Source organism: Micromonospora sp. WMMD967 (assembly GCF_029626165.1).
Lineage (GTDB): Bacteria > Actinomycetota > Actinomycetes > Mycobacteriales > Micromonosporaceae > Micromonospora > Micromonospora taraxaci.
In genome coordinates this window covers 3785029-3900371 of record NZ_JARUBK010000001.1, presented here as the reverse complement: position 1 = coordinate 3900371, position 115343 = coordinate 3785029, and the positions used below count along the sequence as shown (strand labels likewise).

Sequence of the window (115343 nt, the reverse complement as noted above, 5' to 3'; positions counted from 1 at the left end):
GACCTGGGCCAGCAACGCCACCTTGCCGATCGCGCCGCCGACGGCGTAGTCGGTGCCGATTCCGAGCCACGTGTCGACGGTGAATCCGCTGTCGCCGACCGCGCCGCCGCCGCGGAGAAACTCGACGATCGCCCGCAGCTTGGCGTCGTCCCCGCCGGTGGCGGCCAAGGCGTAGGCACCGTCGATGCTCAACCCGAAGTCGGGGAAGCCGGGGAACGACTCGTAGTACCGGCCGTCGATTAGATTGGTCGGCGCGACGAGGTAGGACACCCCCTTGACCAGATCGGGCCGCGGCCCGGCCGGCGGCGGCACCTCACCCAGGGTGGCGAGGTTCTTGCCGGCCAGCGCGAGCGCCGCAGCGGCGGTCGCGGGCAGGTCAGCGTCCGGGTTGCTCGGGTCGGGGCTGAGCCCACCGCCGGGAACGATCCGGCTGACCAGCAGGCCGGTGGCGGCGGCGGCCCGGTCGGCAAGGCCGAGGACGGCGAGGGCCTGCGCGGCGTGCCCGGTGGGGTAGGTCTCGCTGTAGCCCGCTCCGGTCCACGGCTGGTAACCACCGTCGGGCTCCTGCGCAGCGGCCAGGAACGTCTTGGCCGAACTCAGCGCCGCGTCGTGCCCGCCGAGCGTGTGCAACGCCAGGACGGCCAGCGTCGTGGCTGCGAGGTCCGGATCGCAGACGTCAGCGGGGCTGAGCCATTGGCCGGCGAAGGCTCCCGTTGCGCACTGCTGCTCGGTCAGTCGGGTGACGGTCGCGGCCGGCAGGGTGACACCGGCCCGCTTGAGCGCGAGCAGGGCGGTCGCGTGAGTCAGGGGATCGCTCGATCCGACGAAGTCACCGGCGACGGCGCAGCCGGCGTCGACGTCGGCCGCGGTGCACACCCGATCGGTGAGCGTGGCGATCAGATCCCGGTCGCCGAACGCGCGCGGATCGCCGCCGGTGATGGTGAGCAGGAGCGCGAGGTTGGCGACGTTGGCGATGTGGGGTGCGGCGGTGCCACCGTTCGGGAAGATAGCGGCATCGACGTGCGCCCGCAGGTAGTCGACGACCTTGCTGAGGGTCTGGTCCTGGCCCCCGGTCCCGGCCAGGGCGGTGGCGACCGCGATGGTCCGGTAGTAGTCGACGAACCCGATGTCGACGTGGTCGCCGTCGGTGAGCTGCCCGACCAGGTAACTCGCCACCGCCTTGACCTGGGCCTCGGTCGGGCGCGTCGGCGCTGGCGTCGAAGTTGGGGTCGCCGTCGGAGTCGCAGTGGCGGTCGGAGTGGGGCCGCTCGCGCGTACCGACGCGGGGGTGAAGCTCGGCGCTCCGGTGGTGCCGCCGATGTCGGTGCCACCGAAGACCCACGCTTCGACCTCACCCGGGCCGGGGCGCTGGGCCATGGCGCCGAGAGGGCTGTAGGTCCAGTGGTCCTGCCCGGCTGGGGCGATCCAGTAGGACCAGTAGGCCGACGCGGGCGGGGTCAACTGGCACGCCTCCTCGGCCGGCGTCGGGTGTTCGGCACCGGACGCGAAGTCGGGCGACCCGATCCGGCAGATGAAACCGGGGCCGTCGTGGTCGGTGCCGGTGGTGGTGAAACCCGCCTCGTGCAGCAGGTCCAGGCCGGTGGTGGGGCTGGCGTCGCAGCCGCGCAGCAGCGGCCCGCCCCACGCGCCGAAGTCGACAGCGACGATCGCGCCCTGGGTCGGGGTGCAGGACTCCAGCGGATCGGCGAGCGCGGCACGGGTCGGCACCACCAGCGCCACCGCGCCGAGCACCGCTGCGGCGACGGCCGCCAACCACGCCGCGGGAACACGCGACGTTCGACTGACCAGTGGGGACATGGCGACTCTCTCGGGGGCTAGCGGCGCAGGCGCGGACGCGGACCCCGAGAACAAAGTCCCGGAACCTGGCTCCGCGCCGTGTACCTCGACGGCGCTGCGGTGCACTATCCAGCCAGGTAATCCGACTCGTCCCGGTGACGGGACCTACGGCTGCGGGCCAGCGCCGGACTTTGACCGGCTTCCCCTGACTGCTGGATCGCAGCCATCGGACCACAACCGCGACCACCCCGTCAACGCGAAGGCGTGTCATGTACCTAACAGCGCGCGGTAGGGGTCTACTCCCATACCGTGACCGCGTCATCGCGTGGGGGAACCCGGTGGGAATCCGGGGCTGACGCGCAACGGTGAGGACGGTTCGCCCCGTCCCGAGCCCGACCACCCACGTGGTGACGCAGCACCTGCGGTATCCGTCCCACGCGTCCTGCGGCCGGCCCGCCCCGCTCCCGTCGGCCCTACTCGGGCTCCGGGTCGAGGCAGTCGTGCCCCGTACCCCAAGGAGACCCGATGTCCTCGCGCCTTTCCCCCGGCAGTCGCCGGAGACGACTCGCGACAGTTCCCGCCGCCGCGCTGATCGCCTCGATCGTCGCGGTCACGACCGGTGCCGCACCGGCCGCCGCGACCTCGACGGCGGCGCAGATCGCCACCGCCAAGACCAACGGCGTCACCTACCTGCGGACCCTGCAGGCCGCCGACGGCAGCTACGCCAGCGGCGGGCTGTCGAACGAGTGGGCGTTCAGCGCGTTCGCACCCGCCGGCGTCGCGGCCGTCGACGTGTACCCCTCCGGGGACACAACCAAGAACGCCCGCACCGTGTACCGCAACCAGCTCTCGGCCGCGTCCTGGCCGAGCAGCACGCCGGTGGTCACCGACTACGAGCGTGGGGTCCTGAACGCCTACGCCGCTGGTATCGACCCCGCCCGGGTCTCCCCCTCCCGTAACCTGATCGCCGACACCATCGCCTACTGGCAGACCGGCTCGGCCGGCTACTACGGCCCGCCGGCCAACTTCAACGGCACCGTCTTCGGCACTCTCGCCCTGGCCGGCGCGAAGACCCAGACCGGCGCCGCCCGCGTGCCGCAGGCGCTGCTCAACCTCTCGGTCGCCCGGATCCGCAACAACCAGCACAACGACGGCGGCTGGACGTTCACCCAGGCTGAGGGCAACCCCACCCAACTCGCCGCGGCCAGCGACATCGACATGACCGGCGCGGCCATGGCGGCCCTCTGCGCCGCCGGGGTGCCCAACACCGACACCGACATCGTCCAGGCGAAGAACTTCCTCAAGGGCAAGCTCGTCAACGCCTCGGGCGCGTTCACCTCGATGTTCGGCGTCAACACCGACTCCAACGCCTGGGCCGTCTCCGGGCTCAACGCCTGCGGCATCCCGAACCAGGGCACCGACTTCACCACCACCGCCGGCAAGACCCCGATCGATTTCCTCCGGGCGCAGCAGTTGACCGGCGGCGGATTCAAGTACCTGCCCACCAACACCACCCCGTCGGCGTACGCCTCGATCGACGCGGTGCGTGCTCTGGCCGGCGCGGGCTACACCGCCGCTCCCCCGACTCCGGTCACCGCTGGAGCGCCCACCTGGGTCGCGGCGAGCGGGTTCACCGCGGGCGCCGCCACCCGCCTTGCCGTGATCATCGACAACGGCAGCGGCAGCATCAAGCCGTGCGCGGTGACGCTGACGCCGACCGCCGCCACCACCACCCTCGGCGCCGTGCTGGACGCCGCCGTCGGCGCGGCTACCCCGAGTGGCTGCGTCACCGCCCTCAGCCCGTCCAGCGGCACCGGCACCGTGACCTCGATCAACGGTCTGGCCAACAGCGGCTCGTCCACCTGGAAGGTGTCCCGCGACGGCAGCACCCTGGTCACCGCGACCCGCGGCACGACAGTGACCGTCGGCGACACCATTTACCTGCGCTACGGCGTCTGACCGCCGCGTAGTGGCGTGGTCAGCGGCGGCCGAGCCGCCGCCGCTGACCACCCGCCGGCTGATCCGCCCGCCGTTGCTCGCCGGACCGCTACGTCGACCGGATCGTCGACCGGGCCGGAACATCGAGCGCACGTCTGTGAGGCCTGCTCCGGTGCCTCAAGTCGTGCGGGCACGGAGAGCAGGGCCTCCAGGCGGGCAATTCGACGCCGGCTGTCCCGCAGCTGCTGGCGAAGCTGGTGCGCCTGGGCCTCGCTGGCACCGAGCTGCCGACGGGCAGCCTCGAGCCGTTGGAAATCGGCCACGGGCAGCACCGCCACCTGCTGCCCGTCCAACGTCAGGACACGGTGTTCGGTCTTCCGGCGCATCGGGCCTCCCCGAGGTCGGCGGTGGACGCTGCGGTTGTCCGCTGGGTTCCGCCCGCAGGTGGAACCCAGCGGACGGTCATGCCGGTGGGGACTGCGCGGTCTCGGCCAGGAGCAACGACAACTCCCGGACCAGATCGTCCATCGACTGGCCGCTCTGCGCCTTGACCAGGCCCAGAGCGAGATCTGCCAGCAGGTAGAAGCCGAGGGTGCGGGCCTGCTCGGAGCTGAACGCCGACATCAGTTCCTCCGCGCCCGCGAGGTCACCGCGGTGCTTGGCGGCGATGACCCCGGCGGCGCGTTGGACGATCTCGGCCGCCTCAGGGGTGTACCCGGACACGCCGAATCAGATCTTCGGGGTCGCGGCGCGGGCGGCGTCGAAACGGGAGATGACGTCGGTCCAGTTGACCAGGTTCCACAGCCGATCCACGTAGTCCGGGCGGACGTTGCGGTACTGCAGGTAGTAGGCGTGCTCCCAGGCGTCGAACACCAGAATCGGGGTGGAGCCCTGCCCGACGTTGCCGTGGTGGTCGTAGACCTGCTCCACGATCAGCCGCTGGCTCAGCGGCTCCCAGGCCAGGACACCCCAACCCGAGCCCTGCACGCCCTTGGTCGCCGCGGACAACTGACCCGCGAAGCCGTCGAAGGAGCCGAAGTGCTCGTCGATCGCCGCCGCCAACTCGCCGTCGGGGCGGTCACCGCCGTCCGGGGACAGGTTGTTCCAGAAGATCGAGTGCAGGACGTGCCCGGACAGGTTGAACGCGTACGTCTTCTCCAGCCCGACCAGGGTCGAGTAGTCGCCCTTTTCGCGGGCCTCGGCGAGGCGGTCGAGCCCGTCGTTGGCGCCCTTGACGTACGCGGCGTGGTGCTTGTCGTGGTGCAGCTCCAGGATCTCGCCGGACATGGCGGGCTCGAGTGCGCCGTAGTCGTAGGGCAGGTCGGGCAGGTTGTACACGGCCATGGAGTACGTCCTCTCAATGCTGCCTTAGTGTGGCTGTTGCCATTATCTTGCAACAAGAGTCCGGTTGTCGTCGGGGGACGTGATTGATCACAGAAGCATCGGATCGGGTGGGGGCGGCGCTGGGCCGACTGCGCGAGCGCGGACTGCGTCGTACGGCCGCACGACAGGCGGTGCTGACCGTGCTCGTGGACGCCCCGCCCGACCATCCGCACCTGAGCGCCGCGCAGGTTCACGAACGGGTCCGCGCCAACGGTGTGCGAATCGATCTGACGACGGTGCACCGGGTGCTGATCCACCTGACCGATCTGGGTGAGTTGCATACGGTGCCGGTCAGCGGAGCGATGACCTACGGGTTTGCCGACCGCCCGCATCACCACGCGGTCTGCACGCTCTGCGGCCGGGTGTGTCACCTGCCAGCCGAAGCGGTACTCACCGCGGTGCAGGCAGCGGGCGCGGTGGGTTTCAGCGCCGACCCGGCAGGGCTCCCGGGCGGCGTGGTGGTGGTCTATGGACGATGCGACTCGTGCTGAGCGGACACGCCGTCCCGGGACACCCTTCAGCTGGCCGAGTGCAGCAGTTCCCGCACCAGGTCCACGACCTGGTCTGGGCGCCCGCCCGGCTGCCCGCCCTGGGCAAGGCTGGCATTGCCGCCGCCACGTCCGCCGAGAGCGGCCTTGACGAGGTGTACGGCCGACGTGCCGCGGTCGACCGCCGCGTCGTTGACCGCGATGACGAGTCGCATCGTGCCGTTCGACGTGGCGGCGACCACCACCACGCCGGGACGCTGCTGCGGTAGCTCCCGCCGGATCAGCTCGGCGAGCTGACGGGGGTCCGCGTCGCTGGATTCGGTGCTGGTCGCGTACGCGATCCCGGCGACGTCCTCGGCGCTGCCGGCCAGGGCTCGAGCCTGTTCCCGGGTGAGCAGCAGTTGCAGTTGCTCGGCCCGCCGCTCGGCGGCCTTCGCTCGACCGACCAGCGCGGCGATCCGGTCGGGCAGTTCTTCCCGTGGGGCGCGAAGCTGGTCGGTGAGGTTGGTGACCAGATCCCGTTCGCGGGCCAGGTAGCGGAAGGCCTCGATCCCGGTGACGGCCTCGATTCGGCGCTGCCCAGCGCCGACGGAGGACTCAGAGGTGATGGCGAGCGCGCCGATTTGCGCCGACCGGTCGACGTGGGTGCCGCCGCAGAGTTCCCGGGACCAATCACCCCCGATGTCAACGACGCGGACGGTGTCGTCGTAGGTCTCGCCGAACAGGGCGAGCGCGCCGATCTGCCGGGCTTCGGGCAGGGTCATGTATCGGGCGTGGACCGGCAGGTCGTCGCGGATCGCCAGGTTGGCCACGTCCTCCACCTCGCTGCGGGTGGCCGGCGACAGGCCGCTCGGCGAGGCGAAGTCAAGCCGCAGGTAGCCGGGGCGGTTGAACGATCCGGACTGCAACGCGCTCGGCCCGAGAACCTGCCGCAGGGCCGCGTGCACGACGTGCGTGCCGGAGTGAGCCTGACGGGCGCCGAGTCGCCACTGCGGGTCGACCGCCGCGTGGATCCGGTCGCCGACAGCGAGGGTGCCGCCGGTGATCCGGACCTGGTGGACGACGAGGCCCTTGATCGGCCGTTGCACGTCGAGCACGTCAGCGCGGACGCTGTCGCCGGTGAAGGTGCCGGCATCGGCGTGCTGGCCGCCGGACTCGGCGTAGAACGGGGTCCGGTCGAGGAACACCCCGACGATCTCACCCAGCTCGGCGACCGGGGTGGGCACGCCGTCGCTGCCGAGGAGCCCGAGGACTGTCGAGTCGGTGTCGAGGCTCTGGTACGCCTGCCAGTCCGTCGGCCCGTGCTCGTCGAGCACTCTGCGGTAGGCGGACAGGTCCACGTGGCCGGTCTTGCGGGCCTGCGCGTCAGCCTTCGCCCGGGTGCGCTGGTCCGCCATCAACCGACGGAAACCCTCGTCGTCGACGGTGAGGCCCTGCTCCGCGGCGATCTCCAGGGTCAGGTCGATCGGGAAGCCGTACGTGTCGTGCAACTGGAACGCCTTCGCACCGGACAGCGAGCTGCCACCCGCCGTGCGGGTCTCCGCGATCGCGGTGTCCAGGATCGTCGTACCCGCCCGCAGGGTGGACAGGAACGCCTCCTCCTCCGCGTACGCGTAGTCCGCGATCCGGTCGAAGTCGGTCGCCAGCTCCGGGTACGACGGGGCCATGCAGTCGCGCGCCACCGGCAGCAACTCGGGCAGCGCCCGGTCCTGCCAGCCCAGCAACCGGATCGACCGGATCGCCCGGCGCATGATCCGCCGCAGCACGTACCCACGGCCCTCGTTCGACGGGGTCACCCCGTCGCCGATCAGCATCAACGCCGTGCGCACGTGGTCCGCGATCACCCGCAACCGCACGTCGTCCGGGTGCGACTCACTCGCCACGTGACCCGAGTGCGCGCCGTACCGCTTGCCGGTCAGCTCCGCCGCCCGGGCCAGGATCGGCCGGACCTCGTCGATCTCGTACAGGTTGTCGACACCCTGCAGGATCGACGCCATCCGCTCCAGGCCCATGCCCGTGTCGATGTTCTTCGCCGGCAGGTCACCCAGGATCGGGTAGTCCTCCTTGGTCGTGCCCGGACCCCGCTCGAACTGCATGAACACGAGGTTCCAGAACTCCATGTAGCGGTCCTCGTCGACCGCCGGGCCACCCTCACGGCCGTACTCCGGACCCCGGTCGTAGAACAGCTCCGACGACGGACCGCACGGCCCGGGAATGCCCATCGACCAGAAGTTGTCCGCCTTGCCCCGACGCACGATCCGCTCCGCCGGGACCCCGACCGACCGCCAGATCTCGAACGCCTCGTCGTCGTCGAGGTACACCGTCGGCCAGACCCGCTCCGGATCCAACCCGAAACCGCCGTCGGCCTGCGACTTCGTCACCAGCTCCCACGCCAGCGGAATCGCCCCGGCCTTGAAGTAGTCACCGAAGGAGAAGTTGCCATTCATCTGGAAGAACGTGCCGTGCCGACTGGTCTTGCCGACCTCGTCGATGTCCGGGGTCCGAATGCACTTCTGCACGCTGACCACCCGCTGGTACGCAGGCGTCTGCTGACCCAGGAAATACGGCACGAACTGCACCATGCCGGCGTTGACGAACAACAGATTCGGGTCGCTGATGGCGGGCAGCGGAGCGGACGGCACCACAGCGTGACCATTCGCCTCGAAATGCGCGAGGTACCGCCGCTTGATCTCCGCCGTCCGCACCAGACCACTCCCCTACTGCCAAGATTTTGCAATTGCATACTATGGGCAGCTATGGAGAGGCATGTCGGCACCCCACGACCGATCACCCGTTACGGCACCCCGGTCCTGCACCGCCGATGCACCCCGGTGACCGTGTTCGACGACGCGCTCGCCGCACTCGTCGACGACATGTTCGCCAGCATGTACGCCGCCCACGGGGTCGGCCTGGCCGCCAACCAGATCGGCGTCGACGCCCGGATCTTCGTCGTCGACTGCCCCGACGCCACCGACACCCACACCGTCGCCCACGTGATCAACCCGGTGCTGCACCTGCCCGAGCAACGCGACCTGGTCATCGACTCCGAGGGCTGCCTGTCCGTGCCGGGGCAACGCGCCGACCTGGCCCGATCCGCCACCGCCTCCGTCACCGGCGTCGACCTGCGCGGTGAGCCGATCCGCCTGGACGGCACCGGCACCCTCGCCCGGTGCTTCCAGCACGAGGTCGACCACCTCGACGGCCTCGCCTACGTCGATCGACTGCCCGTCAAACTGCGCAAACAGCTCCTCGCGGCCAGCGCCGAACACCCCGGTGTCGGCGCCGGCGTCAACCAGGACGCCGACGCGTGACAGTTGTCCTCGGCATCGAGACGTCCTGCGACGAGACCGGCATCGGGATCGTCGCCGACGGCGTCCTGCTCGGTGACGCTCTCGCCACGAGCATGGACGAACACGCCCGCTTCGGTGGCGTGGTCCCCGAGATCGCCGCCCGCGCGCACCTGCACGCCGTCACCCCCATGGTCGAGCACGCACTGGGCCAGGCCGGGATCGGCTTCGCCGACATCGGCGCGGTCGCCGCCACCGCCGGACCCGGGCTCGCCACCGCCGTCCAGGTCGGCCTGGCCGCCGGCAAGGCGTACGCGCTGAGCCTCGGTGTCCCCCTCTACGGCGTACACCACCTCGCCGGCCACGCGGCCGTCGACGTCCTCGAACACGGGCCGCTGCCGGCCCGCTGCGTCGCCCTGATCGTCTCCGGCGGGCACACCAGCCTGCTGCTGATCGGCGACCTCGCCCGCGACCCGGTCGTGCACCTGGGCGACACCGTCGACGACGCCGCCGGTGAGGCGTTCGACAAGGTGGGCCGCCTGCTCGGCCTGCCCTACCCCGGCGGACCCGTCATCGACCGGGTCGCCCGCGACGGCGACCCGACGGCCATCGCTTTTCCCCGCCCGATGACCGGCCCGCAGGACGCCCCGTACCGGTTCTCGTTCTCCGGGCTCAAGACCGCTGTCGCCCGCTGGGTCGGACACCACGGTGACCGGCCGCTGCCCGTCGCCGACGTCGCCGCGTCGTTTCAGGAGGCCGTCGCCGACACCCTCACCCGCAAGGCTCTCGCCGCCTGCCGCGACTACCAGGCCGACACACTGCTCCTCGTCAGCGGAGTCGCCGCCAACAGCCGGGTCCGCGCCCTCGCCGAAGAACGCTGCTCCGCGGCCGGCATTCACCTGCGGGTGCCGTCGCCACGGCTCTGCACCGACAACGGCGCGATGATCGCCGCCGTCGGAGACCTCCTCGTCCGCGCCGACATCTCCCCCGACCGGCTCGACCTCGGCCCCGACCCGTCCGCCGTCCTTCGTGGGGCGCTGCTGCACGGCCCCCGCTGACCGGCACCAGCCAGCGCAGCGCCCCGCGGGTAGACCCGGCTGTCTGCGCCGACGCTGCCCGTCGGATCACGGACATTGACGGGGAGCCCAGACGTGGGAACACTGTCCGTCACAACTTCATACCTGTGTGCTGACGGGGGAAGTCCGGTCGAAATCCGGCGCTGGCCCGCAACGGTAGGCGGCGACACACGTAGTGACGCCGCGAGCCCGATTACCCGTCAGTCCGCATGACCAGCCTCCCCACCCGTCGTGGCCCACGGGTCGGAGCCGCCCGAACCGGAGTCGGGTCGTCTCGGACCACCGGAGCCCGGAAAGGCGTCGCTTCATGGTCAACCGTCCCCTCCGGCACCGCGCCCGCGTCTTCGTAGGCGCTGCGCTCGCCGCCCTCACGCTGTCCCTGACAGCCGTACCCGCCGCCGCCACCGCGTCGCCGCCGACCCTCAACAAGGTCGATGCCGCCGCCGGCTGGCTCGCCCGCCAACTGGTCGACGGCGAGCGGTTCGAGGTCGTCTACGACGGCATCGCGTATCCCGATCAGGGCCTCACCCTCGATGCGGTGTTCGCCTTCGCCGCAGCCAAGACGGCCGACACGAACGCGGCGAACGCCATGTCGTGGCTCGCCCAACCGGCCGTGATCAGCGGCTACATCGGTGACGGCACCGAGGCGTACGCGGGCGCGACCGCGAAACTCGCTCTGGGTGCCCAGGTCCGCGGCCTCAACCCGGCGACGTTCGGCGGTGTCGATCTGCTCACCCGGCTCAACAGCCTGCTGACGCCTAGCGGCCGGTACTCCGACCGGTCGGCGTACGGCGACTACAGCAACACCTTCACCCAGTCCTTTGCGGTGCTGGCGTTGGACCGGGCCGGAGGCGCACCGTCGTCGGCGGTGACGTTCCTGGCCGCGAGCCGGTGCGCCGACGGTGGTTTCCCGCTGCTCTTTGGGCAGCCGACCTGTGTCAGCGACGTCGACGCGACCGCTCTGGCCGTTCAGGCCCTGCTGGCCGCAGGCCGTCCGTTGGTCGCGGCTTCGGCCGCGCAGTGGCTGGTCTCTGTGCAGGGCGCTGACGGCTCGTTCGCCGCGAACGGCGTGGCCAACGCGAACAGCACCGGGCTCGCCGCCCAGGCGCTCTTCGCCGCCGGTCGGTCGTTGGCCTGGCTACACGCCCGCCAGTTCCTGCTCAGCCTGCAGGTCACCTGCACAGGCACGCCGGCCGATCGCGGCGCCATCGCGTACACCCCCGGCGGATTCGATGCGAGCACCGCCGCCCGGGCCACCGCTCAGGCCGTACCCGGCATCGCAGGCGCCGGGCATGCGACCCTGTCGGCCACCGGCGCTCACGCTGCCGCGCCCGTCCTGGCGTGTGCGCCATGGTGACCCGTCGGCGGGCGACGATGCGCCGACGGATGGCACTGCTGTTAGCGGCCACCGTCGTCAGCGTCGGCCTGGTCGCCGTCGACCCGGTGCCACGTGCCGCGCACGCGGCGGCGTGCGCCCCGGGTGCGGGCGTCACGGTGGTGGTCGACCTCACCGCGTTCGGCCTCGGTGTCCAGACCGGCTGCCGGCTCGGTGACCCGCCGACCGGCCTGGCCGCCTTGCAGGGAGCCGGCTTCGCCGTGACGGGCACCCAACGGTGGGGTCTCGCCTTCGTCTGCCGAATCAACGGCTATCCCACAGCCGCCTCGGAACCGTGCGTCAACACGCCGCCCGCCAGCGCGTACTGGTCGTACTGGCACGCGGCACCCGGCGGCACCTGGTCCTACAGCACCCTCGGCGCGAGCAGCTACAACCCCGCCCAGGGCACCGTCGAAGGATGGCGCTTCGGCTCCGGGCAGGCTCCGTCCATCTCCCCGCCGTAGTCGGCCTTGGCCGGGAGTCCGGGCCTAACCGGACTCCCGGCCCGTCCAACTCTGGGCGACAGGAAGAATCCGCGTGCCGCAGCGGCACCGGGGATCAGCTTCCGGCCGTACGATGGTCGGCAGTGCTGGTTCGCCGCACCGTCACGGTGTGGCGTCGTAAGAGGGAACCCGGTGGGAAACCGGGACTGCCCCGCAGCGGTGAGTGGGAACGACCGCCGTCATACGCACTGGACGCATGAGCGTCTGGGAAGCGACGGCCAGTAGGAGATCGGGTCGCCCCGGTCACGCCCACGAGTCCGAAGACCTGCCCGCACCGCGTACGCGTCCGCGTGCGCCGCCGTCGGCCTCTCGGGAGGGTCAGGGCGAGGCCCGGTCGTCGTCCCGTGCCCTGCCGTGTCCCTCCAGTGTGGTCGGTGGTCGACCTCGAGGGAAGGACACCCATTCCGTGACCGCACCGTTCGGGCTGAGCACCGTGCTCGGCTATCCCCGCATCGGTCCCCACCGCGAACTCAAGCACGCCGTCGAGTCCTACTGGGCGGGCCGGATCGACGCCAACGCTCTTCAGGAAATTGCGGCCAGCCTCCGCGTCGACGTGTGGCGCACGCTGCGCGACGCCGGCCTGGACGCGGTTCCGTCGAACACGTTCTCGTTCTATGACCAGGTGCTCGACACCACCGTTCTGGTCGACGCGGTCCCGGACCGGTTCCGCCGCCTCGGTCTCGGCGACCTGGACACCTACTTCGCCATGGCGCGTGGCACGGAGCGGGAGCCGGCGCTGGAGCTGACGAAGTGGTTCGACACCAACTACCACTACCTGGTTCCGGAGGTCGGCCCCGGCACAGCGTTCACGGCCCGCCCGGATAAGGCGGTGCGGGAGTACGGCGAGGCGAAGGCACTCGGCGTCACCACCAGGCCGGTGCTGGTCGGGCCGGCGACCTACCTCCTGCTGTCCAAGGCCACCGAGGACGCACCGGAAGGGTTCCGGCCCTTCGACCGGCTCGATGACCTCGTCGCGGTCCACGAAGACATCCTCGGCACCCTGGCCGATGCCGGCGTCGAATGGGTTCAGCTCGACGAGCCCGCGTACGCCGCCGACCGCACCCCGCAGGAGATCACCGCGCTGCGCGCCGTATACCGCCGGCTCGGCCTTCTGAAGCACCGGCCACGGTTGTTCGTCGCGTCGTACTTCGGTGACCTCGGCGACGCGTTGCCGGCGCTGTTGGGCACCCCGGTCGAGGCGGTCGGCATCGATCTGGTCGCCGGGCCGGGCAACCTGAACCGCCTCGCCGCCGCCGGCCCGCTACGCGGGAAGACGATCGTCGCTGGACTGGTGGACGGGCGCAACATCTGGCGTACCGACCTTCGCACCGCCACCGCGACCGGTGCCGTACTGACCGCCCTGGCCGACCATGTCGCGGTGTCGACATCCTGTTCGTTGCTGCACGTGCCGGTAGACCTCGCCGCCGAACCTGACCTCGATGGGGACCTGCGTGTCCGGCTCGCGTTCGCCCGGCAGAAGGTCGACGAGGTCGTCGCTCTCGGACGCGCACTGCGCGACGGTGTCGGTGCCCTGCCCACTGCTCTGCCGCCGACCCCGGCGGCCTGGCGTAACGACGGTGTCCGGGCCCGACTGGACGCGCTGCCCCCCGAGCACCTACGGCGCGGGCCGTACGCGCAGCGGGCCGCCACCCAGCAGGCCCGACTGAACCTTCCACCGCTGCCCACCACCACCATCGGATCGTTTCCCCAGACCACGGAGCTTCGCCAGGCCCGTGCGGCGCACCGGGCCGGGCAGCTCGACGACACCGGCTACGCCGAGCGGATGCGCGCCGAAGTCGCCCACGTCATCGCCGTGCAGGAACGACTCGGGCTGGACGTGCTGGTCCACGGCGAACCGGAACGCAACGACATGGTGCAGTACTTCGGCGAACAGCTCGACGGGTTCGCCGCCACGGTCAACGGGTGGGTGCAGTCGTACGGCTCCCGGTGCGTACGCCCTCCGATCATCTACGGCGATGTTGCCCGGACCGGGCCGATGACCGTCGCCTGGTCCACCTACGCGCAGTCGCTGACGAACCGACCGGTCAAGGGCATGCTCACCGGACCGGTGACGATCCTGGCGTGGTCGTTCGTCCGTACCGACCAACCCCTCGCCGACACCGCCAACCAGGTCGCTCTCGCGCTGCGCGGCGAGGCCCGCGACCTGGAAGCCGCTGGCATCCGCATCATCCAGGTCGACGAACCCGCCCTACGGGAGACACTGCCGCTGCGTCGGGCCGAGCAGCGCGCGTACCTAGACTGGGCGGTCGGGGCGTTCCGGCTCGCCACCAGCGGAGTCGCCGACGCCACCCAGATCCACACCCACCTGTGCTACTCCGAGTTCGGCGAGGTTCTGCCCGCGATCGACGCCCTGGACGCCGACGTCACCAGCATCGAGGCGTCCCGGTCGAAGATGGAGATCCTCGACGATCTGCGCACGACCGGCTACGAACGGGGTGTCGGCCCCGGGGTGTACGACATCCACTCCCCCCGCGTACCGGAACAGGCGGAGGTCACCGACGCGCTACGCCGCGCCGTCGCCGCGGTGCCCGCCGACCGGCTCTGGGTCAACCCCGACTGCGGCCTCAAGACCCGCGACTACCCGGAGGTCGAGCAGGCCCTGACCCGCCTCGTCGCCGGCGCCGCCGAAATCCGCAGCACGCTCACCTGAGCGCGCGGTGGGGCGGCGGCACGCCGCCCCACCGTGGCGTGTGACAACGCGCATCCGATGCCCGCATCGGCCAGGCGGGTCAACCCGCGCCGACGAAAACCCGCCGAGCGCGGGAATCCGGGCGGCCGGCAAGGATGGCGGCGAGAATCTCCGCGCCGTCGACGACCCTGGGACCAGGGCGGTTGAAGTAGGCGGGCCCGTCACCCACCCACACCTGCCCCTGACGAACCGCAGGCAGGTCCGCCCAGCCGGGTTGCCCTGCTGCCACGGACAGCTCGCCGATGGTCCGTTCGGGCGTGAAGCCACACGGCCCGAACACCACCACGTCCGGAGCCAGGTCAGCAACCACCGACCACAGGTGTGGGGTGCTGTGCGCCCCAGGCCCGAGCAGCAGCGACCGCCCGCCTGCGGCGGCGATCTGCTCGGGCACCCAGTGCCCACCCGGCATCAACGGGTCGAGCCACTCGACGAACAGCACCGTCGGCGCGTCGGACGACGGGCCGGGCAACGCGGCGAGACGACGCTCGGCGTCCGCCCGGATCTCCGCCGCCCTGCCCGCGGTGCCGGTCAAGGAGGCCACGGCGTCGACCGTGTCCAGGATCCCGCCGATCGTCCTCGCCTCCAGGGACACCACCCTGGTATCGAGATCGATCAGCCGAACCGCGTCGTTGACCCGGGCATAGGAGACCGCACACACATCGCACAGGTCCTGGGTCAGAATCAGATCCGGCTTCAAGTCCTCCAGCATCGTGACGTCGAGCTGGTACAACGACGACCCCCGGTGCGGGTCGCCGGCGATCGCCGCCGAAATCTCCCGGCTCGTCAACGCCTCGGGCAGAGATGTCGCAGTCACCATCGGAACGCCGGCCAGGTCACCCGGCGGCCAGTCACACTCGTGCGTGCGCCCCACCAAATGCCCGGTCAGACCGAGCATGGCCACGATGTCCGTGGCCGCCGGCAGCAGTGAAACGATCCGCACGCCCGCCTGCCTACCAGGCATGACCAAGCCGCGTCCACTCCGACAGCACAAGATTCCCCCTCCATGTGACCAACGCCCTGCGGCAGATCCCGTAATCGCGCCACGACCCAGCGGACGCCATTCAACGTGCACGCACCCGGTCGACGGGTCGATCGAACTCCGGCTGAACCTCCCCCGCTCAGGCCGGTACCGGGCCTTCGCGAGTCGACGGGAAAATGCACGCCGCCGAGTACATGATCGACTTTCCTTGATCGAAGGTTGGTCGACACTTCTTGCGGCTACGGGAGTTCGCGTCTGTCGTCGCCCGACTGATACTCGACGGACGTGGTGCCAGACCGGAACGGGGTGCGTGATGACGGCTGAGCGGTGGTGGGCTCCGACGGGTGTGGCGACAACGGCGATGGCCACGTCGATGACGGCGCTGTACGCGCTGGTGACTGTGTCGTTCGCCGTCGCGGCGGGTGTGTCTCTCATCGCCGGGCATTTGATCGACCTGGGCGGTGCGCGGCGAGGGCTTCTGGCGTTGTGCGTGGCTGTGCAAGGCCGGCGGTCCGCGCCCGGGTGAGGTCATGCATCGAGCCTGGCCGAGTCTCGCCGCAGAACAACAGCCGGCCAGCCGAATCGCACATCACCAGCGCCCTTCATCCACCCAACTCCGCTCAGCCAGCAACGTCCGCAGGGCCGCTGTGCTCGCCGGGCCCGGGTCAGCACGCGGGGCAGCGCCCCGGGTGCTGACCCATTCTCGGTGCCGTCGCTAGCCGAGTAGCTGTCTCCTGAACCGGTATTCGGCTATGCCGGGGTCACCTGCCGTGGGCCCGTTTGCAGCCGTCGCGGCGTCAGGCCGCGATCGGCGGCAACAGGCGTCGATCCGGGCGCTGTGTAGTTGGAAAACCGCATGGTGCCGTCCGGTACGAACATCCAGGCGCTTTCGGTCGACTCCATGCTCTGCGGGACGGTGATCCTCATGTACCGATCCGGCTCGGTGCTGCGGCCGGCTGTCACATCGTGGAACACCGGGTCCGACACGGCCACCGCCATGCTGGCCTTCGGGTGTTCCCCGAGGGCTCGCTGTAGCGGTAATGCGTCGACGAGGCGGGTGACGGTGGCGGCCGCCTGGCCGGCAAAGCCGTCGCTGGTGTCGGCCACGGTTCCTTCGTGCACGGCGACCCGCAGTCGCAGCCGGGCGATGTCGGTGGCATACCGGTTGTACTCGTGAAGCTGCCGGTCGACAGCGTTAATTAGGTGCTCGAACACGGTCCGCCACGATGTTCCGTGCGGTAGGACTGCCAGCTCACCGTCGCCGGCGCATTGCCGTTGCCAGCGCTGGCTGTCGAGTCCCACCTGGCTGGCGGCTTCGCCAAGTATCTGATGGACCGCGTGCCGCCAGCGTGACTGCAGACCGGCGTCGGCCTGGCCGAAGCCCTCGACGTCGCAGGCGAGCAGCAGGCGGTGTGCCGGCGACAGGATGGGCAGCCAACCGCCGACGTGCGATGGCGCAGCTGGCAGGTGCAGCCGCTCCGACGCGACGCTGTCCAGAGCGAGGCTGTCACCTGCAGCGAGTACCGCGGACAAGAGTCCGCGCCAACGTGGATCTGGTTGCACGTCGATGGGGTCGTTCTTCAGATACCAGGCGCGGAGGAGTGCGGCGGTGCTGGACCCAGCGTGGCAGGCTTCGGGCACCGCGTGCGCGAGTGCTTGGGTGTTGAGCAAGAACATAATGATTTCTGCCTCGCGCCGTGTCGGCCAGCCCTGCACGGGCTGCTGCCACGCGGCATCGCCCAAGCGTGCGGTGCTCTTGCATTCGTAGAGCACCACATTTGAGATTGCTTCAAGTCCGGCAATATCCATACCTGAATCGGGGCTGGGAGAAGTCAGCCGCGACGATCTCCAGCTCACCCAGTCCGTGCGGTCGTGCGACGCCGATGCCCACGTGGCCCACCGTCGCTCGTCGCGCAAGGTGGAAATCGCCGTCAGATACGAGGCACGGCTCATCGCGTCGGATCCGGCAGTCAGTAGGACATCGTAGGCCAGGCGCGATATGGATTCGGTCGCGTCTGCGCAGCCTTCGTCCACACGGAGCAGTTTCGGCAGCCGCCGTTCGGCACCTGTCGGCGCGGCAGGCCCCACCATCCCGTGTGGTCTCCAGCTCGTCCATGGCCGGGGCGGCGGCGCGATCATCGGATTCGGCTCGACGGTCGCCTCGCGTCGGGCGACGCCGGCCTCTCGGGCGGCTGCGGCCGCCGTACGGCGGGCTTCGTCCAGCGTCTGTTGGGCTTGTGCTAGCAGTTCGTCTGCGTCTCGTTGGGCTTGCTTGACGATCTCAGCGGCTCGGCGTAGCGCGCCGTCGCGGTAGCGCTCCGCGTCGGCCACAGCGCCCGCCATGGCCGGGCCAAGGTGGTGCGTGAATGCGCCGTCAGCCATGTTAACGCGGTGCACGTCGCCTTGGTGATGGTTGTGGCGGTCGCGGGTCGGCGACCGCCAGTCGCTGAGCCGCACGATGATGCGGCTGTTACCGTCCCGCGCGCACAAGTCGGCCGGGTCAATGGCCGGGCGTGGTGTCGGGGCTGGTGCAGACTGAACGGCCGGTTCAGCCGTATTGCGTCCGCGGACCTGGTCCATGATGGCCTTGCGGCGCCGCTCGAACTCGCCGTCGGCGAGCCGGTCCCGGGTCAGCTTGTCAACCAGCTCGATCGTGTCGGCCAACTCCCCGAAGAACTCGTCGTCCGTCACCGGGTCGCGGTCGAAGTCGTCGTGGTTCATCGGTTGTCCTCCCTCGTCTTCTCGCCGGACGGGCGGGGTCTTCTTCGGTCGTACTCCGCGACGAACGGGCTGAGCCGGTCGCGGGCCAGCTGGAGGTTCTTCCGGATTGTCGACTCGCTCTTGCGCAGCTCGGCGGCGATCTCGCTCATGCCCAGGCCGTCGAGGTACCGGCTCAGCACCGCTCGTTGGGTGGGCGGGAGCTTGCTGAGTAATCCGTCGACCCACTCCTGGCCTTCGAGCCGGTCGAGGTCACAGGTGTCCTGCGTCTGCTCGGGCAGCTCATCCAAGGGCACCGGGATGTATCGGTGGGCACCGCGGTCCCGGCGGATGTTGAGGATCGCCCGGGTGACGGCGGTGCGCGCGTAGGCGACCGGCTCGCGGATCGTGCTCCAGTTACGGCCGATGTGGATCATGACCTTGTTGAGAGCGTCGTCCGCGTCGTCGGGATCCTTGCCCCACCAGGTGGCGAAGCTCAGCAACGACGCGTAGTGCTCGTTGAGGAAGGCCTCGAACTCAATCTCGGCTTCCCGCTCCGGCCCTGTAGCCCGATGCTCGGAGCGTTGCTCGGGCGCCGCGGGAGCCAGCCCGTTGTTCGCGTGGACCACCGACGGCCCCTCCGATCTCGTCATCGATGACGTCTAGACAGCCTGCCGAGCCGGAGGGCCGGGCCTGTCGGCGGGGCCTGCGCTGGGCGGCCCCTACTGGTCAGAACCGGCCCGGCCAAGTTTTGTGAAGTTGGCACCCAAGATTTTTAAGGCAGCCGCCGGGTCACCACGATCACGGTCACGATGATGACCACTGCGGCCGCCGCAGCGATCGCGGTGACCACCGCCGACTCGGTGGCCACGAAGACACCCCCCACCCCGGCCAGCACACCGTTGACCAGCCACAAAACCGTTCGGTGACCGCCGCTGTCCCGTTGGGGCTGGCGCCGGTTACGTTCGTTGCGGGCCATGCCGCACCCCCTCCGTTGATCCGCCACGCCCCGCCCGGGGCGCGCTCCACTAACGAGAACCGGTCGGTGGCCGCGGTGTGAAAGCTCGCAGGTCAATGCCGCCCTCGCGTGAGCGGCCCGAGGACATGAGCGCTGCGTCGTGAGGCGGCGCGGTCCGGGTGAGCGACCCTGGCGGGGCGCGAACCGGGCGGTGTTAACCGAGTCGATGCGGGCACGCATCGTGCCCGCATTGGCGACCGCGGGACGTTCAGCGCCTTCGGCGAACTCCACTCCTACTTCGATCGGAAGGGTTTCTACAGCGAGCAGCGTTACGGCGGCTTGGACGAGCAGTACCACCTGATGGAACGCCCCTACCGGTGCCCGTCGGTCCTGCCATCTGAACGATCGTCGCTGCGACGTGTCGTCCACACCGTGCACCAGGCTTACCGGCGCGTCCTCAGCCCCATGTGGTCGGCTATCGACCGTCCGATCACCGCCGGCTACATGCTCCGACCGGCCTGGCAGTAGGCAGAGAATCAGGGGCTCGTCGACCAAAACCAGCTTCGCTACCCCAGGCACTGAGTTATCCACAGATGGCGCCGCTGCGGGTTGATCGGCTGACCTCTGCCTGCTGAAGTACCTCCGCAGGGACGACGAGACGTCCCATTGACTGGTGAGGGAGAGCAGCCATGACACAGGGTGGACGCAGCCGATCACGATGCACCCACTGGCAGACGGCACCAGTCGACCTCGCCGGTGTTACTGGTCTCGCCGGCTCGCTGGCGGCTCCCATCGCGGCCGTCGCAGGGCCGCCGACGGCCGCAGCCACGCTGCTGGTGAATCGCTGATGCCCGCGGTCGAGGCATGGCTGATCGGTGGACCGGCCGACGGCCGTATCACCCCGATCGAGGTCGCCGAGAACGGGAGCCTTCCGCAGGTCATCATCCTGCCGCAGAGCGGCGCCTATCTCGGTGCCCACGAGCACCTCAGCCCACCCGTGCAGTACCGATACGTTCGTTGTCACGGCGAGGCCGATCCGCCAACCTTCCAGTACGACGGGCCTCTCCCCCACAACGAGTGACATCGGTGCGGCCGCCCCCCGGCCGAGGGGCGCGGCCGTTTCGGACCACAGAACGGGAGGCGCAGCCCCATCCGGGTCAACCGGCTACCCCACGCCACCCCCAATTCGAACGTTTGTACGATGCGTCGGTGGAGGACATTGCGGGGCGCTGGTGGAACGGGATCTGGGGGCGCCTGGGCCGCCGGGATGTGTGGTTGACCCGGGAGGTCAGGTGGAAGGTCGCCGCCCGTGCCGGCGATAGCGAAAACGGCCGGATGCTCCGGTGGGAGTTCGACACCGAGGACGAGGCCCTCGCCATGGTCAAGCGCCTGCTCGCCGCCGATGCAGGCGGCCAGTGGCGCAAGCAGCCCGACAGCCCGCCGCCCCAACAGGCATAGCGCCCGGCTTGCAGCCTGCGACCCCGACGGGGTGGCAACCGCAAGGCCGGGCCGCGGTCAGGAGCTGCAGGTGTTGAGCATGCTCTGCAGGGCGGACTTCTCCGACGACTGCAACGTCAGACCCCAGCTGTACTTAACGGTGATCCACATCTTGCTGTAGGTGCACCGGTACGACGACAGCGGCGGCTGCCAGGTGGACGGGTCCTGGTCGCCCTTGGACTGGTTGACGTTGTCCGTCACCGCGATCAACTGCGGACGGCTCAGGTCGTTGGCGAAGCTCTGCCGACGGCTGGTCGTCCACGAGCTCGCGCCGGAGCGCCACGCCTCCGCCAGGGGCACCACGTGATCGATGTCGACGTCGGAGGCCGCCGTCCAGGTCGCACCGTCGTACGGGCTGTACCAGCGGCCCGAGGTGGCCGCGCAGGAACTGTCCACGACGACGGAGGTGCCGTCGCGCTCGAGGACCTGCTCGCGAGTGTTGCAGCTGCCGCTGATCGTGATCCAGTGCGGGAACAGGTCCCGCGAGCAGCCGCTGCTCGAGCCCTGCGCCGCCACGGTCAGGGCGTTGAGCTGCGACTGCGCGGTCGCCTTCGACGGTACCCCTGGGAGGTGTGGCCGACGCCGGCTGCGCGCTGACGCCGACCAGGAAGGTGGCAGCGAGGACGGTCGCGGCGACGTAACGCACGGCACGCGGGAAATAAGCAGGGGCTTGGGGCCAGCAGAGGCCTGGGTACGCCACAAGATCACCAGCAGCAACGGAAGCAACACTCCGCGTGTCGCGACTGCTCCACGGTGGCAGCGGCGTAAATTGCATACGTCCGATCGCCCAGGGCAGATTGGGAGTTGCGGACAGCAAGTGCATACCGCGTCTTGCTAACCCCTTACAGACATAGGAGGAGCGCACTCATGGTGCGTTCACAGGAAGTAGCGACGGGTCACGAGCTGGTTGTGGACCTCGCGCCTTCGGCACAGGTCGTGACCGTCGTTCAGACGGACGAGCCCGGTTCGGCCGGGTGGCCCACCTACTCAGTCGGCGGCCGCGGCCGGTGTGGGTCGTTGAGTGCCGTCGTGGCCGTGGCGGTGCTTGTCGGCACGCAAGTCGATGATCTGAAAGTGGCTGGTCTGATAGGGGTGCTGGGCGTCCTGCTCGAGTGGTTGGCGGCGCGCCGGACCACCTTCGTCACGCATATTCGTGTGTCCACCGTGCTGGCTTCGAGGCGACTCAACCAGGGCGACCTGGGTACCGACGGTTTGCGAGTTGACGTGCCCAACCCGCGACACTCTCGAGAAAGCTAGGCGGGTGCCTGCTCCCGTAGAGAGGCGCCGATGTTCTCGAGTATGCGCCGAGCGGCGTCGCCCGCCGCTGCCTGGCGGTAGAGATCCTCGAAGGAGCTCTTATAGCCGGCGACCACCGCGTGGTCCTCGACGAGTGCGACGTCGTCCGGCAGGTTGTCGAGGTAGACCACGTCTGGATCTACCTCTGACTCGAATTCGTGCAGGGAGAACGGCCCGACAAGGACGGAGTTGGCGGCCGTGTCCCGGTGGAGCACTACGAGATCGAGCTCCGGCAGGCGGGACAGCACCTGTTCGACCTGTTCGAGCATGAGGTCGGTGTTCTCTACGGACTTGAGGGCACGTTCGTCGAGGACGATCCGCACCTCACATCGCCGCGACTGTGCGAAGACCCGACTCTGGCGTGCCATGCGCAACTGCACACGGGCGTCTGCCGCCAGATTGTCGACGCGATATTGCGGTCCTGTGGTCACCACAAGCCGGGCGTAACGCTCCGTCTGGAGCAAGCCTGGCACGAGGAAGGGATGGTATTGGCTTATGCGGCACGAGTCGTCTTCGTAGCCCAGGAAGTCCATATAGGACGGGGAGACGAAGTCTCGATACTCTGCGGCCCAGTGACGCCGGCGTGCCAACCTTGCTAAGTCGAGCAGGTCGCGCACGTGATCAGCGTCGCGGACCTGGTAAAAGTCAAGCAGGGCTCGCAGGTCGTTGACGGAGATGCTGACTGAGCCGTTCTCGATCCGTGTCACCTTTGACAGCGACCAGTCCATCTCTTGGCGCACGTCCTCCAGCGAGAGCCCGCGATCGAGGCGCAGTTGGCGAAGCACGAGGCGCAGGCGCCTTCGATTCGTGGTTGGCCCTTGCCCGCCCGTCGTCACGTCTACGCCCTCCAGTCGGCAACTGCAAAAGGCAAAATGAATGAGGAAAATTGCCTAGAGCAATTCTCTTTAGGCTGTCGGCTTGCCGCTGAGGGAAATAAGCTATCAGACCAGACCTTCGGACGCCGAATCGGGTGAAAGAGCCAGACATTCATGGCTGAACTGGTCATGGTCCTGCTACCGTACTTACATAGCGCGACACAACCGAAGACGGTCAGTAAAGCCCTCCTCGCGTCCGAGGCTCGGCTCGGCACGCAAGCAGAGGCGGGTTCCGCATTAACCGTCATCAGCACCGCGCTTCCATTCGTCAAAACCGCCGATAACAAACCGTCGACTCCAGGAGACTCGGAAAAATGGAAGAAGATCGTAGCTCCCACCCCATCTGGACCCGTCGCAGCTCCAAGTGTCAGAACGACCACTGCGTCGACGTATCCCGCTACGCCACGACGGTTGAGGTGTGCAACTCAGCCGCCGCCGACACGCTCCTTTCGTTCACCAACGATTCCTGGCGAAAGTTCCTCCATGCCCTCGGGAACAACACGCTTCAACTGCCGAACACGTAGCCGACTAAGGCCAGCATTCGCCATGATTGACGCCGCGAATACCTCTCAGTCACGGCAATTTGTCGGGAAGCCGACACCTGCCGTGCTGGAGCTCGGGCGGCACCACTGTGTGAGCACCCGCCTCCCCGGCCTGCACCTACGGCGCATCCATAGCGGGCCGGGGAAGCCAAGGCACACCTGCCCATCCTGTCTCGTTCTGCTGGTGGGACTCTACGAAACCCCGGGCCGTGGGTACAGGCGACACGGCGAACCCTCAGCACCTCGCCCACCCGGGCTCCACCACCATGCAATCAACGGGTTGACAGCTCGTTCGCGCATTCCTTCCATTCAGTGCTTCTCGCAGGCCGATACTGACAACTCCTACTCCTTAGCGCGAGCGACAACGTGACCGCCGAGATCAGCCCGCGACGGCAGCTGGGCGTCAGGCCGAATGTTCCGATCTTCGGACGTTGGACCCCGATAGACGGGCAATCCCGCAGCCGAGGAACCGTAAAATAGTGTGCGTTTCCGGGCGCCCTACTCAACACCGTGCGCTAGACGGTGCCACCACGAAGATGTTCGATACCGGCAGCGGTGTGCTGCCCTGGCATCTTCAGTGCAGGCCAGTCGGGGCCGCTGTACGACCGCGATCTCTACGCCGGCCCAGGGTTGAAGATCCGCTTCTGCGTCAACCGGAGCCCCTCTGGCCGTATCCGACAACTTGAACATCACTGGCCTTCCTCCAACCATTTCCAGCGAGAGCAACGTCCCGTGCCGCGGCACGCCCCTTAGAGGAGGCAGCGGCGGTACCCCATAGACCGTCACCTGAGAAGCGGCCAGTGTGGAGGGTCGCGGTCCGACGAGATCGCGGGCCCATCCAACGCTCCCACCACCCGTTGACAGAAGAAGAGCAACTGTCGTTCACCAAGCGCCGCCCCGCTCCGGCCAGACCGCGCCTTGGTCCGCAGGCGACGAAGCTGCTGCGATGCCGGAACGATCGCGCCCGTGCTGATGGAGTACCAGACATCCGAGCACCGTTGGATCAGCTCACAGGCAGGCGGGTACGCCCAGGTTGAAGTTCAAATCAGAAAATCTTGGGAACAGCGTCCCGATCGGGCATCCGATCATTCAGGGCGGGAACTCGTGCAGCGATGGCAGCTGCTGCAGGCTCGACCGGGCACTTACCGCGTAGGGGTGCGATTCACCCAGCACCCGAATGTAGTCGGCCAGCACGTCCGTTAGCACGCTTGTCGCCCGACGGCGCTGGCCTCGAACCGCGAGCGCCATTCCCAGGTTGCGGCGCGCGTTCAGCGATGCGGTGTGGTCGGCTCCCAGTACCCGCTCCCGGTCCAGCACGACTCGCTCGAACAGACGCAGTGCCCGCCGGCCCTGGCCTGCGGCCAGCAACGCACGGGCGAGAAAGAGTCGCAACCGGATCAGACTGGGGTTGTCCCGCGGAAGAGCCGCCTCAGCCTGTTCAACGAGCCCGCGCAACAACGCAATCGCATCGCCATGGCGGCCCGCGGCTGAGTAGGCGGCTGCTCGGTACTGTGGCCACCACATGACCTGAATTCCGGCGACCTCGGCGCGGCGCAGGGCTGCGTTGATCTCGTGGAGCATGACTGCCTCCGCCGCACGGCCCGCCCGGACATAGGCACGGGCGAGTTCACCACGGGCGTTGATGGTCGACTCATGCTCGGGCCCGTACACGCGGATATTCTCGCGGAGGTTTTCTTCGAAGATCAGCACCGCGTCGTCATTCCGTCCCATCGAGCGCAGCGTGCTAGCGATGTTGATGCGCGAGGCCATGGTCGAGCGGGCATCGGGGCCGCAGATGCGCAGGCTCTCCTGCAGGTTGTACCGGTGGATTTCTAAGGCACGCTCTAGGAGGCCGGCGCATTCGCAGCAATATCCGAGACTGTTTCGAGCCGCCACGGTGGCCACCTCGTCCGGGCCGTGCACGCGCATCCGGTCCGCGAGCGCTTCCTCGGCGAACGCCAGCACGTCGAGTTCGCGGTGCGTGCCGATGCCCGCGTTGATCAATGCGCGGCGGGCGAGGAAGACGGCCTCGTCGTCGATGCCATCCGTGTTTTGATGCTCCTTCAGTACGGCGAACGCTGTGGTCAGTGAGCGGGAGGCTTCCCCGAGGATGCCGAGCCTTTCGACGCTCCACCGGCGTAGCCGCAAGAGTTCGGATAGGAGTTCCTCTGCCTCGGGGTCGCCGTTCAGGTCGCGGTACACGGCGGCCCAGACATCGGCCACGTGGTCAACGACGTCGGTACCGGACGGTGGTGCCGCCGCAGCGGTGGCGCCAAGCACCCTGGTCGCTTCCTGGGCGGCCGCCCGTACTCGATCCTGAGTTCGCATACGTGTCAGTGCGAACCGCCGCGTAAGCCGGTGCATCACTACGACGGTGCCGGTGACGTCGAACCCTACGACGGACGCGCCGGCAAGCGTCGCAAGGGCATCATCGACTCCAGATCGCTCGATAGGCAGGTAGTACAGCAAGTCGCGCCGGACGCCGGCAGGTGACAGCAGGGCCATGAGATCGACGATGCGCTGGGCGACGCCGGTCGGGTCGGCCGCTTCCGCATCGGCTATCGAGCGGAGCGTGGCTTGCTCCACGCTGTTCGGGTAGTCGTCACCCGGTACACGGGCCAGCATCGAGGTGAGCGACCCGGTACGGAGCCCGGCGAGATAGTCGCGAAATGACTGGCGCCGACGGCGAATCACCGCACCCGCCTGGGAGAGCGCAAGGGGTAGATCGCCGAGTTCGTGCGCGACAAGCGCTGCCTGTTCAAGGTCGTCCAGGCCGCTGCGGGTGCAAAGAAAGGCCGCCGCCTGTGCAGGGGTGAACACTGCGACACGGACTTCGGTGCCGAGTTGAGCGAAGTCCCGGTTGGTCGTGGTGATGAGAACTCGCGCTTGGCCACGGCGGGGCAGCCAGGGCAGGACGGCATCGGGGTCGAGGGCGTTGTCTAGGACGATGAGCGACGGCGAGGTTCGCTGCTCGATCCAGCGTAGTGCGGCCTTCGCTGCCGCGTCAGCATCGACAACCGAGTCGACGAGCTTCACCTCGCAGGCCACGGCTGCCAGTGCCGTCGTGATCGCGGCGGCGTCCTCGGCGACGACCCACAGCACCAGGCGCAGTCGCCGGGCTAGGCTTTCGCGGGTGTACGTCGCGGCCAGGTGAGTTTTGCCGACGCCGCGTCCACCGGTCAGCACGGTGACAGGGCCGTTCGCGACGGCGCGTGCCAACTCCTCGAGCAGCGCTGCCCTGCGGGTGTAAGCCAGTGGCTCGCGCGGCACGTCGCCGATCACGATTGGCGCCCGGCGCCGGGCGGACCAACGCAACGCGCTGCTGGTTGAGGTTCGGCGCAGCTGGAGGTACGAGACCCCAAGTCCGGCTACGGCCACGATCGCGCTTACCACGCCTACCGTCACTTCGGCGCTCACGGGCTCCACGAAACCATATGCACGGATCCGTGTGATTCCACCGTCCGGAGAGACATTCGCCGATCTTGCCCCCGGACCACGGGTCAGGAGGACTTGACTCCCACGTTGAAAGTGGCTCACGGCGGTACAGGCAGAGCATCTGGCCGATGTGCGCTGCCCTGGGCAGGTAAATACCTGTTCGAATTGGAGGCTCTCACCATACCGAAGCAGAACTCGAGACACCGGTAGGAGCGGGCGGTGCATCTGGTGCTCAAGCACCAGGGCAACTACGCAACCGCGTGGGAGTTGATCGGGCGATCGCCATCAAGCTGAAGGATTGGGTTCGACTGAGACGCCGCGTATGTGGATCTGTCATACCGGGTCGACACTGGCCAGTGTGCCGGGTCAGCAGCGGCAAGACTGGTGCGGCGGCACCCGATCAGCGACTTGCTCTCAATCGGTCACGAGAGGGTGAGCGCAGGCAGGAGCCCGATCGTTCCCCTGCCTGCAGCATGGTTCGACGGAGAGCACCCGTAAGGGTCACCATGGTGTTCGCTCCCCGACAAACTTCCCTGCACTGGATCCCGTTCTGACCCTCGCCCGCCCCGAAGATGCGCCGGCGCGGCCCTCATCGTGGCACACCGCGTTGCGATCCTCGCCCGGTCCTTGGACCGGGCGCAGCCGGCCTCCGCGACCGTGGACGGCACGTAGGGCCACCCGTTGCGATCCTCGCCCGGTCCATGGCCCGGGCGCAGCAAGCGGGCGTTTCCCCGGCGCCCAGGTCGTGGAGGAGTGGTTGCGATCCTCGCCCGGTCCGTGGACCGGGCGCAGCGGGAGAGCCGGCTGATCGAACGCTCCGACGACGGTGAGTTGCGATCCTCGCCCGGTCCGTGGACCCGGCGCAGCCGTTCAGGGCGAATGGAGTCGACTCGACTCTCTTCGTGTTGCGATCCTCGCCCGGTCCGTGGACCGTGCGCGGCCTGCGCGGCCGTGCCGGCCAACCCGAGGTTGCGATCCTCGCCCGGTCCGTGGACCGGGCGCAGCGGGTGGCCGCTGTCGCCGCCGTGGCCGCCGTCAACGTTGCGATCCTCGCCCGGTCCGTGGACCGGGCGCAGCTCCACGCCTGCCCGGTGTCGGAGGTACCCAGCCGGGGTTGCGATCCTCGCCCGGTCCGTGGACCGGGCGCAGCCAGGCCGGGGAGACGCCGAGCGAGACGACGAACAAGTTGCGATCCTCGCCCGGTCCGTGGACCGGGCGCAGCCAGCGTCAACGGCGGCACACGAGGCGAGCAGGTTGAGGTTGCGATCCTCGCCCGGTCCGTGGACCGGGCGCAGCGACGGATGCTCGTACACCGCTGTCCTGGAGACGAGGTTGCGATCCTCGCCCGGTCCGTGGACCGGGCGCAGCGCCGTGGACCCGCCAGGTGACGCCGGCGACGTACTTGTTGCGATCCTCGCCCGGTCCGTGGACCGGGCGCAGCCCTCCTTCGGGATGCGCCTCCGGTTGAGGGCCTCCATGTTGCGATCCTCGCCCGGTCCGTGGACCGGGCGCAGCACGCGCTCGCGGGCGCCGTGACGATGCCGACGCAGGCGAGTTGCGATCCTCGCCCGGTCCGTGGACCGGGCGCAGCCCGCCACCGCACGGCTCATGGCGCAGCACCTCCAGGACGTTGCGATCCTCGCCCGGTCCGTGGACCGGGCGCAGCCTGCAGAATTGGGTCAGGGAGGGTCAGGACGACCGGTTGCGATCCTCGCCCGGTCCGTGGACCGGGCGCAGCAGCCTGCGGGTGGGTGGTGCCGACGCGCGGCAGTTCGTGGTTGCGATCCTCGCCCGGTCCGTGGACCGGGCGCAGCAGCCTGCGGGTGGGTGGTGCCGACGCGCGGCAGTTCGTGGTTGCGATCCTCGCCCGGTCCGTGGACCGGGCGCAGCCCGTGGTGGAGTGACGTCGACCCGATCCCGTTCGAGTGGTTGCGATCCTCGCCCGGTCCGTGGACCGGGCGCAGCCACGTGCACGTGTCGGGTTGGGCGGCCGACGACGAGTTGCGATCCTCGCCCGGTCCGTGGACCGGGCGCAGCACCCCTTGACGTAGTCGAACCACGCCACCGACAGGTCGTTGCGATCCTCGCCCGGTCCGTGGACCGGGCGCAGCCCGCGCCATTGGCGATGGTGCTGCTGACCGGCAGGAACGAGTTGCGATCCTCGCCCGGTCCGTGGACCGGGCGCAGCGCGCTGATGCCGGGGCGGCCCTCGAACATGCAGTCGTGGTTGCGATCCTCGCCCGGTCCGTGGACCGGGCGCAGCCGTGCCACCGACCGTCGGGTTGGGTCCGTCGGTGCGGTTGCGATCCTCGCCCGGTCCGTGGACCGGGCGCAGCTCGCCGGCGACCACCAGATGTAGAACCGCTGCCCCCGCTGTTGCGATCCTCGCCCGGTCCGTGGACCCCGGATGTGTCGCGTCCGGCGCGGAGCAGGACTTGGCGGGAGTTGTGTATTTTACCGGCGACCATGGCTTTGGCGATCGCGATTCGGCGGTCGTGGTTGTCGACGGCGCGGTGTTGGGCTTGTCGCAGGAGTGGGTTGCCGCTGGTGGGGCCTGCGACGCGGGCTCTGAATCGGCCCATGCCGGTGAGCCAGCTGACGGATCGGCCGTCGTCGGCGCAGCGCAGCAGTAGGTCGTCGGTGATGGTCACGCCGGCGAACAGGACCAGGTGGTCGACTCGGGTCAGGGGTAGCAGGCGTCGTCCGGTCTGTTCCGGGTGGTAGACGCGGACGGTGTCGCCGTCGAGGTGCAGGCTGGTCCCTGGGGTTTGTACGTAGAGGGCGTTGAGGAGTTCAGTCACGCCACTGTCCCGACGGCCTGGGGGTGAAGAGGTCGGCTGCCGGGCGGGTCTGTCGACTGTTGGTCATGTCGGGTAGACAGTCGTCGCGCAGTGAGCACTTGCGGCATCGGGTGTCGTTTCGTGCCGCTGGTAGGTGTGGGGACGCGAGGAGACGCCGGATGGCCTCGGCCGCTTGCACTACCCGGCGCAGGAGGTCGGGGCTGATGGTGACCGGGTGGCGGCGACGTTCGGCGACGGAGTAGATGTATCCGAGGGGCACGTCGAATCCGGCTTCGAGCAGGCAGAGGGCCTGACCGGCGAGTTGCAGGTCAGCGGGCCCGTCTGGCTGGTAGCGGCCGACTTTGTATTCGACTGGGGTGGCGGTGGTTCCGGCGAATTCGACGACGTCGCAGATGCCTCTGAGGCCGTACACCGTGCTGCCCACGGGTAGGGAGCGGATGGTGGTGAGACCTGCCCGCCGGGTCAGGCCGGGCAGATCCACCAGTCGATGGCTCAGATCGCCGCGTACGGTCTGCGCGCTGTCACCCCAGATGCCCTCGACGTGGATGAGCGCGGTCTGTCGGTGGCAGTAGGCGTAGTGCTCGAGTGCGGAGAGCGGGATCTCGGGAGGGATGCCGTCGCCATCGGTCGTCGGGGTCACGGCCAGAGATTCACCAGTGGGGTGAACTCGATTCCCTCGGGCAGGTTGTCGGTGGCGAGGGTCAGCTGGTAGTCCAGGTGGTGCCGGGCCGGCTTTTCCGTGTTGGTGCGGCTGAGGGATACGCGTTCGGTGAGGCTGGCCGCCGGTGCGACGCCGAGGGCGTCGGGGTGGCTGAAGACGTACAGGCCGCAGAGTTTCATCTCGCCGCGGGTGGCGGAGCGGTCGTGGTCGAACATCAGGGTGATCGCCCGCCAGAAGACGGCGAGGTCGTCAGAGGTGACGCCCGTCTTCGCGGCGCGGGGGGCGGAGTAGAAGATGCGGGCTTGGTAGAGGCCGTAGGGCACGGTCCATTTCGAGCCCATCTCGGTCCGCTCACCCTTGTCGATGTCGTCCTGGCGGGTTTGGGTGACCCGGGTGATGGCGTGATCGGTGGGGAGGACCGGATCGACGCTGCGGGCGAAGGTGAGCTGCACCGGACCGCGCACCTGTCCGGCACCGCCCTTGGTGGTGCCGGTGCTGAGGACGGCACCGAACATGCGAATGTCGAAGTAGTGCTCGCAGAGCCACCGCTGTGCCTCGTCGGCGCGACCGGGGTTGGCCTTGAGGCCTTCCTCGATGCGGGTGTTCAGCGCGTGGCCGGCCTCGACGAAGATCCCGAACTTCGGGTCGTCGTCGCGCATCAGGGCGACGGTGTCGCGGATCTTGCGCTTGATGGCGACGTCCGTGACTAGCCCCTGGCCGGTCTCGTCGTCGGTGCGCGGCTGGTTACCACCGTCGGGGTCGCCGTTGGGGTTGCCGTCGGTGACGTCGAACAGGAGGACAGCGTCGTGGCGGCGGGCCGGGTCGAGGTGGGTGTCGCTCATTCGACGTCTCCTTCGGTGCTGGACTGGTCGTCCGAGGCGGGTGGCAGGTCGGTGTTCTTCTTCTTGGCGGCGGCCTCGATGCGCTCGGCGCGCATCGCGGCGCGTTGCTGGTGGAACCCGAGGACGAACTGGGCCTTCTGCGCCAGGACGGCGGTGCTCGGGATCGAGTCCCGGCTCGTGTCGATCTGGGCGAAGATGTCGTCGAGTCGGGTGGCGTACGCCCTGGCCCAGCCCGGTTTGCGCAGCGGCCCGCGTAGGCGGCGCAACCAGGCGGTCGAGGTCCGCTGCCCGTTGACCAGGACCACTCTCGGGTTGGTGATGGCCCGGCCCATGTACCGCTCGGCGAAGGTGGTGTTCAGCGGCTGGTTAGCCGCGCGGAAAACCGTCTGCTGGAGGTCATCGAGAACGGCGAAGGCCCGGCCGGACAAGTAGGCGGGGTCGTTGTTGTCCAAGTTCAACGTGGGGGTCAGCCTTTCAGACTCGTCGGGTCGGTCTGGCCGGCGGCGCAGGCCGAGCCGGATCAGGGCCGCGCGTGCCGGGTCGACCCGGCCGTCGGTGCGGATTCGGTTGAGGACGTGGGTGAGCAGTCGCGGCGGCAGCGGGCTGTGGAGCAGCGCGGCCCGTAGCAGCGCGTGTTGCAGGCCGGTTGGCCGGTCCTCGCCCCTGGCGCCGAGCTTGGCCCAACTGCCGGGGGCGCCACCCCGCCCGACCTGCCACCGGCCCGCCGCGCGGACCAGCTGGGTCAGTCGGACCTGGGTGACCTCACCGGACCAGTCCGCGATCTCGTGATCGTCGATCCACGAACGGATGTGGTCCTTGACCCGGGGCAGCCGCATCTCCACCCAGTCGCGGATCACGACCCGGGCGACGTTGCCGCCAACGGTCACCGAGCAGAAGGTCGACAGGTCATCATCGCCGGGTTCGATGCCGTCTTGGGGGGTGGTGAGCCGGGCGCGGGCGTCGTCGAGGTCCGGGGCATCCAGCGGGGCCATGGGGTCGAAGCGGGAGCCGCCGACCAACCACCAGGCCAGTCGGGCGTTCTGCCCGGGTAGGGCTGTGCTGTGCCGCTCATCGGACAGCACAGCCGTCAACGACGACATGAACGTCAGACCGCACGTGACACAGATCGGCGTGTGGGCGAGAAGTTTCGTCAGCTCATAGCCGTGGGACGCCTCGTTGACGCTCACCAGGGAGGCGCTCTGGGTGGCGCCGGGCAGCCACCGCCGTGGAATCTGCTGCGGGATCGTCTTGAGTAGGTCGCGGACCTGGCCGCAGACCAGGCAGTAGCCTGCCCGGCCGAGGCCCTTACGCCCGGCGGCGACGCCCGCCCAGTACCGCTTCGCTGATTCGTGTTCGGTGGCGATCTGCCCGTCGACGACGAAGGCCACCACATCGGCGCGGCTCCACGTCCGATCCGTGACGACTGTCAGTGCGTGACCGCCGGCGTAGAAGGCGGCGATGGCGGGAGCTGGGCCATCCGGCTCCGTGGCAGCCCAGTCCCGGATCAGCTCCTGGAATGCGGTGTGTTGCTTGGCCACCCGATCGGCTTTGCCGTCCTCGGCGATCCAACCCAGCACGTATTCGACGGTGTCGGCCGCCAGCGTCGGCGCAATCCCTACGGTACGCGTGACATTAGGCATCCACCGGTTGACTCCGAACCGCTGGCTGGGTGTTTCCGGAGACGCGAAATCGACCAACTCGGCGTTGGCGGGCGTGCCGTCAGCGGCGATGTAGAGCAGGAACCGCACCGGCTTCCTGGCGTAGAACGGTGGAGTCACCTCGCCACTGGACTCCGCGTACTTGACGAGCCGCTGCAACAGCATCAGATGCCCCCGCCCGGAAGGGCAAGTTCCATCCCCCGCTGCGGCACATACAGAACCCCCGCCTGCACCCGGGCGGAGAACCACTCCATGCGAGGACTTCCGCCACCGTCGCGGTGAATCGAGTGCAGCATGATGCCGATGTCCTCATGCAGATCGTGCTGACGCGGAGCCGTGTCGTCCGGCCAACCGAACTCGGCACTGAACTCCCGCGTACCAAGGTAGGGGCGCTGGAAGCAGGCACCCCTGCGAACCCGGCGGCGCAACTGATCCCGGTACGCGGAAGCCGGCTTGTCCGCATGCGCAGCCGGCACTATATGCGCGTGGATGCGGTAAGCCACGTCCCGCAGGCACACGGCATTGCGTTGATCGCGATGTGCCACCGTGTCCACCCGGCGGATGCCCTTGATCGCCTCCGCCAACGGCGCCACGTCCGTGGTCTCGTTACGGCGAATCGTGAACTGCCGGATCGGGCGGAGCACCTCGATCGCGACGATCTCGTAGCGAAACTCCGGCTTCCAGTAGATCGACTCCAGCACGCCCACCGCGGCTGGAGGCGTCATGACCGGGTAGCTCACCCGCTCCACCTTCAGCTCCGGGCGGGAAAACAAGGCGGCCTCGCCGACGACCTGAACCACCACGGGCAGGTCACCCTCGCGGCTCCGTCGCAGGGTCACCCCGTCGATAACATCCGTCGTCACAGCACGAACTCCTCGAAACTCGGGTCGAAGGTGATGCCAGTTGCCTCGTCGTATGCGCCGATCCACTCCACCAACGCGCCCACCTGCACCTCATCGCCGATGATCGGCCGCATCCGTTCCTTCACCTCCGGGTTGCTGAGAACACCGCTGTGCACGGTGGTGGTGTAGGGCTGAAGCTGACGCAAATCGTGCAGGTCCGGCACCGGCGCGTGGCGGATTTTTTCAATCAGTTTGCCGAGTTCGACGCACTCCGCGTCCGTCGACGCGCCTTGCGGGGTCACGACGGAGATGCCCTCGTCGCGGATGAGCCGGAACGCCCGCTTGTGATCCCGCCTGCCGCTGTCCACATGGGTTAACGGGCCGTCGGAAACAGTCTGGAACGCCCACTGCTCACGGGCCTGCTGGATGCGTTGGCCAATGTGATCCGGGTCCTTCAGGTTGAGCGCGTCATAGACCCGCCGGTAGTAGTCCGACAACGCCGACGTGTTGTCCGGATCGGCCACGTCGGGCCCGAAGCAGGTCTTCGCCACACCGACCAGCTTCTTGTACGCCTTGGGCTGCCCACCGTCTGACGGAGCGAAGATGACGACCCGTCCCCGGTCCAAGCGCCCTTCCCGATTGGCCCGACCGGCGGCCTGCAGCAACGAATCAGCCGGTGCCATCGCCCGGTAGACCAGTGGAAAGTCCAGGTCGACGCCCGCCTCCACCAGCTGTGTCGCCGCCAGGAGCACTCGCTCACCGGCACGCAACCGCCGGATCACCATTTCCAGCACCCGCCGCCGATGTGCCGGGCACATCCGCGTCGACAGGTGCCAGGCGACATCTCCGAAGCCTTCCTCCTGCCACCGCTCATACACCGTCCGCGCGTCCGCTGTCGTGTTCACCACCACCATCGCCGACGCGCCACCGGCACCGCTGGCGGCCAGCCCGACGCTGACGTCATCAGCGATGTCAGCCAAGGTCAGACCTGCGTCCAGCCGCCACTCGTACGACACACGCCGCATCTTCTCGTTTAGCACCGACACTTCCGAGACCAACTCGAACCGGTCCAGGTCCGCGAAGGTCTGCAACGCCCAGAAGTCAGGCTGGGTAGCCGACGACAGCAGGACCGTCGTCCCGAAGTGCTCCACCAGCAGACGCAGGCCGTCCAGGATCGGTACGAGCATGTCGTGCGGTAGCGCTTGAATCTCGTCCAGCACGATCGCCGACCCGGCCAGTCGATGCACCCGGCGCATCGCCGACGGCTTGCGGGCGTAGAGGGACTCGAACAGACGCACAAACGTCGTCACCACGAACGGCGCATCCCAGTTCTCCGCCGCCTGACGCGCCCAACGCCCAGCCGCAGGAGCATCGAAATCCACCTGGCTGTGATGCTCCAACACCACCGGCTCCGCACTATCCTCATCGAGCATCTGCCGGTAGACGGCGGCGTTCTGCTCGGTGATGGTCAAGAACGGCACTGCCACGATCACCCGACGCAGATCGTGTCGCTGGGCGTGACGCAGCGCGAAGCCAGCTGCGGCAAGCGTCTTCCCAACCCCAGTCGGCGCGTGCAGCCGGAACATACCGGTGGGTCGCTCTGCAGCGGCGACAGAGTCCGCGTAGACCTGCTCCCGCAGCCCATCGATCGGCGATGGCGGGCGCTGCGCAAGTGACGCTGTTCGCCGGCGTTCGAACAGGGCGAACAGGTGGGCGAAGTCGGCGTCAGGGCGCACCCTCGCAGCGGCGAGCTGATGGTGATGCGCGTGAGTGTCCAACCCGTCGGCGTCAACCAGAGCGCTGTAACACAGCCGAAGCGCCATCTCCCCCACCAGCGGATCCTGCTGCCAACGCTCAGGCAGCGCGGCACTCAGGTCATCTGGCAGTTCCGGCAGCAGACGGGACAGGGCAGCCTCCGCCGACACCACGTTCCGCGGATTATCCCTCAACGCAGCCAGCAATTTCTTCTTGAAGTCGCCCTGGTCCAGGAGCCCACCATGGTGCCCAAAAATGCCGACAGCGAACCGACCCAGGCCACGCTCCCACGCGACTCGCGTGCCGAGCGCCTTGTGGTCGATGCCGACTTGCCCGCCCTGAGCGGCAACCTTTGACAACCGCTCCTGCCACGCATCACTGGCCTTGCCGCAGTCGTGGAGCAGGCCCAGCCAGTGCGCCAAGTCGGCGCCTGCAAAGGGGGCCGCGAAACGTCGCGCAAGGGTGGCCGTACCACGCAGGTGGTCCTCAAGAGAGTGCCACACCTCGGTATCGGGAGCAGGGCTATGCGCCCACAATGGGCGCTCACCGCTCACATTCGGTCCCCAAACTGATTACAAGATGGCTTCAACACGGGCCTATCCAGCCACCCCGCTTCAACGGAGTCAACGCCACGTCCGCGATTTGTCGGATATTTGCCTGAGCGCCGCGGGGGCGTCCCTGACTGCCCTTGGAATTCTCCCCCAAGTCGTTCACGAACGTTGAGCAACAACCAACAGCGATGAGCTGAGGCCGCCCCGCCAGCTCGCAGATCTCCGCAATGACCTTGACGAACACGGCGAGCGTTTGGCTAGTCCAGTTAAGGACCCTGACTGCTCCGGTTCGACAATCAGCCGCAGCAAATAGCCCGCACCGGGCCATCTTTATCATGACCGTGTTGCGACCCTCGCCCGCTCCGTGGACCGGGCGCAGCGGCCGCCCCGGCGGCGTCGGACAACGGCATCCGCTCGTTGCGATCCTCGCCCGGTCCGTGGACCGGGCGCAGCGTCAGGCGATGGCGCTGCCGCTGATGTACGACGGACGGTTGCGATCCTCGCCCGGTCCGTGGACCGGGCGCAGCATGCCCACCGACGCCGAACGCACAGAGCTGGGCATCGTTGCGATCCTCGCTCGGTCCGTGGACCGGGCGCAGCGACCCGGCGGGTGCGCGATCACCCCACGGACGATCGTGTTGCGATCCTCGCTCGGTCCGTGGACCGGGCGCAGCTCGCCTTTGATCGACTGCGCCGGGTCGATCTGGTCCATGTTGCGATCCTCGCCCGGTCCGTGGACCGGGCGCAGCACCGGCGCGGACGCCAGGATCGGACCCACCCGGCCGATGTTGCAATCCTCGCCCGGTGCGTGGACCGGGCGCAGCCGGGGCTGACCACCCATGGGGCGGCGAGCACGTCGAATTGCGAACCTCGCCCGGTCCGTGGACCGGGGGCAGCGGGTACCGCCCCCGAGTTGTGCAGCGTCTCGCAAAGGTTGCGATCCTCGCCCGGTCCGTGGACCGGGCGCAGCACGGCCACTGACGACGAGATGCGGCAGCTGGCGTCGTGGTTGCGATCCTCGCCCGGTCCGTGGACCGGGCGCAGCGATCGCGATGTTCGTCGACGCCGAGGTTGACCACTCGTTGCGATCCTCGCCCGGTCCGTGGACCGGGCGCAGCGTACGTGGCCGAGGGCCGCGATCTGGCGCCCGTCACGTTGCGATCCTCGCCCGGTCCGTGGACCGGGCGCAGCTCGACGCGTGATCGCGCAGCGGGGTGATGTCGATGGAGTTGCGATCCTCGCACGGTCCGTGGACCGGGCGCAGCCCGCCCCGGCTGGCTTCGTCCAGGTGCCGTTGCTCGTGTTGCGATCCTCGCCCGGTCCGTGGACCGGGCGCAGCGTGGTGGGCACCGGATAGTCGGCGAGCACCGTCAGTTGCGATCCTCGCCCGGTCCGTGGACCGGGCGCAGCTCGTGGATCGGGGTGCCCACGCCACCCTGGAGCACCGGGTTGCGATCCTCGCCCGGTCCGTGGACCGGGCGCAGCGGCGGCGGCCTTGGCTGTCTGCACGCTGTAGCTGACGTTGCGATCCTCGCCCGGTCCGTGGACCGGGCGCAGCCCGGCACAGCTTCGGCATCGACGCCCACAGGCTCTGGTTGCGATCCTCGCCCGGTCCGTGGACCGGGCGCAGCCTGCTCGGGCGTGTGGCCGCAGGCGCGGGCGTCGGCGTTGCGATCCTCGCCCGGTCCGTGGACCGGGCGCAGCAGTTGCTCAACAGCATAGATTCATCAACTTTGAGCTTCATCAGACAACTTGGTCGCCGAAATCGACTAGATCGCCCTATTATCAGGTTCGGAACCACACGCTCAACGAGGAATCACCAGAGGTTCCTAGATCAACTGATGCCCCCGTGCCACGGCGGGCAGTTGACGGCACCGATACCCGCCACAGCGGTACTGCCATCCCCGAACGAGCCGACTCCGTGGCCCGGAGCGCTGGTCGTACACCACCAACTCAACGCACCCGGACAATCGATCGACGGTGCCCCCGTTCACAGTGGCAGGCCGGCGATCGATGGGGTGGTGGGAGGGCACACAGGGACCGGGAACCGCGGATCGACACGCCCGCAGCGTCCTACGCCAACATCGTCGTAAAAGTCGATATCAAACTCCGACAAAACTTCGACACTGTGGTCCTGCCACGGCCTGCCGCCGCTATCGACAATGGGAACCTGACGATGCTGCCCGATCTCACAGCGGCCGTCGACGGGCCGGTGCTCGCTTAGATGCTCGGCGCTGATCGACCGACCCGGAACGACTTGACACACAGCAGCTATCGTCTGCACACATCGTGACCGCACGTCTGCAGTAGACCGGGGGTTTAGCAGCGATGGCTGACAGCGACGAGACCAAGGCCGCCCGCCGCGAGCTCGGCCGCCGGCTCGCGCAGTTGCGCAGGGCTGGCGGTCACACCCAGCACGACTTGGCGCGGCTCGTGCAGTACGGCCGCAGCTCCGTGGCGAACACGGAGACCGGTCACCAGCACCCGGACCGTGCCTTCTGGGCGCGCTGCGACACCGTGCTGCAGGCCGGTGGCATGCTCGTCAGGGAGTACGACCGCATCACCGAGCTCAACCGTCAACGACAACGCTCATCGGCGATCGAGGAGGTTAGGAGCGCGTCGGGGCTGGCGACGCCGACCGATGCTGGCCACGACGATTTTGGAGCGAATGGCGGTGCTGCTCTGTGGGAACGCGAGGACCGTATCAATGCCCGACGGCTGGCACTGAAGTCTTCCGTCGATGACAACATTCGTCTCGCGTATCTGGAGAACGAGGTCCGCCAGGCAATCGCCGACAACGAGCGTCTCACCCCGGTAATCCTCATAGCGCGTATGCGACCGCTGCGCACCTACGTCGACCAGCTCATGGAAGGCCGGCAGCACCCACCGCAACGCGCCCGGCTCTACGCCGTCGCTGCTCACCTATCCGGACTTCTCGGCGCACTCGCCCTTGACCTCGGCGCATTCGGTGCGGCTTACGCCTATGCCGCCGAAGCGTTCGACCTCGCCGAGGCCGCCGAGCAGTCCGAAGCGCAAGCCTGGGCACGGGCCACGCAAAGCCTGATCGCCTTCTACGCCGGTGACTACCATGACGCGCTGGCCTACGCCCAGGACGGTCTGCGCCGTGGCGGCACCAGCGGGCACCGCATCCGCCTCACGATCAACGGTCAGGCGCGAGCCCTCGCCCGTCTCGGAGACCGGTACGGCGTCGACCGCGCCGTTGACCACGCGTTCACCATGCTGTCCGACTACCCGGCCAGCTCGTCGGTCAGCGCTAGTCTCGCCCTGGACCCTTACTGCCCGGCCAGGACCGCGGCCAACGCGGCGACCGCCTACCTGGCGCTCGGCCGCACCGCGGGCGTCACCAACCATCTCACCACGGCGATCACCGCCTTCGACACCGCAGGCTTGGCTGGCCCGCGCGCACTCTGCCGCCTCGACCTGGCCACCGCGCACCTGCACGCCAACAGCCCCGACCCCGAGGAAGCAGGCGCACTGGCGGTGGAGGCGCTCACCCTCACCGCGGACCAGCGTTTCGAATCGGTCAACCAACGCGCCCATCAGTTCCTCGCCGCCGCCCACCCCTTCGCTTGCCACCCGCACTTACGGCACGTCGCCGACCTGATCGCCGACCGCACACCGGTCGCTGGCACCGGACAGGCCGCACTACCATCGCTGTCATGAGCAGCCGGGAACTGGCCAGCCAGCACCAGCGCTGGACCGCCTACCAGGACCTGCCCAGACTCACCAACCACTGGTACTGGCGCCCGGGCTGGCGGGCCGACCGCCAGTTCTACACCTGGCACCTCACCTTCGAACATCAACCTGAACTCCATCACCTCGTCGCCGACCTGCAACGTCAACTCACCCTGCCCGGACTGGACTTGGTACCGCTCGACGGGCTCCACCTGACCATGCAAGGTCTCGGCTTCACCGACGAGGTCACCAACACCGATGTCGCAGCGGTAGTTGCCGAGACTCGCCGACGCTGCGCCGGCCTACCTCCGCTGGAGTTGATGCTCGGGCCGGTCGACCCCGACGCCGAAGGAATCGGCCTGCTCGTCCGTCCCTGGGACCGCCTCGAAGACCTCCGCGCCACCATCCGAGGCGCCATCGGCGCGGTATGGCAGACCGTTCCGGAGGCCCCAGATGGATTCCGGCCACATGTGACGATCGCCTACAGCTGTGGTCAGGAACCGACCGGACCAATCCGCACCCGTCTTAACAACCTCCTCCACCGGCAACCCGCCCGGGTGACCATCCGACAAGCATCGCTGATTGCGCTACGTCGAGAACACCGCAGCTACCGGTGGACAACGGTGGCGACTACGCCCCTTGGCGCGTGAGGCGTTCGACGTGGCGGCGAAAGGCCGTCGCAGCACGGGGCGATGAAGTCGACCCAGGACAGGTCGGGCCCGGCGGCATTCGAGGAGACGTGGCAATGGGTGCGTGCAGGTTGGACCGTTCGGTGAACTGCACCAAGGCCTTGCGCCCGTCCGCCTCGGACAAAGGTGCGGAAGTAGCAGGACGAGGCGTCGGCGCCGACGACGAGGCGCTTCACGACGATCTTTCTGCGGTAGGTGATAAGCGGCTGGCGCTGGCAGGCGAGGGTGTCCCGAGCAGGTCCAGTGCGCCCTGGAGTTGCCGGAGGACGACTTGGGTTTGGTGCCGGTCGGCGGAGGCAGGGTGGTGGCCAGCGGCGGCGGTAGTGAGCAGCCACCAGGCTGCCCACACCCGGTGCCAGCCCAACGCCCATCGGGCAGCGGAAAGCCCGCCCCGGTCGGCTTCGGCATCGGGGTAGCCGCCTGCGGCGACGTAGGCGTGAATGAGTTTGCTGAGGAGTCGGGGTTCGGTTGGCCTGCGGGTGCCGAACCAGGTGGCCAGGTCGAGTAGGCCCGGCCCGTTGAACGCCTTGGCCCAGTCAAGGAGGCGGCAGCCGGTGCGGCTGACGTGCAGCGAAGTGCGGTGGAATTCGCCGCGGACGGTGTCGCCGTTGCGTTCATCCGTCCGGGTGGGCCTTCCCGCCGGCCGGTACGCCTCGGACGGGGAACTGGTCCCCGATCACGCGCCCCGACCGGCACCGACGGCGGCGGCGCTGAAGTTGCCCGCCGACGTGGTCGATCTGGATGGTTGGCTCGTAGCCGTCTTGCGGCAGGCACCCGCCGAAGGGATCTTCGCCGCTATCGCCCGCGCCGAGCGGCTGGCCGCCGAACGGTTCGGTGCGAAGGAAGCGGTGACGGCCCTGCGGCGGGTGCTGTCCGTGGAGTTGGCTAACCGCTGACCCCGGCGGCGAGCGGCTCGTTCCGGTCGAAGTCAAAGTCGTGACTGCGTCCATCTCGGCCGAGACCATCGGCCTGGTAGCGCTCGTTGAGCAGGCCAAGACGTCGATTCACCTCGGCCGAGTCCAGCCAGTACCGCAGTGGCTGCTCTCCCCACCCGCCGGCGGCGTAGTAGGCGTCCGTGATGCCCCCGCAGACTCCAACTCGGCGGCATGGGGGAAGGTGACGCCCAAGTCGCGCTGCAGGCGCGTCATCAGCGTGAACTGGGCCAGCACGGCGTGGATCATCTCGTCCACCGGCGCCGGCACCAGCAGTTCAGCGGCGCGCTCGTCGCCGCCGGAAAGATCGAACCCGGCAGCTTTGAGCGCCAGCACGCGCAGCGCTTCGTCCAGCAGCGGAGCCGCATCGCGCTCCAGCGACCAACGGCTGATTGCCGGGTAGCCGGTGAATGTGGCCCAGCAGGTGGAGTACTTCATCGACGAGCTCTGCAGCCGGCCGTAGGCCGGGTGCAGAGCTCGCATCTCGTCGAGGATCTCGACGGCCCGACGGCCAACCTCTCCGACCTCCGGCATGGATGAAATGGTCATGGTGCATGCCCTCCCAAGGGGTCGTGGACACGGCAGACCGTCACGCCGCATTGCGGCTGCGTTCCCTCATCGCCAGCGACGTCGACGCGGGCGCTGACTCGAACATCAGAAGTCGTCGGTGGTGCTATCGATAAGGGCTGCCGTTCATCTCCGACAATCCGCTGACGTGTATCTACGGCGGATGTTGGCGATGCCGGGATTGTCAGTGGATTGTCAGAACCGCTTGGCAGGACTAGCCGACATTGATCAATTTCGCCTTAGGTCGCTCTATGCCGGCGTCATCGCCGCCGCTGACGCTGTAGTCACCAGCCAGCGATGCCAACTCACCGAGGGAAGGTTCGCCGTGCCTACTGCCAAGAGACTCATGCCCCTCCTGATCCCACCGCTGGTTTCGGTCATCGCGCCGCAACTGCTGGCGTCGATCGGCCGGCAACTCTCCGATGGGCCTGTCCAAGAGCAGGTGCATCTATGGCCTGCTTCACTCGGTCGACGCATCTGGCAGACGCAATATTCCATTCACTGATTATTGAAACCCGCGGAGGATGTTGTGTACGAGCAGGATTTGACCCGCTATGGATACCGCCAGGAGTTGTCTCGTCAGTTGAGGTTCCGGGATCTTGTCGCGTACGGGTTGGTGTACATGGTGCCTATCGCGCCGATGGCGATCTTCGGCAGCGTGTACGCCGGCTCTGGCGGGATGGTGGCCTTGGCGTACGCGGTCGGTGTGGTGGCGTTGGTGTTCACGGCGTTCTCGTACGCACAGATGGTGAAGGCGTTCCCGATGTCGGGCAGCGTGTACAACTACGCGGGCCGGGGCATCAGCGCGCCGGTCGGTTTCCTGGCCGGCTGGGTGATCCTCCTCGACTACGTGCTCGTACCAGGGCTGCTGTACCTGGTGGCGTCGGTGGCGATGCACGCCACGGTTCCGTCGGTGCCGGTGTGGCTGTGGCTCCTCGGCTTCGTCGCGGTCAACACGATCGTCAACTCGGTCGGCATCCGCATGACCGCGGTGGTTACCCGAGTGATGCTCGTCGGTGAGCTGATCGTCTTGGCGGTCTTCTTGGCCGTCGCCGGCTGGGCTCTCGCGACCGGCAAGGGTCGGTTCAGTTGGGCGGCGTTCTACAGCGCCGACACGTTCACCTGGTCGGTGGTGGCGGGGGCGGTGTCGATCGCGGTCCTGTCCTTCCTCGGCTTCGACGGGATCAGCATGCTGGCGGAGGAGACCAAGGGCGGCTCCCGTCAGATTGGCCGCGCGATGGCGGCCGTCCTGATTTTGGCCGGGGTGCTGTTCATTGCGCAGACGTGGCTGGCCGCGATGCTCGTCCCTCACCCGGCCTCGCTGCTGGCCGATGGTGACCCGAACGGGACTGCCTTCTACGACGCCGCCGCCGTAGCTGGCGGGGGGTGGCTGGCGACCCTGTGCGCAGTCGCGACAGCCATCGCGTGGGGCTTGCCGAACTCGATGGTCGCGCAGGTCGCCACGTCTCGGCTGCTGTACGCGATGGCCCGGGACCGGCAGCTGCCGGCGTTCCTGGCGAAGGTGTCGATCCGCCGCAACGTGCCGATCAACGCGACGCTACTCACCGGGGCGGTGTCCCTGGCGCTGGGCCTGTACATGGCAACCCGCTCGGATGGGATCACCCTGCTATCGTCGCTGATCAACTTCGGGGCGATGGTCGCGTTCCTCGTCCTGCACGTCTCGGTCGTGGTGCATCACCTCATCCGGGAGCGCAGCGGTAACCGGTGGGCGCACCTGGTCATGCCCGCGACCGGCTTCGCCATCTTGGTGTGGGTGGTGGTCAACGCCAACATCGCCGCCCAACGTCTCGGCGTTGCCTGGCTCACCCTCGGCGTCATCATCCTGGCTGGCCTGTACCTGTCCGGCCGCCGACCTGCCCTGTCGGGGTTGGCGCCCGCGCGGCCGCAGGCACGTCACGTGGAGCGGGTGTGACCGGCATGGACACGTTCACCTACCGGCCCGCCCGAGACGAGCTGGCCTACACCTTCGGCGGTCGGATGCCGGTAGCGCACGTGCGCGGCGGTGACGTGTTCACCATCGTGACGGAGGACTGCTTCGGTGGCCTCGTGAGAGGGCCGGCGGACCTACCGTCGCAGGTGTGCCGCATGCCGTACCTCAACCCGGTGTCCGGGCCGTTCTTCGTCGAGGACGCCGAGCCCGGCGACACCCTCGCCGTCCACCTCGCCTCTATCGTTCCCGCGCGGGACTGGGGTGTGTCATCGACGTTCCCGCACTTCGGGGCACTGACGTCCACCTCCCACACCGCCACTCTGCAGCCTCCGCTGGAGGAGCGGGTGTGGGTGTACGGAATCGACCGGCAGGCCGGGACCGTCCGGTTCGAGGCCACGCGCAGCGACCACCGCGTGGACCTGCCGCTGGACCCGATGATCGGCACGATCGGTGTCGCCCCCGGCGCGTTCGAGGCCCGCTCCACACTCGTGCCCGACACCCACGGCGGGAACCTCGACACCCCACACCTGCGCGCCGGCACCACCCTCTACCTCGGGGTGAATGTCCACGGGGCGATGCTCGCGCTCGGCGACGGGCACGCCCGCCAGGGCGAGGGAGAGGCCTGCGGCGTCGGCGTGGAGATCGCCACGACCACCACCCTCGCCATCGACGTCATCAAAGGCGTCACCACACGGTGGCCGCGGTTGGAGACCGACCGGGACATCCTGACGATCGGGTGCGCCCGCCCATTGGAGGACGCCTACCGCATCGCCCAGCACGACCTTGTCGGCTGGGCCAGCGCCCTGACCGGCCTGGAAACCCTGGACGCCTACCAGCTCGTGTCGCAGGCAGGCAGGGCACCGATCGGCAATGTGTGCGACCCCAACTACACCGTCCTCGCCGCCATCGACAAAACCCTGCTCCCCGCTCCTGGTACCGCGTATGGCGGGGCGCACGAGCGGTTGCGGCGGCTCACCGCCGGACTGCGGTAGGAGCCGCGCCGATGACCGCGTCGATCCCGCGCCTGCCGCTGCGCGATGACCTGTTCCTCCTCGGCCACGACGACGACACCGGACACCCCCACGTGCACCGGCAGACCCTCGCCCTCGGGCTCGCGGGCGCGGTCCTGATCGACCTGTACCTGGCCGGGCGGGTGACCCTCGACCCGAACGACGACACCCGCCCGGCCAGCCACCAACGAATCCACCCACACATCGACCGCCCGGTCGGGGACCTGATCGCCGACAGCGCGACCGCCACGATCCGCCACACCCACCCAGCCCTACGGGTGTGGCTGCGCGGGTTCTCCGATGACCTGTACGACCGCACCCGCGCCGGACTCGTCGCCGCCGGGATCCTGCGGCAGCACACCCGACGGCGCCTCGGCGGCCTCATCCGCGCCGACGCCTACCTACCCACTGACACCAGATGGGCCGTCATCGCCCGCTCCCGCCTGCGCTACCTCGCCACCGGCCACGAACAACCCAACAACCACACCGCCGCCCTCGCCGGCCTCGTCGCCGACCTTCGCCTCACCCACCACCTCTACCTCGACGACGACACCACCACCCTGACCACTCGCCTGAAAGCCATCGCCGCGCAGCACTACCAACCGGTACGCGACATCACCGCCGCCGTGGACGCCGCCGTCGGTGACCTCGCCACCGCCACCTACCGCTAGCCCATCCACCGCATCTCGAGAAAGCTCACCGTGAACAACCAACCGCACGCGCGACCCGCGACCCGCGACCCGCGACCCGCGACCCGCGACCCGCGACCGACAAGCCTCACTTGGCGGTCGGCGAACCGTGAGCACTACAGCTGCCGTCAGTGCGCTCGGCCTTATCGCCAGCGTCGCAGCTACTCCGAACTCGGCGAGTGCCACCGGGCGGAACCAATTACTACCCATGCCTTTCACCACTGCCACGTCTCTGCCGACGGTGGGACCGACAGAGCAGGGCGAAGCGGCAGCGGCGCTACTGCCACCCACAGCGCCATCCCCGGCCCAATGATCCTCCACGCGACGTCGGCGAACGATCGAGCGACGCTCCATCGCCACCACGCAGCGAGCGGACGGGCTTCGTGGTCAGCGACCACCACCCGGTCCTTTGCGCACCTGTACCGCCAGCAGTAGCAATTCCTGAACTCCGCCCACCCCAAGCTAGAGAGAAACCGCCATGGACACTGTCCCGCGCATCCGTGCCGCCCGCTGGGCAGACAAAGACACTGTCGCCGCCCTCATCGCCGACGCTCTGGCCCCGAGCCCTCTCGCCATGTGGCTGATCCCCGACCCAGGACCACGCCGGCGGATCCTCACCGACGTCCTCGGCATCTGGATCGAACACGCCATGTTCTACGGCGACATCCACCTCACCGACGACACAACCGCCGTGACCGTCGGCTTCCACCGATATAGGCCCCTCCCGCCACCAGCGAACTACCCCACCCGCCTGAGCGACGCCATCGGCCCTCACGCCGCACGCTTCGGCCTACTCGACCGACTCCTCGCCGCAGAACGACCCGACGAACCCCACTACCATCTCGCGTTCCTTGCCGTACACACCGAAGCCCGGGGCACTGGTCACGGCACCGCCTTGCTCAACCACCACCGCAGCCGACTCGACCACGTAAACCTGCTGTCCTGGACCAGCACCACCGCCGATAGTCAAGACATGTACTTGCGTCATGGGTACACACCGCAACCGATCATCAATCTGCCCGACGGACCGGCCCTCTACCCCATGCGGCGCAGCCCCCGCTACGCAACGCCTGTCTTACCGAAACCAGCTCCAACCTCTAGCCAGAGACCCAACGCCCACCCATCGAATCCCCCGGGCATGTGACCTGTCGGCCAGACCTCAGCAGAAGATGATGGCTGCGACGCCTACATCAGCATTGAACTGGCCAGGCACCTACTCAATCCGGGAACGACGACCGCCCGGCCAAGCAGCCCATCCCTGGATCGCCGATCGTCAACAACGACAGCCGTGCTGAGCAGTCCCAACGGCGAAACGCAGCGACACGGCGGAAAACGTGCCAGAGGGCTAGCTGTTCTTCACCGTCAGCAACGCCTCGTCCTGAGCGAATCAGCCGACCACCGGGCCGACAGGGCCGGTTCGTCGGCTTGCGCTTCGACGTCGGCTCGCGGCGTCACGAGGGCACGAGGGCACGAGAAGCCGACCGGACTAGAACCGAGCAGACGCCGAACAATGCCGCAAGCCTGAGCGGAGGCCAGTGGCACCGATGACACCGCGCGATGAAGGCGCGCGCCCTCGTGACACGGGCCATCGAGCCGTCGCACAATCCGTGGCATGAGTGCCGACGAAGTGCAGCCGCCGGTGATCCTGCGGGTGCAGCAGCCCTCCGACCCAGTTGGCGCGGTCACCGAGGACGACGCGGCACGGCGAGCGACGGCCTACCCGAAGATCCGCATCGGCGCCCCACTGTTCGGCCACGCTTTGAAGGCAGAGGGCGGGCTGTGGCAGGTATACGCCGTCGTGTCGGACACGCCGCAGGCTGCGCGGGACGACCTTGCGCACCACCTCATGGAGCAGCTTGACGAGACCACTCACCCCCCGCTGGCTGCCGGGTTGACCACCGCGCTCGGTGTCCTAGACCGGGAAAAGGTGAACGAGGTGGTGATCAACGGCCGCATGCACCGCGTCGTGCGGGTGGACACGTTCGCACGGTTCGGCCCGGACGGGCCTGAACCGCCCCGACCCACCGACCGCGACCCCCGCGACGCAGAGGGCAACGACAGCTTCCTCACCCCAGAGATCGTCATCGACCCAGACGGGGCGACCGGCCCGAGTGAGGCAATGCTGCGGGTAGAGCTGACGACCGCGCACTACCCGCGCGACCAGGTGCCCGCCAACGTATACACCGACAGCGTCGCCGCCGTCGCCTCCCACCCAGTCGGGGTCATCCTGCCGACCCGCTACGCCGCCGCCGAATCCGTCGGTGGGTCGTGGCGGCCCTACAGTCGCGCGGTCGCCACACCGCAGCTGGCCCGCGACGAGATCGCCTTCGGCCTGCGCCACATCGAACCGCGCCTACTGAGGCTGACCGCCGACCAGGCAGTCGCCTACCAACAAACCGCCGACACCCTCGATAGCGATCCCGTCGACGAGGTCACCGTGCTCGGGCGCCATTTCCGGGTCACCCGCATCGAGACCCTGGTGCGCATGGGTGCCAGCGGCCCGGAAATGCCCCGACCATCGGACCCCGACCCAGACCAGCCACCGGGCGCGGACGGCCAGCGCTAAGACGAGCATGGGCAACACCATCGGGCCCGGAGAACCATGCAACCGATCGCCACCCCTAGCCCAGGCTGCCGAGCGCCTCACCGGGACTGTTCGGCGACGCCGGGCAGCGGGGTGATCTTCACCGGGCTCTTTAGTCGTGCACCATCGGGGCGTGAGGAGCGGTACATGCGAGTGATCTGGATCAACGGTGCGTTCGGTGCGGGGAAGACGATTTTGTCGGAGAAGTTGATCGCGGAAGATCCTCGGCTGCTGATGTTCGATGCGGAGCTGCCGGGATTCATGGTCCGCGAGATAGTTCCGCTGCCCGCGAGCGGCGATTTCCAGGATCTGCGGGTGTGGCGTCGTAGCGTCGCGGACACGGCGATAGCACTCCTGGAGGAGTACGGACGCACGCTCGTGGTACCGATGACCGTGGTGGTGCCGTCGTATCTTGAGGAAATCTTCAGCCGGCTGCGCGCCCACAGCGTGGGTGTCGACCATTTCTTCATCGATGTGCCCATCCGCGTCCTACAGGCTCGAATCGAGGCGCAGTCGATCTGGCTGGATGACCCGGCTCGTGATGCGCAGGTGCGCACCTGGCGGCTGGAGCAGGTGGCTCGCTGCGCTGCCGCTGTCAGCTCGTTGCCGGCTGACACGATGGTGCTAGATGGTGAGCTGCCGGTAGCTGAGTTGGCATCGCAGGTGTTGGCGGGGTTGGCTGAATCGTGATCAGGCGCGCGACCCAGAGACCACGATCGCTTGGGTTGCAGCGTTGTTGGCCGCCAACCAGCCAGCGGGATTGCCACAGTCGTGGTACTCACCGCTGATGGGATGGATCAGTACGTCGTTGTCGCGGGCGAAGGCGATGACGGCGTCGGTGGCCTGGTACTCACCGTTCGGCGCCGGAGTCAGCTTCTGGAAGTAGGCCACGGCGTCGGCGGGTAGCAGGGTTCGGCTGATGTTGATGTAGGCAAATGGCTCACTGTAGTGGTCGGGCTTTTCGAGCAGCTGATCAAGCAGTTGGTGACCCTCGGCTGCTCGCGGGTGAAGGATGCCGTAGCGGTGAGCCTCGGTGCCGGGCACCGTGGCGGCGGCGAGCGCGGCCGACACTCCGGCGGCGGCCCGAGCAGCGGCGAGGTCGGCCAGGTCTGACCCGCCGTCGTTGCGGAGGAGGAGGTCGTCACCGGCGACCAGGAGGAAGTCGTCGCCGGCGATGAAGTCAGCGGCAACGATCGCAGGAAGCGCGGTGCCATACCGGTCGTCGCGTGGTTGTTCGATGAACGTGAAGTCGGCTTGGCTGTGCAGGTCAGCGAGGGGCGTGTACTTGTCCTGCCAGCCGCGAGCGGTGAAGTAATCCTTCAGGTCGTGGTCTTCGGTGAAGTAATGACGCACTTGGCGGCCGATCTCGCCGGGGGCGGTGACGATCGCGATCTCGCGGGCGCCTGCGGCGACGCAGTCAGCGACTGCGTAGCCGACGACTGGTTGGTTGAGGATCGGCAGCATGCACTTGTTGATCGTTTTGCCGATGGGGAAGAAACGGCTGCCCATGCCGGCGACAGCGATGACGGCCCTCACGCGCTTACCTCTCGGTTGGGTTGCACCGGCCGTCAGGGTGTGGCAACAGCGAGCCGGCGGATCTGTGCAGTTTACGCATCGCACCGGTCCGATTCAGGGCACATGAGGAAGGCGCGCACGGGTGCAGGCCGCCGGCCTGTTGACGCCGGCGGCCCGCGAGGATTCGTCAGCGCGAAGTCGGTGCCTTGAGCATGGTGGTGGTCGTGGGTTCGGTGGCGGCTGCGGCCAGGGAGCCGGCCCGACGAATGTGGTCCCACGTCGGGGTCCGGCGTGTCTCGGGGTCGAGGCCGTGACGCAGGGCCTGCCGGTGGACGCCGTTGAGCATGGTGTCGTAGTCGCGCGGGATGCTCCGGTGACCTTCGACGTACTGGTGAAGGGCGGCGACGCCGACCTCGGCCACGGTGTGTCCGCAGCGCGCGATGGCGGCGAGCAGGTCGGTGTCGAACGTCATGCTGTGGTCGGCGGTGAGGGGCAGTGCGGTGCGCAGGGCGGTGGCTGGGAAGGCTTTGAAGCCGGCCTGCGGGTCGGTGGCGTCGAGTTGCAGGAGATCCCGGACGGCTCGCTGGTAAAGCCAGGTGGTGGGGGTTGGGCCGGTGGGCGGGTAGTAGCCGTGGGAGTCGGGGCGGCGGCGGGATCCGATGGCGGCGCCGGTGCCGGGTTGGTCGAGGGCGGCAACGTGGAGACCGAGTTGCTCCAGTGGGTAGGTGAGGTCGAGGTCGGTGTAGGCGAGGATGTTGCGGCCGGCGCCGACGAGCTCGCTGAGGCCCCAGAGCACGGCGCCACCTTTCGCGCTGGTGTCGTCGGGGCGTTGGGCGACACTCACGCGGATCTGCGGGTGGTCGACGCTGATCTCTCGGGCGGCGCGGGCCGAGGCGCCGTCGGTGCTCTCGTCGACGAGGAGGAGGTCGGCGTGGGCATCTGGACGGGCTTGCAGGAGCCAGCCCAGTTGGGCGACCTTGACGGTGAGCGCGTCGTCGCAATGTATGGCGGTAAGGCGGTGGGCTTCGGCGCGCATCGGCACGACGATGCCGAGGTCGGCGGGGACCGGCCGGGTCAGGAGTGCGGCTTTGGACCGGGCGGCCTTGATGGCGGCGATCAGGCCGTGCAGGTGTAGGTCCGCGGGGATGTTGTCGTGGCAGTTCTTGCCGAGGCCGTACACGAAGGCGATGAGGAGTTGGTCGTTGTAGTGCGGGAGGGGACTGTGTGTCTGGTGACCGGTGAGGTGGTCGGCGACCAGATGCAGCAGCGCGCGGCCTGTGGGGTCGGCGGCCCAGCACTGGTCGGGGGTAGGCGGGGTGTCTGCTGATCCCCAGGTGCTGCGGACATGGTCGGCGAGCAGGTCATAGCCGGCCACGAGGGCACGTTGGGTGTCGTCCCACCGTGCGCCCTCGTCGGTGAACTCGGCTGCCTGCCACGCCTGCTGCCAGCCGCCCGGCTGGGCTTCGGCGGCGCGTGCGGCGGCGGTGACGTGCTGCCAACGGCGACGGACGGCGGGCCAGGCGCAGGCCGGGTCTTCCCCCGAGGCGAGGCTGTCGGCGGCGTTCTCGGCCATGGCGAGGGCCTGGCTGGCTTGGACGGGGGTGTCGGCGGCGGTCGCGAGCGAGTCGAACCACAACTCGGCGGCCAGCGTCAGTCCCCCGGTGTGGTCGGCGAGGCCACGGATCGTCTGTTCGCGCCGTGCGAGAAGCGCGGCGCGTACCTGCTGATGGCGGTCGCGGTCGAGAGCGGTCGCGCCCGCCAGGTCGATGGGGGCCGTTGGGACGCGGCCTGCGCGGGCGTCGAGCAGCGCGAGCAGCCCGGTCTGGGCGGGACCGGTCAGGGTGCCCCCGTCCAGGACCGGAGCCAGTAGCTGTCCCAGGACCACCGGGTCCGCTGCGGCGACGGATGCGCGGAATCGTTCACTGTCGAGATAGGCGTCGTCGACCAATGCGGGCTGGTGGACGAGGGTCGCCATGGTGCGGGCGAATCGGTGACACGCGCCGGGTGAGGTGCCGTCGGGGAAGAGTCTGCCCCGCAGGGCGCCGGTTGCCTGCTTGGTATCGGGCCGATGTGCGACGAGCAGCGCGAGTGAGGTGAGGGGCAAGTCCGTTCGCTCGTCGAGAGCGCGGGCAATCCGGTCGGCGGCCGGCACGGCGGTGATCGATAGCAGCGCCCGTACTGTGGCCGGTTCCGGGTCGGCGGCCGTGGCCAGAAGCACGGCGAGGTCGACGTCCTCGTCGCCATGGCGGCTGAGCAACGGGGACTGGGCCAGGGGTAGAAAGACGCGCCTAGGCGTGGGGCGTGCGGCGGCGGTCATCGGGTGATCCTTCCGGCGACGAGTTCGGCGGCCTGCCGGGCGGTGTGCACCGGGAAGAGCAGGTTCTGGCGCAGGAACGTTCGTTCGAACGGGCTCAGCTCGGCGTGCACGACGGTGGTGGTGCCGGTGATGTCCACGCGGGCGTCGGGCCTGCCGATGCGTGCCAGGAGGTGCCGGACTGTTTCCTCGTCCGGCGGCTGGGCTGCCGCGCACACCTGATGCTGGGCTGCGGGGCAGCGCAGGCGGCAGTTCGTGGTGGGCTGGTCGAAGTGGCCGTTGTAGTCGGGAATGAGGCTGCCCCGTTCCACCGCTCGACCGCACGAGGACCGTTTCAGAACCGCGGGGCGCCAGTCCGGGGCCACGTCGGCGTACACCTCGTCGAAGGCAGCCATGATCCGCGCCTCGGTGCCGACGGTGAGCAGCTTCTTGCCTGGAGTGAAAGAGCCTGCCGGCAGGGGCAGCCCGTAGGACATGAAGGACTGGACGTGGTCGTCGGCGAACTTCAGCCCGCCGAGGACCACGGTGCGCGCGTCGGCGTCCTTGAAGGTCTGCCAGACGTGACGAAGGTGGGCGTCGGTGGTGTTGAGCCCTTCGGCGATCGGCCGGTAGTACGCCAGGACGTTGATCTTCTCGGAGTGCAGGATGCGGCGTAGGAACCGCAGCCGGCGCCCACGGTTGGGCGGCTCGATCGACTCGGGCATGGCGGCGTAGCAGACGTTGATGTCGAGGTCGACGTGGACGAGGGATTCCAGGCAGTCGATCTGCTCATCGGAGAGGGTGTACTTCGTGATGCACGAGACGCGGTTGGTTAGACCGAGCTCGTCGAGCAGCTGCAACGCGCGCCAGGTTCGCGGCCACAGCTTCGGCAGGAACGCCTCGGAGGTGGACATGTGCAGGCCGATGGGTGTGTGGTGCGGGGTGAACCACGGGTGCGACAGTAGCCGTGCGACCACGTCCTCCGGTTCGAGGAACCCGGTCGGTTCCCAGGAGCCGAGGTAGCCGTCGACGGTGTCGCCTTCGCGTCGGTAGCAGTAGGCGCACATCAGGGGGCAGCCGATGCCGAAGTCGGCGGACATGCCACCCTTCATCTGCGAGATCATGTAGCTGGTGTTCAACCCATCAGGGCCGGCGGTGGCCTGGGTCGCGGCGATCTGCTCGACCGTGGCTATCGGCGCGAATCCGGCCGGGAGCACCGACTTGAGCGCGTGCGGAGCGTCCGAGGTGCCGACGACGCCGGGCCACGCAAAGGCGCACCGCAGCGCGAATCCCAGGGCGTCGCTCTGGTCCGCGTCGAGGTGGTGGGTACGGGTGAGCGCAGCGATCGTGCGGGCGGGTAGTTCCTGTAGCGGGATGCGGCGGCCGGTGGGCTCGTGCAGCAATCGACCCGCAACGACGTCAGCCAGGGCACGCTCCAGCGCCCCGGCGGCGAGTTCGCGCGCCGCGTTCACGACCGGGTAGGGGTCGGATAGGTCGAGGACGGCTTGCAGGCGGCGGGCGACCTCGGATCGGGCCGCACCGCGGTAGAGGGCCGGTTGGTCAGCGGCCGGTGGGCCGCCGAGGGTCGGTGTGCTGGTCGGACTGCTCACATCTGCTCCTTCTGTGATCCGCTGGGGGCGTCGAGGGGTTCGGGTTGGATCCATCCGTGGGGAGCACGGACGTTCAGGCGACGGCCGGCCGCGACGAGCGCGGCGAGATGGTCGGCGTCGAGGGCGATGCCGTCCTGGCGGGCCCGGTCGCGCTGGAACCAGGCGCCGTCCCCGGGCATTCGGGCACCCTGCTCGCGCACCGCGTGAGCGACAGCGGCTACGCCGGTGGCGAGCGACTCGGCGACGGCGAGGCGGCGAGGATCGACCGCAACAACCAGCAGCCCGCGGCCGTCGTCTCCTGCCGGCAAGGGGGCGCTCCCGGTCAGCGCGCCGACCAGCAGTTCCAGGACGATCGCCAAGGCTTGGCCGCGCTCGCCTACGGGCAACAGCACCTCGGCGAGGGTCGGATCGTGGACCCCACGCCCACGTGCGTCGAGAGCCGCCCCGTCGGGCAACGTCTGTCCATTGCGCGCCAGGTGGTGCAGGCGGCCCCAGGACATCGCGGCGGCGGCCAGGTCCACCAGCGCCGGGCGCTGCCGGTCCGGACCGGGAACGGCGACCGCCAGCGCGCTGCTGCCCAGGACCGGCGCGCTACTGCCGCCGTGCAGGGCCACGCTGCGTGCCGACGCCTGCGCGGCGGCCACGCCCACCAGGCCGCGCCGAGCCAGCTGCGCGGCGGGAATGCCGAGCGCGCCGACGTGACCGGCACGGCGAACCGTCACGGCGGCGATGCCACAGCGCCGGGCACGCAGCATCGCCGCAGCGACGGCCAGGCGGGCGGCTACCGGTCCCGGGGCCAGGTCGGCGTCCACGACCAGGACCGCTTCCTCATCCTGCACGATCCGAATCAGCGGACGCGGGTTCAGGTGCCCGGTGCGCAGCTTGTCCAGGTAGCCGGGGGCCAATCGGCTGCCGTGGCCGGGTATCCCGCGAAGGTCAGCCTCGACGTGGGTATCGGCCATCACTCGCGCCCCGGCTCGGGTCATCCCCGCAGCCTCGTACAGGCACTGCAGGAAATTGGCGACCTGGCCGGCCGGAACCCGGGTCACCACGACAGACCGGAGACGGGTACGACACCGTGGGCGCGGCCGTCGACGAGCAGGATTCGGGCCACCGCCGCGACGGAGGCCCAGTGCGGGCTGAACGCGGCCACCAACACCGGCGCGGGCGAACCGGCCAGGTCGTCGACATCACCGAACGCGACCTGAACCACCGTCCGCCCGCGCTCGACCAGCCGGGTGGCTTCCTGGACAGCTCTACTCGGACCCGCGATTGTGGTGCGGGTGTCGTAGCCGTACACGATCACCGGACCGGCCGTTGGCACTGGAGCGCCGACCGGCACCTGCACCACACGGTGGTGCGCGGCAAGCAGCGCGGGTAGATAGTCCGGCGTGTAGCGGGCACTGTCGGCCCGCCGCTGCACCCCGTCAGGCACCCGCACCAAGGCCAGCACCTTGCCGGATGGCACGTCCAGCGGGAGGAGCCGGTTGCCGCGCACCACCGCCGCCGAACGGTCGGCGATCCGTTCCGCCGCACGCCAGGCCGCCGTATTCACCGACGGCCAGTCCGGTCGGACCGAGCCGGAGTTCAGGCCATACCGCTGGTGCAGCGCCTGCACACGGTCCACTGCCTCGCCGATGCGCTGGCGGTCGATCACGCCGCGCTCGACGGCCGCCGTCAGCGCCTGCACCACCACCGTGCGCTGCCGAACCGCCGCCCTCCGCGCCGCCAACGAGCTGCGCCCCCGGGAAACCTCCGAGTCCAGCATCACGATGTCCACCCCGGCGGCCACCGCGGCGATCGCCGCGCGGGCCAACCCGCCGAGCGGCTCGTGCACCGCCCGAATCGACAGGTTCTCGCTCACCACCACACCGCCGAAGCCCAGCTCGTCACGCAACAGGCCAAGCACGCGCGGCGATGCCAACGCCGGCTTGTTGTCCACGGCGAGCACGGTGTGACTGCCAACCATCACGCACGCCACCTGCGCGTCAATCGCCGCTCCAAACGGCAGCAGCGCACCTGGACCGAGTCGGTCGACCACCGGCGCGACGTGGTGCGGGTCCGCACCAACGCCGCCCAGGCCGGGAAAGTGCTTGGCGGTCGCCGCGACGCCGGCCCGCTGCAATCCGCGCACGAACGCTGCCGCCAACAGCCCAACCCGTCCAGGATCGGAGCCGAAGGAGCGAACGCCAACCGCAGCCGACGCTGGCCACCCCGTGGTGTCGCACACGGGTGCCAAATTCCAGGTCAACCCCACCGCCCGAAGCTGCTCACCGATCGTCGTCCCTGCCAGCTCGGTTAGGTCCTCGTCTCCCGCCGCTCCAAGCGCCAGATTTCCGGGCAACTGGGCCACGCCTGGCCAGTCCAGCGCGTTCAGCCGGCCGCCTTCCTGATTCACGCTCAGCAGCAGCGGCGGCCGACCGGCGGAGTTATCGCTCGCCGTCCGGGTGACCTGGCTCAACCGCGCCGGGCCGGCGACGATGGCTTTACTGATCCGGCCCGGCTCACTGGCGGCCTGCTCGCGCAATGACTGAGCGCAGTCGTCGAGCCGTAGGGACATCCGGCCGGGACGCACCAGCAGATCAATACCGGCAGCAAGGACGGGATCGACTCCTACCGGCTGGCCGGAAAACGGACGTGGCATGGCAGCTCTCCTTGCAACCGCAGGTCGACGAGTCGGCATCAGCTGCAGGGAGCCCGGAGTGACAATCGCGGCCCTGACCCTGCCCACACATTGACCTTTGTCGGTTCGCAGCGCCTGAGGCAGGCATCGACGCAGTGCCATCGGTGCCGCTCGCTCGGAACCTGGTGCGGATGGTGCGCTTCGCTCCCCGCCACTGACCGTGGCCGCTACTGTCAGGCCCGCGGCTGCACTACCGGCACCCGGAAGGGGGATCCCGCCGTGGAAGCCGAACCCTCAACATCCCGCGCCAACCAACGGCTGGCTGGCCTGCTCCGAGAGGCGCAATGGGGGCCCGAGGCCCTCGCCCGGCGGATCAACTCGGCTCTGGTGGCCCTCGGCAGCACCCGCAGAGTCCACCCCAAAACCCCCTACAAATGGGTCTCAGACGGTGCTGTCCCGCACGGTGACATACCCGAACTCGTCGTCGAGTTGCTGTCCGCCAAGCTCAGAATCAACCTGATGTTCGAGGATGTCTGGGGGGTAACCGCCCCGCGTTCGCATCCAGCACTGCCGGCGAATCATGCGATGGATCTACCCTGGGACAGCAACGGACTGCTCAGCCTCGTAGGAGGACCCGTGCCGACCCGTCGCACCGTTATCGCTGTCACCGGCGCCGCCCTCACCGCCCCAGCGTGGGCCGCGCTTCACCAGCCAACCTCAGACCTGATCGCGGCGGCCGGAGACGGCGGACCAGTCACACCGCCGCTACTCGACATGATCGACACCATCGTCGCTCACGCACAGCAGCTCGACGATCAGCAGGGCGGCGCCGCCCGCGGCTTCGTCAGTGACCAGTTCACCGCTGTAGCCCGGCTCCTGCGCCGAGCTTCCTACAACGCGGAGGCCGGCCGCCGCCTTGCCGCCGCACTAGCGCAGCTCGCCCAGACCGCCGGGTTCATGGCGTTCGATGCCAACGAGAACGGCCTCGCCCAACGCTGGTACCTCACCGCTCTCCGCGCCGCGCACGCCGCTCGCGATCCCGGTCTAGCCGCCAGCATCCTGGCCCTCATGTCCAACCAGGCCGCCGACCGAGGCCACGCTCTCGACGCCCTGCAACTCGCCTCAGCAGCCCAAGAATCAGCGGCACAGACACCGCCCGCCGTCCGCTCACTGGTAGCCGCCCGCAGCACCCTCGCCCACGCCGCCGCTGGCGACCTCACCAGCTTCTTCCACCTGCACGAGAGCACCCTCGCGCTTCTCGACATTGCCCCCGACGCCCCGCTGCCCCGATGGGCGTCGTACATCGATCGGGTCGAACTGGATGCGATCACCGGTCGCGGTCTCGTTGTACTGGCCGAGCAAGTGCCGATTCAACGGCCAGCGCTCCTTCGCCAAGCCCAACGGCTGCTCCACGCCCGCGCGCACACCAGCCCCACCGACTCCCCGCAACGCTCCGCACTACGCCACGGCGCCTGGCTCAGCCTCGCCCACCACGCCGCCGGTGACCTCGACCTCGCGGTGAGCACAGCCCGCCTCGCCCTCGGCCGCCTACCCGCCGTCAGCTCCGTGCGCAGCGTCGCACTGCTACACCAGCTTCACGACGAACTCGCACCCGCCGCACCGCGCTCACCAGCGGTCCGCGAAATCGTCCGCGAACTTCGTGAGTTGCCACAGACATCACCCGCACGGTGATCACTCCGGAAGGTCGTGCACGACTCCTGCCCGCGGCATAACAGCTGCACACTCACCGGGCCCCATCGTGCTCGTGCTCCCCAACGGCTTGACATCGCACAAGAAGCACGCCGCACATTTCCCTGGCCAAGCGGATGTTCGCAAGCAGATCGGTCGTGTGTGACATGGGGGGCCATCTCGCGTCGCGAAGGAAGTCCTGTGACTGCCGTCGATCCGTTGTTCAGCCGTGTGCCGGAGCGCTACTACACCCACAATGAGCGCCGAGGTGCAACCCTGCACCGGTCCGCCGCAGAAGCCATCCAACGCGACGTGATCGCCCTCGACGTAAACGAAGGCGCCCGCGTGTTGGAGATCGGCATTGGCACGGGATACCCCGGCGGGCTGCTTGCCGCGCGAGCCGGGACCACGGGACGCGTGACGAGCATCGATATCAGCGACCACTTAGCAGACTGGGCAGACCGCTCCACCGTCATCGTGGCGTCAGCACGATTACCTGCCATGTCGCCGGCGGGGTGTCCGGCTATCTATTTGCCGCACGCCCCCTACCAGCGGATCTTGGCGTGGTGCGCTCCCCCACGGCTACCCCAGGCGTGGGTGGATCAACTCACCCCGGATGGACGCCGACTCGCCCCGCACGCCCACTTCGCTATCGGGGGTCACCATCCCTCGCGACGGGCTCCGCAGCGTGGCGACGGCCACCTATCACCAGGTGTGGCGGCACTCGGTCGACGTCCAGCGACACACCCTCGACCGCCTCCCCACCTGGGACGAGCAGGCGACCGACCAGGCGAGAAGGCTCATGAGTCGAGACGAGAGCGACGCCAATACGCTCGTGCTCGCTGGGCTCCTCGCTCCGGTGGTGATCATCGGTGAGGATCGGGACATCCTCGCGAGCGGCTTGGCGTATAAGCAGTGGCGTGACGTCTATCAGGTCGCCGACACCGTCCACGAGGTCAAAAGTGGCCGTTGGCAGCTCGGGCGTGAAAAGTTCGACTTTGGCGGCCTGGGGTCGGCTCGACCGGACGACCATGACGGGTGATCCGCATGGAGGGGTTCGAGCTCGATAGCGGCAAATCCGGTCGACGCTACGTACCGCAAGATTAACCTCGCGGCCTGTAGCCGTATATGGCGGATCTCCATACACTGCGGACGTGATTGAGGTGGGGGCATCTACGAGTCGTGAGCAGGATGCTGTCCGAATCCTGCTGATCATCGCGGCGAGTGCGTTACCCATGCCGGAGCCGCCGTCCTCCGACGCAGCCCTCGCCGACGCGGTAGGCGTCGTAGAGACGCAGGTGAAGCTGCAAAAGGTCGACTTTTGGGTACGCAATCCGGACTATCTGGCCGCGACGTTGCTCAAGGACTACGAGACCAGCCGAGAGCCGTACCTCTTGGAGTTGGCAGCTGAGATCCTGGCCTCTGATGAGCCAGAGGTCCGCCGGTACCCGATGCTGCGCTACCTCTTCGGCGCATACGAGCCGCTTGACGATGCGCTGGCCGTCCTACGCAGCGCTGGCCTCGTCATCCGTCGCAAACGCGGAACACCCGGTCGTGTCCAGCAGCACGACTACTTCCTGACTGCACGCGGCCGGGAGGCCGTCGACAAGATTTTGGTCACCGAACCGGTCTTCAGCTACTACGTCGACCGGGTGAACCTGGTGGCCGCGCTCACCGAGGGACATGGCGGGACGCAGTTGAAGGCGCGGCAATACCTCCACGATGAGTACCGAAACACGCCAATCGGCAGTCGAATCGGCAGCATCGCGCAACAGACCCGAGAGCGCTTGGCCGAACTCCAAGCCGAGACTATGGATGGGGCGAGGTCGTGACGGGTAACGACGGCAACCAGGACGACCTGCCCGCACGCATCGCGCTCGAAGCGGGCGTCAGCCGCCACCTCGTGCTGACCACGTTCCAGCAGCACGGCCTTCCTCTTGCCAGCGCGGCAGCCCTTCCACGCCCGTTACGTGTAAGTCGCCTGAGGATTGCCGGTGATCGCACCGTCACCCCCAAAGGCCCGTTCGACACCAACCTGGAGCTCGGCAACAGCCTCACGGTGTTGGTGGCGAATAACCTCAAGGGCAAGACCAGCGTCCTGGAGTTGATCACCTGGTGTCTACGCGGCACGCATCGTGAGGACCTCCAAGGCGTCGTTAAGTCGTGGATCACGGAGCTGGACTGCGACGCTTTGGTCGCGGGTCGCCCTCTCGGATTCCGACTAAGCATGGATCACGGCAAGATTTTCGACGCCCGGATCCTCTCGGCTCCGACCTTGGAGGCATTGCGGGATGTCCGCGGGGCGCGTGCCGACCTCGGTGTCACTGAAGTTGTCGCGGTCCAGGACGAGGCAGCGTACGGCGACGCTACAGCGGCGCTAATGCTGGATCTAATGAACCTTGGGCGGCTGGAGAACGCGCAGGCAACAGCGGTCAGCGGCAGGGCCGCCCACGGCTGGCCTGTCTACTTCGGAGCGGTATACCTGCCTGCTGGTGGCGACCGGGCACTGCTCGGCGATGTCGTCATGGGAGGCCTCGCCGGCCGGCTACTCCAGGTGTTCCTCGACCTGCCAAGCGCGGCGCTACTGACGCAGGTGAGGGCAATCCGCGACGCGCGTGCCGCCACCTCGAAAGCCGAGCACGCCGACGTAACACGGCTACGAGCGTTGCAAGCGCAGCAGTATGAGCAGACGCGGGTGAAGCTTGCCGGCGCCAAGGAACGTCTCGTTGCGCTGACGGACCAGTCCGAGGCCGCCGATTCGGTCGGCTCGCTGGCGGCCACCGTCGTGAAACTGGGGCGCGAACTGGTTGATGCGGAGTCAGCGCTGCGCCACGCGCAGCAGGCGTATGACCTCCTGCGAGCGCAGCGGCAGAGCGACGAGAAAACCCTGAATGATCTACGGGAGAGCGCTGTGGCTCGCGCTTTATTCCACGCGCTGGACCCGGTGGCGTGCCCTCGCTGCGAAGCCCCTGTCACGAGCGCCCGTAAGGCAGCAGAGCGAGATGGGCACACCTGCTCAATGTGTGCGAGCTCCGTGGTGATCGCAGTCGACGAAGGCAGCCGGGAGCACATCGAGCAGGAGGCCCGGGACCGCATCAAGGCGAGCCGAGAAGCTGAGCAGGTCGCCAAGGATCAGTTGGTCGCCGCATCCGCCGCAGCCCGCTCGGTCCGCGGGGAGGTGGCGGACGTTGAGCAACGTCTTCAGATGGCCGAACGAGCGGCACAGGCCGGCGAACGGGCGGAGCTGACCGCGACAGTCGCACACCTGGAAGGCATGCTCAGCGTTTTGACACCCCCGGATGACACCGAAGGCGGAGGGCCCGACGACATCCAGCGGGTTCTCAACGCTGCTGTCAGTGTGCTGGAGGCCGACGGCGTCCAAGCGAGCCAAGGCCTCTTCGACGCGCTGAACACCGAGATCGCGAAGGCTGCCCAGCGGTTCGGTATGCGGGACCTCGATCGAGTCAAAATCGACAGAGGTGCTCGCCTGCAGGTGTACAAGTCGGGCGGCCCGCGAGAGTGGTTCAGCAGGCAGAGTCCTGGGGAACGTCTGAGGCTGCGCATCGCGGTCGTCGTCGCCCTCCTCCGCGTCGGGACGCAGTTCGGGCTCGCAACCCACCCGGGCCTCCTCCTGATCGACAGCCCCAAGGCCGAAGAAGTGCAAGACGTCGACGCCACCGCCCTGCTCACGGAGCTGGAAAGTCTCACCACCGAGATTCCCGGCTTGCAAGCAATCCTGACGCTCGTCGACGAACCGCTGGCCCGCGGCGTCCTGACGACGTCCAACGTCGTCGCGCCCGCGACGCCGGGTGGGCCAATGTGGTAAACAGCGCCTGACGTATTCCCGCTAACACGACCCGGGAAAAGGGCAGACAAGCGACATCGTCGACGTCGGGGGGACGAGGTGAACGCTCTGGACGGCCTCCTGGCGGAAGCAGCCGTAACCGACGCCGCGCCGTCGCTCACGTCCCTGCTGCGCGACCTCGTAGTCGAGGATCCCGCGACAGCGGTCCGGGACACTGCGGCGGGCCCACTAGGGCACCTGGTGTGCCGGGCAACGGTTCGAGCACTTGATGACGGCGAAGCGCTAGAACCGGCAACGATCGAAGCAGTCCTCGCAGGAGTGGGTACCCAACGTAGCCTCCTCACACTGAATGAAGCGATCGACGTTTTATTGGGGAGCACGGAGTTCGTCAAGCAGGTAGGCCAAAGGTTGTGTGATGCGCTTCTACGCGGGCACGCGAGCACGCTCGACGATTGGCCTCTCCTCGCCGCAGGGCATCTGGAAGGCGCACTCCGACTCGCCATCGCCGGCGCCGCGCGGCCAATCCGAGTGATCGGTGCCCTGGAGCTCGACGACGTCCCCCACATCGACCCCGAGTACGCGGAGCGCCTACCACGCCTCATCGGCGCGGCACTCGACCGATGGGGCGCCGACGAAGCTTTAGCCCTTACGCTGCGGCAGGACCTCGACAGTCTCCGCAGCGTCCCAGACGCTGCTGCTGACGCCACCTTCGAATACGGCTTGGATCTGCTTCGCCAGGCCGCCAACGCTCAAGCAACGACGGCGCTCGACCTAATCATCCGAGCACGCGAACAGATGGCGACCGCCGCCGCCGCTGAGGAGGCCCGCGACGACGCCAACCTATATGGCGCCGGCCTCGACGCGATCGTGGCATTCTCGCGTGCTGACCGTGCGATGCTCGTGACCTCCCGAGATTCCGTGACGTCGCTGCTAAACCATCGAGAGGCGTGGCTTCGGGGTCTGCATACCCCCGCTTGGCGGCGTCCCAGACAAGAGGCAGAACGAGCATGGGCGAGGCTTGTCCTCATCCTCGACAGCGCTGCGGAGCATCTCGCCGCTCCCGCGTGGCTGGATGCATGGGAGGCGCTCTCGGCCGTCTTGGAAGCGTACGAACTGGATCGAGGGGTCAGTCCCGTGCCCGGCAGCGCAGCAATGCCGGGCCTTGAAGCCGTCATTCGGCCAACCATCGAAAAGACCATCGCTCAGCAGCAGTCGCTACTCGCCGCGTTGCGCCACGCCACCGAGTCGGCCGCAGCGATGCCGGAGCCACCAATCGAAGCACCGCAACTGGAGGCGCTGCGGGGCAGGATCGACGTACTCACGGATCGCCCCGTGGAGCAGCGGCACGCACGGGAGCCCGGCGACACATCGGAGGATGACCTACCACTCGATCGGCTGATCTCCAGAGCCCCCACCCTGCTCGCCGTCCTCGGTCAACACAAGGCCGAACTGCTGGCCCGGGACATCAACGATGGTGCCCTCGACATCATGGAGGGCGTGGCGTACCGCAGGATCTCGGAATCCGCCGGCGGACCCGCGATCGACCTCCTCAAGCGGAAACTCGACGCAGGCTTGCAGGACTGCCCTGACTACGCGGGTCTAGTCCGGCAGTACTTTGATCTTCTGAACTGGGAGCTGGCAACGTTCCTTGCTACGCGCCATGACATGCAGCTGTCCGGAACCCTCGCCTACCTCAAACCGTTCAGGGCCGGGGAAGCCCCTCATGAGGAAAAGCTGCAAACCGACTACGCCAACTGGCTACGCGGCGGGCAGTTGGCCGGCCGCATCCAAGTCGAGGTCTCCAACGTCGCCACCGGACGGGTCGACATCCAAGTCAGCTTCGGAACCATCCGCTTCTACATCGAAGTCAAGCGCGAACTGACCAACGCGACAGACGCCTCCTTAGAACAGTCATACCTGACCCAAGCGGCCGACTATTCCGGAACCAACGCCACACTCGGGCAGCTACTCGTACTCGACCTAACGAAACACCCAGACGGCGTCCGACACCTCCGCGAGACCACCTGGGTAGCGACACATCGACCAACCGGAAGCAGCGTCGACCGCTACGTCGTAGTCGGTGTCGTCATCGGTAACCGGGACACACCGCGGTCCTATTCTCGCTGACGGCTGCTAGTACCGGTGAGTCAAGCACGAGTTCGACCGCCTGAGCGTCGAGCCGGGGCCGGCCTCTCTACCCGAGCCTGTGCCTTGTCCTTCTCTACCATTTCGAGGTGACGATGCGCCCATCCGTCGGATCCGGGTTCTGGTCTTCGCCTGAGGCATGGCAGTACCGATCGTTCGTGCGCCGCCGGCGTGTCAGGCGGATCGACGTGGACGGGGAGCCGGAGGGTAAAGGTGAGCGGGGTCGTCGGGCGGTCTGGAGGTTCCAGCGGCAGGTGGCCGCACAACAGCGAGCTGCAGGACGTCGAGCCATGACCGGCCCAGTCGCGTTGGAACTACGGTTCGTCTCAACGCGGCCGACGCCCCCCACGATTCATCGGATGGCGAAGTGGGCACTCGATGTCCTTGAGCAGCCCGGCCCTACCGCCGCTCTGAGCGCTGATAGCCGGCCGCTCCTGTATCGCAACGACCGTCAGGTCAAGCTGCTGCATGTCTCTCTAGACCAGGCATGGCCGGGAGAAGGGCACCCACCCGGCCCCGAGGGCGCAAAGACGATTATCTACGCGCAGCCCCTGCGAGACGCCGTGGAGGACCTGCGGGTGTCCCGTGAGTTATCAAGCGTCGGACAGCCATACGGCAGAGACTGGGGCGTGCTCGGAGAGGACGAGGAAGACGACTACCCGCGCATCCACCTGGGTGCGGAGTGGGATACGGAGATACCGCGACCGACCGGCGATCCTGCCCGGGACCGGTTCAGCGCGTCCCTGCTGGCATGGAATACCTACCAGAACCTTGAGCTGACTCAAAGGCGGTTGCTAAACGCGATGGATCGACTGGTGGATGGTGCGATTTCATCAGCCCCCCACCAAATCTCGGAGTCGGGCATTCGCGCCGGCGGCGGGGTCCGGCGTTGGCCCGAGCTGATTGATATGGTCGAGCAGCACGAGACCCAGCGGTGGCAGGACCTGCTGTCGTTCCCATTAACGCTGCCGTTACCAGGTCTTCCAAAAAGCAGCGCCGACCGGCGGACCTTCCGCGATGCGTTGTACGAGAGCATGGAGGCGCTTCGGGGCAGGTGGCCGGTGCTGCAAAACCTCGTCGTCCCCATCAAAGTCACAATGTTGGTGGTGCCTCCGCCGCAGGGGAAGGACCTCGACAACCTCGCCCTCGACGTGCTCCCAGCAGTCCACGAGGTGCTCCGTCCTCATGTTGAGCCATGGCACTTCACCCCCGGACTCCTAGACGAGGGCGACTCCGCCGACACGCAGATGAAGCGGGAGCGCGATCAGGCCTTCAAGCGACTGAAGTCGCTCAACACCCAGAGCGTCACTGCTTACCAAGTGATCGAGCTGAAGCGTCGTCCGGAACACCCCCCACAAGGGCTTTTGAGGCTGACCCTGGGGCTCGGCGACGGGTACGACCACCGCACCCAAAGCCTGTGGCAGCGCACCGACACACGCTTATGGCGCAAGCTTCACCGGCTCTGACGGACGACCAATGCGGTGAGTACGGGTCATTCAGACAAGGTGAGCTGACCCGCGTCTGTCGGCTGCATGTATGGACGCGACGGCACCTCCGGCGGCGCAGACGACGTCGTTGCGATCGCCGACGCGGGCAGATGCCCCGCCAGCCCGTTGATAACCACGCGGAAACGGTGAAGGCGTTTGTCGACCTGTCCCAGGCCGCCCGCTGTATCAGCGAGGGATTCCTGTGGATCGCTGCCGTGGTTGGCGATCAGCCTCTGCGTGGCGTGGGCCCAGGCCAGTACGTCCGGCTGCTCAGCGGCGACGGCCAGGTCGTACAGCTCGGCGGCGTACGCGCGCGCGATGCGGAAGGCCCTCAGGTCCAGGGCGAGGGTGGCGAGTAGTCCGGACAGGTGCGCGGCAGCCATGTAGAGCCGAGCCCGTTGCGGTGGGTGTTGCATGGCGGCCATCAGCTCGTCGACGCACCCCCTCAGCGGACGCAGACGGGCGACCAGCGCGCAAGGCGCGAAGCGCTCGATGTCAATGATCGCCCGCTGGATCTCGAGTTCCAAGTGCGTCAGCCGGGCGTCATCGTCTGTGCTGCCTATCAGGGCCGACCGGCGTGCGGTGATGCATTCCTCGGGATCCCCCAGCACCTCACTACTGGCCGCCGAGGTGTCGGCTTGGGCGCGTTGACGGTGCAGGTCCAGCTCGATGATGCGGTCGTACTCGGCAGTCAATACGCCGCCCGTTCGAAGGATCGTGTCGCAGCGGTTCCAGAACGTCCGCTCGGGTTGCTGCCGGCTGGTTTCGATGCTGGCGATGGAGCTGCGGGCATACCACACGAGAGGTGCGAGGCCGTGCTGCGTGAGTCCGGCCGCCTTGCGTAGGTGCGCGAGGCGACGGCCGAGCGCTCGGCGCGCAGCACTGATCTCATCGCTGTCGCCCATCGGCCACCACCCCCCGGGTTGAGCGCTGACGATGCGCAGTCACCGCAGCGACTGGCTGTGACACGCGTCGGACCGGCAGCCGGCATTTCATGTGGCGAGGTCGCACCACTAGATGTCCCCGAACCTGGTCAAGACGTCGGGTGTTGGAGTTGGTGTCGGGATGTGCCGACATTGTTGGTGCGCGGTGCTGCGGGCGTGTCGGCTGCCGGGAGTTCTACGGTGCCCGCATGCCCTCCGCCCCCAAGAATTCACCGCTGGTCTTCAACACAAGCGGATGGCGGCCGGACTGTTGATCACCGATTCGCAGGATCGGATTCTGCTGGTTCAGCCGGCGTACCAAACGGATTGGGAAATTCCGGAGGCAGTGTCGAGGCCAGCGAATCGCCGTGGCAGGCGGCGATGCGGAGTGCCCCGAAGAGCTCGGCGTAAGCCTGACGCCGGGTCGGCTGCTCGTCGTGGACTGGGCGCCGGCACATGTTGGCCGCACCGACGGTGTGATGCTGCGCCGACACAAGACGCACCCGGAGGCAGGGAGTCAACGCGGACAGCATGCTCGGCGTACACACCCCGCACGCCCTCCTGGCAACGGGATCAGCGGTTAAAGATCATCCAATCTCGACGCGGTATTTGGCTTTCAGACCTGCCGAGGGCTCCGCAGGGTTGAACTACGAGTTGCACACCCTGTACTGGCCTGACAGCGCTCGGAGTCGAAGTATTCATCGGCCGCTCACTGAATCCCTATCACCGCGCCCAGCTCTCTCGTGACGGCCGCCCGAGCTTCGCGCCGGGTTGAACCCAAGGCTGCTCGCCACGAAGCTTCAGCTGCGGGAAGTCGTGGGTCACAGGTCTTCAACGCTGAGGTCGGAGGTCCACTCTGTCACCGCTACAAGGTTCTGCCGCGATTGCCATTCAGTCAGCCGGCGCTTCTGGCAACTTGGTCGACGCATCAGTAACAGTCGTCGCCAACTGATCGGCGGTGATCTTAGCGCCTCGAAGGTCGCTTCCGATCAAAAGAGCTCCCGCAAGCGTGGCGTTTGTAAAGTTCGCGTTTCGGAGATCCGACTGCTCCAGCCGTGCGCCAGTGAGATTAGCAGACTCGAAGTTGCCACCCCTCAGGTCAATACGAGAGAAGAACACAAACGATAAATCGGAGTAACAGAATACGCTGCCTTGCATGTTAGCGCTGAAAGCCGCAGAGCTTGAGAGGTCGGTGGCCCAGAACCAAGAATTGGCATAGTCTCCGGAAGAGAAAGCCGCCCCTCCGAGATCCAGATAAGACAAGGAGATAGGACCCCCGACTCTTCCAAGCGTAGCCAACGCGACGCCAGTATCCTGGGCTACGTGCCTAGGATTGAAGCTGCCGGCGCTAACTCTAGGGATCACCCGAACAGAGCGAACGTCACGTCGCGGCGCATGGATCGAGATAAACGAGTTCAGAATCGCCCGAACAGCAGCGGCCCTCGACGGCGCGTCATTAGCAATTTGCTCGAGTGCCAAGATTCCACCAACCCGAACATCCAGGCTGTCCGAACCAAGGTGTTCCACCCCGCGAGAATAGCGTTCGTTTACTTGCCCTTGCTCAGACAGTCGGATTTCGTCGCGGGCCGCCGCGACCGAATCCGCCGCAACCTTGACAGACCGGCCAGTGTAGATGACACCGACACCGCTGACCAGCAATGCCCCAATAGCTGCACCCGCTACTGCCATTTGTCCCCAGTCCGGCCTTCTGCCAGCATTCCGCCTTGAACGGGAGCCATTTTGACGCCGAATCCAGCCGGGTATAGGGGCCTCACGGGAGGCACGAAAGCCCCTCTTCCTAGTACCTTGCACCTCAATTGGACCTTTCTTGCGAGTTGCCACGGGCATTTGGCGGCCTGAGATTTGACGGCCAGTGACGGGCAAGGCTGGACCCCCTCGGCGACGACAGCGCAGCTTGTCTTCGTACCGGACGGCTCACCGTGACGGTCACTGCTGTCGGATTGTCGGCACACCCGATTACCGACGACACCGTGCGGCCGGCCATTCAACGCCGAGTCTCGAAGGGATGAGGTCAGGCGGTGAAACGGTGGCAACCAACGAGCTGCGGCAGCTTCCATCGAAAGTGAGGCCTCGTTGTCGGCGGCGGGGCCAGCAGACCCGTTCCGCCGCCGACAACGCTATCTATTTATGATCTTGGGGCTTGGTTTGGTGGCTCCTGAGCATGCGTACGGTGGTGCTCAGCTTGATCGGCGCATCGTCGGGGCCCCTGAGGAAGGGGTGGATGTAGACGGGGCGGCGCAGCGATCGGCCGGGGCCGTGGGCTTGGTTACGCCAGTGGCCGGAGACCCAGAACCGGCTGGTCTGGGAGCGTTCTTGGCTGCCTGGCGTCGGTTGCCCGTCTGAGCCTGAGGGGGTGCGGTGGCCGCGGATGCGCACGATGCGCAGCTCGGGTACGGGTCGGTTGGTGCGGGCGTAGGTCTTGGCGACGGCTTTGTCGACTCGCGTCGTGGTGACTTCTGCCGTTTGCTGGGCGATCAGCAGCCACGTCGCGACCAGCGCTGCCGCCGGATGGTCGCCGGGTATCACGTGCTGTTCGGAGAGGTGGGTTGCGCTCGCCGGTGCGAGCGAACCGACCTGTTCGCGTAGCCGTTGCAGCGGTTTGCCGTGCAGTCCGCCGCCGACGCTGCGGTAGAGGACTAATGTCCGGCCGTGGGTGGCGTCGGTCCAGGATGCGGCGGTGAGTTGCCGGTGTGTGACTGGCCGGGGCCAGATGAGTATTCCGTTGGCGGAGGGGATGAGGTCGCGGCTGATGTGTACGTCGGGCAGCTGTCCTGCGGCGTGTTCAGCCAGGTCCGTGAAGTCGTTGTCGATCCAGTACAGGTGTGATCGCTCGAGACCAGCGGCTATCTGCTGGCGTGTGTCGGTGATTCCGAGCGTGGCGGGCAGGTTGTCGGTGCCTCGGTAGAAACGGGTGAGCCGGTCACGGACCTTGGGTAGTTCTGCGGCGGTGATGGTGGTTGCAGGCCAGGTGGTCGTCGTGATGAGCGTGCGGCCGGGGAGTCGGGCGTTGAGGAATGCGAGGTGAAGTTCCTCGATTCGCTGTCGCGCATGTTGGTGAGTGAGGCCGAGTTCCCGTATCGCGCGGTCGATGACCTTGTCGTTGCGGCCCTCGTCGATGTGGGTTTGGCAGGCCGCGCAGGCCGCCCAGGAGTCGCCGAAGTCTTGGACCAGCCCTGTGGTGGGGCCGATGGCGATGGCGGTGACCTCGCCGCCATGCAGCGTCCAGATGGGGTATGGGTCGCCGCAGAAGTCGCAGCTGCGGCGCACGGCGTCGAGTTGGCTGACCGGTATGGGCGCTGGTTCGTGTCCGTCGGTGGCGAGGTGGGTCGGGTGTATGTAGGTGGGGGGCATGCCGAGGGTGTTCAGCGGTGAGAGGCAGGTCTGGCAGGCCATCTCTTCGTGCGGGGCGGTCATGCCGTGGCCTCGCCGGTCGGCTGGTGCTGGTCGCGCAGGCGCGGTCCGCGACGGTGCTGCACGGGCGGCATGGTCATGCCTGGTTGGTAGATCGCGTGGCGGTTCCGGCCGGTTCGTTTGGCGTGGTACATGGCGATGTCGGCGCGGTGCAGGGCCACTTCGGTGAAGGGGTCTCCTGTGTCGACGAGTGCCAGGCCAACGCTGGCGGTGATGGTGACCGTGGCGGGGTTGCTGTTTGCGGGAAGCGCGATGGGCTGGGTGACGATGGTGGCGATGGTGTCGGCGATGCGGCCCAGGTCGTCGGTGCGGGCCGGCAGGAGTGCGGCGTATTCGTCGCCGGCGAGCCGCGCGGCGGCGCCCCCGTGAAGAGCGGCGATGTCGGTGATGCGGTCGGCGACTTGGATGAGGAGGTCGTCTCCTCGGCCGTGGCCGTGGGTGTCGTTGACGCGCTTGAAGTCGTCGAGGTCAATCAGGGCGACGATCATCGGGCCGGTTTCGGCGAGCGTGGCGTGTGCGGCTTGCAGGCCAGCGCGGTTGAGCATGCCGGTGAGCGGGTCGTGGAGCATCGACCAGGTGGCGTGGGCGAGTTGGGTGCGGAGGCTGCGGATCGTCGGCCAGGCGGTGAGCCTGCCCAGGGCGAGCGCCACCACCGCGGTGGCGATCATGATCAGTGGTAGGGACACTGGGTTCCTCCTTTGCAGGAGAACCCGGGACGCGATCGTTTCCAGGCGGCGCGTCCCGGGTCCGAATACGACGACGGCCCGCCTTAGGCGGGCCGGGTTTGCGGGTTCGTGCCGCTCGGGCTCACGGCATCGGTGATGATGACGACCTCCCCGAGGAGGCGCCATCGGGGCGGTTCAGTCAGCAATGCTCGTGATGGCGTGCCTGCGAGTTGGTTGCCGCCGTTGGCGCGCCATGCGACGTCCAGCAACCAGGGGTTTGGTGTCAGCGGCGCACCGGGTGCGCGGCCTGGTCGGCGCGGAGTCTGGCGGGTAGGTCGGCTGGTATCTCGGCGTAGGGCGCGACGACTACAAGCACCTCGGCCGGATCGAGAAGCGTCTCGATCCGGCCGAGGTGGATGGTGTCGGGCTGGTATTGGGGTTCGGTGACCGGGTCCCAGGTGAAGTCGACGACGGTCGCGACATACGTGCGGTGGGGATTCCAGCCGATCTGGACGGTGTACCGCTCGAACCCGGGCTTGGGTGTGAGGGTGTACAGGCTCATCAGTGCCTTTCGTGGGTTGCTGTCTATGCTGGCGCGCCCTGTGACCGAAGCAGGTCCTGCTGTGGTGGGCCGCTTGGCTGTGCCGGGCTGCGGGTTGCGTCGTCGTGGCTCACTCCCCCGTCGTGGCGACGCTGGCGGGCACCGGCGGGGACTGGTCCACGGCAGCCGCGGATGGAGCAGCGTCTGTCGCTGCGCCCTGCCCGGAGGGCGAGTGCCGATGCCGCCGGCAGGTACGCCGATGCTCATTCCGGGAGGTGGCGGGAGCGTTCCTCCGCCACTTCGATGATCTTGTCGCGTCGCGCGGCGGGCATGTCGACGAGCAGGTCGACGTAGTGCTGCTCCTGGGCGGTGAGCGGTTCGGCGAACGCCGACTTGTAGGCCAGGCGCGCCGCCTCGTGTGTGGCCTCGATCGGGCCACTGTGGTCGTAGGCGGAGCAGACCTCGCGAAGTTGCGCGGCTGCCGTGAGCGGGTCTCGGGACAGCGTGGTGTCGTAGAGGCGGAAGTTCGCCGGAAGGTTGGCGGCGGTGATCGCGGTGATCAGACAGAGGGTGGCTTGGACGTTGTAGGCGAATGCTCCGGTGCGGATGGGCGTTTCCCCGCGGGCGCGCAGGGCGGCGCGTTCGGCGTGCCAACGCAGTCGGGCTTCTTCGGCGATTCGGGCTAGGGACAGCAGGATGCTGCGAATGGGATCCACGGTGGTTACTCCTGTTCGGTAGAGGTCTTCGGGCTTGGGATGGATGGGTTGGGGTGGGTGCTGGCCGCCTGTTCGAAGACGGAGGGCGGCAGACCGGAGTGCAAGGCCTGCAGGAGCAGGACGGCGAGCTGGTAGTCGGGGTCGACCTGCAGGGCGCGCTCGGCAGCCATGACGGCCAGAACACCGTCACCGCAGCGCCATGCGGTGAGCGCGAGTACGGTCGCGGGCGCCGGCACGAGCGGCTCGTCGGCGCGGCGGGTGACCTCGGCCCAGAAGGTGACGTGCTGGTCGTGCGGTTGTGTGAGGTCAACGGCGAGGTCCCGCACCGGCCTGTGCGTCATCAGCACGGTCAGCCAGGCCACCTCACCGTCGGTGAGGCGTGTGCCGTCGTCGTGCTGCCGCAGCGCACCGCGGACCGCATGGACGCCGGCCTCGTACACCGCACTGCTGCCGGTGGTTTTCACGGCCGCCATGCGGGCCGTCGCCTCGCTCGTGGCGTGTCGGATGCCGTCACGGGTGCTGTCGACGGCGGTGAATCGGCTGGCTACTGCCGCCCGGTCCGGTCTTGCGACGAGCCCGGCGACCGTCGCGTGCACGGCGACGAGTGAGGTGGTGGGGTCGAAGGGGGTGCCCTCTGGTGGACAGCAGACAGGATCGTCGCAGGTGAGGCTGAAGATGCGGTTCTCGGTGACCCGCAACAGTTCTCGCACGGCCAGCCCGGTGGCGGTGAACTCGTCGCCGACGACACGCAGTGCCGGGTCGATGTGTTCCTGGGCGCCGTAGCCGACGATCACAAGGTCGGTGATCGGCTGCTGCCGCTGCACGACAGGGACGAGGTGACCGGTGAGGTCACGCAGATGATGCGCGGGGGATCCGAGGGTCGGCAGGTCACCTCGGGCGGCGAACACGATCCGCCGGTCTCGGCAGGCAATCACGACGATGCTGCCGTCGCTGGGATGGAAGCCGATGAGGTACGGCACTGCGGTCGCCAGGTCGGCTGAGGATCGGACCGTCAGTTTGTTTTCGGGAAACGACACGTTGATCTCCTGTCAGAGTGGGTCCGCTAGAGGAGTGGAAAGCCGGTGCGACGGCGTAGTTGTGGCTAGCGGCACGCCCTCCGCCGGTCCGCGGGCAGGTGCCAACCGAAGGCGGTTCGTGGGCGGCAGGCCCGCTGACAGCTACTCCGGGACGCAGAGATGCGGCGGCGGACGGTCAGTCGCTGTCCGGGTCCAGGTAGAAGTCGATGCCGTGGCCCTCGACGCTGGAGGTCACCGTGACCAGGTTGTGGTCGATTCCGGCCAGTGCCCGGGTCAGGTCTGCGCGCACGAGGGCTTCGGCTGCGGTGGTGGCGTCGGCGGGAGTGGCGTGTCCGCGTAGCCACATCTCGTACTCGTGCTGCCACGGCATCCGCCAGCCGTCCTGATCGGCGGTGGCGTTCTCGGGGATGGTCCAGCCGTACGCGGTCCACGGCCGCGCCTCATCCGGGTTGATCGTGGTGACCGCGCGCATCCGGTGTCGTGCCGCGTCGCAGGCATCGTCGGAGGTGCCGTCGCCGACCGGCAACGTGAGGTCGGCGATCACCGTGACGTGGTGTGCTTGAGGCAGGGGGTCGAGCCCGAGGTCGACGAGGAACTGGTTGACCCGCTGTGCGGCGTGCTGATAGTTGCCGCCGAACTCGTCGTCGACCAGGGCGCGGATCGAGCGGGCCCGGATGCTGCGACGCAGGTCGGCGAGGGCCTGTAGGGCTCTGTCACGCGCCGCCGTCGCAGCGGCGAACCCGTCGACGGCGGTCAGCATTACCGCGCCGACCAGGGGTCCTACATCGGTGTCCACGTCATCCGGTAGGGCCTCGTCAGGGCTGTCGACGGATTGCCATGTCAGCCTGCTCAGCGTGATACCGGCCTCGGCCAGCGCCCGCAGATGCGCGTCCATTGTTGTGCGGGTGGCGTCGTGCGCGTCCGTCTCCCGGACCGCTGTGGCCCAGGTCTGGAGCATGACCTGCACGGTGATGCGGTACGGCTGCGGCCCAGGTTCGTCGTCGGCTTCGGGTGCAGGTGCCACGTCGATGACGTGTTGGGGGTAGACCGCAATCGCCGGCTGTAGCAGTCGCAGGTCGTCCGGTACACCCCAGCGCGCTTGCTCGCGGGCCTCGTCATCGTTGGTGTGCGAACGCGTGTACGACAACTGCGCCCCGGCGGAGATGGTCCACCGTTGCGGCAGCGGGTCCAAGCCCCAGGTCGCGAGGGCATCCTCGCATCCGGGCCGGCAGATCAACCTGCTGCGCAGCGCGTCGATGAGGGCGCAACGGGCCGCGACGGCCAGAGCCGCCCGCTGCTCGATGGCAGCCGCCGTTTCGGCATGCAGAGCACTGGCCCAATCCGCTGGGCTCCCGCGGGTCATCGCTGCACCGCTCGGCCGCCGGTGTGAGCCAAGGATCCGCCCGTGACCAACCTGGCGCACGCGGCCACCCGAGCGGTGGCCATGTAGTGGTTCGGGTGCACTCCGGTGTGTTCGCCCACAGCTGCGAAGGCGCAGCGGAGAAGGTCGAGTGGAGTGGGGTGACGGAGGTCTGGTGGGACGTCACCGTCTCTCAGGTGTCGGCCGGGACGACGCATGTTGCCCTCCTTAGGACAGCAAGAAGGCGGCCACCGGTTGGTGACCGCCTAAAGGGAAGGTGGGGCCGCGCCCTCGTCGCGAGGGCGAAGAGCGCGGGATCGGTACGTGCTAGATCCGAGGCTGGCGGCGGCGGCCGACCATGACTGGTGGGGAGCGATGCCGTCGCGCGAGGCGTCAGATCAAAGGCACATGGAAAGTAAGGAGAGCCCTCAAGCTAGCCCGTCCGGGAGCGCCGTCGACGAGGCTGTCAGGTTCGGCCTCCTGGCAGAACCTGACAGCCCAGCGACGTCGACCTTGTGTCGGGTCTGCCGGCTGCAGCAGGACCCGCCGGAACTGAAGTCCGCTGGATAATCTCGGCAGCGGCGGTCAAGCCCTATCCGGCGTCGGTCTTGCCAGGCCCGATACTCCTGGACCTGGCAAGACTCTCAGGGCTGGCGGAGGACCAGCACGTCCTCGTGCGCCACCAAGTGCACGGGGATGCCGTCGTCGCGGCTGCGGCGGACCGCCATCATCCCGAACATGCTGGCCCGGTGCACGACCTGCCCGTCACGGACGGCGGCGAGCATCGCCGCCGTCCGCTCCACCGGGACCAGCCCGGCTGACCGTGCGGCGGCGAGCAGCTCGCCGGGCAGATCGATCAGGTCATCGCGTTGGCGGCGTACCGGCCGGGAGGTAATAACCACGGTCCCTCCGGGACGCAACAGCTGGTAGCTGGCGGACAAGATGGAGGCGAAACCGTCAAGTAGGCGGGACCACCCCGCATAGGCGAGGTTGCCACGCTCCCGGTCCCCATACAGGTGGTCCCGCTTGCGTACCCCGGTCCGCGTCGTCTGGACCAGGCCATGCGTCCCGCGCCCATACGGCGGCGAGGTAAGCACGAGACTCACCTTGCCGACCGCCGACGCGGGCACCAGGTCGAGCAACCCGGTGGCGTCCCCGGTGACCACCGTCGCCGTACCGGCGGCACCCTGCGACGCGGCAAGAGCGACGTTGGCCTCAGCGAGTGCGGTGTAGCGGGGCTCGACGTCGATCCCGACTCCCTGCCGGCCGAGGTGCACGGCTTCCACCAACGTGGTGCCGCACCCGCACATCGGGTCAAACACCACATCCCCCGGCGCCGTGTACGCGCTGATCGCGTACGCGGCCAGGTGAGGCAACATCTTAGCCGGATGGCTGGAAGTCTCCCGGACGTAGCGGCCTCGCCGCTGGTCACGGGCGGGTATCTGGCAGGTCAGCCACACCGAGGTAATCGGCAGGCTCTCAGCCATCGACTCCCCCGCCCTCTATCACGCTGCGGGTCAAAATCAGCACGTCGGTGTGGATCGCCAGTTGCGCCTGCTGGCCACGTCGGGGCAGCCGATCGGCCGCCACGATGTGCTGCAGGTACGCCAGCCCGGCCCGCTTCGCGGCGATGACGACGTCGATCGGCAGGGAGACGTCGCCGTGCGCTAGCACCACCGCCACGCAGCCTCCCGGCACGAGATGAGCGCGGCAGCGGAGGAAAAAGTCGACCGCAGAGGCGTCGGCAAGCGGCCAGCCAGTGACGATCAGCGTCGCCAACTCTCGGCCCCAGCCGACCGGAGGGCGGGCCGCCTGCAGATGACTACGGCGGTGTGCCGCGATGATTGCGCGCGCCAACTGCGGTCCTTCGGCCAGGTCGATGATGAGGTCAAACGGGTGGGTGAGGTTGTGGACCAACCGCACGCCCATCGCATTGGACATGGTCTCCCCCTCGTGAGGGGCGGGGACCGGCCAGACAGTGATCGGCACGGGCGGGTCGCCGGGCACCACGTCCCCCACGGGAATCGGTGCATGGCGATGGTTTCTGTCGGTCATGGGCTCGGTGGCCCCCGAACCGGCGGGCGTACTGACGATCCCCAGTGCGCCGCTGACAGGCCGATCGAACCCACCCCTGACCTGACAGCACCGGTCACCCCGGGCGGTCTGACAGCCAAGTCAAGAGGCCGGCGGATGAGCGCAGTGGCGAACCTGACACGGCCGGTCACGACCTATCCGGGTCTGACAAACGCTCGTCGTGTCAGGTCGCGCTGTCCCAATCGGAGGTCTCGGAGCCTTCGCAGCGGGCGAAGCGCACTCGTCAGGGAGACACCAACATGGCAACGACCACCCGCACGCGGACCGCCAACACGGCGCTAACTACCGCCGAGAAGGCTTTCGAACTGCTGACCTGCGAACCCGCCCCACTGGTGTTCGACGCCCGGCCGGTGCCAGGCCTACCAGACACCACGCTGCCGCTCGACGAGCTACGCAAGCTGCTCATGTTCGAGCGCTATGACAGCGACACCACCGACGAGTTGTGGCGGCAGTTGGCCCACCACGCCCGCGAATGGGGACCGGCCTGGGTCGTCGGCGCGATCGGCGTGGCGTTGCCCGCGCTGACGCACCTCGCGGCGAAGATCAGCCGCGGCCATGCGCGGCACGCCGACGACGTGGACTCCGAAGTCCTAGCCGGATTTTTGCAATCTCTGCGCAAGGCGGATCTCGCCCCACCCCGACTGTGGCTGAGGCTGTGCTGGGCAGCCTGGCGGGCCGGAGCCGCGATCGTTAGAACCCCTAACAGCGAGGAATTGCCGCTGGACCTGTCCACCGGGTCGCGGTCACCAACGATGCCGTACGGGCATCCGGACCTGCTGCTCGGTCGGGCAGCCGCTGCCGGCCTGATCACGACCGAAGCCGCTGAACTGATCAGCGCCACCCGTTTCGGCGACGCGCTGATCGAACACCTGGCTGCCGAGAAGGGCGTGACCGGCCCGGTCCTGCGGATGCGCCGCCGCCGTGCCGAACGCATCGTTGCCTCCGCCGTCACGCGGGGGGACCTATCCGGCCCGATCCCCTCGTACGGCCGCAGCGAGGCCGCCCTGGCGGCCTGAGAACGCCACCCGCTTGGGAACAGGCCGAGTCCATAGGTAGGCGCTGTGACAGATAGAGATCCGTCTCGACGCAATCATTGCAGCTACTCCGGGGGCTGCTCTCGCTACCTGGCCGACCACTCCAGCTGGCCATACTTGCTTCCCGCATCACCATGGCAAGCACGCAGATCGCAGCCAGATCCGTGCATGTAATCTTGCGCCAAATGAGTTGTGGGAGCGTCGGTTCGGTACCTTGGCTGCGGCTATGGAGGTGGCTGGCGGATGACGGTGTCCGGCTTACCCGACGGCAGCTGGTGGGTCGACGACCCGATCGACGAGTTGAGCTCAGACGTGTTCGGGCGCGGCCCCTTCGTGGCTCGCGCGGTCACCCTGCTTGACCAAATCGGCTCCCGGCCGAGCAGCACGGTGGTCGGATTGGTCGGTCCGTGGGGCAGCGGTAAGACCAGCACGATCCGGATGATCGTGGCGGGACTCAGCCCTGATCGGTGGGGCATCACTTGGATCAATCCGTGGGCGTTGTCCGGTCCCGACGCGGTCGTCACCGAGCTGCTCGGCGCGATCCGCGCCGCAGTGCCCGAGAAAACCACCGCTGGCACCCGGGTCCGGCAACAACTCTCCCGGTACGGCGTTCTTGCCACGCCAGCGCTGTCCATGGTGCCGGTGGTCGGTAGCGCCGCGACTGCGGTGGCCAACGAGGTCTTGCAACGGCTTACCGACCAGGGCACGACCCTTGAGGAACAGGCAGACCAGGTCCGCGAGGCACTGCACGCGCTGGCCCGTCCGACGCTAGTCGTCATCGACGACGTCGACCGGCTACAGCCCGAGCAACTCCTGGCGGTGTTCCGGGCGGTGCGGGTGCTGGGCCGGCTGCCGCACGTGCACTACGTCCTCGCGTACGACCAAGAAACCATCCTCGACGTGCTGTCCACAACACCGATCGCCGATAAGCACGGTGCCCGAGCCGTCGCGTTCCTGGAGAAGATCGTCACGTTACGCCTCGAGCAGCCGCCGGTCCGTCTGGAGCACGCTGAGTCGCTGTTCAACACCGGCTTCGCTGGCGCGCTCGGCCGGGCGTCCGCGTCGCTCAGCGAGGACGCGCAACGCCGCATGGTCGAAGAGCGTGAGGCGCTGCTGCTGCGGGTCCTGACCGAACCGCGCAGCGTGGCCCGGCTGCTCGCCCAGGTCGACATCTACCTGCCAATGGTCGGCGCTGCTGAGGTCGATGTCGTCGACTTCATTGCCCTCACATTCCTGCGAATCACCTATCCACGCCTGTACCAGGCCATCGCAATGCACCGCGGCGCGCTCGTCGACACCACCGACCACGCCGACCTTCGCGCCGAATTCGACGAGGCGGCGCTGGCCCGATTTGACGTCCCGGCGCCGCATATCGGTCGAGTCGCGGATGCCCTGCAACGACTCTTCCCACGTTTGACCGCCGACCCGGCGAGATGGGCAGTTGCTCAGCACCGGCGGCGCGGGCAGCGACGGATCAGCGATCGCGACTACACCGAGCGGTACTTCGCCCTGACTTCCATCACTGGCGAGATTAGCGACAGTACCCTTTTCCAGGCCATTCGAGAGTTAGCAGAGGGACGCCCTGGCAGGGCGGCCGGAGACCTCACCCTGGCGCTGCGACCTGATCTCACTGACGCCCATGCATGCGACCGGACCGCCCGGACACTCCGTCGGACAGCGTCGTTGTCCGCAGAACTGTCCGGCAGCGAGGCAGCCGCGGTGCTCCCGTACGTGTTCGAACAGTTCGGCCACCTTCGCGTTCCTGCGGCGGGCGGGTTCGGGCCTGACGAGGAGGCGACCGTTTGGCTCGCGGCGCTGCTGCAACGGGCCGACGGCGGGCCGCTGCCCGCCACCGTGCCGGGCGATCCTGGTTTACTGCCGTACTTGTTGAAGGCGATCCGGATGGCTGTGCCCGAGCCGGGCGACGCCACCATCGCGCGTTTGGCCGCCCAGCCTCCCGGCTCATCGTGGCTTGCGGACGTCGTCCGGGCCACATACGAAGCGTCGTGGGAGCGGGTCCAGGAGAACACTCGTCTTGGCGACTCCGCTCCCATCGAACCGGTTAGCCTGTATGTCTCCCGGTTGGAGTCGGCGTTTGGCGACGCGGAAGTCGACCGGCGGATCACGGGCGCCGTAGACGGTGGTCTGCCAATCGCGGATTTTGCGGCCCGACTGGTCGACATCGAGGTCGTATTCTCGTCCAGCGGCCCTCATCACACCCGTATAGGTGGGTTCGACGCGACGGCGTTCCTGGGGCGTGTCGGACGCCACCGTGTTTCCGCAGTGCGGGCGCAGTTGGACAGTGCAACGGCGGGCATTCAGCTCGGCGCTCTCGACCGGGCGGACGTGTCGTGGGCGAACCGACGCCGGTTCGCCGCCAGCACCCTCATCGAGGCACTCGACGCTGGCACCACAGAACCGGGAAGACTGCTGCCGACACCGCGCGAGGAGCACCGCCATCCCTTCACCAACCACCGTCCGTCATTGATGAGCGATGGAGGCGGAGCTTTCGACCTGATGTTGCAGGTCGCCGTGCTGCTGCCCGCTGGCGAGGAAACTCCTGCGCGCGCCTACAACGGATGGGGTCCCCCAGTCGAGGCACGTGAAGAAATCCTCCTCGCGGCGATGCAAAGCGCAGCGATCAGCGACTGGCTCAGGACGCGCCGCTCCGACTGGGGGATAGCCGCCGAGCCTTGGGCCATCAGCGACGCGGACGGCCGCTACTACACCACCGCTCAGTCCGGTGCTCGGGCCGCTACGCCTGGCGCGCTTGGCATGCGTCAGGCTTTTCCGGTCAGGGCCGGTGCGCAACTCATCACGGGCCACGTCGCGCAGAGCCCAAACCAGCGGTCGCTGCTGCTAACCGTCGGTATCGGATTTCACCTGGCCGAGCTCGACAATCAGCACCGACCAGCGGAGACGCGGGCCCGTAGCGCGCCCCTCCCTGCAGCATTCACCCTGCATGGCCTGTTCGAGCTCACTGACGCGCTCGTCCGATGTGCGCAGACCGCCAATATGATATGGACACAGCTCGATGCACAGTCGCCCCCACACGAAGCCCCGCTCCTGCACCTATCGCTGACAACCGCCGAAGGGCTCGCTGCGGTCGTCGACCTCAGAAACTATGCGCGGCGCGATACCGCAGGCCGTAATCAGTACTCCAAGGTCTACCGGCATCGCTCCGGGTCCGGTGATATCGCAGCTGCGGTGTTGCGGGACTGGCTAAGTGAGGCTGGGTACCGACAGCACGACCAGGCAATCCTGGACATGTGGGATCCCGCGCCCCAATAGGGCGTTAGTCGACGTGTGCGGGTGGTTCGCTGCCGTGTAGATCGCCTACACGGCCTCGAGTGCGTGCCCATCATGATCCACCGAATACCACCGCCTGGCCCACCGGTACAAGCGCAAAGCCTACGTGAGTGGCTGACTGGTCTTGCCAGGTCGAGACAGGCGCCATGCGAGTTCGATCGGCCTGACAGCCGAGATCTGGGCGGTGCATGTCATCCACGGCATGCCCGCCCGGTGGGGACCCACATCCGGCGAGGCCCACGGTCCGGCACGGCTGGCGCGGCGTACTGACACCGCAACCCTTCGCCCACAGCAAGGGAGGAGCGCCCCCACCGGCCCAATCGAAGCCTCACCTCGGTCCCCACCGCGGCGGCCCGCAGAAGTCCTGTGGAGCGTCGCAATGCATACAGCTCTGTCAGTTCTATCCGACCTCGCCGCCGCCACACCCACGCCGACGCCAGCCCCGCCGCCCAAGAGCATCAACGATGTCATCTCCTCGATCACCGCGTGGATCATGGGCATCATCGCGCTGGTCGCGACGATGTTCCTGGTAATCGGAGGTCTCCGCTACATGGCCGCCGGCGGTGACCCGGCCCAGGTCGAGCAGGCGAAGGGCAACTTCAAGTCCGCCTTGATCGGCTACGCGTTGGCGGTTCTCTCCCCCGTGATCCTGCAGGTGCTGCAGGGCATCATCGGCGGCTGAGGGCAGCGGTCATGGTCGACTGGATGATGAATGGCCTGGTGGAATGGCTCGCCGAGCGGCTGCAAGACCTCCTCGGCGGGCTCCTGGCCTATCTGACGTCGTCGATGTTCCTGTCGCCGGACGTCACTGTCTTGCCGCAGGTGCAGACGATCGCCGAGAAGAGCGCGCTGGTCGTCAACGCCTGCTACGTCCTCGCGCTGCTGACCGCCGGCGTCGTGACGATGACCAGCAGTTCGGTCGAGGTCCGATACGGCGTCAAGGAACTCGTGCCACGCCTCATTGTCGGGTTCATCCTGTCGAACGTCGCGGTCCCGCTCTGCGCCGTCCTCATCGATGTGGCCAACGCGTTGACGGTGGCCATGGTCGGCACGGCGGCGGCGCCGACCACGCGAGCGGTCACGATGGCCCGCACTCACGTGGCCGCCGCCCTCATCGACCCTGCCAACGCCCTCATCGCCCTGGTCATCGGGCTGCTGATCGTCGGGCTGATGTTCGCCCTCGTCACCGGTTGGGTTGTCCGCGTTGCGGTGCTGGTCATCCTGGCCGGGCTCGCCCCGGTCGCGTTGGCCTGCTATTGCCTGCCCTGGACGCAACCCACCGCGGAACTGTGGTGGCGCAGCCTGCTGGGGTGCCTGGGCACGGCCGTGTTGCAGGCCATCGCGTTCTCCACCGGCATCCAACTGCTCACCGATCCGGACGCGAGCATCCCGGTGTTGATCGGCCTGCCGGGCTCGGACGTGTTGAACCTGCTGCTGGTCGCGGTGGTGCTGTGGATGACGGTCAAGATCCCCTCGATGATGGGCCGCTACGCCACGGGCAAGGGGTCGCCGAACGTCGGCGGGATTCTGCTGCGGGCAGTGGTCATCCAGGGCATCACCCGCCGTCTCCCGCTCGGCGGGCTACGACGTACCGCCGTGCGAGGTGGGCGATGACGATCGAGGACAACGTCCCGCGCGCCGTCGTCCCGGCCAACGTCAACGAGCCCGACCGCATCGCGTTCGGGTTGACATTCCGGCAACTGGGCATCATCGGCGGCACGGGCCTCGTCGGACTTGGGGTCTACCGCACGTTCGGGCAACTGCTGCCGCAGGTGGCGTGGATCGTCACCGGGACGGTCATGTTCGCGGTGGCGGTCGTGATGGCGCTCGGCCGCCGTGACGGCCTGCCGCTGGACGTGTGGCTGCGGCACGGGTTAACGCTCAGCCGCAGGCCGCACACGCTCGCCCCGGGTAGGGCTCGGGCCAGCTCGGTCGCGGTCGTGACCGGCCAGCCGAGCCTCCCGGCGCAGCTGCGTTCTCCGGTCACGGCGCTCGGCCCGACCGGAGTCCTGACCAGTGAGGGCAGCGGCAAAGTCCTGATCGCCTGCGGCACGACGAACATCCACCTGCGCACCAGCGGCGAACAGGGCGCGCTGTTGGAAGGGTTTGGTCGGTTCCTCAACAGTCTGACCGGGCCGGCGCAGATCGTCGTGGCCGCGCAGCGGCACGACCTGACCGTCTACGCGCAGGCAACTGCCGACCACGCACCACGCCTGGCGCACCCGGCGTTGCAGGCCGCCGCCGCCGACTACGCCGAGTTCCTGCTAGACCTCGACAGCCAGCGCGATCCGCTGCGCCGCCAGGTCCTCGCCGTTGTCACCGGAGAGTTTGGGGCCGACGCCGCGGTGCGCGCGCTGTCCGGACTCGGTGTCGAAGCCGCAGCTCTGGACGGGCCGGCTGTCGCCTCCGCGCTGGCCGGCGCGGTCGATCCGTTCTCCCCGCCGGTGCCTGGCCCGCGTGCGGTACCCGGCACCCCGATCACCCTGCGGAGCACATCATGAACCTGTTGAAACGGCACAAGACGAGGGACGCGGGCGGGGAGGCGATGCCCTCCCCCGCCGCGTTGACGGTCACGCCGTGGCACGTGCAGGTCGGCGACGGGTATGCCGCCACCTACGCGGTGTGCGGGTATCCGGCCGAGGTCGGCCCAGCCTGGTTGGACCCGCTGCTGTCCTACCCCGCGCGGGTCGACGTCGCGGTGCACCTGGACCCGGTGGTGCCGCAACTGGCCGCGCCGATGCTCAAGCGCCAGCGCGCCCGCCTCGAATCCTCGCTCCGTCTCGATGCTGACCAGGGTCGCCTGGGTGATCCCATGGTGGAGGCGGCGGCAGCGGATGCCGCCGATCTCGCTGAGCGCGTCGCCCGCGGCGCGGCGAAGCTCTTTGAGACCGGTATCTACGTCACCATCCACGCCCGTACCGTCGATGAGCTGCGCGTCGTCACCGCGGGCGTGAAGTCCGCCGCCGCCAGCGTGCTGCTGGACCTGCAACCGGCTACGTTCCGGCACTACCAGGGCTGGATCTCCACGCTGCCGGTCGGCGTGGACCCGCTGCGGATGCGCCGCATCCTCGACACCACCGCCCTCGCGGCGGCGTTTCCCCTCGCCTCGGCGGACCTCGCCGCCCCGGCCCCCGGCGCCGTCGCTGCGCCCGAAGGGCTGCTGTACGGGGTCAACACGACCAGCAACGGGGTCGTGATCTGGAACAGGTGGGCGCAGGACAACCACAACTCGGTCGTCCTGGCCCGCTCCGGCGCGGGTAAGTCGTACTTCGTCAAACTGGAGGTGCTCCGCAACCTCTACCAGGGCACGGTCGTCTCCGTCATCGACCCCGAAGACGAATACTCCCCTCTGGCCGAGCACGTCGGCGGCACCGTCGTACAGCTCGGCCAGCCAGGTGTGCGGGTCAACCCGCTCGATCTGCCCGCCGACAACCGGGCCGACACCCTCACCCGCCGCGGCCTGTACCTGCACACCCTGATCTCGGTCATGCTCGGTGCGGCACCGCCGCCCGCCGAACGCGCCGCCCTGGACCGGGCGATCACCGCCACCTACGCCCGCGCCGGGATCAACGGCGACCCGGGCACCTGGACTAAAACCGCACCGCTGCTGCGGGACCTCGCCGACATGCTCACCGCCGACGACGACCCCGCCGCCGGGCAGCTCGCCGCCCGGCTCGCGCCCTGGACGGTCGGCAACTTCGCCAGCCTGTTCGACGGCCCGACCACGACCGTCCCGCGTGGGCACCTGGTGGTGTGGTCGCTGCGGCACCTGCCCGACGAGCTGCGCACGGTAGGCACGCTGCTGGCGCTCGACTCGATCTGGTCCGGCATCGACACACCCGCTGCCGCCGCCCGCCGGCGACGGCAGCTCGTCGTGGTGGACGAAGCCTGGCTGCTGATGCGCGACGGCGAAGGCAGCCGGTTTCTGTTCCGGATGGCCAAGGCAGCCCGCAAACGGTCCGCCGGCCTGTGCGTGATCACCCAGGACGCGGCCGACGTCCTGTCGACCGACCTTGGCCTCGCTGTGGTGTCCAACGCCGCGACGCAGGTGCTGATGCGCCAGAGCACGCAGTCCATCGACGCGGTGTCCGAGGCGTTCGGCCTGACCGCTGGGGAATCACGGCTGCTGCTGTCGGCACCACGCGGCGAAGGGCTGCTTGTTGCCGGTCGTAGCCGGATCCCGTTCCGCGCGGTGGGGTCGGCGGCCGAGCACAGGCTTGCCGTAACCGGTATCGGGGAGGACGACTGATGACCACGCCGACCTGGCCCGCCGCTATCGGGCACTGGATCATCGCCCGGCCATGGCTCGGCTTCATCGCCGCCGCCGCGATCCTCGCAGCGGTGTTCAGCCACGACCGGCTACTCACCTGGCGGCACCAGCGGCTCGCGGCGGGCGTGCGGTGGCTGACCATCGCCGCACCGCCGGAGGTTAGCGCCGAGGCCGCCGCCGCGTTCTGGACGACGCTCATGGGCGTGCTGACGCCGTCGGTGTGGCGGCGCCGGGTCTACGGGTACCCACACGTCGGGTGGGAGTACACCTGGACCGGCCGGGCCCTGACCATCCGGGTCTGGGTGCCGGGCACGGTGCCGCCCGGCGCGGTCGAAGCCGCCATCCGGGCGGCCTGGCCCGCCGCGACCCTCACCACCGCGGATGCCGCCGCGCCGATCCCGGCCGAGGTGGGCGAGCAGGTGGGCGGGGCGCACTGGCCGCAACACACCGACAGGCTGCCGCTGCGCAGCGAGCACGACACCGACCCGCTGCGGGCGTTGCTTGCCGCCGGGGCCGAGGTCCGATCCCGCGAACACGCGTGCGTGCAGATCCTCGCCCGCCCGGCACCCGCCCGTCGCGTGCGGGCGGCGCGTCGGGCGGCGGCCACCATGAGCAACCACCCGCACGGGCGGCCCGACATGGCGGCGCAGGCTGTGTCGGGTGCGGCGCGGTTGGCCATCGAGCCTCTGCTGTGGCTCGTGGAGGTGTTCATGCCTGGCCCGTCCCGGCCGCGAAGCCCGTCGCGCGCCACAGCGGGGCGGGCAGCCGACCGGGACCCAGTAGCCATCGCCGACGCCCGCACCGTCGTGGACAAGGCCGTGCGGGTGCCGCACTTCGAGATCGCGGTCCGCTTCGCCGTCGCCGCCGACCCCGACCGCCCACCGGTGGACAAGGAGCGGGCCGGACGGGTTCGCGAACGCCTCGTCGGGCTCGGGCACACCATCGCCTCGGCCGCCGCGGCGTACACCGGCCCAAACCGGCTACGCCGGATGAAGATGCCCCACCCGGTGGCCACGATCGCCGGACGGCGACTGCGGCGCGGGTTCCTGGCCACCGTCCCGGAACTCTCGGCCCTGGCCGCGCTGCCGCAAGACCTCGCCGTGCCGGGCCTCGACCGGGCGAGGGCCAAGGCCGTGCCCGCACCCGTGCAGGTTCCCTCCGGCGGGCGGAGCGTGAAGGTGCTGGGCCGCTCACAGATCGGCCACCACAGCATCGGCCTCACTGTCACTGATGCCCGGCAGCACGTGCACGTCGTCGGTAAGACCGGCGTCGGTAAGTCCACGCTGTTGCTGAACATGATCATCGGCGACATCAAGGCCGGGCGCGGGACCGTGGTCATCGACCCACGCGGGGACCTGATCACCGACATCCTCGACCGCTTACCCGCCTCCTACGCCAAGAAGATCGTGATCATCGACCCAGACCAGGAGAACCCCGGCTGCTTCAACCCCCTCGACGACGGCGGCGATCCGCACCTCGCCGTGGACAACCTCGTCGGCATCTTCGCCAAGATCTTTCAAGGCCAGTGGGGACCCCGCATGGACGACACCATGCGCGTCGCCTGCCTCACCCTGATGCGCCACGCGAAACCAACCCTGAGTCTGGTCCCGTCGCTGTTGCAGGACCGGGACTTCCGGGCCCGGTTCACCCACGGGCTCGACGACCCGGACGGCCTCGGCGGGTTCTGGCTCTGGTACGACGGCATCAACGAACAGTTCCGGGGCCAGGTCATCGCACCCGTCCTCGCCCGACTCCGGGCCTTCCTGCTGCGCGACTTCGTCAAGAGCGTGATCGGCAACGCCCACTCGTCGTTCGACATGGGCCGGGTACTCGACGGCGGGGTGCTGCTCTGCCGGCTACCCAAGGGCATCCTCGGCGAGGAGACCAGCCGCATCCTCGGCTCGATGATCGTCGCCCGGGTCTGGCAGGCCGCCATCGCCCGCGCCAACATCCCCGAAAACCAGCGCAAAGACGCCAACCTCTACGTAGATGAATGCCACAACTTCCTCACCCTGCCCGGCAGCGTCGGGGACATGCTGGCCGAGGCACGCGGGTTCCGGCTCGGACTCGTCCTGGCGCACCAAGACCTGGCGCAACTGCCCAACGACATCGCCTCGGCGGTGTCGGCCAACGCGCGCACGAAGCTGTTCTTCAACGTCGACCCCGCCGACGCGCGGGACCTGTCCCGACACACCAAACCCGAGCTGGACGAACACGACCTCGCGCACCTCGACGTTTACACCGCCGCAGGCCGGCTGCTGGTCGGCAACCGCGAGCTACCCGCGTTCACGTTCGTGACCAACCCGCCGGCGCCGCCGGTGGGTGAAGCGACCGCGATCCGGCAGGAGTGCGCCGCCGCCCACAGCCGCACCGGTGATGAGCCGCCGATGCAGCAGCTCGCCCGCACCGCGATGAAGCGGCGCATGACCGACCTCGACCGCTGAACGCTCCGGCTCGCATAGGGGCTCGGCTGGGTGCGGCACCGGGGACTCGTCTGGGGGTGTCCGCGACACGAGACCCCACACGAGTCCCACGCCCCTGGCCTGTCAGGTTCCTGACCTGCCCCAACCCGCCTGACGCCAGAGCCGGAATAGAGATCAACTCATCCAGACTCCCTACGGGACTCTCTCTCCAGGGGTGTATCCACATGCCGCAATCACGATCGGTCAGCCTCCTGACCATCTATCCCCACATCACCAGCCGTGACCGCCGGCTTCTGCAGCTGCTCGACGACCACCAGGTCCTCACCACCGATCAGATCCACCGCATGCTGTTCCTCGCCCGCCGGACCTGTCAGATCCGCCTCGGTGAGCTGGCCGCATTGGGCCTGCTGGACCGGTTCCGGTTCGCCCGCGCCGGGGGTGGTAGCTATCCGTGGCACTGGACGCTCGGCCACCAGGGGCACCGGTTCCAGGCCGCCGCGCACCGCCAGCCCGAACCGACCGTGCGTACCAGCCGTCAGATCGTCGACCGGCTCTCGGCCAACCCGAGTCTGAACCACCTGCTCGCGGCCAACGAATTCTTCGTCCGGCTCACCGCGCGCACGCGCCAGCACCCCGAGGCACGGCTGGACCGGTGGTGGTCCGAGACGATGACCACGAAGCAGTTCCGCACCATCACCGCCGACGGGCACGGCCTGTGGAGCGTCGCCGACGCCACCGTGGGGTTCTTCCTGGAGGCCGACACCGGCACCGAACCCCTCGGCCGGGTGGTGGCCAAACTCGACCGGTACGACCAGCTGATCCGCCGCGGCGGTCCCCGCTACCCGGTGCTGTTCTGGCTCGGCAGCGAACCTCGTGAGGAGCACCTGCACCGGCTCCTACGCGGCCGGATCAGCGGCGTTCCCGTCGCCACCGCGACCCACGCCTGCGACCCGACCGAGGCAGTGTGGTTGCCCGGCGGCGGCACCGGCCGGGTCCGGCTCGCCGAGCTGCCGAGCGACCACGGGCAGCCTGTGGCGGACAACCCCAACTACGACGAGGGCGTCTTCGTGCCCTGACAGACCCTGACACGCCTGCGGCGGTTCCTGTCAGCGCAGCTCACGGCCAGGTCCGAGGTTTCTGACAACGCTGGGGCTGTCAGGCCGCACAGCTACGGTGCAGCTTCACTTCTCTGCTCGCACCGCCGCCCGTCTGGTCCTCCTCGGATCTGCCCGCGCCAGCAGGATCACCCACAGCCCACCCTCGGTCGGCTCTTGATCCACGCCCCGCGCCTCTCACGGCAGCTTCCCCGGTCCAGACGCGCGCTTCGGTGGCACCACCGCGCTTCCCCCACCCCACGCCCTCTGTTTCGCGAAGGGAGCACCCCGTCATGCCCACGCCCACCCCGCTCACCGCTTCGGTGATCACCGTCTGCTTCGCCCCCGGCGAAGACGCCGACTGGTTCGCCGCCTCGGAGAAGGTCAACGATCTTCTGCACGCCAACGGCACCCCCGCCCGCCGCTACCACGTCCGCCACCGCCGCCTCATCGGCTGGCTGACCCGCTTCCTCGGCTACTACCTGCTCGACGCCGCCCGCCGCTTCGGCGCGGTCACCATGGCCGCCGGAGGCCGCAAGGGTCGCCTCGACCTGACCGGCACCGCCGCCAAAGCCTCCCACCACGCCGCGTTGCGCTGGCGTGCCTGGAACACCCACATCGCCGCGACCACCCGTCCGGCCCGTCCCTTCGAGGACTACCTCGCCCAGCACCACGCCGACCCGGCCAAGGTCAGCGTGGCTGAGGCCCGCCGCCGCTTTGAGCAACAGCCACGCGTCCTGGCGATGCTCGCCCTGTCCTTCGACCCGTACGAGCTGTCCGTCTACCAGGCCGGCGAAGCCACCTACGTCGGCCTGCACTGGCGCATCGCGCTGATCGGCGACGGGCTGATCACCACCGACGGCCGCCTACTCACCCCGACCAGCGACTCCGTCGCCGACCGGTTCCGCTTCCTCAACGAGGCATGCGCCTACGTGCGCGGCCTGCGCTCCAGCGCCCGACTGTGCGCCGTCGCCATCGCCTAAGCACCAACCGCCTGAACACCCAAGGCCGGTCGCAGCTCCGCCGCGACCGGCCTTCGCCACGCCCACAACCCAACCGTCTGCGAAGGAGAACCCTCGTGTTCCTGACCGATCCCGCCCTACGGCGCATCGCCGCCGACACCAACGACGTCCTGCCCGAGCACCTGTGGCGCCACGACACCGCCACCCCCGATCCGCTCGGCGACCTCGCCCGGATCCTGCACAAGACCGCCATCGACTTCACCGACAGCACCACCACCCTCGACCAGGCCCTCGCCCGGGTGGGTGTGCTCGCCGAGACGGCACGGCAAAGGTTGGCCGCCCGCGCCGGCCTGCACATCGCCGGCTATCACCAAACTCTCACCGACGCGCTCGTCGCCAGCGAAAGACACAACGTCCTCGGGGCCACGCTCGTCACCTGCTACCACGCCTGGAGCAACCACCGGCCGATCGGCGACGGCGACGAGCGGTACCTGCTCCTGCGGCGCTGCGATCCGTCACGCGGCGTCGCGACCCTGCAGCGGAAGAACCCGCACACGTGGCTGGTGGTGCCCGACGTCGAAGCCGCCACCGCGTTCGATATCCCCTACCCGGATCGTGTCGTCGGCGAGGTCACCAAGGCCGAGCACCGGTGGACACCCACCGCGTACATCCCCCGGCCGCACCACCAGGCCCCGCTCGCCACGGTGTATCAGCTGCCTGCGTGCGGTGACCTCACCACGGCCTGCCGGTCGCTGCTGCGCTGGTGGCACCTGCGCCACTCCGACGCCTGGCGCAACCGCACCCCCGCCCAGCTCACCCCCGCTGAACTCGCCCACCTCACCTGTTAGAGCGGGGGCACCTGATGCTGCCCTCGACACGATCGGCCGACCGCGACGACCGGCCGCACCCTCGACCAACACGCCGCCGACCCCGTCTCCGCCCGCCGCGCGCCTGCCCGAAGCCGCCGCCAATCTGCGGCACCCGCGCGCCGAGCTGCTGCTCGCGGTGGACCGACTGGGCGCCCTACCAACAAACGAAGACGACATGAGCGATTCCATCAGCACGGTCGCCGGCCTGCTAGACACCATTGGGGAGCAGGCCCGTAAGTACCGGTGCGCCCGCAACTGGGTCGACACCTTCATCGGCGACGAGGCTCGGGCCGCGCACGCCGAGGCAAACCCGGGCTGGCCGATGCTGCGGCAACCCCGGCGCCACGGTCATGGTCATTCTGCCGCACACCGACTCCTGCCGCCGGCAGAACCTCGCCGGACACGTCCCCCACATCAAGGGCTTCGCCCGACCGGGAGCGACAACCCGCTGTCGCTGTCCCAAGCCGACGCCGGGATCTACCGCGACCCTACCAAGAACCGCCTGTTCATCCTGCAGGCCGCGGCCGACGAGGCCCTCCCCCGCCAATGACGGGCCGACGCATCACCACCCACCCCACGAGCACCCGTCCGCGCCTGGGCAGCACCCCTCGGCGGCGCACCACGTCACGCGCCTGCCGCCCTGACCGTTGCTCGCGACCCGGCACACCACCGCCCGGCATACCACCGCCCGGCACACCACCGTGCCCGGCGCCCCCACCAGTTCCCACGGAAGGAAACCCTGATGGAACAGCTGTCGCTGACGCCTGCCACGCAGGCCGTCCTCAACGCCCTGACCGACCTCGGTCAGGGCGACGTCAACGAATTGGCCGACAAGTCCGGCAAGGCCCGCTCGACCACCGACAAGGCGATCAAGACCCTGGCCGACGCCGGTGTCATCATCGCGGTGGACCCCGACGCCGACCCGGCCGAGGGCACCCCCGCCCGGTGGACCCTCGCCACGCCGGGCAACGCCGATACATTCTTGCCCTCCGACGCGGCCGGCGAGACCGAGATCGGCGACCCGGACCCCGACGACACGGCAGACCATCCGCGCATGGAGGTAGGCCACCAGCCCACCGATGCGGTCCACGGCAGCGACGCCGAGAACGATCGACCGGACGACGGCAGCGATGCCGCCGTCGACACGCCTGACACCGAGACGGCGGACCAATCAGGCAGCCAGAGCGACAGCGACGACGCGACCGAGTCCGACGGCGCAACCGTGGACGACGCCGACCGTGGCGAGGACGAGCAGGCACCGATCGTCGCGGTCGTGCAGGCCGCGCGCCCTGGTGACCGCAAGGTCATGGCCATCAAGGGCGTCCTGGCCGACTACGGAGACATCGGCGCCACGCTGGAGCTGATCGTGGGCGAGAGCGGTATCAGCCACCCGACCGCCTCTCGGCTGCTGACCGCTATGGAGCAGGCTGACGCCGCTCGCCGGCTGCCCGGCCTGCCGCAGCGGTGGATCGCCGGCCCGACCAAGGCCAGCGAGGTCGACCCGAACCCGGAACCGCCCCGCTGCCCGCTGTGCTACCAGGTCATCCGTGGCCTGGCGACCGCGCCGACTGCCACGGCGGCGGTGCTGCCCTTGATCCGCCCAGACGGCACGCTGCACGTCGTCGCGCCGGACGGCGAAACCCACGTCGTCACCCTGCCCCGTCGCACACCGCCGCGCGCGCCGGGCATCACTGCGAGTGTGGGCCGCGGTGACGCGACCGCCAACGCCGACGGCAGCCAGCCGTTCGGCCGGGGCGAGTTGGAGAAGCTGACCCTCGACGTCCTGGCCGCGAACCCGGGCCGGCCGATGAGTCCACAGGACATCGCCACCGCCATCAGCGGACAGCTCGGCCGCGCGGTCAGCTCCGGGGCCGTCCGCAACAACTGCACCAAGGCCGCCGCCGCCGGCCGGATCCTCCTGGTCTCCGATGCGCCACTGACCTTCACCTACCCGGCCCAGTCGGGCCCGAGCCCCACCGCGAATACCAGCGCGCACCACCCCGGCCTGGACGACAACGACGCCGATCAGTCCTGACCCCCACCATCCCCAACTCATCGCGGGGGCCGAGCGGGTGCGCTCGGCCCCCGCGGGCATATCGAGAAGGAGAACCCCGTGCCCCACGAACTGGAAACGTTCGTCGACGGAACGACCGCCTTCGCCAGCGCACGTCTGTCGGCCTGGCACCAGCTGGGCACCGTCACCCAGGACACGATGAAGGCCGAGGAGATCATGGCCGCCGCCCGGCTCGGCGACTGGGGTGTGCGGACCATCCGCACCGTCGGCATCGACATCGTCGACGGAGTCGAGGTGCAGATCCCCGCGGACGACAAGCGCATGACCGTGCGCCGCAACCCGGTCACCGGCGAGACTGAGTACCTGGGCATCGTCGGCACCGACTACACCGTGGTCCAGAACGAGCAGTGCGCCGAGATGCTCGATCATCTGGTCGATCAGGTGGGCGGAGCCCACTTCGAAACCGCGGGCAGCCTCCGTCGCGGCAAGTCGGTGTTCGTCACGATGAAGCTGCCGACGGCGATGGAAATCGCTGGGGTGGACCGGCTGGATCTCTACCTGATTGGCACAACTTCGCACGACGGCACCGCGGCGCTGCGGGTGGACGCCAGCCCGATCAGGGTCGTGTGCGCGAACACCCAACGTGCCGCGTTCGCCCACTCTGCCGGGCACTACACGTTCCGACACACCTCCAACGTCAACTCCCAGATCAGCCAGGCCCGCGAGGCGCTGGGCCTGATGTGGACGTACATGGAGACGTTCGAGAAGGCAGCCGAGCGAATGCTGCAGACCGAGCTGACCATGCGCGAGTTCGAGAAGGTCGTCGCCGAGGTCTGGCCGGTCAAGGACACCGCGTCCGCGCAGACCCACAACAACGCCAAGCAGCGCCTCGGCACCCTCAAATACCTGATCCGCGAGGCCGACACCCAGAAAGCCATCTCCGGCACCCGGTGGGCCGGCTACCAGGCCATCACCGAGTACCTCGACCACTACCAGCCCGCCAAAAACGAGTTCGCCCGCGCCAACCGGGTGCTCACCGGAAATGTCGGCGAGCTGAAGGTGGCCGCTTTCGACCTGCTGAACGTCTGACCACACCTCGACCCGTCGGGGCAGCGGTCCGCGGATCGCTGCCCCGGCCTGCACGAGACGGACACACCCATGGCACTGCCGGGCATTACCGGGGCGCGGATCAGACCGGACGGGGCCCGCCCATGATCCGCGACATCCGTCACCCCCACGACCTTCGACAGTCGGTGTGCGGCCTGCCTGCTGCCGACGTCCAGCTGCGGGAAACCGAAGACCCGCCGCGCGTCCAATCCACCTGCGAGGACTGCTACACCCTGCTCCCTGAAGCGCAACGACCCGACGACGCCAACCACCCACCCGGCGACCCCACCCTCATCGACACGCTGCGGCGCATCATCGCCAACCAGCAGCACGCCAAGATCGACGGCATCCTCATCGACCTGTGGTCGGCCAGCGTCACCGTCCTCATCTGGGACCAACTCCGCGACGACAAGCGACTACAACTGCTGACCCTGCCGTCACACGAACTGATCCTGCGCTGCATCGCGATCTACACCCGCCTCACCGCGAAGATCGACCACCAGTGACCGGCTTCCGCCTACCTCATTGATTCCACTTCAGGCCGTGTTCTCGATCCCCGCCGCGCAGGCGCTGATCGCGGAGTCGCCTCGCGACACCCGAACCCTCGGACCTGCCAGCGTAGGCCCGCCGCATACGGCCTTGCCCATCTCGACAACCCCAACCCGTGGGCAACCAGCCTCATCGGCCCGACCAACACCGCACTCGACCGGACCTACGCCATGACCACCGACCTGGCCGAGCCCTTGATCGTGGCGCAGATCAGCGTCAACGAACGCTGCCCGCCACGCTATCCATCGACAGGACCCACCGCCTCGACCGCGCCCGACGCAAACACATACCGCAACTGCCGGCCTACGTGCTCACCGCCGAGAGCCCGGCCAGATCCAGGACGACCTGCTCCCCCGACCGCGTGGCACCTCCACCATCCCGCCGTCGAACCCATGCCGGCCTGACACCCCAACCCAACCCGTACGCCTCGGAAGCCGCCCCAACGCCGGCGGCGACCGAGGCGTACGCGCATTCACCCCTTGCGGAGGAACCCGTGACGTACACGCCGGCGTGGGGCAACGTCTGCGACTGCCGCTGCATCGTCCACTACCGCCTGCCGCGCACCGCCTACAACGAGTCGGGCTGTGCCTGCACCATCACCTGCGCCACTCAACCTCTCACGCTGCTGGTCCATCAGCGGGGCCGCGCATTCTTCCTCGACCAGGGCGGCGACCTCTGGCAGGTCCCCGCTATGGCCGTCGGCACCTGGGACTGGGACAACACCACCAAGATCGACACCCGCGCCGACGTCTACGACGCCGGCCTCGTCATCGAGCAACTGCTACGCCAGGCCGCCAACGTCCTCCACACGTCCACCGACTGATCCGACCGCTCAACGTGGGCCGCCTACGAAGGCGGCCCACGCCCTATTCGTGCTTGACGATCAAGGGAGACGTCTATGCCACGCACCGCACTTACCGCAACGCCCGCGAGCACGCCTGCGACCGCCGCTGCCCGATCCACCACGACCAACCACGCTCGACCTACGACAACCCCGACTGCCACTACCTGCCCACCTGCGCCAGCCAACCCATGACCCTGCTCGCCCCACAGATCAACGGCGCAGTGTTCCTCGATGGCGCCAACGCCCTCTGGTACGTGCACAGCTTGGAGCCCCGCCACTGGGACTGGCGCTACGCCACCCCGTCGAGGTGGGCCACCCGCTGTTCGCGGCTAGCACCCTGATCGCCGGTCTCCTCCGCGCAACCCACGCCGCGCTGCCCCCCTTCTCTACGGCCTCTAGAACGCGCGTCGCGGCGTCCAGCCGCGCACCCGAACGCGGACGACCCTCCCTCGCTATCCCGAGAGGTCATCACCATGACAAAGGTCATCATCGGCGTCGTTACCGTCGTCGTCATCGCCTGTTTCGGCTTGCCCCTCCTGCTGCTGTCCTCCGTCACCGGCGGCGGCCCCGGCGGGTGCGCCATCGCCGGCCCACTCGGCCTACGCCCCTCCGGGCAGCCGCCCGGCGCCAGCCGATGGGACGCCGAGCAACTCGACATCGCCGCCACGATCATCGACGTCGGGGTCGCCAAAGGAGTACCTCGCTGGGGCTGGATCGTCGCCGTCGCCACCGCCATGCAGGAATCAGGCCTGCGCAACCTGCCCTACCTCGGCGACCGCAACGACCACGACTCCATCGGCGTCTTCCAGCAACGCCCCAGCCAAGGCTGGGGCACGATCGTGCAACTGACCAAGCCCGCCTACCAGGCCGGCAAGTTCTTCGACAAGCTCCAGACCGTGCCCGGCTGGCAGACGATGCCACTCACCCAGGCCGCTCAGGCCGTACAGGTGTCCGCGTTCCCCAACGCCTACGCCACGTGGACCGACAACGCCCTGCACCTCGTGGAGCAGTTGACCAGTACTCTCACCGACTGCGCCCCCGATGCCCTCGACGCGCTCCCCGCCGGGTTCGCGTTACCCGCCAACACCCCACCGGCCGTAAAGACCGCCATCGGCTGGGCCGTAAACCAGCTCGGCACGCCGTACCACTTCGGCGGATCCTGTACCGACCCGCACTCCGGCGACCCCGATAAACAATGCGACTGCTCCTCGCTCGTGCAATCGGCCTACCGGGCCGCCGGCATCTCCATCCCTCGCGTCACCACCGACCAAATCCACGCCGGAGAATCGGTAGCCGACCCGACGCTCCTGCTACCCGGCGACCTCGTGTTCATCCGCGGCAGCCAGGGGACCATGGCAAGCCCCCGCCACGTCGGTGTGCACATCGGCGATGGGCTCATCATCCAAGCCCCGAGAACCGGTGACATCGTCAAGATCACCGCTTTGAGCAGTTGGATTGATGAGATCGCGGCGATCCGTCGTATAAAGTCCCGATGATGGACGATGAGGCCGAACAACAATTTCTAGCCGGTCGCCACGTAGTAGCCTATTTGGACCTTGCGCCTAGTAAGCCCGCCCGACTCCTTGCCAGTCTGGACCGTCCACGTCTTGCTGGATTGGTCGATGCCGGTGCGGCTGTCTCTGCTCGCCCACACCACCTCCCCGTTGTCGCAGCCATAGAAGCCTACGAGGTCCGGCTTGCTCTCCTGGATGCCCCAGCTGCCACCGTTCCGTAGCCGACACCGTGCGCCGTTGTCGAGATCCAGTCGAATCGGCGACGGGATGCCGCTGTATTCGGCCGGGCCGGTCGGCAGCGCCGCCCCGAACGCGCCCTCCATCCACAGCCGGACCACCTTGCGGCTCATAGGGTCGCTGAGGCACAGCACAGAGTTCCGCCCCGCCTCCACCCAGCAGGCGTCCGCCCTCGCCGCGCTGGGGCTGCAATAGTAGATGTTGCCCCTCTTGGCCGCCGGACTGGCGCTGTTGAAGCTGCAGTCCACCCCACCCGCATCCGCTCCATCCACCACACTCCAGCCTGCGGCCACCTCGCCGTCCGAGGTGACGGGCACCAGGTTCCGAACCGCCGTGCCCGGCTCCAACAGGTTGAGGTATTCCTTGAGCGAGTCAGCCGCATGGTCCAATGCGGGGCCGTGGTTGGTGACCTTGATGTGGCTGCAGTCGGCGGTAAAGGTTGCGACACCCAAATAGAGGGCCAGCGCCGGTGTGAGCCTGTCCTCCAGTAGCCCGCCCAAAGCGTTTCCATCTACCTTCAGCTCCACGTTGGCACTCAGCAGCGCGCTGATGATCCCGCCCGCCCCGCCTCGACCGGCGGCCTTAAGCGTTCGCATCATCGAGTCGTTGGTGATCGTGCAGCTGTCACTCTTCAGGCGGATCTTCTGCCCCATCGGCCACGAGGCCTTCTTCTGAATTTGCAGGTAGCCGTGCTGGCTGTCGACGGGCACAATGCCGTCGCTGCTGAGCGGGATATCGTACAAATGGAAGGGACCGAAAGTACGCTTGACGGTGATGTCGCCCGCGATGGCGGTCACCCCCGCCGCGACCGGCATATAGCCAGGCAGCTTCGCATCGCAGCCCTTCACCAACCCGACGCCATCCTTGTGTTGCCCCAAGCAAATCTGGGCATCTGATCCAATCGGCGGAATGAGTTTGCTGCCGACACCCTGGTGCAGCCCTTGCAGCCATCCTGCTACCCCAGTGTTGCCGAAAGGGCTGCCAAGATAGGGAGTATCGAAAGTGATCATCCCGCCGATGCGGTCCATCGCCTTGCCATTTTGAGCGGCGTAGAGCGACGCCAGCCCACCCATCGAGTGCCCGACCAAAATGATCTTGCGGTCGCCACCGCTTTTTTTGGCATAAGCATCAGAGACGGCAACGATGTAGTCAGCCAGGCAGCCCGCTACTATCTTGTCGGCTGCCCACGTCGTGCTATTGCTGCCGTAGTCGAAGTAAAAGGGCTGGATACGCTTTCCGGTCCGCTCCGCCAGCGCCTTCCCGGTGCCCTCCAGTCCCTTGCCATTGGAGGTCCAGCCGTGGACGAAGATGACAGGCCGCCGGCCCGCGGCCTGGCTAGCGGTCGCATTGGTCGAGCTGCTGCTGCAGCCGGCGGCCTGTGCAGCGGTGGACGAGATGGTCAACGTGGATGCGGTCAGCAGCAGCGCGGTCAGCGCAATACGGAGCTTCATGCGCTCGGCCTTCCATCTACCAGCTTCCACTCTTTCCCGAGGTATAGCAGCGTGAAAGTCCAGTTGGGGCTCATCTCGGCGGGCGGGGTAGCCACCGAGCCCTGGACCTCTGCCGTTTGACCGTCGAGGTATGTGAAGGTGGCGAGATCGAAGCTAATTGAGCCCAACGAGGCCAACTGCTTGGCAGCAGCCGGTTGCAGCGCCTGACCGGATGGCAGTGCCAGCGCGGCCCGCAACCCTGTCTCCGTGCCGGAGGTCAACTGCTCGGACAGCTTCGCTGCGCGGGAACTACTGAGAGGGCTGGCGCTAGGCTCACCAGCTTCGCTACTCGGGGCTGCGGTTGGCGCGCCCGCCGTCACCTCGCCATTTCCCAGGACGCTCCGTCCCAGCACGGCCAGCCCCACCAGTAGCACCACTGCCGCTAACAGGATCCATCCCAATCGCCCTTTGTGTCCGGTTGACACCGCGCCTCCCAGGTTGACCTGCTCCCGATAAGACTGATCAGAATTTGCGCTAGCAAAAGCCGCGTTGTGGCTGCAGAGATCACGGCAATGAAGCTGGAGGGGTCGGCTTCAGCCGCGGCCCCCGCAGCGACTGCTGGTAGCCATGCATGTGCATCATGGTCTATTCGGTCGATGTGGCGGAGCGCAGGAAGCCGCTCGCTAAAGTGCGACGCAAGTCTCCTTCTACGCCGACGGTAGCGCGCTGCCTGTAGGCGGGTATCAGCTCAATGGTCCACGGCTCAGCCTGGGTGCAGCTCTAGACTGATTGTCGGCGGTTGCAGATGTCCGTTTGTATGAATTGCGTGCAGGAACTCACGGGCCGGCAGACGTGCGTAGCCGATCAGTGGGAGAGCGGCCACCAGCCGATGGCTCGGGAGTGTCACCTTCCCGACACCCCTGATTCTCGTTTCCGATCAACTGGCTGGCCTGACCTGCCCCTTCACTTCGTTGACGGCGACATACCGAACAGCATCGGCGACGCGACGGGTGGCGTTCTGCGAATATTCGGCGTGCGACAGATACCCTGATCACCCCAACTCGTTGGCCAAGGTGATCATGGTGAGCTCTCGGGCGGTCGCAGTCGTGGTTACATCGCTGCTGACGATCGCAGTTGGTGTTATGACGGAATACCTCGGCGACGACCCAGGCGCGACCGCCCTCGCCACGTTCGGTGCGCTCGCCATTGCCGTAGCCGCGTCCGCTGTCATCCTCGACCGAAAGCAACGGCAGAGCGCGACGCCAGCACCAGGCCGGGCAGGCCGCAACACCTCGCTGAAGGTTCCGCCCGGCTCTGGAAACATGGTTGGCAGTTCAGGAACGCAGACTGTCGCGTTAGGTGGGTCTAGCATCGGCGTGTCCAGCCGACACGTGGCTGTAATCGTCGGCGCCTTTATCGCTGGGTTTATAGGAGTAGCTGCAATTGCAGCTGCGGCAATCTTCGTGGTCGCCAAAGGTGGCAGCAGGGATGACGTAATTCCGACCGCCAGCATCAGCTCGGCACCCCCGGTGCTGGCGGTGGTTCGCGCGGACGCTCGGCCCGAGCACTTGATTGGTGAAGAATTCGACGACGTATTTCCCTACTTCCTTCCACAGCGACCCGCTGAGGTGGGCGCGCCTCCTGAGGCCGCGTGTAAGGAACGGAAGGACTGGGCGTGGAGGAAGGGCGGCGCCGATTATAAGGCCACGTGGGCGGAACTCACGCTGGAGAACACCCGACCCTCCCAAGTGAGCGTTCGTGACTTCCAGATCGAGATCGTGTCTCGGGTTCCACTGCCGGACGGCATGGTGGCGATCTGCACCACTGGCGGCGTTGACGCAATCCGTGACGTCGGCCTCAACGTGAGGCTTGACGAGGAGAACCCGCAAGTCATGTACCGGGAGGTGCCGGAGGGGCCATATAAGTCGTTGCCCGGCTGGGAGCTAAATCCTGGGGATCAGGAATCCTTCTCTTTGTATGCCACGCTCAGCGAGCCTGTCCTAGTGCAGTGGCGCCTAGTCGCGATCGTAATCTCCGGCGGAGCGACTAAGGAACTCATAGTCGACGACAACGGTCAGCCGTTCCGGACTGCGGGTCGCGGCGCTCCGACCTGTGTCGTCGCGGGAGAAGACGACGTCGGAGAGCCAACGGACTGGTCGTGTCAGCCCGGTACGGGCGACTGACTTCGCCAACCGGTGCGGGCCTAGGGGAGAACCTTGGCCGTAGCCCATTAGGCCGACAGCGCCTCGCCCGCGATCACAGCGATCCGCAAAGCGTGGGTTCTGGGCTAACAATTGCTCTCCCGAGTCGACGATAGCCACGGATTCACTCCTCCCCGCGCGCCGACATCGGCTAAACGCGACGTTGGCACCCGTGTCCTGTCATCAAGGAGGTCACATGCGGCACTGTCCCCGCTTCTTCGAAGCGCTGGCCAACGAGAGTGCAGGCGACCGCAGTGCCGGTAACGAGGAACGAGCCGAGCGGCAGGATGGGTCCGACCGCCCGGCGGCCTCTGCAGGGAAGGCCGAGGCCGATCGCGGCGGTATTCGCTTGACGGCAAGGTCGATGAAGGCGAGCAGAACCCTGCCGGCTGCCCACTACGCGAAGGCGGCCTGGCGGAGACGGTTAGTTCTCGTCCAGGCTGTTACGCAGCTGTCTAGCGAGTGCGATGGTGTCTTCGTGCGGTTCGGCGTCGAGGTCGGCGAGGGCTTTGGTCAGGGCGCGCAGCAGGGTTCGGATGCCGCTGGCATCGCCGAGGGCATGTCGGGCGTTCATCGCCATGGCATAGAGGGCTTCGTTGTAGCGGTCGAGTCCGATGGCCTTGTCGAGCAGGTCAGATGCTGCCTCCGGGTTGCTGTCCAGCAAGTCGTCGGCGAGCATTAGATGGGCTTCGGTACCCCACCGGCGGACCGTCTCGCGGTGGGGCTGCAGCCACTCGTAGTCCTGGCCTTCCGCGAGCGGTGCGGTGTAGAGGCGGCAGGCGGCGGTGAGGAGTTCGCGGCGGCGTGGTTCGGTGGCGATGGTGGCGCTGCGCATCAGGTCGCGCAGTGTCCACACGTCGACGTCCACGGTTGCCGGGTCGAGCAAGTACCGTCCGGCGGACTTGATGACGTAGGCGTTCTTCGTCTCAGCGGTGCCGGCCCGGCCGAGGACATGCCGCAGGTTCGAGGCGTTGGTGTGGACGCGTTGATCGGCTTGACTGATGCGGGCATCGGGTTCGAGGTATTCGCCGATGTCGCGGGTGGCGGCGCCGTCGGGGTGCACCGCGAGGTAGACCGCCAGTTCCAGGGCTTTGGCTCGCAGTGGCCGGCCTTCCGCGGTTATGCCTTCGATACGCGGTCTGCCGAGCACGCGCAACCGCGCCCGTCCCGACTCAGTGTCGTCCGTGGACGTGGCGGCGGTCGCAGCGACCGGGTGCGTGCCGGCGGGCTTGATCTCAGTGCGGCTGGCGTGCAGGGGCACGATCGTGACCGGCATGGTCGGTGAGGTGATGGCGGGCGGTTCGCCGGTCTGCGCCTCGCGCAGCGTGGTCAGGATTTGGATGGCGGCGGCCGGTTCGAGTACGGGCAGCCGCGTTGGCACTGGTTCTGCGGGCTGCCCGGAGATGAGCGTGGTATGTCCGTCTGGGGTGACCTCGATTGTGTGACCGTGGGCCCATTCGCCCAGTAGCAGCGCGGACACGTGCAAACCCTCGCCCAGGGCGAGGGCGACCTTGGTGCGCATGCGGGCACTGGCGGGTGGGGTCTCGGTAATGAGCATGACGGGCGGTAGCGCTTCCTCGTCGGGCGCTGTCCGTCGCAACTCGTCCAGGTCGGTCAAGGAGTGTTCGTCGAGGATGCGGCTGCGGTGCAGCAGCCGAGACTCGATCATGGTGAGCGCGTCGTTGATGCTGTCGGTTACGTGCAGGCGCGGCCATGGGCTGAGGGTCACCGCGTCCGGGCCGAGCAGCGTGGTCAGGGTGGTGGCGTCGATGACGGCCTCGCTGCGGGCGTCGGGATGCTGTGGGCTGCCGGAGGCCAGCACGGCGACGAGGGCAGCGCGGGCGGCAGCGTGTGCGCCGTCTCCGACGATTCCGGATCCGCCGCCTGGCAGTAGCCCGAGTTCGGGTGCGAGAGCGGGCGGCTGGCCGTCGTCGCTGCTCGTATCCGATGCCTCGGGGTTACGGGCAGCCACGGCGCGGCGGACCTGGGCCACGGTCGGGGGCAGATCGGTGGGCGGATCATCGTCAGGCTCGACCTTGTATCGACGGCGGCGTTGGAGCCAGAGCATCGCGGCGGCGGCGCTGATCGCGGCGGCGAGCGACCAGGACAGCCAACCGGAGTCCGATAGCCCAACACCCTGGTCGTCGCCCGTGGCCGCCGTAGGACTGTTTGTCGCGGGTGGCGATGTAGCGGGGCTGGGGACCTCCGACGACGCCGCTGGCGACGAAGCGGATCCGCTTGGGGCTGCGGACCGCGTGGTGGTGGGAGTGGCAGCCGATGGCTGGGGCGCGGGTGGCGGTACGGCGGGATCGGGCGGGTCCGGTGCGACGCTCGGCGTTGCGGGTGGAATCGCGGGCCGGCCTGACCGGGGAGTGGGGGGCGTTGCGGGTGTGGCGGCTTGTGGTGGGCGGGCGTCGGTAGGTAGGCGCAGTTCCCAGCCGGGGTAGATGAGGTCGCAGTCGCGCAGGACACCGCCGACGGGAAAGTGGCGGTGCTTGTTCAGGCGGCAGACCTCCGGCCACCGACTCGCGTCGCCGAGCCACTCCTTTGCAATCTTGGACAGGCTGTCGTGTCGCTCAACGGTGTAGAGGTATCGCTGCTCGCCAACATGGATGATGGCGGGTCCACGGGCTGCGGCTTGCCGGGGAACATCGGCGTGTTCGGTCGCGGTGGCGGGCGTAGACGGCCGGTCCGCGTGCCCCGCCGCGTTGAGGGGGCCGGCGGGGGTGACGGCTAGCGCGGCGGTGCCGGCCAGACCGAACACGAGCCGGTGCAACGGGGTCGGCAGCCTGAGTATGGGGATACGCCAGCGGGTCACCGCCGCGAGGATCTCGGCGAGCAGGAGCAGGGTGAACACGCCCCACAGCAACCACATCGCCCAGAACGCCGCGCCGATGAGGAAGTCCGGGGTGAACCGCCCGCTGGAGCGCGCGAACCAGTCGGGGATCTGCGACCAGGCCGGCAGTCGGCGTAGCGGGTTCCCACCCGCAGCCCAGAGCAGCGCCGGAATGGTGACCAGGAAGAGGCCGGCACCGATGACGCCGCGAACGGCCCCTCTGAGGGACGGCCTCGTGCGGCGCGGCCGTGCTTCTGATGGAGTGCGGACGGTGGCTCGTGCACCATACTCGGCGAGTTTGTCGTCTCTGCCCCGGCGCGTCTGCGGCACCCGTCCCCCTGCCGTTGATCCTCGATCTTCCAAATACACGAGGGTGAGTGTCTTGGGCTATCCCATCGGGAGAGATTCTCACCATCCGCGTACAGCGAGTCACTTTCTGCGGATCGTGGTTGACATCCGGCTGCCCTCAGGGACGAGACTGCCCCTCATGCCAAGCGGGGGCACTGTGTTGTCGATCGACTTAAGTTCGTCGGCCATCGCGGCCACTGCCAGCCGGCAAGGCCTGAAGATCCCCATCCTCATCGACGGTCGCCCCGTCATGCCGCCTGGCGTCGTTATCGGGCCCGCAGGGGAAATCTACGTCGGTCTCGACACCACGACCGCGATGTCCTTGCCGGTAGACCACCGGTTCATCGATAACCCGACGGACCTCCTCGGCCGGCCCATCACCGCCGCCGACGAAGCGCAACCCGACCCGGTGGATCTACTCGCCACCGTGCTGCGGCACGTCACCCATCACGCTGCTGTCCACGTCAACGGGCCGATCACCGCGCTCACCGTGACCATTCCGCCGAGCTGGGGACCACGCCGCTGCGGACACGTCAGCGAGGCAGCCGCCCGCGCGGGATTTCCTCCTCCCGCCCTGGTCACCGCTCCCGCCGCCCTCGCCGCCTACGCCACGATGCTCGGCGTAACCATGTCGGACGGCTCCTGCGTGCTGGTATGCCAGGCAGACCGCGAACCGGCAACCCTGACCGTCCTGCAGACCGCCGTTGACGGCTTCCGCGAACTGGCGACACAGCAGATCAGCCTTGCTCATGGCCTCAACCAGCTCATCGCCCAACACGTCGTCCAGGCGGCCACCGCAGACTCCGACCCGCTCCAAGCGACGATCACTGCGGCTGGTAGCAACGAGGCAGACGTCGAACGTGTCCTCCTGGAATCTGTCCGCACCGCCCGGCAGCTACTCACGACCCAAGACCAAGCCCCTGTCCTGCTGCCCGCACCACGCCAACCGACCGTCATCACCCGCGACGACGTCACCGCCGCTGTACAGCCCCTCCTCTACCAGATCCCCGGCGCAGTTGGCGGAATCCTCGACGCGGCCGACATCGACACAACGCACCTCGCGCAGGTGGTCCTCAGACCAGCCCCGGGCGTAGCCGCGCTGGCCGAAACGCTCGCCGCTGCCACCGGTATAACCCCCACGCTCATCGACCACACTCACGCCCTCGCCGACGGGGCGCTCTCCCTCACCACCGTCCAAGAAGCAGGCGCGGCGGCCAACGCGCGGCTACCCCGCGTGCGTCTACGTGTCAGCGACCTCACCGGTGCGCTACTGCTCGGTGCCTGTTCCCTGATCCTGCTCCTGCAAGCTGTTCTCACCGCTTACATCTCCACCTACAGCACCTGGGTCGTCGGCGTCCGCACCTCACTACCGCAACTCGGCACCGCCGGCGCCCTCGTCATGCTCACCGCGCTTGCCGTGGCGCACCTCGCCCCGACCACCCTGCTCGCCGGAACACCCACCGCATCAACACCCGAACCCACCACAGGCAGCCTCATTCGACGCGGCTACCTCACCACTGTCGTCGGCGGCATCATCACCGCAGCGCTCTATGGCCTCGCCACCGGCACCGCCGTCGAATACGACTACACCCCCTACCTCAAATGGACCCTCGGCGCTGCCCTGCCCCTCGCAGCCTGCGCCGCCCTCATCGCCGCCACCGCGCCCCGCATCCCCGCCGACGCACTACCCGCGTGGCTCGTCATGACTCGCCCCGCCGTCACCCACGCGATCACCGCCACCGCCGGCATCTACCTCATGCGCGCCGCGCTCACCCTCTCCACACCCATCTCCACGAACACCATCGCCCCCATCGCCGGCAGCATCGGCGCAGCCCTTGTCGGCATCGCCACCGCCCTCACCATCAGCCGCAGCCGCACGATCCGCGCTATCACCGCACCCGGCCTCGCCGTCGGCTACGCCCTCGTCTTCACCGCCGACACCACCAGCGCCCTCATCGTCGGCTATCTCATCGCCCTCACCTGGTGGGGCATCCGACTCACCGCACACACCCTGCGGCTTGCCTTCCCCCAGCCAGGAACAGCGCTGCGCCGCCTCGCTGATCGGACAGGCGGCTGAGGGATCGCGAACCCACTCGGGCCACTACCACCGCACCTACATCGCGGATGACACCGACGCGAATCGCATCGACCATCTGCGCAGCTTCCTACCTCACCGCGCCGCGGCATCGAAGCCAGCAGCCCACCGGTTCAACAAACGACTAGATAAGCCCTGACCCACTCGTCGATGAGAGGCAGGCGAAGCGGCCACGGTCACAGGATGCAATTCATAGTTCAAGGATGAGTGCCGGTTGAGTGAAATGCTCAACCGGCACTCATCCTTTCGTCAATTCCAAGCCAGCGGAATTCTGGTATCAGGCTCGGCCAGCGTGATCGCTGGCCGAGCCTGAGCCGAACGCACCGAGCGGCTGATGTCGCGGAATTTCGAGCCAGCCGGCCCTTCAGGCACACAGGACCAGAACCCGGTCAGCCTGCTGATCTCAAAGTCCTCCAACAACTCGGCCTCCCTGGCAGACGTACGAAACGTCGCTGCTAAGCACCACTGCCGGGGCGAACGCGGTCACCACACCTCACCGAAAGGCCACAACATGCGAACCCTCCAAGACTTCCGATCCCTCACCCATGTCGAGCGGGCCACGCGGATGCGTCCTACCGCTTGCTCGTCAAACTTCTACGCACCTCAGCCTCGCGTGTCCCTCCGCAATGCCGCACCACTTCTCGGCGAAGAGTCGGCAGGAAAGCGCAAGACACCGATGTCGAGCCTCGCAATTCAAGACGATTATTTTCGCCCAGACAAGCCGCGATGCCCGCAGCACCTCGTCATTACTGCAATCAACGAGAGGCTTGACACCCTAAGAACAAGAGGGGTGGATGAACATTCACAGTCGATGAAATCCGCGACCCGGCACAGCAGCCACAGCGACCCCCGCCACCAATCCCCGCGGGATCCTGAAAGGACATATCAGCCATGCCCGCCCCACCCCCACACCGCCTCCGATCCCGCCCCGCCAGGTGGCCGGCAACCTGCCGGCCGCGTCACGGGACACCGACTGCCCGACTGCACCAACACGCTGGGCCGGCGATGAACGGCCCCGCCGCCTCGGAATGGCGGCCAGACCCTCTCCTGACCATCGACGACGTCGCCTCCTGGCTGGGCAAGCCCAAGAACACCCTCTACGCCTGGCACAGCCGCGGCAAGGGACCCCGCGCCATCCGCGTCGGCAACACCCTGCGCTACCGGCGCAGCGAAGTCGAACGCTGGCTCGACGACCACACTGACGCGGAGCGATGACTCATGGCCCGACCCGAACTGCCCATCGGCACCTGGGGCAACATCCGCACCCAGAAACTCGGACCCAACCGCTTCCGCGCTCGAGCGCGGTTCCGCGACTACGACGGCAAGACCCGCGACATCGAGGCCACCGGCACCACCGGCCCGGCCGCCGAACGAGCGCTCAAGGTCAAACTCCGAGACCGCACCACCCCCAACGACGACGAGATCACCCGGGAGACCCGCGTCAGCACACTCGCCGACCTGTGGATCGAAGAGATCACCACCGAGGAACGGATCGCACCACAAACCATCCAGCGATACGAGACCAGCACTCGCAACGCGATCCTGCCCGCCCTGGGCAACCTCCGAATCAGAGAAGCCAGCGTCGGGCGCCTGGATCGGTTCCTGCGGGACATCGCGAAGGATCGCCCCTCGGCAGCCAAAGGCGCGAAGGTCGTCCTAAGCCAGATGTTCGCCCTAGCGGTGCGCCACGGCGCGATCCCCACCAACCCGGTACGCGACACTGGCCGGCTCCGCAAACCCCGGCGCGCTGTCGTCGCCCTCACTGACGAGAATCTCCAGGCCGTCCGGACGGCTATCCGCGACTGGCAGCGACCAGTCCCTGGGAAGCCCGGACCACGGCACAGCGGCGACCTGGCGGACGTCGTCGACCTGATGCTCGCTACCGGCGCCCGCATCGGCGAGATCCTCGCCCTGCGATGGGAGGACCTCGACCTCGCCGCCGGACGCCCCACCCTGACGATCTGCGGCACGCTCGTCTTCGTCAAGGGCCAGGGCTTCTTCCGCCAACCCTGGACCAAGAGCGACGCCGGCTGGCGGATGGTCGTCCTTCCCCGGTTCGCCGTCGGCATGATCATGGCCCGCAAGCTCGTCGCCGCCGACAACCCCCACGACGCGATCTTCGCCTCCCGACGCGGCACCTGGCTCTCGCCCAACAACGTCCGCCGTCAGTGGCGTGAAGCTCGCGCCGACACCGACCTCGCCTGGGTCACTCCCCACACCTTCCGCAAGACCGTCGCCACCCTCATCAAGGAAGAGACCGACACGAAAAGCGCCGCAGCGCAGCTCGGACACTCCAGCGAGGAGGTCACCGCCACGTACTACATCGCCAAGCCCGCCCAAGCCCCGGACGTCTCGGACATCCTCGAGCGACTCGGCACCGATCACGGCAAGCGACACAGCCCTGCACCCGCGGTACCCAACGATGCCCATGGATGACAAATCTGGTTGCCGACCCCGGTAAAAGGGGGGTTTTCGGGGGGCGGTTCAAAACCCCATAGACAAACTTAAAGCCCTGACCAGCGTTCCCGCTGGTCAGGGCTTTCTGTCTGTCGGGACGGCCGGATTCGAACCGACGACCCCTTGACCCCCAGTAGTCCGGTGGTCCAGCGGCATGCTCAGGCATGTTTGCCCAGGTCGGTGAAAGCATATACCGGCCGAGTAAAGGAGTCCTTGCACCACTCCGGACCGGATGCAACGGCTGTTGAATGCGGCCAATTGGCTCACCGAGGCTGTCCACGACGCCCTGCGTGGCTATCCGACGATGCACACAGGTCAACCCGCCACATCGGCCGTCGTCGCGTCGAAGTCAACCCGCTGGTACATCTCGGCAGCCGAAACAGGGCTCTCGCCCGTCCCGGGCACCGCGCGAATCGCGAGTCGAGTCGAGCGGCGCGCGTCCACCACCGAGCTCAGAACCAATCCGTGGCCGTCTCGCCATCCGGCTCCAGCCCAAACCGGCGAATTCGCTGCCAGCCGGGGTCGTCGGGGTACGCATCGACCAAGATCGCCAGGCAATTCCTGTCTCCGGCGTCCGTCCCGCGCCGCGCCAATCTTTCCGCCTCTTGAGCCTGGCCGCTGTTGCCACGAACCACGACGAGGCTCCCAAAAGCGGACACGTCTCCGGCGCACGCTGCACGCTCAGCAAAAGCCTCCGCCTCCTCGCGGTTGCCCTTGTCTTCGCACGCTTCGGCCAACAGCACGAGGTCACGCGGGTCCGCCCCGCGCCCGGCAGATTCTGCTTCGGACACACGCCGCCGAAGACTCCGCTCCAGCTTGTCCGCACCACCACTCCGCTGTTGGATGTCCCCCAACGGCCGACGAGCGAAGACCTGGACGCAATTCATAGCCTCCGCGCGGAGCTCTGCTGCCTCACGCGCGTCACCGGCTTCGGAGCGAAGGCGTGCTAGCTGCCTGAGCGGTCGCGCCCCCTCGAAACCGGCCGTTTCGACCGCTTCACGTAGCCACTGTTCCGCGCGGCCATTATCTCCTTGCGATTCAGCAAGCTGAGCCAGCAATTGCTGAGCCTTAGCGTCGTGCTTACCTGCCGCCAGTATCAGCCACCGTTCAGCTTCATCGACCTCTCCCCGAGCGACGAGAAGGCGGGCAAGCTCAATCTGCGCGTCCGTACCGCCACCAGCCGCCGCTCGCCGGTAGTGCAGTTCGGCTTGTTCGAGGTTTCGGGATCGAGCGTGCATTTCACCAAGCAGAACGAGTGCCCGGACGTTCCCGAGCTCCGCAGCCCGCTCGAACAACATGGCTGCGTGCCGGAGGCGCCACCTGGCTGCCGCCGCGGAGCCAAGCGACATGAGGACTCCGGCGTCGGCGAAGTGATCACAGGCCGCCTGCCAGAACTCCGCCGGCGGGACCTGGAAACACCTGTTAATTTGGCCCCACTGCGCCAGGTAGTCACTCAAGGTGAAACTCGCTCCGCCCTGCGCCCTTTGCCCCGGCTTCTGCCTCCGCCGCGTCACTAGTCCGGATGCCCCACGGCACCTGGCGCCTGCGAAAGCAAGTGCCTGGTCCAACCAGTCGTCGCTGGTCGACTGCCATTCGGAGTTCGACAGATACCCGGGAGCAGCGTGCTCCAGAAAGGACCGGGAGGAGTCCAGGTCATCGACCAACCGACGAAGGTCGATCGTGGCATCGATAACCGCTCGAGCCGCGGAGAGAGCAGCTTCATACCGCTCGACTATGGCCGGCCCAGCCGCTAGGTATTGCGTGATCTCGCCAGACCTTGAGAAGGCAAGGGCTTGCCGCAAGCGCGGGTCGCCGCCTCCCGCGGCGGCGACGGCGTCCAACTCCTCTGGGCTGAACCGCCCGGGGATCGGCAACTCGTTGCCGGCAACGAGGATACGAGCCTGCGCGTACAAATCCGCCTGGTCCGGAGGAGGGGCCATTGTGATCCTGTTGAGGTAGTCCGGCCAGATCGTTCCCACGATGAGCACCGGCGCACGCTCGTGATCACGAAGGAGTTCGCGCAAGTTCGCGGCCACCACCTCGCTCACACTGGGATCGGGTGAAACCAGGTAATGCTGGAGTTCGTTCAACCAGACAACCGTGAACGGGGGTATCCGCGCCAACCCATCAAGCACGGCCTGCGACGGCGACGGCGAGATGGGGTGCCACACCGTCCACCGCGCGGGCAATTGCTGGATCGCCTCCCAGCACGCCCGTGTCTTGCCCGACGAAGACCCACCCACGAGAACGATGAACTCGCTCGTACCATCGCAAGCATGCTGCACGCGCTGACGGAGCTTTTCGTCGTGCGGTCGTAAGAAGTATCGAGGGAGCCCGGGTAGCGCTGCTCCGGCTTCGCCTGGAGCGGTGATGGCTCGGTGAACCTCGAGATCGAAAGGGTCGAGTTCGGTGACCGGCACCAACCGCAGCTCAAGCGTCTCTGATGCAGGCGGAAAGGGATCAACGACAACGGTGTGGTGATAGCTCACCGGACCGGAGTGTCCAATGCTGAGTCCGCCCGTCCCAGTGGCCACTCCGCCATTAATGACGGTCGTGGGCTCTTCAGCTGGGGCGTCGCCTCTCTCCGGCAAGGACTGTCCCACGTCCTCGCCGGGTTGGCGTGGGTACTGGGTGGCTTCTCCCGTCGCGACCTGCCCGCCTGTCACAATACCGACAGTCTGCCCCGACCCATGACCGTGAACACCATTGTTGATGGTGATCCTTGGCTGCAGTGACGCGCTGGTGGACGTCGATTCACGCCGCCCGGCCCGCACCTGGAGCACGAGCGCAGCGACCACGAGGGGGAACGAGAGGATCGCCACCACCCAGCTCAAGCCCTCAATAACAAGCCGTAATGGATCACTCTCACTCGGCAGCCACAACAGAAGGCCGTATCGGAGCAGCGCCCACATCCCCGCTGCCGCAACAACTATCACCAGAGCCGCGACGAGACCTCGACGCCACTGCCTCAAAGTCAACTCCTTCCGCCCTCCCCCGGGCTGGCGGGTTTTAGAGCGCAGCCTAACGCAACCTGTGAGTTGAACTCCGTTCGAGGCAAAGCCGACCTTGCCGTCGGCTATTCACCGTCTGCGCCGGCTGCTCTGCCCGCCGCAATAGCTCGCCCGCACGTTGGGTTGAGCCTCAAGGTTTCCGGACCGCTCGGCTGGCGATGCCCCACCGTTCGAATGACCAGGAGTCGCCTGATCGGCGTCCCTGGCTGTGGAACAGTTTCCGCCGCGGTGTTCGAGTTCAAGTCGGTCCGCCCAAGCCGTAGAATGCGCCGATGCAGATTCGGCGGGTCATCGCTCGCAACTTCCGCGGCATTCGGCACGCCGACTGGTCGCTGCCTCGCCAGCGATTTGTGTGCCTGGTCGGTCCCGGCGACAGCACTAAGACGACCTTGCTCGACGCCATTGCGCTTGTGCTGAGCCCGCGATGGACGGTCCAGTTCACCGACGCTGACTTCCACCGGTGTGACGTCTCCCAGCCCATCGTGCTCCAGCTCCTGATCGGCGATCTCGACGAAACGATGCTGGCCGACAGCGCTTTCGGCCTCGACCTGTGCGGACTTGCCGAGAGTGGGCAGCTGCTGCACGACCCGGTTGACGGCGCGGAAGAGTGCGTCCTGCTGCAGCTGCGCGTGGATGAAGACCTTGAGGCTGAGTGGACTGTCATGCGGCCTGGTTCGACCGAGACCACCCAGCCGCTCACCGCTTCCAAGCGCAAGGCGCTTGGCCTGTTCCGCATCGACGAGCGAGTCGACACCCACCTGCGGTGGGGCCGTGGCTCCGCGCTCACTCGGCTCACGGAGACCTCTGGTGCGAGCCAAGCCGTCACCCTGGCGGGGCGGGCCGCGCGCAACGCCGTCTTCGACGCGTCTCATACCGCCCTGCAGGCAGCGGCCGACACGGTCGCTCTGGCCGCCAGCAGTATCGGCGGTGCTGCTTACACGGGCTTGCGGCCGGGGTGGGACCCGTTGGCGGTCGCGTCGACGAGCGCCCTGCTGCTGCATGAAGGAGCCGTGCCCCTCACGCACGCAGGCCTGGGCACTCGCCGACTGACCAGCATCGCCGTTCAAGAAGGCGCTGCGCTCAATGGGCACGTCATGCTGGTCGACGAGATCGAGCAGGGCCTTGAGCCGCATCGGCTGCTGCACGTATTGCACCGGGTGAAGCAGCGTGCGACTGGCAGCCGTGGACAGGTCATCATCACCACCCACTCACCCTCCGCTGTACAGGCCCTCGAAACGGCCGACATCTGCGTGGTGCGGAGCACCGAAGGCGAGACCACCGTGCGCCAGGTCCCCGACGTCGTCCACGACGCCCAGTCGTCCCTGCGAGCCTGCCCCAGCGCGGTACTGGCCCGCAAAGTCATCGTGGGCGAAGGTAAGACCGAGGTCGGCATGGTCCGCCATCTCCTGCGGGCTTGGGACACCGAACAGATCGACGCCGACCAACCGACACATGCTGCGCTCGGGGTGGCTCTAGCCGACGGAGGCGGCAAGACTGCGCCCGTGCGGGCCAAGGTCTTTCAGGACCTCGGCTTCAGCACGCTGCTGCTCGTGGACAACGACGACTCGAACTTCGACACAGACATCGCCACCGCCACTCACGCGGGCGTCGCCGTGATTCGCTGGCAGGCCGGGCACTCCACGGAGGCCGAGATCACCTCGGCACTCGACATCGACGGACTTTCGGACTTGTTGCAGCTGGCCGCCGAGCTCAGCGGTGAGGACCCGGTCCGCGACGCGGTCGTCGCCAAGCTAGATCGGGTCTCCGCACCGGGCCAGCTGAGCCCTGCCTCATGGCTGGAGGCCGGCCATGCCCTACCGGAGCTGCAGCGAGCCGTTGCCGCAGCGGCCGGGAAGAAGGCATGGTTCAAGCGCGAAGACACCGGTGAACGGCTGGGTGCGTTCGTCCTCGAGCACTGGGACCAGTTCAAGGGCGTCGCGCTGGGACACCACCTGGCAGACCTGCACAGTTTCATTTACGGAGACAGCCATTACCCCCAATGACGAACTGCTCGCCGTCGCCCGCAAGGTCCGCCAGACGATGCCGTGCTCTGTGCAGCTGCCTGCAGGTACTGGCAAAACCCATGTCATCGCCGCCCTCGGCTCTCTAGCAGCCAACGCCGGCGAGAGAGCCCTGGTCCTTACTCACACCAACGCCGGAGTTGACGCGCTTCGACGAAGGATGACCGCCTTCGGTGTCATGCAGAGGCATGTACGCGTGGAGACAATCGCGAGCTGGTCTCACTCCCTGGTGAACCGCTACCCGCAGCTCGCGCAGTTCTCGGCGCCGCAACTGCCGAACTGGTCTGACTCGCTGCGCTACTACACCGGCGCCGAGCTTGTCGTATCCAGCCGCGCTATCCGCCGTGTACTGGCAGCCAGCTACGACTTGGCGATCGTTGACGAGTACCAGGACTGCGGAGCCGACCAGCACGCCCTCATCCGTGCCCTGGGCGAGATCCTGCCGGTGGCTGTCTTCGGCGACCCACTGCAGAGCATTTTCAACTTCGGCGACAACGTGCCGATCACCTGGGAAACGGACGTCGCGTCACGATGGCCGAACACGGCGCTCCCGGCAAAGCCGTGGCGCTGGCTTGGCCACAACGAGGTCCTTGGGGAGTGGCTAATCAAGGTACGTACCGACATCATCACCGGTGCCCCCATCGTCCTCGACGAGTCCGCACCGGTGACCTGGATCGCCGCCGACCCTGCCAACCGGGCACGTGCCTGCTTCGGCCACCGGACCGCAGTCGGGTCTGTGGTGGCCATCGGCGACCTGCCCCACGATGTCGCATCGCAGGCCCGCAATCTTGGTGGTCTCTACACCGTGATGGAGGAAATCGAGGGCAAGGAGATGATGAAGTTCGCCGCCTTCGTCGACAAAGGTGATCCGGCGACCGTCGCCTCCGAGACCGCCAAGTTCGCCAAGACCTGCGCCGCTAAGCTCGCGGACGTCCTCGACACCGCTGTGCTGAAGAAGCTTGCGGCCGGCCAAAGCGTTGCCCACCTGAAACGCCGAGGTGCCCAAGACGCCCTCGTCCGATTGTCTGTGCTGCTCGATGATCCGTCACCCGCACGGGTGCACGAAGCCCTCAACGCCCTCGGTTCCGTGCCGACCACCAAGATCTTTCGTCACGACGCCTGGTACACGATCCTGAACGCCCTGCGAATCGCCACTTCGGGCGCCACCGACGTAGCGGCAGCCGTGACGCAGCTCCGCAACCGCGCACGAGTCACAGGCCGCCGGTCGACGCAACACGTCATCTCACGCCCTGTCCTGATCAAAGGTCTCGAGTACGACCATGCGATCATCCTCGATGCCGATGCCCATCACCCGACCAGCCTCTACGTGGCCCTGACGAGGGCCCGCCGGAGCCTCACCATCATCAGCCGCGAGCCCGTCCTCCGGCCAGACGCCAGGTAACAGACCTGGTGTTTGGACTGCAACCGGGCCAAGCCACCGGATATTTCTTCGCGATCAGCCAGGGTCGCCATTGCACGCACGGCGAAACAACCTGTCCCACCGAGCCAGCAAGATCAAAAGCTGCGACCGGTGAACCCCTGTCCAGCGCTTCCTCCGAACGGATTTGGGTCAGCACGTTGGAGGGCCGGAGCGTCGTGTCGGAGGTCCCCATCAAGGGTGAGACTGGGGAGCGCGTCAGGCAGCAGACTGACACACTGCCCGGCTACGTCTGAACGAACCGCGTCGGCTCCTGCAGGACGGCGGTTGCGCCATCGAGGTCGGCGAGGCGAGACGCCAACGTCGCCAACGCAAGCCGCTCCGGTAGCGCTTCGCTGAACTTGAGTCCGTCGAGAGCCTTCTTGTTGACCTCGGGTAAGCACAGACGCTGGTCTGCGTCGGCTATGAGTTTCCGCCATTCGTCCCGAGTGAGATTCGCCCGCAGGCGGATCTGGCAGTCATCGAAGCGTTGGACAGGGTCGACCACCTCAGTCAACGTGGCCGCCAAGGTCGCGTTCGCACGGAAACCGGCCCAGGTCCACCACCGCAGGTCATCGCCGTGCCGATCACGAAGGATGACGTTGCCACCCGGATGCACCAGCGCGGATCGCTCTTCCCGCTCTTGGGTGAGGCGCTTGGCTGCTCGCTGTGTGAGCTTTACCGGGGGGTCAGCGCCGAGAAGCACCTCGCGCATGGCGCGGCTCAGCTCGAATCCGAGGCCTGCCCAGCCCCCGGTCGTCCAGCGAGCCTTTCCGCCGTTTTCGGCGGGTTCGACGAAGCAGCGGCGGCGCCGCCAGTCGATGTAGGTGACCCGCCAACTTCGCCCGTTGAGTAGCAGTCGACGGTCGCCCTGCACCTCCTCTGTGAGCAGCGCGGGGTCGACGCGGCCCAGTTCGTCGCGGCCTACCAGGACGGTGAACTCGGGTGCTCCGACGAATACTGCTGTCATGCCCATGAAGTGTCGGTGCCCGAAGCGCCGTTCGGCTTCGGGGCCGATGTAAAGCATGTCGCTGTCGCTGTCGAGGTAGCCCTGATCGATCAGATGGCGAATGATCGGGGTGGCGCCGCGGCCGAAGGGGTCGAGACCGTTCCACCACTGCGGCCAGTTCTGATCGCCCACTCGGTGTTCTTGCAGGCAGAGCGCGAGCATCTGTTGGGCGACGATGTGCCGTGGCTCGGGCGGGGCGACGACTGGCTCGACCCATCCGCGGCCCCAGAGCGCCAGCAGGGCCGCTGCCTCCAGTAGGGCGTCGCCGCTGCGGGTGAGAAAGAGGCAGTTGC

85 protein-coding genes, 3 pseudogenes, 2 CRISPR repeat arrays and 4 riboswitches (2 of these 94 only partly in view) are annotated in these 115343 nt (G+C 67.9%); of the genes and pseudogenes, 50 read left to right on the top strand and 38 right to left on the bottom strand.

The genetic code is table 11. From position 1 onward, the window contains the following. On the bottom strand, positions 1-1818 hold the 5' portion of the coding sequence (locus O7631_RS18015; protein WP_278145255.1) for a prenyltransferase/squalene oxidase repeat-containing protein. It extends 900 nt beyond the left edge of the window; the window shows 1818 of its 2718 coding nt (coding positions 1-1818); its start codon is at positions 1816-1818; its stop codon lies beyond the left edge, outside the window. A 93-nt stretch (positions 1819-1911) separates the two neighbouring features. After that, positions 1912-2043: riboswitch (cobalamin riboswitch) on the bottom strand. A 52-nt stretch (positions 2044-2095) separates the two neighbouring features. Next, positions 2096-2220: riboswitch (cobalamin riboswitch) on the top strand. Positions 2221-2322: 102 nt separating this feature from the next. Here O7631_RS18015 and O7631_RS18010 point away from each other — a divergent pair. After that, positions 2323-3756 (top strand): hypothetical protein, encoded by a 1434-nt coding sequence (locus O7631_RS18010; protein ID WP_278145254.1) that lies wholly within the window; start codon positions 2323-2325, stop codon positions 3754-3756. Here O7631_RS18010 and O7631_RS18005 read toward each other — a convergent pair. The 3 genes from O7631_RS18005 to O7631_RS17995 form a co-directional block, all read right to left on the bottom strand. After that, a complete protein-coding gene (locus tag O7631_RS18005; RefSeq protein WP_278145253.1) occupies positions 3744-4121 on the bottom strand; it encodes a hypothetical protein in 378 nt (125 codons plus the stop codon). The genes O7631_RS18010 and O7631_RS18005 overlap by 13 nt on opposite strands. A gap of 76 nt (positions 4122-4197) precedes the next feature. After that, a complete protein-coding gene (locus O7631_RS18000) occupies positions 4198-4458 on the bottom strand; it encodes a superoxide dismutase (RefSeq protein WP_278140396.1) in 261 nt (86 codons plus the stop codon). A gap of 6 nt (positions 4459-4464) precedes the next feature. After that, entirely contained in the window at positions 4465-5079 is a 615-nt protein-coding gene (locus O7631_RS17995; RefSeq protein WP_278145252.1) for a superoxide dismutase, read from the bottom strand. Between the two features lie 107 nt (positions 5080-5186). On the opposite strand from O7631_RS17995, the gene O7631_RS17990 reads away from it, so the two are divergent. Beyond that, complete coding sequence (locus tag O7631_RS17990; protein ID WP_278145251.1) at positions 5187-5609, top strand: transcriptional repressor; 423 nt, start codon at positions 5187-5189, stop codon at positions 5607-5609. A 26-nt stretch (positions 5610-5635) separates the two neighbouring features. Here the strand turns inward: O7631_RS17990 and alaS are convergent, their stop codons facing one another. Continuing rightward, positions 5636-8311, bottom strand: a complete 2676-nt coding sequence (gene alaS, locus O7631_RS17985; protein ID WP_278145250.1) for an alanine--tRNA ligase — start codon at positions 8309-8311, stop codon at positions 5636-5638. Positions 8312-8362: 51 nt separating this feature from the next. Here alaS and def point away from each other — a divergent pair, with 51 nt between their 5' ends. The 5 genes from def (at position 8363) to metE (ending at position 14518) form a co-directional block, all read left to right on the top strand. Next, positions 8363-8917 carry a peptide deformylase gene (def, locus tag O7631_RS17980; protein WP_278145249.1) on the top strand — a complete coding sequence of 185 codons (555 nt, stop codon included), beginning with the start codon at positions 8363-8365 and terminating at the stop codon, positions 8915-8917. Then, positions 8914-9951, top strand: coding sequence for a tRNA (adenosine(37)-N6)-threonylcarbamoyltransferase complex transferase subunit TsaD (tsaD, locus tag O7631_RS17975; protein WP_278145248.1), 1038 nt, complete (start codon positions 8914-8916; stop codon positions 9949-9951). The genes def and tsaD overlap by 4 nt, the downstream gene beginning before the upstream one ends. An 86-nt stretch (positions 9952-10037) precedes the next feature. Further along, positions 10038-10189, top strand: a riboswitch (cobalamin riboswitch). Positions 10190-10276: 87 nt separating this feature from the next. Continuing rightward, on the top strand, positions 10277-11326 hold the full coding sequence (locus O7631_RS17970; protein WP_278145247.1) for a peptidase: 1050 nt from the start codon (positions 10277-10279) through the stop codon (positions 11324-11326). 29 nt (positions 11327-11355) lie between these two features. Beyond that, positions 11356-11808, top strand: coding sequence for a hypothetical protein (locus O7631_RS17965; protein ID WP_278145246.1), 453 nt, complete (start codon positions 11356-11358; stop codon positions 11806-11808). A 109-nt stretch (positions 11809-11917) separates the two neighbouring features. Next, a riboswitch (cobalamin riboswitch) is annotated at positions 11918-12135 on the top strand. 118 nt (positions 12136-12253) lie between these two features. Then, positions 12254-14518, top strand: a complete 2265-nt coding sequence (metE, locus tag O7631_RS17960; protein WP_278145245.1) for a 5-methyltetrahydropteroyltriglutamate--homocysteine S-methyltransferase — start codon at positions 12254-12256, stop codon at positions 14516-14518. 79 nt (positions 14519-14597) lie between these two features. Here the strand turns inward: metE and O7631_RS17955 are convergent, their stop codons facing one another. The 4 genes from O7631_RS17955 to O7631_RS17940 all read right to left on the bottom strand — a co-directional run bounded on the left by O7631_RS17955 (position 14598) and on the right by O7631_RS17940 (position 19212). Next, positions 14598-15497 (bottom strand): cobalamin-binding protein, encoded by a 900-nt coding sequence (locus O7631_RS17955; RefSeq protein ID WP_278145244.1) that lies wholly within the window; start codon positions 15495-15497, stop codon positions 14598-14600. 789 nt (positions 15498-16286) lie between these two features. Then, on the bottom strand, positions 16287-18257 hold the full coding sequence (locus tag O7631_RS17950) for a hypothetical protein (protein ID WP_278145243.1): 1971 nt from the start codon (positions 18255-18257) through the stop codon (positions 16287-16289). Then, positions 18254-18886 (bottom strand): sigma-70 family RNA polymerase sigma factor, encoded by a 633-nt coding sequence (locus O7631_RS17945; RefSeq protein WP_278145242.1) that lies wholly within the window; start codon positions 18884-18886, stop codon positions 18254-18256. Before O7631_RS17945 ends, O7631_RS17950 begins: the two co-directional genes overlap by 4 nt. Positions 18887-19008: 122 nt before the next feature. Then, positions 19009-19212, bottom strand: a complete 204-nt coding sequence (locus tag O7631_RS17940) for a hypothetical protein (protein ID WP_278145241.1) — start codon at positions 19210-19212, stop codon at positions 19009-19011. Between the two features lie 826 nt (positions 19213-20038). Between O7631_RS17940 and O7631_RS17935 the strand changes: the two genes are divergently transcribed. Both O7631_RS17935 and O7631_RS17930 read left to right on the top strand, forming a co-directional pair. After that, positions 20039-20272: a hypothetical protein gene (locus O7631_RS17935; RefSeq protein ID WP_278145240.1), complete on the top strand. Its 234-nt coding sequence runs from the start codon at positions 20039-20041 to the stop codon at positions 20270-20272. A 128-nt stretch (positions 20273-20400) separates the two neighbouring features. Then, positions 20401-20649 carry a hypothetical protein gene (locus O7631_RS17930; RefSeq protein WP_278145239.1) on the top strand — a complete coding sequence of 83 codons (249 nt, stop codon included), beginning with the start codon at positions 20401-20403 and terminating at the stop codon, positions 20647-20649. Between the two features lie 57 nt (positions 20650-20706). Here O7631_RS17930 and O7631_RS17925 read toward each other — a convergent pair. Further along, positions 20707-21295 (bottom strand): annotated as a pseudogene (locus O7631_RS17925) (HNH endonuclease family protein). A gap of 260 nt (positions 21296-21555) precedes the next feature. On the opposite strand from O7631_RS17925, the gene O7631_RS17920 reads away from it, so the two are divergent. Next, positions 21556-21945 carry a hypothetical protein gene (locus O7631_RS17920; protein ID WP_278145238.1) on the top strand — a complete coding sequence of 130 codons (390 nt, stop codon included), beginning with the start codon at positions 21556-21558 and terminating at the stop codon, positions 21943-21945. Here the strand turns inward: O7631_RS17920 and O7631_RS17915 are convergent. Next, positions 21942-22769, bottom strand: a complete 828-nt coding sequence (locus tag O7631_RS17915; protein ID WP_278145237.1) for a helix-turn-helix transcriptional regulator — start codon at positions 22767-22769, stop codon at positions 21942-21944. The genes O7631_RS17920 and O7631_RS17915 overlap by 4 nt on opposite strands. Positions 22770-23173: 404 nt before the next feature. Here O7631_RS17915 and O7631_RS17910 point away from each other — a divergent pair, with 404 nt between their 5' ends. Continuing rightward, positions 23174-23383 (top strand): DUF397 domain-containing protein, encoded by a 210-nt coding sequence (locus tag O7631_RS17910; RefSeq protein WP_278145236.1) that lies wholly within the window; start codon positions 23174-23176, stop codon positions 23381-23383. A gap of 1107 nt (positions 23384-24490) precedes the next feature. Here O7631_RS17910 and O7631_RS17905 read toward each other — a convergent pair. From O7631_RS17905 to cas3, 7 genes and pseudogenes are all read right to left on the bottom strand, one after another. Further along, entirely contained in the window at positions 24491-26818 is a 2328-nt protein-coding gene (locus O7631_RS17905; protein ID WP_278145235.1) for a tetratricopeptide repeat protein, read from the bottom strand. 624 nt (positions 26819-27442) lie between these two features. After that, positions 27443-29248: direct repeats of the CRISPR family, unit length 37 nt; unit sequence GTTGCGATCCTCGCCCGGTCCGTGGACCGGGCGCAGC. A gap of 56 nt (positions 29249-29304) precedes the next feature. Next, a pseudogene (locus O7631_RS17900) lies at positions 29305-29637 on the bottom strand (CRISPR-associated endonuclease Cas1); the annotation flags it as partial. Continuing rightward, positions 29630-30277 carry a CRISPR-associated protein Cas4 gene (cas4, locus tag O7631_RS17895; protein WP_278145234.1) on the bottom strand — a complete coding sequence of 216 codons (648 nt, stop codon included), beginning with the start codon at positions 30275-30277 and terminating at the stop codon, positions 29630-29632. The pseudogene O7631_RS17900 and the gene cas4, both read right to left, overlap by 8 nt. Then, positions 30274-31140, bottom strand: a complete 867-nt coding sequence (gene cas7c, locus O7631_RS17890; RefSeq protein ID WP_278145233.1) for a type I-C CRISPR-associated protein Cas7/Csd2 — start codon at positions 31138-31140, stop codon at positions 30274-30276. Before cas7c ends, cas4 begins: the two co-directional genes overlap by 4 nt. Continuing rightward, a complete protein-coding gene (cas8c, locus tag O7631_RS17885; RefSeq protein ID WP_278145232.1) occupies positions 31137-32963 on the bottom strand; it encodes a type I-C CRISPR-associated protein Cas8c/Csd1 in 1827 nt (608 codons plus the stop codon). Before cas8c ends, cas7c begins: the two co-directional genes overlap by 4 nt. Then, positions 32963-33661, bottom strand: a complete 699-nt coding sequence (cas5c, locus tag O7631_RS17880; RefSeq protein WP_278145231.1) for a type I-C CRISPR-associated protein Cas5c — start codon at positions 33659-33661, stop codon at positions 32963-32965. The genes cas8c and cas5c overlap by 1 nt, the downstream gene beginning before the upstream one ends. Continuing rightward, positions 33658-35898, bottom strand: a complete 2241-nt coding sequence (cas3, locus tag O7631_RS17875) for a CRISPR-associated helicase Cas3' (protein WP_347403540.1) — start codon at positions 35896-35898, stop codon at positions 33658-33660. The genes cas5c and cas3 overlap by 4 nt, the downstream gene beginning before the upstream one ends. 391 nt (positions 35899-36289) lie before the next feature. Then, positions 36290-37650: a CRISPR direct-repeat array (repeat unit 37 nt; unit sequence GTTGCGATCCTCGCCCGGTCCGTGGACCGGGCGCAGC). A 624-nt stretch (positions 37651-38274) separates the two neighbouring features. Here cas3 and O7631_RS17870 point away from each other — a divergent pair. The 3 genes from O7631_RS17870 to O7631_RS17860 all read left to right on the top strand — a co-directional run bounded on the left by O7631_RS17870 (position 38275) and on the right by O7631_RS17860 (position 41227). Beyond that, positions 38275-39630: a helix-turn-helix transcriptional regulator gene (locus tag O7631_RS17870; RefSeq protein ID WP_278145229.1), complete on the top strand. Its 1356-nt coding sequence runs from the start codon at positions 38275-38277 to the stop codon at positions 39628-39630. Beyond that, positions 39627-40292, top strand: coding sequence for a 2'-5' RNA ligase family protein (locus tag O7631_RS17865; protein ID WP_278145228.1), 666 nt, complete (start codon positions 39627-39629; stop codon positions 40290-40292). The genes O7631_RS17870 and O7631_RS17865 overlap by 4 nt, the downstream gene beginning before the upstream one ends. Positions 40293-40939: 647 nt before the next feature. Further along, positions 40940-41227 carry a hypothetical protein gene (locus O7631_RS17860; protein ID WP_278145227.1) on the top strand — a complete coding sequence of 96 codons (288 nt, stop codon included), beginning with the start codon at positions 40940-40942 and terminating at the stop codon, positions 41225-41227. Here the strand turns inward: O7631_RS17860 and O7631_RS17855 are convergent. Further along, positions 41217-41812, bottom strand: a pseudogene (locus O7631_RS17855) (hypothetical protein). The gene O7631_RS17860 and the pseudogene O7631_RS17855 overlap by 11 nt on opposite strands. Positions 41813-41993: 181 nt before the next feature. On the opposite strand from O7631_RS17855, the gene O7631_RS17850 reads away from it, so the two are divergent. The 7 genes from O7631_RS17850 (at position 41994) to O7631_RS17820 (ending at position 48754) form a co-directional block, all read left to right on the top strand. Then, positions 41994-42335, top strand: coding sequence for a hypothetical protein (locus O7631_RS17850; protein WP_278145226.1), 342 nt, complete (start codon positions 41994-41996; stop codon positions 42333-42335). A 24-nt stretch (positions 42336-42359) separates the two neighbouring features. Then, positions 42360-43763, top strand: a complete 1404-nt coding sequence (locus tag O7631_RS17845) for an APC family permease (protein WP_278145225.1) — start codon at positions 42360-42362, stop codon at positions 43761-43763. Next, a complete protein-coding gene (locus O7631_RS17840) occupies positions 43760-44773 on the top strand; it encodes an acetamidase/formamidase family protein (protein ID WP_278145224.1) in 1014 nt (337 codons plus the stop codon). The genes O7631_RS17845 and O7631_RS17840 overlap by 4 nt, the downstream gene beginning before the upstream one ends. Before the next feature lie 11 nt (positions 44774-44784). Then, positions 44785-45462, top strand: a complete 678-nt coding sequence (locus O7631_RS17835; RefSeq protein WP_278145223.1) for a GPP34 family phosphoprotein — start codon at positions 44785-44787, stop codon at positions 45460-45462. Positions 45463-45958: 496 nt separating this feature from the next. Then, positions 45959-46624, top strand: a complete 666-nt coding sequence (locus O7631_RS17830) for a GNAT family N-acetyltransferase (protein ID WP_278145222.1) — start codon at positions 45959-45961, stop codon at positions 46622-46624. Between the two features lie 468 nt (positions 46625-47092). Continuing rightward, a complete protein-coding gene (locus O7631_RS17825) occupies positions 47093-48046 on the top strand; it encodes a DUF5954 family protein (protein WP_278145221.1) in 954 nt (317 codons plus the stop codon). 165 nt (positions 48047-48211) lie between these two features. Next, positions 48212-48754, top strand: coding sequence for an AAA family ATPase (locus O7631_RS17820; RefSeq protein WP_278145220.1), 543 nt, complete (start codon positions 48212-48214; stop codon positions 48752-48754). Here the strand turns inward: O7631_RS17820 and O7631_RS17815 are convergent, their stop codons facing one another. From O7631_RS17815 to O7631_RS17795, 5 genes are all read right to left on the bottom strand, one after another. After that, on the bottom strand, positions 48755-49600 hold the full coding sequence (locus tag O7631_RS17815) for a sugar phosphate nucleotidyltransferase (protein ID WP_278145219.1): 846 nt from the start codon (positions 49598-49600) through the stop codon (positions 48755-48757). A gap of 166 nt (positions 49601-49766) precedes the next feature. Then, positions 49767-51896, bottom strand: a complete 2130-nt coding sequence (locus O7631_RS17810) for a hypothetical protein (RefSeq protein ID WP_278145218.1) — start codon at positions 51894-51896, stop codon at positions 49767-49769. Further along, positions 51893-53482 (bottom strand): hypothetical protein, encoded by a 1590-nt coding sequence (locus O7631_RS17805; protein WP_278145217.1) that lies wholly within the window; start codon positions 53480-53482, stop codon positions 51893-51895. Before O7631_RS17805 ends, O7631_RS17810 begins: the two co-directional genes overlap by 4 nt. Beyond that, the gene (locus O7631_RS17800; RefSeq protein WP_278145216.1) at positions 53479-54531 is read right to left on the bottom strand and encodes an Ldh family oxidoreductase; all 1053 of its coding nucleotides are present in this window, start codon (positions 54529-54531) and stop codon (positions 53479-53481) included. Before O7631_RS17800 ends, O7631_RS17805 begins: the two co-directional genes overlap by 4 nt. Continuing rightward, a complete protein-coding gene (locus O7631_RS17795) occupies positions 54528-56267 on the bottom strand; it encodes a glycoside hydrolase family 3 N-terminal domain-containing protein (RefSeq protein WP_278145215.1) in 1740 nt (579 codons plus the stop codon). The genes O7631_RS17800 and O7631_RS17795 overlap by 4 nt, the downstream gene beginning before the upstream one ends. Before the next feature lie 612 nt (positions 56268-56879). Between O7631_RS17795 and O7631_RS17790 the strand changes: the two genes are divergently transcribed. The 6 genes from O7631_RS17790 to O7631_RS17765 all read left to right on the top strand — a co-directional run bounded on the left by O7631_RS17790 (position 56880) and on the right by O7631_RS17765 (position 65210). Beyond that, on the top strand, positions 56880-57797 hold the full coding sequence (locus O7631_RS17790; RefSeq protein WP_278145214.1) for a hypothetical protein: 918 nt from the start codon (positions 56880-56882) through the stop codon (positions 57795-57797). Positions 57798-58482: 685 nt separating this feature from the next. Further along, positions 58483-58836, top strand: coding sequence for a hypothetical protein (locus tag O7631_RS17785; RefSeq protein WP_278148102.1), 354 nt, complete (start codon positions 58483-58485; stop codon positions 58834-58836). Positions 58837-58948: 112 nt separating this feature from the next. Further along, positions 58949-59626, top strand: coding sequence for a hypothetical protein (locus O7631_RS17780; RefSeq protein ID WP_278145213.1), 678 nt, complete (start codon positions 58949-58951; stop codon positions 59624-59626). Then, on the top strand, positions 59623-61620 hold the full coding sequence (locus tag O7631_RS17775; RefSeq protein ID WP_278145212.1) for a hypothetical protein: 1998 nt from the start codon (positions 59623-59625) through the stop codon (positions 61618-61620). The genes O7631_RS17780 and O7631_RS17775 overlap by 4 nt, the downstream gene beginning before the upstream one ends. A gap of 78 nt (positions 61621-61698) precedes the next feature. Continuing rightward, positions 61699-63726: a hypothetical protein gene (locus O7631_RS17770; RefSeq protein WP_278145211.1), complete on the top strand. Its 2028-nt coding sequence runs from the start codon at positions 61699-61701 to the stop codon at positions 63724-63726. Between the two features lie 377 nt (positions 63727-64103). Further along, complete coding sequence (locus O7631_RS17765; protein ID WP_278145210.1) at positions 64104-65210, top strand: hypothetical protein; 1107 nt, start codon at positions 64104-64106, stop codon at positions 65208-65210. Positions 65211-65236: 26 nt separating this feature from the next. On the opposite strand, the gene O7631_RS17760 is transcribed toward O7631_RS17765, so the two are convergent. The 10 genes from O7631_RS17760 to O7631_RS17715 form a co-directional block, all read right to left on the bottom strand. Then, positions 65237-66136 (bottom strand): helix-turn-helix transcriptional regulator, encoded by a 900-nt coding sequence (locus O7631_RS17760; RefSeq protein ID WP_278145209.1) that lies wholly within the window; start codon positions 66134-66136, stop codon positions 65237-65239. Positions 66137-67045: 909 nt separating this feature from the next. Beyond that, positions 67046-67843 (bottom strand): pentapeptide repeat-containing protein, encoded by a 798-nt coding sequence (locus O7631_RS17755; RefSeq protein WP_278145208.1) that lies wholly within the window; start codon positions 67841-67843, stop codon positions 67046-67048. A gap of 453 nt (positions 67844-68296) precedes the next feature. Next, on the bottom strand, positions 68297-69589 hold the full coding sequence (locus O7631_RS17750) for a hypothetical protein (protein ID WP_278145206.1): 1293 nt from the start codon (positions 69587-69589) through the stop codon (positions 68297-68299). After that, positions 69586-70254 (bottom strand): GGDEF domain-containing protein, encoded by a 669-nt coding sequence (locus tag O7631_RS17745; protein WP_278145205.1) that lies wholly within the window; start codon positions 70252-70254, stop codon positions 69586-69588. Before O7631_RS17745 ends, O7631_RS17750 begins: the two co-directional genes overlap by 4 nt. Before the next feature lie 280 nt (positions 70255-70534). Next, on the bottom strand, positions 70535-70813 hold the full coding sequence (locus tag O7631_RS17740; RefSeq protein WP_278145204.1) for a hypothetical protein: 279 nt from the start codon (positions 70811-70813) through the stop codon (positions 70535-70537). A 242-nt stretch (positions 70814-71055) separates the two neighbouring features. Then, positions 71056-71508 (bottom strand): hypothetical protein, encoded by a 453-nt coding sequence (locus O7631_RS17735; protein ID WP_278145203.1) that lies wholly within the window; start codon positions 71506-71508, stop codon positions 71056-71058. Between the two features lie 5 nt (positions 71509-71513). Beyond that, entirely contained in the window at positions 71514-72545 is a 1032-nt protein-coding gene (locus O7631_RS17730) for a DUF4192 domain-containing protein (RefSeq protein ID WP_278145202.1), read from the bottom strand. Between the two features lie 175 nt (positions 72546-72720). Beyond that, the gene (locus O7631_RS17725; protein WP_278145201.1) at positions 72721-73908 is read right to left on the bottom strand and encodes a hypothetical protein; all 1188 of its coding nucleotides are present in this window, start codon (positions 73906-73908) and stop codon (positions 72721-72723) included. Positions 73909-74549: 641 nt separating this feature from the next. Then, positions 74550-75392 carry a DNA methyltransferase gene (locus O7631_RS17720; RefSeq protein WP_278145200.1) on the bottom strand — a complete coding sequence of 281 codons (843 nt, stop codon included), beginning with the start codon at positions 75390-75392 and terminating at the stop codon, positions 74550-74552. Further along, positions 75385-75846: a hypothetical protein gene (locus O7631_RS17715; protein ID WP_278145199.1), complete on the bottom strand. Its 462-nt coding sequence runs from the start codon at positions 75844-75846 to the stop codon at positions 75385-75387. Before O7631_RS17715 ends, O7631_RS17720 begins: the two co-directional genes overlap by 8 nt. A 392-nt stretch (positions 75847-76238) precedes the next feature. Here O7631_RS17715 and O7631_RS17710 point away from each other — a divergent pair, with 392 nt between their 5' ends. From O7631_RS17710 to O7631_RS17630, 17 genes are all read left to right on the top strand, one after another. After that, positions 76239-77015 (top strand): hypothetical protein, encoded by a 777-nt coding sequence (locus tag O7631_RS17710; RefSeq protein ID WP_278145198.1) that lies wholly within the window; start codon positions 76239-76241, stop codon positions 77013-77015. A 261-nt stretch (positions 77016-77276) separates the two neighbouring features. Next, positions 77277-80324: a P-loop NTPase fold protein gene (locus tag O7631_RS17705; RefSeq protein WP_278145197.1), complete on the top strand. Its 3048-nt coding sequence runs from the start codon at positions 77277-77279 to the stop codon at positions 80322-80324. A 397-nt stretch (positions 80325-80721) separates the two neighbouring features. Next, positions 80722-81024 (top strand): pilin, encoded by a 303-nt coding sequence (locus tag O7631_RS17700; RefSeq protein ID WP_278145196.1) that lies wholly within the window; start codon positions 80722-80724, stop codon positions 81022-81024. Positions 81025-81047: 23 nt separating this feature from the next. Beyond that, the gene (locus O7631_RS17695) at positions 81048-81956 is read left to right on the top strand and encodes a hypothetical protein (RefSeq protein ID WP_278145195.1); all 909 of its coding nucleotides are present in this window, start codon (positions 81048-81050) and stop codon (positions 81954-81956) included. Continuing rightward, a complete protein-coding gene (locus tag O7631_RS17690; RefSeq protein WP_278145194.1) occupies positions 81953-82843 on the top strand; it encodes a PrgI family protein in 891 nt (296 codons plus the stop codon). Before O7631_RS17695 ends, O7631_RS17690 begins: the two co-directional genes overlap by 4 nt. Continuing rightward, complete coding sequence (locus O7631_RS17685; RefSeq protein WP_278145193.1) at positions 82840-84591, top strand: DUF87 domain-containing protein; 1752 nt, start codon at positions 82840-82842, stop codon at positions 84589-84591. Before O7631_RS17690 ends, O7631_RS17685 begins: the two co-directional genes overlap by 4 nt. Next, complete coding sequence (locus O7631_RS17680; RefSeq protein ID WP_278145192.1) at positions 84591-87056, top strand: DUF87 domain-containing protein; 2466 nt, start codon at positions 84591-84593, stop codon at positions 87054-87056. The genes O7631_RS17685 and O7631_RS17680 overlap by 1 nt, the downstream gene beginning before the upstream one ends. Positions 87057-87259: 203 nt before the next feature. After that, positions 87260-88111, top strand: coding sequence for a replication-relaxation family protein (locus O7631_RS17675; protein ID WP_278145191.1), 852 nt, complete (start codon positions 87260-87262; stop codon positions 88109-88111). A 311-nt stretch (positions 88112-88422) separates the two neighbouring features. Next, entirely contained in the window at positions 88423-89112 is a 690-nt protein-coding gene (locus tag O7631_RS17670) for a hypothetical protein (RefSeq protein WP_278145190.1), read from the top strand. Between the two features lie 95 nt (positions 89113-89207). Next, the gene (locus O7631_RS17665) at positions 89208-89939 is read left to right on the top strand and encodes a hypothetical protein (protein ID WP_278145189.1); all 732 of its coding nucleotides are present in this window, start codon (positions 89208-89210) and stop codon (positions 89937-89939) included. A 196-nt stretch (positions 89940-90135) separates the two neighbouring features. Continuing rightward, positions 90136-90510 (top strand): hypothetical protein, encoded by a 375-nt coding sequence (locus O7631_RS17660; protein WP_278145188.1) that lies wholly within the window; start codon positions 90136-90138, stop codon positions 90508-90510. Positions 90511-90702: 192 nt separating this feature from the next. Continuing rightward, positions 90703-91995, top strand: a complete 1293-nt coding sequence (locus O7631_RS17655; RefSeq protein WP_278145187.1) for a MarR family transcriptional regulator — start codon at positions 90703-90705, stop codon at positions 91993-91995. Positions 91996-92073: 78 nt separating this feature from the next. After that, positions 92074-93063: a DUF932 domain-containing protein gene (locus tag O7631_RS17650; protein WP_278145186.1), complete on the top strand. Its 990-nt coding sequence runs from the start codon at positions 92074-92076 to the stop codon at positions 93061-93063. 122 nt (positions 93064-93185) lie between these two features. Beyond that, positions 93186-93587, top strand: coding sequence for a hypothetical protein (locus tag O7631_RS17645; protein ID WP_278145185.1), 402 nt, complete (start codon positions 93186-93188; stop codon positions 93585-93587). 536 nt (positions 93588-94123) lie between these two features. Further along, entirely contained in the window at positions 94124-94453 is a 330-nt protein-coding gene (locus O7631_RS17640; protein ID WP_278145184.1) for a hypothetical protein, read from the top strand. Between the two features lie 53 nt (positions 94454-94506). Further along, the gene (locus tag O7631_RS17635) at positions 94507-94815 is read left to right on the top strand and encodes a hypothetical protein (RefSeq protein WP_278145183.1); all 309 of its coding nucleotides are present in this window, start codon (positions 94507-94509) and stop codon (positions 94813-94815) included. A gap of 132 nt (positions 94816-94947) precedes the next feature. After that, entirely contained in the window at positions 94948-95970 is a 1023-nt protein-coding gene (locus O7631_RS17630; RefSeq protein WP_278145182.1) for a C40 family peptidase, read from the top strand. Between the two features lie 26 nt (positions 95971-95996). On the opposite strand, the gene O7631_RS17625 is transcribed toward O7631_RS17630, so the two are convergent. Next, on the bottom strand, positions 95997-97676 hold the full coding sequence (locus tag O7631_RS17625) for an alpha/beta fold hydrolase (RefSeq protein WP_278145181.1): 1680 nt from the start codon (positions 97674-97676) through the stop codon (positions 95997-95999). 989 nt (positions 97677-98665) lie between these two features. Here O7631_RS17625 and O7631_RS17620 point away from each other — a divergent pair. After that, a complete protein-coding gene (locus tag O7631_RS17620; protein WP_278145180.1) occupies positions 98666-99838 on the top strand; it encodes a hypothetical protein in 1173 nt (390 codons plus the stop codon). Between the two features lie 442 nt (positions 99839-100280). Here the strand turns inward: O7631_RS17620 and O7631_RS17615 are convergent, their stop codons facing one another. Beyond that, positions 100281-102713 (bottom strand): transcriptional regulator, encoded by a 2433-nt coding sequence (locus O7631_RS17615; RefSeq protein ID WP_278145179.1) that lies wholly within the window; start codon positions 102711-102713, stop codon positions 100281-100283. Between the two features lie 484 nt (positions 102714-103197). Between O7631_RS17615 and O7631_RS17610 the strand changes: the two genes are divergently transcribed. The 3 genes from O7631_RS17610 (at position 103198) to O7631_RS17600 (ending at position 107571) form a co-directional block, all read left to right on the top strand. Then, complete coding sequence (locus tag O7631_RS17610; protein ID WP_278145178.1) at positions 103198-105117, top strand: hypothetical protein; 1920 nt, start codon at positions 103198-103200, stop codon at positions 105115-105117. Positions 105118-106140: 1023 nt separating this feature from the next. Then, on the top strand, positions 106141-106350 hold the full coding sequence (locus O7631_RS17605; protein WP_278145177.1) for a helix-turn-helix domain-containing protein: 210 nt from the start codon (positions 106141-106143) through the stop codon (positions 106348-106350). Positions 106351-106353: 3 nt separating this feature from the next. Continuing rightward, positions 106354-107571, top strand: a complete 1218-nt coding sequence (locus O7631_RS17600; protein ID WP_278145176.1) for a site-specific integrase — start codon at positions 106354-106356, stop codon at positions 107569-107571. 473 nt (positions 107572-108044) lie between these two features. Here the strand turns inward: O7631_RS17600 and O7631_RS17595 are convergent, their stop codons facing one another. Continuing rightward, a complete protein-coding gene (locus O7631_RS17595; protein WP_278145175.1) occupies positions 108045-110081 on the bottom strand; it encodes a hypothetical protein in 2037 nt (678 codons plus the stop codon). Positions 110082-110875: 794 nt separating this feature from the next. Here O7631_RS17595 and O7631_RS17590 point away from each other — a divergent pair. Together O7631_RS17590 and O7631_RS17585 are read left to right on the top strand one after the other, a co-directional pair. Next, positions 110876-112606: an AAA family ATPase gene (locus O7631_RS17590; protein WP_278145174.1), complete on the top strand. Its 1731-nt coding sequence runs from the start codon at positions 110876-110878 to the stop codon at positions 112604-112606. Positions 112607-112643: 37 nt separating this feature from the next. After that, complete coding sequence (locus O7631_RS17585) at positions 112644-114026, top strand: UvrD-helicase domain-containing protein (protein ID WP_278147966.1); 1383 nt, start codon at positions 112644-112646, stop codon at positions 114024-114026. A 262-nt stretch (positions 114027-114288) separates the two neighbouring features. On the opposite strand, the gene O7631_RS17580 is transcribed toward O7631_RS17585, so the two are convergent. Further along, positions 114289-115343 carry the final stretch of a DEAD/DEAH box helicase gene (locus O7631_RS17580; RefSeq protein ID WP_278145173.1) on the bottom strand. Its footprint extends 1066 nt past the window's final position, so 1055 of the gene's 2121 nt are visible here — the last part of the coding sequence; its start codon lies off the right edge, out of view; the stop codon is at positions 114289-114291.

Coding starts and splice junctions, on each gene's coding strand:
- O7631_RS17830 (WP_278145222.1), top strand. CDS start 45,959: ATGGACACTGTCCCGCGCATCCGTGCCGCCCGCTGGGCAGACAAAGAC.
- O7631_RS17645 (WP_278145185.1), top strand. CDS start 93,186: ATGATCCGCGACATCCGTCACCCCCACGACCTTCGACAGTCGGTGTGC.
- O7631_RS17700 (WP_278145196.1), top strand. CDS start 80,722: ATGCATACAGCTCTGTCAGTTCTATCCGACCTCGCCGCCGCCACACCC.
- O7631_RS17725 (WP_278145201.1), bottom strand. CDS start 73,908: ATGACCCGCGGGAGCCCAGCGGATTGGGCCAGTGCTCTGCATGCCGAA.
- O7631_RS17995 (WP_278145252.1), bottom strand. CDS start 5,079: ATGGCCGTGTACAACCTGCCCGACCTGCCCTACGACTACGGCGCACTC.
- O7631_RS17790 (WP_278145214.1), top strand. CDS start 56,880: ATGATCGACACCATCGTCGCTCACGCACAGCAGCTCGACGATCAGCAG.
- O7631_RS17795 (WP_278145215.1), bottom strand. CDS start 56,267: ATGGCACTGCGTCGATGCCTGCCTCAGGCGCTGCGAACCGACAAAGGT.
- O7631_RS17765 (WP_278145210.1), top strand. CDS start 64,104: ATGGCGAAGTGGGCACTCGATGTCCTTGAGCAGCCCGGCCCTACCGCC.
- O7631_RS17965 (WP_278145246.1), top strand. CDS start 11,356: ATGGCACTGCTGTTAGCGGCCACCGTCGTCAGCGTCGGCCTGGTCGCC.
- O7631_RS17710 (WP_278145198.1), top strand. CDS start 76,239: ATGGCAACGACCACCCGCACGCGGACCGCCAACACGGCGCTAACTACC.
- O7631_RS18010 (WP_278145254.1), top strand. CDS start 2,323: ATGTCCTCGCGCCTTTCCCCCGGCAGTCGCCGGAGACGACTCGCGACA.
- O7631_RS17690 (WP_278145194.1), top strand. CDS start 81,953: ATGACGATCGAGGACAACGTCCCGCGCGCCGTCGTCCCGGCCAACGTC.
- O7631_RS17820 (WP_278145220.1), top strand. CDS start 48,212: ATGCGAGTGATCTGGATCAACGGTGCGTTCGGTGCGGGGAAGACGATT.
- O7631_RS17910 (WP_278145236.1), top strand. CDS start 23,174: ATGGAAGAAGATCGTAGCTCCCACCCCATCTGGACCCGTCGCAGCTCC.
- O7631_RS17585 (WP_278147966.1), top strand. CDS start 112,644: ATGCCGTGCTCTGTGCAGCTGCCTGCAGGTACTGGCAAAACCCATGTC.
- O7631_RS17590 (WP_278145174.1), top strand. CDS start 110,876: ATGCAGATTCGGCGGGTCATCGCTCGCAACTTCCGCGGCATTCGGCAC.
- O7631_RS18005 (WP_278145253.1), bottom strand. CDS start 4,121: ATGCGCCGGAAGACCGAACACCGTGTCCTGACGTTGGACGGGCAGCAG.
- O7631_RS17695 (WP_278145195.1), top strand. CDS start 81,048: ATGATGAATGGCCTGGTGGAATGGCTCGCCGAGCGGCTGCAAGACCTC.
- cas8c (WP_278145232.1), bottom strand. CDS start 32,963: ATGCTGTTGCAGCGGCTCGTCAAGTACGCGGAGTCCAGTGGCGAGGTG.
- O7631_RS17920 (WP_278145238.1), top strand. CDS start 21,556: ATGGTGCGTTCACAGGAAGTAGCGACGGGTCACGAGCTGGTTGTGGAC.
- O7631_RS17755 (WP_278145208.1), bottom strand. CDS start 67,843: ATGGCAGTAGCGGGTGCAGCTATTGGGGCATTGCTGGTCAGCGGTGTC.
- O7631_RS17970 (WP_278145247.1), top strand. CDS start 10,277: ATGGTCAACCGTCCCCTCCGGCACCGCGCCCGCGTCTTCGTAGGCGCT.
- O7631_RS17675 (WP_278145191.1), top strand. CDS start 87,260: ATGCCGCAATCACGATCGGTCAGCCTCCTGACCATCTATCCCCACATC.
- O7631_RS17600 (WP_278145176.1), top strand. CDS start 106,354: ATGGCCCGACCCGAACTGCCCATCGGCACCTGGGGCAACATCCGCACC.
- O7631_RS17705 (WP_278145197.1), top strand. CDS start 77,277: ATGACGGTGTCCGGCTTACCCGACGGCAGCTGGTGGGTCGACGACCCG.
- O7631_RS17850 (WP_278145226.1), top strand. CDS start 41,994: ATGTTGGCGATGCCGGGATTGTCAGTGGATTGTCAGAACCGCTTGGCA.
- O7631_RS17825 (WP_278145221.1), top strand. CDS start 47,093: ATGAGTGCCGACGAAGTGCAGCCGCCGGTGATCCTGCGGGTGCAGCAG.
- O7631_RS17720 (WP_278145200.1), bottom strand. CDS start 75,392: ATGGCTGAGAGCCTGCCGATTACCTCGGTGTGGCTGACCTGCCAGATA.
- O7631_RS17680 (WP_278145192.1), top strand. CDS start 84,591: ATGACCACGCCGACCTGGCCCGCCGCTATCGGGCACTGGATCATCGCC.
- O7631_RS17750 (WP_278145206.1), bottom strand. CDS start 69,589: ATGACCGCCCCGCACGAAGAGATGGCCTGCCAGACCTGCCTCTCACCG.
- O7631_RS17630 (WP_278145182.1), top strand. CDS start 94,948: ATGACAAAGGTCATCATCGGCGTCGTTACCGTCGTCGTCATCGCCTGT.
- O7631_RS17655 (WP_278145187.1), top strand. CDS start 90,703: ATGGAACAGCTGTCGCTGACGCCTGCCACGCAGGCCGTCCTCAACGCC.
- O7631_RS17670 (WP_278145190.1), top strand. CDS start 88,423: ATGCCCACGCCCACCCCGCTCACCGCTTCGGTGATCACCGTCTGCTTC.
- O7631_RS17865 (WP_278145228.1), top strand. CDS start 39,627: ATGAGCAGCCGGGAACTGGCCAGCCAGCACCAGCGCTGGACCGCCTAC.
- O7631_RS17685 (WP_278145193.1), top strand. CDS start 82,840: ATGAACCTGTTGAAACGGCACAAGACGAGGGACGCGGGCGGGGAGGCG.
- O7631_RS17835 (WP_278145223.1), top strand. CDS start 44,785: ATGACCGCGTCGATCCCGCGCCTGCCGCTGCGCGATGACCTGTTCCTC.
- O7631_RS17760 (WP_278145209.1), bottom strand. CDS start 66,136: ATGGGCGACAGCGATGAGATCAGTGCTGCGCGCCGAGCGCTCGGCCGT.
- O7631_RS17935 (WP_278145240.1), top strand. CDS start 20,039: ATGCCCGCGGTCGAGGCATGGCTGATCGGTGGACCGGCCGACGGCCGT.
- O7631_RS17660 (WP_278145188.1), top strand. CDS start 90,136: ATGAGCGATTCCATCAGCACGGTCGCCGGCCTGCTAGACACCATTGGG.
- O7631_RS17605 (WP_278145177.1), top strand. CDS start 106,141: ATGAACGGCCCCGCCGCCTCGGAATGGCGGCCAGACCCTCTCCTGACC.
- O7631_RS17870 (WP_278145229.1), top strand. CDS start 38,275: ATGGCTGACAGCGACGAGACCAAGGCCGCCCGCCGCGAGCTCGGCCGC.
- O7631_RS17945 (WP_278145242.1), bottom strand. CDS start 18,886: ATGACGAGATCGGAGGGGCCGTCGGTGGTCCACGCGAACAACGGGCTG.
- cas7c (WP_278145233.1), bottom strand. CDS start 31,140: ATGAGCGACACCCACCTCGACCCGGCCCGCCGCCACGACGCTGTCCTC.
- O7631_RS17940 (WP_278145241.1), bottom strand. CDS start 19,212: ATGGCCCGCAACGAACGTAACCGGCGCCAGCCCCAACGGGACAGCGGC.
- def (WP_278145249.1), top strand. CDS start 8,363: ATGGAGAGGCATGTCGGCACCCCACGACCGATCACCCGTTACGGCACC.
- O7631_RS17745 (WP_278145205.1), bottom strand. CDS start 70,254: ATGATCGCCACCGCGGTGGTGGCGCTCGCCCTGGGCAGGCTCACCGCC.
- O7631_RS17625 (WP_278145181.1), bottom strand. CDS start 97,676: ATGAAGCTCCGTATTGCGCTGACCGCGCTGCTGCTGACCGCATCCACG.
- O7631_RS17810 (WP_278145218.1), bottom strand. CDS start 51,896: ATGACCGCCGCCGCACGCCCCACGCCTAGGCGCGTCTTTCTACCCCTG.
- O7631_RS17715 (WP_278145199.1), bottom strand. CDS start 75,846: ATGTCCAATGCGATGGGCGTGCGGTTGGTCCACAACCTCACCCACCCG.
- O7631_RS17740 (WP_278145204.1), bottom strand. CDS start 70,813: ATGAGCCTGTACACCCTCACACCCAAGCCCGGGTTCGAGCGGTACACC.
- O7631_RS17950 (WP_278145243.1), bottom strand. CDS start 18,257: ATGAACCACGACGACTTCGACCGCGACCCGGTGACGGACGACGAGTTC.